Source organism: Trinickia mobilis (genome assembly GCF_017315705.1).
Taxonomy (GTDB): domain Bacteria; phylum Pseudomonadota; class Gammaproteobacteria; order Burkholderiales; family Burkholderiaceae; genus Trinickia_A; species Trinickia_A mobilis.
In genome coordinates, this window is sequence record NZ_JAFLRF010000026.1 from 1 (window position 1) to 83,689 (window position 83,689).

General features: G+C 65.7%; 75 protein-coding genes, 1 other RNA gene, 1 pseudogene and 1 riboswitch. Of the genes and pseudogenes, 42 read left to right on the top strand and 35 right to left on the bottom strand.

Going from position 1 to position 83,689, the window contains the following annotated elements; all coding sequences use genetic code 11:
• Positions 1–164, bottom strand: a pseudogene (locus J3489_RS37880) (ABC transporter permease); the annotation flags it as partial.
• Between the two features lie 324 nt (positions 165–488).
• On the opposite strand from J3489_RS37880, the gene J3489_RS26305 reads away from it, so the two are divergent.
• The gene (locus J3489_RS26305) at positions 489–1,034 is read left to right on the top strand and encodes a hypothetical protein (protein WP_207003093.1); all 546 of its coding nucleotides are present in this window, start codon (positions 489–491) and stop codon (positions 1,032–1,034) included.
• The gene (locus tag J3489_RS26310) at positions 1,031–1,297 is read left to right on the top strand and encodes a double-stranded DNA-specific endonuclease (RefSeq protein WP_207003094.1); all 267 of its coding nucleotides are present in this window, start codon (positions 1,031–1,033) and stop codon (positions 1,295–1,297) included. The genes J3489_RS26305 and J3489_RS26310 overlap by 4 nt, the downstream gene beginning before the upstream one ends.
• Positions 1,298–1,331: 34 nt before the next feature.
• On the opposite strand, the gene J3489_RS26315 is transcribed toward J3489_RS26310, so the two are convergent.
• Both J3489_RS26315 and J3489_RS26320 read right to left on the bottom strand, forming a co-directional pair.
• On the bottom strand, positions 1,332–2,648 hold the full coding sequence (locus tag J3489_RS26315; RefSeq protein ID WP_207003095.1) for an ATP-binding protein: 1,317 nt from the start codon (positions 2,646–2,648) through the stop codon (positions 1,332–1,334).
• Entirely contained in the window at positions 2,632–3,354 is a 723-nt protein-coding gene (locus tag J3489_RS26320; RefSeq protein ID WP_207003096.1) for a response regulator, read from the bottom strand. The genes J3489_RS26315 and J3489_RS26320 overlap by 17 nt, the downstream gene beginning before the upstream one ends.
• Positions 3,355–3,578: 224 nt before the next feature.
• Here J3489_RS26320 and J3489_RS26325 point away from each other — a divergent pair, with 224 nt between their 5' ends.
• The 5 genes from J3489_RS26325 (at position 3,579) to J3489_RS26345 (ending at position 8,761) form a co-directional block, all read left to right on the top strand.
• A complete protein-coding gene (locus tag J3489_RS26325; protein WP_207003097.1) occupies positions 3,579–4,112 on the top strand; it encodes a periplasmic heavy metal sensor in 534 nt (177 codons plus the stop codon).
• 718 nt (positions 4,113–4,830) lie between these two features.
• Positions 4,831–5,520, top strand: coding sequence for an ABC transporter permease (locus J3489_RS26330; RefSeq protein WP_207003098.1), 690 nt, complete (start codon positions 4,831–4,833; stop codon positions 5,518–5,520).
• A 20-nt stretch (positions 5,521–5,540) separates the two neighbouring features.
• Positions 5,541–6,254: an ABC transporter permease gene (locus J3489_RS26335; protein ID WP_207003099.1), complete on the top strand. Its 714-nt coding sequence runs from the start codon at positions 5,541–5,543 to the stop codon at positions 6,252–6,254.
• Positions 6,255–6,267: 13 nt separating this feature from the next.
• A complete protein-coding gene (locus tag J3489_RS26340) occupies positions 6,268–7,035 on the top strand; it encodes an ABC transporter ATP-binding protein (protein WP_207003105.1) in 768 nt (255 codons plus the stop codon).
• A gap of 589 nt (positions 7,036–7,624) precedes the next feature.
• On the top strand, positions 7,625–8,761 hold the full coding sequence (locus J3489_RS26345; RefSeq protein ID WP_207003196.1) for a porin: 1,137 nt from the start codon (positions 7,625–7,627) through the stop codon (positions 8,759–8,761).
• A 189-nt stretch (positions 8,762–8,950) separates the two neighbouring features.
• Here the strand turns inward: J3489_RS26345 and J3489_RS26350 are convergent, their stop codons facing one another.
• Both J3489_RS26350 and J3489_RS26355 read right to left on the bottom strand, forming a co-directional pair.
• Positions 8,951–9,289 (bottom strand): P-II family nitrogen regulator, encoded by a 339-nt coding sequence (locus tag J3489_RS26350; RefSeq protein WP_207003107.1) that lies wholly within the window; start codon positions 9,287–9,289, stop codon positions 8,951–8,953.
• Positions 9,290–9,395: 106 nt separating this feature from the next.
• Complete coding sequence (locus tag J3489_RS26355; RefSeq protein ID WP_207003108.1) at positions 9,396–11,084, bottom strand: NAD+ synthase; 1,689 nt, start codon at positions 11,082–11,084, stop codon at positions 9,396–9,398.
• Positions 11,085–11,408: 324 nt separating this feature from the next.
• On the opposite strand from J3489_RS26355, the gene J3489_RS26360 reads away from it, so the two are divergent.
• Positions 11,409–12,578: a GNAT family N-acetyltransferase gene (locus J3489_RS26360; protein WP_207003109.1), complete on the top strand. Its 1,170-nt coding sequence runs from the start codon at positions 11,409–11,411 to the stop codon at positions 12,576–12,578.
• Between the two features lie 87 nt (positions 12,579–12,665).
• Positions 12,666–12,947, top strand: coding sequence for a GIY-YIG nuclease family protein (locus J3489_RS26365; protein WP_207003110.1), 282 nt, complete (start codon positions 12,666–12,668; stop codon positions 12,945–12,947).
• Here the strand turns inward: J3489_RS26365 and ppa are convergent.
• The gene (gene ppa, locus J3489_RS26370) at positions 12,937–13,464 is read right to left on the bottom strand and encodes an inorganic diphosphatase (protein WP_207003111.1); all 528 of its coding nucleotides are present in this window, start codon (positions 13,462–13,464) and stop codon (positions 12,937–12,939) included. The genes J3489_RS26365 and ppa overlap by 11 nt on opposite strands.
• A 255-nt stretch (positions 13,465–13,719) precedes the next feature.
• Between ppa and J3489_RS26375 the strand changes: the two genes are divergently transcribed.
• The 5 genes from J3489_RS26375 to J3489_RS26395 all read left to right on the top strand — a co-directional run bounded on the left by J3489_RS26375 (position 13,720) and on the right by J3489_RS26395 (position 18,556).
• Positions 13,720–15,159 carry an aldehyde dehydrogenase family protein gene (locus J3489_RS26375; protein ID WP_207003112.1) on the top strand — a complete coding sequence of 480 codons (1,440 nt, stop codon included), beginning with the start codon at positions 13,720–13,722 and terminating at the stop codon, positions 15,157–15,159.
• A 172-nt stretch (positions 15,160–15,331) separates the two neighbouring features.
• Positions 15,332–16,090 (top strand): SDR family oxidoreductase, encoded by a 759-nt coding sequence (locus J3489_RS26380; RefSeq protein ID WP_207003113.1) that lies wholly within the window; start codon positions 15,332–15,334, stop codon positions 16,088–16,090.
• A 143-nt stretch (positions 16,091–16,233) separates the two neighbouring features.
• Positions 16,234–17,550 (top strand): MFS transporter, encoded by a 1,317-nt coding sequence (locus tag J3489_RS26385; RefSeq protein ID WP_207003114.1) that lies wholly within the window; start codon positions 16,234–16,236, stop codon positions 17,548–17,550.
• Between the two features lie 110 nt (positions 17,551–17,660).
• Entirely contained in the window at positions 17,661–18,149 is a 489-nt protein-coding gene (locus J3489_RS26390) for a LysM peptidoglycan-binding domain-containing protein (RefSeq protein ID WP_242540317.1), read from the top strand.
• Entirely contained in the window at positions 18,137–18,556 is a 420-nt protein-coding gene (locus tag J3489_RS26395; RefSeq protein ID WP_207003115.1) for a hypothetical protein, read from the top strand. The genes J3489_RS26390 and J3489_RS26395 overlap by 13 nt, the downstream gene beginning before the upstream one ends.
• Before the next feature lie 82 nt (positions 18,557–18,638).
• Here J3489_RS26395 and J3489_RS26400 read toward each other — a convergent pair whose 3' ends face one another.
• Genes J3489_RS26400 through hemC form a run of 3 tightly spaced genes read right to left on the bottom strand, consistent with a single transcriptional unit; the run spans position 18,639 to position 22,848 of the window.
• Positions 18,639–19,832 carry a heme biosynthesis protein HemY gene (locus tag J3489_RS26400; RefSeq protein WP_207003116.1) on the bottom strand — a complete coding sequence of 398 codons (1,194 nt, stop codon included), beginning with the start codon at positions 19,830–19,832 and terminating at the stop codon, positions 18,639–18,641.
• Between the two features lie 2 nt (positions 19,833–19,834).
• Positions 19,835–21,856, bottom strand: coding sequence for a fused uroporphyrinogen-III synthase HemD/membrane protein HemX (gene hemDX / locus J3489_RS26405; RefSeq protein WP_207003207.1), 2,022 nt, complete (start codon positions 21,854–21,856; stop codon positions 19,835–19,837).
• Between the two features lie 11 nt (positions 21,857–21,867).
• The gene (hemC, locus tag J3489_RS26410) at positions 21,868–22,848 is read right to left on the bottom strand and encodes a hydroxymethylbilane synthase (RefSeq protein WP_207003118.1); all 981 of its coding nucleotides are present in this window, start codon (positions 22,846–22,848) and stop codon (positions 21,868–21,870) included.
• 230 nt (positions 22,849–23,078) lie between these two features.
• Between hemC and ppc the strand changes: the two genes are divergently transcribed.
• Complete coding sequence (ppc, locus tag J3489_RS26415; protein WP_207003119.1) at positions 23,079–26,219, top strand: phosphoenolpyruvate carboxylase; 3,141 nt, start codon at positions 23,079–23,081, stop codon at positions 26,217–26,219.
• A 91-nt stretch (positions 26,220–26,310) separates the two neighbouring features.
• Here the strand turns inward: ppc and J3489_RS26420 are convergent, their stop codons facing one another.
• Entirely contained in the window at positions 26,311–27,063 is a 753-nt protein-coding gene (locus J3489_RS26420; RefSeq protein WP_207003120.1) for a class I SAM-dependent methyltransferase, read from the bottom strand.
• Positions 27,064–27,227: 164 nt separating this feature from the next.
• Here J3489_RS26420 and J3489_RS26425 point away from each other — a divergent pair, with 164 nt between their 5' ends.
• From J3489_RS26425 to argH, 4 genes are all read left to right on the top strand, one after another.
• Positions 27,228–28,061, top strand: a complete 834-nt coding sequence (locus J3489_RS26425) for a helix-turn-helix transcriptional regulator (RefSeq protein ID WP_207003121.1) — start codon at positions 27,228–27,230, stop codon at positions 28,059–28,061.
• Between the two features lie 40 nt (positions 28,062–28,101).
• A complete protein-coding gene (locus J3489_RS26430) occupies positions 28,102–28,680 on the top strand; it encodes a sigma-70 family RNA polymerase sigma factor (RefSeq protein WP_207003122.1) in 579 nt (192 codons plus the stop codon).
• A complete protein-coding gene (locus tag J3489_RS26435; RefSeq protein ID WP_207003123.1) occupies positions 28,680–29,522 on the top strand; it encodes an anti-sigma factor in 843 nt (280 codons plus the stop codon). The genes J3489_RS26430 and J3489_RS26435 overlap by 1 nt, the downstream gene beginning before the upstream one ends.
• A gap of 158 nt (positions 29,523–29,680) precedes the next feature.
• A complete protein-coding gene (argH, locus tag J3489_RS26440) occupies positions 29,681–31,087 on the top strand; it encodes an argininosuccinate lyase (protein WP_207003124.1) in 1,407 nt (468 codons plus the stop codon).
• Between the two features lie 108 nt (positions 31,088–31,195).
• On the opposite strand, the gene J3489_RS26445 is transcribed toward argH, so the two are convergent.
• The 5 genes from J3489_RS26445 to apbC form a co-directional block, all read right to left on the bottom strand.
• On the bottom strand, positions 31,196–31,936 hold the full coding sequence (locus tag J3489_RS26445; RefSeq protein ID WP_207003209.1) for a lysozyme inhibitor LprI family protein: 741 nt from the start codon (positions 31,934–31,936) through the stop codon (positions 31,196–31,198).
• Positions 31,937–31,944: 8 nt separating this feature from the next.
• The gene (locus J3489_RS26450) at positions 31,945–34,224 is read right to left on the bottom strand and encodes an arginine/lysine/ornithine decarboxylase (protein ID WP_207003126.1); all 2,280 of its coding nucleotides are present in this window, start codon (positions 34,222–34,224) and stop codon (positions 31,945–31,947) included.
• A 177-nt stretch (positions 34,225–34,401) separates the two neighbouring features.
• Positions 34,402–34,971: a dCTP deaminase gene (dcd, locus tag J3489_RS26455; protein ID WP_207003127.1), complete on the bottom strand. Its 570-nt coding sequence runs from the start codon at positions 34,969–34,971 to the stop codon at positions 34,402–34,404.
• A gap of 194 nt (positions 34,972–35,165) precedes the next feature.
• Positions 35,166–35,708, bottom strand: coding sequence for a superoxide dismutase family protein (locus tag J3489_RS26460; RefSeq protein ID WP_207003128.1), 543 nt, complete (start codon positions 35,706–35,708; stop codon positions 35,166–35,168).
• 333 nt (positions 35,709–36,041) lie between these two features.
• On the bottom strand, positions 36,042–37,130 hold the full coding sequence (gene apbC / locus J3489_RS26465; RefSeq protein WP_207003129.1) for an iron-sulfur cluster carrier protein ApbC: 1,089 nt from the start codon (positions 37,128–37,130) through the stop codon (positions 36,042–36,044).
• Between the two features lie 317 nt (positions 37,131–37,447).
• Between apbC and J3489_RS26470 the strand changes: the two genes are divergently transcribed.
• The 4 genes from J3489_RS26470 to J3489_RS26485 all read left to right on the top strand — a co-directional run bounded on the left by J3489_RS26470 (position 37,448) and on the right by J3489_RS26485 (position 42,772).
• Positions 37,448–38,113 carry a YiaD family glycine zipper/OmpA-like lipoprotein gene (locus J3489_RS26470; protein WP_207003130.1) on the top strand — a complete coding sequence of 222 codons (666 nt, stop codon included), beginning with the start codon at positions 37,448–37,450 and terminating at the stop codon, positions 38,111–38,113.
• 511 nt (positions 38,114–38,624) lie between these two features.
• Positions 38,625–40,793 (top strand): methionine--tRNA ligase, encoded by a 2,169-nt coding sequence (metG, locus tag J3489_RS26475; protein WP_207003134.1) that lies wholly within the window; start codon positions 38,625–38,627, stop codon positions 40,791–40,793.
• A gap of 112 nt (positions 40,794–40,905) precedes the next feature.
• Positions 40,906–41,934: a hypothetical protein gene (locus J3489_RS26480; RefSeq protein WP_207003135.1), complete on the top strand. Its 1,029-nt coding sequence runs from the start codon at positions 40,906–40,908 to the stop codon at positions 41,932–41,934.
• Between the two features lies 1 nt (position 41,935).
• Positions 41,936–42,772, top strand: a complete 837-nt coding sequence (locus tag J3489_RS26485) for a hypothetical protein (protein WP_207003137.1) — start codon at positions 41,936–41,938, stop codon at positions 42,770–42,772.
• 80 nt (positions 42,773–42,852) lie between these two features.
• On the opposite strand, the gene J3489_RS26490 is transcribed toward J3489_RS26485, so the two are convergent.
• On the bottom strand, positions 42,853–46,977 hold the full coding sequence (locus J3489_RS26490; RefSeq protein WP_207003144.1) for a translocation/assembly module TamB domain-containing protein: 4,125 nt from the start codon (positions 46,975–46,977) through the stop codon (positions 42,853–42,855).
• Between the two features lie 15 nt (positions 46,978–46,992).
• Complete coding sequence (locus tag J3489_RS26495) at positions 46,993–48,810, bottom strand: autotransporter assembly complex protein TamA (RefSeq protein ID WP_445267843.1); 1,818 nt, start codon at positions 48,808–48,810, stop codon at positions 46,993–46,995.
• 310 nt (positions 48,811–49,120) lie between these two features.
• On the opposite strand from J3489_RS26495, the gene J3489_RS26500 reads away from it, so the two are divergent.
• From J3489_RS26500 to panD, 4 genes are all read left to right on the top strand, one after another.
• Positions 49,121–49,306: a DUF3460 family protein gene (locus J3489_RS26500; RefSeq protein ID WP_207003145.1), complete on the top strand. Its 186-nt coding sequence runs from the start codon at positions 49,121–49,123 to the stop codon at positions 49,304–49,306.
• 2 nt (positions 49,307–49,308) lie between these two features.
• Positions 49,309–50,178 carry a segregation and condensation protein A gene (locus J3489_RS26505; RefSeq protein WP_207003146.1) on the top strand — a complete coding sequence of 290 codons (870 nt, stop codon included), beginning with the start codon at positions 49,309–49,311 and terminating at the stop codon, positions 50,176–50,178.
• 290 nt (positions 50,179–50,468) lie between these two features.
• Positions 50,469–51,302 carry a pantoate--beta-alanine ligase gene (panC, locus tag J3489_RS26510; protein WP_207003147.1) on the top strand — a complete coding sequence of 278 codons (834 nt, stop codon included), beginning with the start codon at positions 50,469–50,471 and terminating at the stop codon, positions 51,300–51,302.
• Positions 51,303–51,366: 64 nt separating this feature from the next.
• Positions 51,367–51,753 carry an aspartate 1-decarboxylase gene (gene panD, locus J3489_RS26515; RefSeq protein WP_207003153.1) on the top strand — a complete coding sequence of 129 codons (387 nt, stop codon included), beginning with the start codon at positions 51,367–51,369 and terminating at the stop codon, positions 51,751–51,753.
• A gap of 96 nt (positions 51,754–51,849) precedes the next feature.
• On the opposite strand, the gene J3489_RS26520 is transcribed toward panD, so the two are convergent.
• Positions 51,850–52,479 (bottom strand): ParA family protein, encoded by a 630-nt coding sequence (locus J3489_RS26520; protein WP_207003213.1) that lies wholly within the window; start codon positions 52,477–52,479, stop codon positions 51,850–51,852.
• Positions 52,480–52,657: 178 nt separating this feature from the next.
• On the opposite strand from J3489_RS26520, the gene J3489_RS26525 reads away from it, so the two are divergent.
• Positions 52,658–53,077 carry a PaaI family thioesterase gene (locus tag J3489_RS26525; protein ID WP_207003154.1) on the top strand — a complete coding sequence of 140 codons (420 nt, stop codon included), beginning with the start codon at positions 52,658–52,660 and terminating at the stop codon, positions 53,075–53,077.
• Between the two features lie 156 nt (positions 53,078–53,233).
• Here J3489_RS26525 and J3489_RS26530 read toward each other — a convergent pair whose 3' ends face one another.
• Together J3489_RS26530 and J3489_RS26535 are read right to left on the bottom strand one after the other, a co-directional pair.
• The gene (locus J3489_RS26530; protein ID WP_207003155.1) at positions 53,234–53,650 is read right to left on the bottom strand and encodes a DoxX family protein; all 417 of its coding nucleotides are present in this window, start codon (positions 53,648–53,650) and stop codon (positions 53,234–53,236) included.
• A 161-nt stretch (positions 53,651–53,811) separates the two neighbouring features.
• Positions 53,812–55,347, bottom strand: coding sequence for a cobyric acid synthase (locus J3489_RS26535; RefSeq protein WP_242540321.1), 1,536 nt, complete (start codon positions 55,345–55,347; stop codon positions 53,812–53,814).
• A gap of 76 nt (positions 55,348–55,423) precedes the next feature.
• Between J3489_RS26535 and cobU the strand changes: the two genes are divergently transcribed.
• The 4 genes from cobU to J3489_RS26555 all read left to right on the top strand — a co-directional run bounded on the left by cobU (position 55,424) and on the right by J3489_RS26555 (position 58,988).
• Positions 55,424–55,984, top strand: a complete 561-nt coding sequence (cobU, locus tag J3489_RS26540) for a bifunctional adenosylcobinamide kinase/adenosylcobinamide-phosphate guanylyltransferase (RefSeq protein ID WP_207003156.1) — start codon at positions 55,424–55,426, stop codon at positions 55,982–55,984.
• A 79-nt stretch (positions 55,985–56,063) separates the two neighbouring features.
• Positions 56,064–57,005, top strand: coding sequence for an adenosylcobinamide-phosphate synthase CbiB (gene cbiB / locus J3489_RS26545; protein ID WP_207003158.1), 942 nt, complete (start codon positions 56,064–56,066; stop codon positions 57,003–57,005).
• Positions 56,998–58,053, top strand: a complete 1,056-nt coding sequence (cobD, locus tag J3489_RS26550) for a threonine-phosphate decarboxylase CobD (RefSeq protein WP_207003160.1) — start codon at positions 56,998–57,000, stop codon at positions 58,051–58,053. The genes cbiB and cobD overlap by 8 nt, the downstream gene beginning before the upstream one ends.
• Complete coding sequence (locus J3489_RS26555) at positions 58,050–58,988, top strand: cobalamin-binding protein (RefSeq protein WP_207003163.1); 939 nt, start codon at positions 58,050–58,052, stop codon at positions 58,986–58,988. The genes cobD and J3489_RS26555 overlap by 4 nt, the downstream gene beginning before the upstream one ends.
• Positions 58,989–59,057: 69 nt before the next feature.
• On the opposite strand, the gene cobC is transcribed toward J3489_RS26555, so the two are convergent.
• The 6 genes from cobC to J3489_RS26585 all read right to left on the bottom strand — a co-directional run bounded on the left by cobC (position 59,058) and on the right by J3489_RS26585 (position 65,596).
• Positions 59,058–59,669, bottom strand: a complete 612-nt coding sequence (gene cobC / locus J3489_RS26560; RefSeq protein ID WP_207003165.1) for an alpha-ribazole phosphatase — start codon at positions 59,667–59,669, stop codon at positions 59,058–59,060.
• Positions 59,654–60,412 (bottom strand): adenosylcobinamide-GDP ribazoletransferase, encoded by a 759-nt coding sequence (locus tag J3489_RS26565; protein ID WP_207003217.1) that lies wholly within the window; start codon positions 60,410–60,412, stop codon positions 59,654–59,656. Before J3489_RS26565 ends, cobC begins: the two co-directional genes overlap by 16 nt.
• A 52-nt stretch (positions 60,413–60,464) precedes the next feature.
• Positions 60,465–61,520 (bottom strand): nicotinate-nucleotide--dimethylbenzimidazole phosphoribosyltransferase, encoded by a 1,056-nt coding sequence (cobT, locus tag J3489_RS26570; protein WP_207003167.1) that lies wholly within the window; start codon positions 61,518–61,520, stop codon positions 60,465–60,467.
• Positions 61,521–61,673: 153 nt separating this feature from the next.
• Positions 61,674–62,531, bottom strand: a complete 858-nt coding sequence (locus tag J3489_RS26575; RefSeq protein WP_207003169.1) for an ABC transporter ATP-binding protein — start codon at positions 62,529–62,531, stop codon at positions 61,674–61,676.
• Positions 62,528–63,562 carry a FecCD family ABC transporter permease gene (locus tag J3489_RS26580; RefSeq protein ID WP_207003171.1) on the bottom strand — a complete coding sequence of 345 codons (1,035 nt, stop codon included), beginning with the start codon at positions 63,560–63,562 and terminating at the stop codon, positions 62,528–62,530. Before J3489_RS26580 ends, J3489_RS26575 begins: the two co-directional genes overlap by 4 nt.
• Positions 63,563–63,637: 75 nt before the next feature.
• The gene (locus J3489_RS26585) at positions 63,638–65,596 is read right to left on the bottom strand and encodes a TonB-dependent receptor plug domain-containing protein (protein WP_207003173.1); all 1,959 of its coding nucleotides are present in this window, start codon (positions 65,594–65,596) and stop codon (positions 63,638–63,640) included.
• Between the two features lie 124 nt (positions 65,597–65,720).
• Positions 65,721–65,969: riboswitch (cobalamin riboswitch) on the bottom strand.
• Positions 65,970–66,176: 207 nt separating this feature from the next.
• Here J3489_RS26585 and J3489_RS26590 point away from each other — a divergent pair.
• From J3489_RS26590 to J3489_RS26610, 5 genes are all read left to right on the top strand, one after another.
• Positions 66,177–66,533: an ATPase gene (locus tag J3489_RS26590; protein ID WP_207003175.1), complete on the top strand. Its 357-nt coding sequence runs from the start codon at positions 66,177–66,179 to the stop codon at positions 66,531–66,533.
• On the top strand, positions 66,530–66,844 hold the full coding sequence (locus J3489_RS26595; protein WP_207003177.1) for a cell division protein ZapA: 315 nt from the start codon (positions 66,530–66,532) through the stop codon (positions 66,842–66,844). The genes J3489_RS26590 and J3489_RS26595 overlap by 4 nt, the downstream gene beginning before the upstream one ends.
• Before the next feature lie 227 nt (positions 66,845–67,071).
• Positions 67,072–67,253: non-coding RNA, 6S RNA (gene ssrS, locus J3489_RS26600), on the top strand.
• Positions 67,254–67,366: 113 nt separating this feature from the next.
• Positions 67,367–67,825 (top strand): EVE domain-containing protein, encoded by a 459-nt coding sequence (locus J3489_RS26605; protein ID WP_207003184.1) that lies wholly within the window; start codon positions 67,367–67,369, stop codon positions 67,823–67,825.
• Positions 67,826–68,202: 377 nt separating this feature from the next.
• On the top strand, positions 68,203–68,934 hold the full coding sequence (locus tag J3489_RS26610; RefSeq protein ID WP_207003233.1) for an SIMPL domain-containing protein: 732 nt from the start codon (positions 68,203–68,205) through the stop codon (positions 68,932–68,934).
• 96 nt (positions 68,935–69,030) lie between these two features.
• Here J3489_RS26610 and lgt read toward each other — a convergent pair whose 3' ends face one another.
• Complete coding sequence (gene lgt / locus J3489_RS26615) at positions 69,031–69,936, bottom strand: prolipoprotein diacylglyceryl transferase (protein ID WP_207003185.1); 906 nt, start codon at positions 69,934–69,936, stop codon at positions 69,031–69,033.
• 117 nt (positions 69,937–70,053) lie between these two features.
• Positions 70,054–71,049, bottom strand: coding sequence for a LysR family transcriptional regulator (locus J3489_RS26620; RefSeq protein ID WP_309491428.1), 996 nt, complete (start codon positions 71,047–71,049; stop codon positions 70,054–70,056).
• Positions 71,050–71,202: 153 nt separating this feature from the next.
• On the opposite strand from J3489_RS26620, the gene ilvD reads away from it, so the two are divergent.
• Together ilvD and J3489_RS26630 are read left to right on the top strand one after the other, a co-directional pair.
• A complete protein-coding gene (ilvD, locus tag J3489_RS26625) occupies positions 71,203–72,876 on the top strand; it encodes a dihydroxy-acid dehydratase (RefSeq protein ID WP_207003186.1) in 1,674 nt (557 codons plus the stop codon).
• A gap of 246 nt (positions 72,877–73,122) precedes the next feature.
• Positions 73,123–73,455: a c-type cytochrome gene (locus tag J3489_RS26630; RefSeq protein ID WP_207003187.1), complete on the top strand. Its 333-nt coding sequence runs from the start codon at positions 73,123–73,125 to the stop codon at positions 73,453–73,455.
• An 89-nt stretch (positions 73,456–73,544) separates the two neighbouring features.
• Here the strand turns inward: J3489_RS26630 and J3489_RS26635 are convergent, their stop codons facing one another.
• The 3 genes from J3489_RS26635 to J3489_RS26645 all read right to left on the bottom strand — a co-directional run bounded on the left by J3489_RS26635 (position 73,545) and on the right by J3489_RS26645 (position 76,716).
• Entirely contained in the window at positions 73,545–74,591 is a 1,047-nt protein-coding gene (locus J3489_RS26635) for a DUF2486 family protein (protein WP_309491429.1), read from the bottom strand.
• 90 nt (positions 74,592–74,681) lie between these two features.
• The gene (locus tag J3489_RS26640) at positions 74,682–75,098 is read right to left on the bottom strand and encodes a DNA polymerase III subunit chi (protein ID WP_207003188.1); all 417 of its coding nucleotides are present in this window, start codon (positions 75,096–75,098) and stop codon (positions 74,682–74,684) included.
• Between the two features lie 106 nt (positions 75,099–75,204).
• A complete protein-coding gene (locus J3489_RS26645) occupies positions 75,205–76,716 on the bottom strand; it encodes a leucyl aminopeptidase (RefSeq protein ID WP_207003190.1) in 1,512 nt (503 codons plus the stop codon).
• Between the two features lie 139 nt (positions 76,717–76,855).
• Between J3489_RS26645 and lptF the strand changes: the two genes are divergently transcribed.
• From lptF to J3489_RS26660, 3 genes are read left to right on the top strand one after another with little or no spacing between them, the layout of a single operon-like run.
• A complete protein-coding gene (gene lptF, locus J3489_RS26650; protein WP_207003191.1) occupies positions 76,856–77,953 on the top strand; it encodes an LPS export ABC transporter permease LptF in 1,098 nt (365 codons plus the stop codon).
• A gap of 3 nt (positions 77,954–77,956) precedes the next feature.
• Complete coding sequence (gene lptG / locus J3489_RS26655; protein WP_207003192.1) at positions 77,957–79,105, top strand: LPS export ABC transporter permease LptG; 1,149 nt, start codon at positions 77,957–77,959, stop codon at positions 79,103–79,105.
• A 40-nt stretch (positions 79,106–79,145) separates the two neighbouring features.
• Positions 79,146–79,523: a sirohydrochlorin chelatase gene (locus tag J3489_RS26660; protein ID WP_207003239.1), complete on the top strand. Its 378-nt coding sequence runs from the start codon at positions 79,146–79,148 to the stop codon at positions 79,521–79,523.
• Between the two features lie 67 nt (positions 79,524–79,590).
• Here the strand turns inward: J3489_RS26660 and cobA are convergent, their stop codons facing one another.
• The 4 genes from cobA to J3489_RS26680 form a co-directional block, all read right to left on the bottom strand.
• A complete protein-coding gene (cobA, locus tag J3489_RS26665) occupies positions 79,591–80,355 on the bottom strand; it encodes a uroporphyrinogen-III C-methyltransferase (RefSeq protein WP_207003193.1) in 765 nt (254 codons plus the stop codon).
• A gap of 81 nt (positions 80,356–80,436) precedes the next feature.
• Positions 80,437–81,753, bottom strand: coding sequence for a sulfate adenylyltransferase subunit 1 (locus tag J3489_RS26670; protein ID WP_207003242.1), 1,317 nt, complete (start codon positions 81,751–81,753; stop codon positions 80,437–80,439).
• A gap of 22 nt (positions 81,754–81,775) precedes the next feature.
• Positions 81,776–82,741 carry a sulfate adenylyltransferase subunit CysD gene (cysD, locus tag J3489_RS26675; protein WP_207003194.1) on the bottom strand — a complete coding sequence of 322 codons (966 nt, stop codon included), beginning with the start codon at positions 82,739–82,741 and terminating at the stop codon, positions 81,776–81,778.
• An 81-nt stretch (positions 82,742–82,822) separates the two neighbouring features.
• On the bottom strand, positions 82,823–83,584 hold the full coding sequence (locus tag J3489_RS26680) for a phosphoadenylyl-sulfate reductase (RefSeq protein WP_207003195.1): 762 nt from the start codon (positions 83,582–83,584) through the stop codon (positions 82,823–82,825).
• Positions 83,585–83,689: the final 105 nt, after the last annotated feature.

The following is an 83,689-nucleotide window of genomic DNA, read 5'->3' on the forward strand; positions in this document are numbered from 1 at the left end:
TGGGTCTTGAGCGCCGAGATCGGCGCCATCGTCTGATGGAAGCCGATCGCCGCCATCGCAATGAGGCCGATGATCAGCGGGAACGCCACAAAATCCCAGCGATTGGGGAGCAGCCGCCACGCTGAAGCGTTGGCGGTGCGATTCAGGTTGAAGCCGAAGTCCATCAGGCGCCCTCCGCGGCACGATACGGTAAAAGGTCCGCTGCCGGCGAGCCGGCGCCGAGGCGGCAGATCGCATGCGAATGGCGTGCGGCGCGAGCGTCAAGCCAGTCAAAAGGTCGATTCGGAAAGCGATATGAGGACATGACAAGACGCATGAGTGCGGAATTTCGTTGACTGCTAAGGCGCTGTAGTCAGCATGCGCTACCCCCCGGCGGCGGCGCATTCCGAATGCGCTCGAAGGCTGACTAGCTCTCGTGCTTTTTGACGGCACGACACTACTACAACCTAGGTTTCAGACACAACCTTTCGGCGCCGGATGATGCAAAAATGCTGCGCCCGTTCCGCTCCAGCCGGCCCTGGCCGCAGATGGGCCGGCCCTCCCTGCTCCGGGCGATTGCGCTGTCGAGCTTCATGATGGTCACGCTCGCCTGCTGGATCGTCGCGGGTCTGGTGGCCGATAACATGGCGGAACGCGAACTCGACGACGCCATCGTCACGCAGCGCCGGATTTCGGCGGCGGCTGCCGACAACATGGCGCAGATGATTGCAAGCGATCTGGCGATGGCACGCGCAATTCCCGAAACCATCGCCGAAATACGCATGATTCAGCGCGCGCTGGCCCAGGCGCAGAATTATGCCGCGAAGCGCCCCGGCATGGAACCCGAGCTGCGCGGCGCGCTCTCGAAAGCCCCGCGCGCCGCACCGCGTTCGCGACGTCTTGGGCGGCTTACGCGGCTTGCTCGACGCAACCCATTTCCGCGCGGCAGCCCGGCACATCCGCTGAAAACAGCCATTAGATCGGCATGCGGCAACGGCAAGGTATCATCCACTTTCATACGAAAGTCATCGATCGAACCTCGGAGGTGTGGATGAAAGGGAATCTGGTCATCGTCTGCCGGGATCACGACGCCAACGCGTTCGACCATCTGCTTGCCGAATACGGCGCGTTTCAGAGCCGGCTGTCGTCGACGGCGTGGTACCTGAAACTCAACGTCGCGCCCGAAACGATCCAGGAGGAAATTCTGGAGAAGCTCGGCAAGTACACGACGCACTACATCTTCGAGGCCAACAGCGTCACGTACAACACGGTCGACAGCGAAGCTGCGGCGGCGCTCAACACGCTGTTCGCCGAATAAACGTCCGCCTGCACGGGCGCCGCTGCGTCCGCTCCTACCAGACCGCTTCGGATTCCGCTGCTGCGCGCGGCAGCGCTTCGAACGGGAATGTCATCAGCACGCGCAAGCCGCGTCCTTCCTGATTGCCGATCTCGCACGCACCGCCCGCGCGGCGCACGAGCCGCTCGACGATCGCCAGCCCGAGACCGCTGTGCCCGTTGCCGCCGCGCGCCGGATCGAGCCGCACGAACGGGCGGCTCGCATTGACCAAATCCTGCGGCGCGATCCCGTGCCCATGATCGCTGACCGAAAGCGTCCAGCCGGCTGGCGTGCGCACGGTCTCGATGTGGACGGGCGGCGCGCCATACGTGTGAGCGTTCTCGAGCAGGTTCGACAGGATCCGGTCGAGCGTCGCGGCGGGCAGCCGGAAACCCGGCCCGGCGGCGAGCGCGGTTTGCACGCTCCGCTCGCCGGTCGATGCCGCGCGATAGCTGCGGGCAAGGCGCTCGCACTGCTCGTCGACTTCGACCGGCTCGCTGCGGTCGATGCCGCCGTGCGCAAACACGAGGAATTGATCGACGATGTGCGTCATCGAATCGACGTCGCGCACGACGCCATCGCGCATCTTCGCCTCTTCCATCATTTCCGCGCGCAGCCGCAGGCGTGCGAGCGGCGTCCTGAGATCGTGCGCGACACCGGCCAGCATCACCGCGCGGTCGTTCTCCGTGCGCGACACTTCCTGAACCATCTGATTAAAGCCGTGCGTCAATTGGCGCAGTTCGCGCGGCCCGCGCTCCTTCAAGGGCGGCACCGGCTGCCCGCGGCCGAACCGGGTGACCGCCTGCGCGAGCGACGTCAACGGCTTCTGCAGCCGCCACGCGACAAAAAGCGCGCACATCACCGCCAGCGAAAAGATCGACGAGAGCCAGATCAGCATCTGGTCGAACGGCCGTGGCGAGCGCAGCGGCTGCACCGGCACGACGATCCAATCGCGGTCGCCGGCCTCGTGCACCCACAGCGTGGGCGGGTGGCCCGGCACGCCGATACGGACATCGGAGCCCGGCGGCATCCGGTCGCGCACGTCGTCGACAAAGCGCTTGAGCGAGCCGGGCAAGTCTGGATTCTCGGGCGGGATGTCGGCGCTCGTCGGATCGACGAGGCGCACGCGCGACGGCAGCGGCTGGTTCGGCGTGAGCTTGACGCGCTGGCGCACGGCGTCGACCAGGAACGTCGCCTCCTCCACCGCATAGCGCGCCTGGAACTGGGTGCGCTCGAAGCGGATCAGCAGGAACCAAGCAAAATGCGACAACAGCAGGACAGCGATGACGAGCAGCGCCAGCCGTCCGAACAGCGAATCAATTGGCCGGCGCATTTTGCTCGCCGTCGGGCACGAAGACATAGCCGCGGCCGCGCACGGTCTGGATGAAACGCGGCGTCGACGGGTCGGTCTCGAGAATGCGGCGCAGGCGCCATACCTGCACGTCGATGCCGCGATCGGTGCCGTCGTACTCCGGCCCGTGCAGCAATTCGAGCAGGCGCTCGCGCGTGAGCGTGCGCATCGGATGATTCACGAAGATCTTCAAGAGCGCGAACTCGCTGCCCGACAGCGTGAGCGGCTTGCCTTCCATATTCAGCGTGCGCGATTGGAAGTCGAGCTGGAAGCGGCCGAACGAGAACGGCTCGCGCTGCTCGGGCGCCGCCGACGGCACGGTGCGCCGGCGCCGCAACACCGCCTGCACGCGCGCGAGCAGCTCGCGCGGATTGAACGGCTTGCCGAGGTAGTCGTCCGCGCCGAGCTCGAGGCCGACGATGCGATCGACGTCGTCGGCGCGCGCAGTCAGCATGATCACGGGGATGTCGTCGCCCGCCGCGCGCAGCTTGCGCAGCGCGGTGAGGCCGTCGACGCCCGGCATCATCAGGTCGAGCACGATCAGGTCGGGACGCTCGCGCTCGAGGCGCCGCTCGAGCGAGCCGGCGTCGTGCAGCACCGAGACCTCGATGCCCTGTTTGACGAGGTAGTCGCGCAGCAGATCGCGCAGTTCGGAGTCGTCGTCGACGACAAGAATTTGAGTAGCCATGGGACGAAGTTTAACGCGCACCGCCCGCGCTTTCGGCAAGCAAACACGCTAAAGGGTTACGAGGTATTACTGCGAAAGTCACACGTAATGTAGCGTAATACGCCCTCTGCACTGCGTAACACGACGCGGGCGCCGGATGTCTAGCCTATCCCTAACCGATGGCGCGCCGTGTTCTACGCAAGCGGCAGTCGCATCGTCGGCTTATTTATTCTTAGGAGTCTTCGATGAAAAACAAGATCTCTCGCTATCTCGCCGTTGCTGCCGCATCGCTCGCCGTGACGTTCGGCGCCGCTTACGCCGCCGAGGGCGGCATGCCGATGGGCGACCATGGAGGCTGGCACCATGGCGGCTTCGAAAAGCAGTTGAATCAATTGCACGCGCAACTGAAGCTCACGCCGGATCAGGAAAAGCAGTGGCAGGACGCGCTCAACACGATGAAGCAAAACCGCCAGGCTGCGCGCGCGAATCACGAACAGATGCACGCGCAATTCAAGTCGATGGAGCAGCAGCCGATCCTCGATCTGAACGCACTGCATGACGCTCACGTGAAAGCCGAGCAGCAAGATCAGCAGCTGCGCGAGCAGACTGCCCAGGCGTGGCTCGCCTTCTACAACGGCTTGAACGGCCAGCAAAAGACCATCGTGAGCACGGCGCTCAAACAGCACTTCGCAAAGATGGAGCAGTTCCGCGACAAGATGCATCAGCGCTGGGAACAGCATGAGAAGGGCGCAGCGTCGGACGCGGCGCCTGCGCAGTAAGCCGGGCGGTTCCGGCGCTCGCCGCGCCGGAGCGATGCCTTGGCGGCGGTCTGCCCTCGCCGGCACCGCATTGAGGAAAACGCCACGTGCGCATGAGCTGCGCCACGTGGCGTTTTTTGTCGACCCGAGTTAGCGCTTTAGCGGTTACTCGGGTCCCATGCGGAGCTGGCCGTTCGCCGCTGAAGACCGGCGCATTGGCTTCGCTTGTCGATCGACTACACGGTCCTTCGTTTTCGCTTGCCGTCGCTGCTCGGGGTTCGCCGCAGTAGCGCCGCGCGCGGCTTCGGGTAAAATACCGCCCTTTTCGCCCGCGCGTCCTTGCGGACCCGGAGCAGTGCCTCAAGCCCGGCGTGTTTTTTGTCAGCCTAGAATAGCGGCCGGCACGGCCACCGGACAGCGCGCGAAAAAGCACGCTCCGAGTACGCCGCCCGCGCGGTCTGCTGCGAAGAGCCGGAGCCCGATTTTCGGCCCCGGCACAAGAGCAACACGACAAGCAGTACGGTCGGAAAACGCGCCGTCTTGCCGAAGTACGGCGTAGCAAGCGCCTCACACGCTTTGTGCGCCTTCTCTGCAGCCCCGCACCGGCTGCACGGCGAGACGGTCAGGTATTTCACGGCGATGCGCGACAGCATCGCGCGCCCGCTTCACACGCGAAGGCGCCATGCTGTCGGGAATCGCGTCTTTCGCGGTGCGCCCGGCGCGCCGTCAAGGACTTCCTATGTTCCTTCAAGGCTACGGCCCGCTGATCCTCGCGGGCACTTGGCAGACCGTCAAGCTGGCGGTCCTTTCGCTCGCGTTCGCATTCGTGCTGGGCCTGCTCGGCGCGGCGGCGAAGCTGTCGAAGAACCGCATCGCCTACGGCGCCGGCGCGCTGTATACGACGCTCGTTCGCGGCGTCCCCGATCTCGTGCTGATGCTCCTGCTCTTCTACAGCATCCAGATCTGGCTGAACAACCTCACCGACCTGCTCGGCTGGGACCAGATCGACATCGACCCGTTCGTGGCCGGCGTGATCGTCCTCGGCTTCATCTACGGCGCGTACTTCACCGAAACGTTCCGCGGCGCGTTCCTGTCGGTGCCGCGCGGCCAGCTCGAAGCGGGCGCCGCCTACGGCATGACGGGCTGGCAGACGTTCTCGCGCATCATGTTCCCGCAGATGATGCGCTTCGCGCTGCCCGGCATCGGCAACAACTGGCAGGTGATGGTGAAGGCGACGGCGCTCGTCTCGATCATCGGCCTCGCCGACGTGGTCAAGGCGTCGCAGGACGCCGGCAAGGGCACGCTGCGCTTTTTCTTCTTCACGCTGCTGGCAGGCGCGATCTATCTCGCCATCACGACGATTTCGAATCTGGTGCTGCTCCGGCTCGAGAAGCGCTATTCGATCGGCGTGCGGAAAGCGGACCTCTAAGCGCAACAGCAGGCGGAACTATGATCGAGCTGATTCAAGAATATTGGCGCAACTATCTCTATAGCGACGGCTACCGTTTGACGGGCGTCGTGATCACGCTGTGGCTGCTGGTCGTGTCGATCGGCCTCGGCTTCTGTCTTTCGGTGCCGCTCGCGGTGGCGCGGGTATCGAAGAAGAAGTGGCTTTCGAGCGCGGTGTGGCTCTATACGTATATCTTTCGCGGCACGCCGCTCTACGTGCAGCTGCTGCTCTGCTACACGGGCCTCTACAGCCTCGAAGTCGTGCGCGGCAACGAGCTGCTCAACACGTTCTTCCGAGACGGCATGCACTGCACACTGCTCGCGTTCACGCTGAACACCTGCGCGTACACCACCGAGATTTTCGCGGGTGCGATCAAGTCGACCGCCTATGGCGAGATCGAAGCGGCACGCGCGTATGGGATGTCGTCGTTCACGCTGTATCGGCGCGTGATCGTGCCGTCGGCATTGCGGCGCTCGCTGCCGCTCTACAGCAACGAAGTGATCTTGATGCTGCACGCGACGACCGTCGCATTCACGGCGACCGTCCCCGACATCCTCAAGATCGCGCGCGATGTGAACTCGGCCACCTATATGTCGTTCCAGGCGTTCGGCCTTGCCGCCCTGCTCTACCTCATCATTTCGTTTGCGCTCGTCGCGCTGTTCCGCCGCGCGGAGAAGCACTGGCTCGCGTATCTGCGTCCGCAAGGCAAGTAACTTGAATTCCCCAATGCACAAGCTTTTCGTCGACGATCTGCACAAACAATTCGGCAGCCACGAGGTCCTCAAAGGCGTTTCACTCAAAGCGAACGCCGGCGACGTGATCAGTATCATCGGCTCGTCCGGCTCGGGCAAAAGCACGTTCCTGCGCTGTATCAACTTTCTCGAGCAGCCGAATGCGGGGCGCATCGTCTTGGACGGCGAGGAAGTCCGCACGCAGAAAGACAAGGCCGGCGCGCTGCGCGTGGCCGACCACAAGCAACTGCAGCGCATGCGCACCAAGCTTTCGATGGTGTTCCAGCACTTCAACCTGTGGGCGCACATGAACGTGCTCGAGAACGTGATCGAAGCGCCGGTTCACGTGCTCGGCCTCGCGCGCCGCGAAGCCGAGGAACGTGCGCGCCACTATTTGGAAAAGGTGGGGCTCGCGCCGCGCGTCGAGAAGCAGTATCCGTCGCATTTGTCGGGCGGCCAGCAGCAGCGCGTCGCGATTGCGCGCGCGCTCGCGATGAACCCCGACGTGATGCTGTTCGACGAGCCGACTTCGGCGCTCGATCCGGAACTCGTCGGCGAAGTGCTCAAGGTGATGCAGAAGCTCGCCGAGGAAGGCCGCACGATGATCGTCGTGACGCACGAGATGGGCTTCGCGCGCAATGTGTCGAACCACGTCGTGTTCCTCCATCAGGGGCGCATCGAGGAAGAAGGCCACCCAGGCGAAGTCTTTCAAAACACGAAGAGCGAACGGCTCAAGCAATTCCTGTCAGGCAGCCTGAAATAAACGCAGCATCGAGTCGGGCTTAATGATATTTTTACAAGGCGCTTTCGACGCCTTTTGTTTTTCTTTCATCTCCCCGTTAAAGCCGATTTTTAGTCGGCCCGCTCTCGCCAATCAAGCGGAATTAGGCGCTTACTCCCGCCTAATTTCAGCGTCAATAGTGAAATTCCTTGACCCACGTGTCCAGGAATCGCGCTTCCCTTGTCAGACAAGGATTTTCGGCATCCTTACGGTTCCGGCCGATGCGTGCCGGCCACACTGGTATTGCAATTTAGAGACAGCGGCTAGCTGAACTACGATTTTCTTCGCCACTGAAGTGTATTTTTGCTAAATTAGTAACCAAAGTAGCAAAACAAAGTTCTCGAAAAGTAGTTTTACTTCAAAACGCAGAGGAGACACCGGTCAACGAGGGGATCGGGACTGCGACAGACAGCTGGCCCACTACACGCGCCCTGCTCGGGGACAACCGCCACACGGCACCGCGCGTCGGCCTCTCGCAGGTCTCCCTGGATAAAAATTCCCGCCGGGCGTCTCCACGCCGGGCGCTATTGGCAGTAGTGGCTTCATTCTTGACAGGGTAATGGAGGAGATGATGAAGAAAGCTTTGCTCGCCGCGGCGCTTATGTCTGCTGGCGTAGTCGCACACGCACAAAGCAGCGTTACGCTGTACGGGCGCCTAGACGCAGGCCTCGAATACATCAGCGGCCTGCCGAACAACAGCTACACCGGTACGACCTCGCGCTGGCGCCTGGAAAGCGGTGACTGGGGCACGAGCCTGTGGGGCTTGAAGGGCGCTGAAGACCTTGGCGGCGGCAACAAGGCAGTGTTCCAATTGGAAGGCAGCTTCAGCACGGCAACGGGTGCTCTCGGCTCGGCCGGCTCGATATGGAATCGCTGGGCAACCGTCGGTATCGCGAACGATCAGTTCGGTACCTTCTTGATGGGTCGCGAGCTTTTCATCTCGAACGGCGTGTGGGATTTCGATCCGTTCGGCCAATCGAACTGGTCGTCGGCATCGCTGGTGCGTGGCCGCAACTGGCCGCAATCGAGCAACAACGTGTCGTATCAGTCGCCGAAGTGGAACGGCTTTGACGTGTACGGCCAGTACTCGCTGTCGAACTCGACGAGCTGGAACGGCAACGGCACGACGTCGCAAGGCCGTGAAGACGGTCTCCAGTTGACCTACACGACGGCGCTCTTCCAGGTTCGCGGCTTGTACGACGAAATTCGCGACCCGAACAGCGGCCAGCTGAACGGTCAAGCCAGCAGCGCACTGAACGGCGCGTTCACGGCTTCGCGCGATTACGTCGCGGGCGTCAACGTGTTCCTCGGTCAGTTCAAGATTCAGGGTGTGTATGAAGCGATCCGCACGTCAGGCGTGACGAACGCCGGGCTCGGCACGCCGACCTCGCTCGATCAGGAATGGGGCGGCGTCACGTGGCAAGCCACGCCGGCTGCTGCTGTGATCGCAGCGGCGTACCACGTGAACGGCAACAACGGTGCCGGCAACGCGACGATCTACACGATCGGCGGCTCGTACAACCTGTCGAAGCGCACGCTGCTCGACATCCAGATCGCCACGGTGCGCAACAGCAAGACGGCCAACTTCGGCCTCGATGCGAACAACCCTGGCCCCGGCGGCACGGTCACCAGCTCGAGCTTCAACGAGAACCCGCTTGCAGGCCACAGCCAATCGGGCGTGTACGCAGGTATTCAGCACTCGTTCTAAGCGAACGGTGTAACCCGAACAGTTTCAACACAAGTTTCACGCTGCTGCGAGAGGCGCGTATCGGTGCGGTGTCCGCAAGGGCGTCGCACCGTTTTTTCATTTTGAGCGCCGAATACCCGAGGCGACGCCGGCGCAATGTCCAAGCAGCGGCCGCGCCGCGCAACGGCAGCGCGACCGCGTGTTCCAGCCTCACACCGCCGCTTCGTTTTCTTCGCCGGTCCGGATGCGGATCACGCGTTCCACGTCCGTCACGAAGATCTTCCCGTCGCCGATCTTGCCGGTGCGCGCCGCGCCGACGATCGCGTCGATCACCTGATCGCACTGCGCGCTCCCCACTACCACTTCGATCTTCACCTTCGGCAGGAAGTCGACGACATATTCGGCGCCCCGGTACAGCTCCGTGTGACCCTTCTGGCGTCCGAAGCCCTTGACTTCGGTGACGGTCAGCCCGGTCAGCCCGACTTCTGCGAGCGCCTCGCGCACTTCGTCGAGCTTGAACGGTTTGATGATGGCGGTGATGCGTTTCATGGCGTGCCTCGCAAGCGTTTGGAAAGAATGAGATGGGTTCGATTCTACGCCGCGCCGTGTGCCGCGCGATGCGCGCAAATGCACACGGCGCGTGCTGCCGGTTCGGTTATTCGATGGGTTCGTTGTAGCGCGACGTGATCGGATAGCGCCAGTCGCGGCCGAACGCGCGGTGTGTGACGCGAATGCCGATCGGTGCCTGGCGGCGCTTGTATTCGTTGACCTTGATGAGGCGCGTGACGCGCTTCACGTCGTCGGCAGCGAAGCCTGCCGCGACGATCTCGCCGAGCGATTTGTCCTCTTCCATGTACAGGCGCATGATTTCGTCGAGGACGTCGTATGGCGGCAGGCTGTCTTGGTCAGTCTGGTTCTCGCGCAGTTCGGCCGACGGCGCGCGCGTCAGGATCCGCTCGGGGATGATGTCGCGCGTGTCGAACGCGGTCGCTGCGTTGCGGTAGCGGCACAGGCGGTAAACGAGCGTCTTCGCGATGTCCTTGATGACCGCGAAGCCGCCCGCCATGTCGCCGTACAGCGTGCAGTAGCCGACCGCCATCTCGCTCTTGTTGCCCGTCGTCAGCACGATCGAGCCGAATTTGTTCGACAGCGCCATCAAGAGCGTGCCGCGAATGCGCGCTTGAATGTTCTCTTCGGTCGCGTCTTCGGCGCGGCCTTCGAACTCCTTCGCGAGCGAGCCGCGGAACGCGTCGAACATCGGCGCGATCGCGATTTCGTCGTAGCGCACGCCGACGCGCCGGGCCATGTCGGCCGCGTCGGTCGTCGAGATATCGGCCGTGTAGCGCGACGGCATCATCACGGCGCGCACGCGGTCCGCGCCCAGCGCGTCGCAGGCCACGGCCAGCACGAGCGCCGAATCGACCCCGCCCGAGAGGCCGATGATCGCCCCCGGAAAACCGTTCTTGCCGATATAGTCGCGCACGCCCATGACGAGCGCCGCGTAGACCTGCGCCTCGAGCGGCGCTTCGGGCGCGATCTCGCCTTCTATCGGCGTGGCGCCGTCGAACTCGACGATCGCATGGCCTTCGACGAACTGCGGCATCTTCGCGGCCACCGCGCCCTTCGCGTCGAGCACGAACGAGCCGCCGTCGAACACGAGTTCGTCCTGCGCGCCGACCATGTTCACGTAGATCACGGCCAAGCCGGTCTCGGCGATCCGCGCGCGGAGAATATCGACGCGCACCGCCTCCTTGTTCAAGTGATACGGCGAGCCGTTCGGGATCACGAGCACCTGCGCGCCCGCCGCCTTCGCGAGTTGCGCCGCCGACGCGTGCCACGCGTCCTCGCAGATCACGACGCCGTACTTGACGCCGTCGAGCGTGAAGACGAACGGCGTCGGGTTGGCGGCGAAGTAGCGCTTTTCGTCGAATACCTCGGTGTTCGGCAACTCCTGCTTCACGTAGGTACCCGCAACTTTGCCGTCGACGATCAGCGACGCCGCATTGTAGGTATCGACGGGCGGCAGCCCGCGCTCGATGGGCCGGTTTGCATTACCATGGCCGTTCGTGTCGTCGCGATGCGGATGGCCGACGATCACGTGCAAGCCGGCGAAAGGCTTGAGCTGTTCGGCGAGGTCGGCCAGTGCCGCGGCGCTCGCGGCGTAGAACGCGGGGCGCAGCAGCAGGTCTTCCGGCGGATAGCCGGAGAGCGCGAGCTCCGGCGCGACGAGCAGCTTCGCGCCGTCGTCGTGGGCCGCGCGCGCGGCGGCGACGATCTTCGCGACGTTGCCGGCGAAGTCGCCGACAGTGACGTTGATTTGAGCAAGTGCAATTCGGGTTTTCATGTCAGTACTCGCAGGGCCGCCCCCAGTGTGCTGACACCCCCTCGAGGGGCAGCGTGTCGATCGGGAGTAAGCGCTTTAGCGCTGACTCCGGTCCCATGCAAAGCAAGAAGTGAGCGTGGGGGCGGTTTCATTTCAGGTCGATAGCTGGGCCCGGCTAGCCGGAGAGCGCACGTCATTGCGAAACGCGATGACAGCACGCAACATGAGAGGCAAGCGGCGCTGCGTCTCTTGCGGATTGCGCCATTCGAACTGGCCCGCCCGAGGCCAGCCCCAAAGACAACAACCCGGAGCCGCGTCGCCGGACCACGTGGAACAGTCACACCGTTGAAACAAGAACGCTTCGATTATCGCATGGGCCTTCTCGCGTCTCCTCTCGAGGTCGACGCGGCGGAATGGAACGGCCTGCTCGCGCTTCAGCCGCAGCCCACACCGTTCCTCAGGCACGAATTCCTGAGCGCGCTGACCACGACGCAGTGCGCGAGCGAGCACGCGGGCTGGGCGCCGCGCTTCGTCACGCTGACGGACACGCGCACCGGGCGGCTCGCGGCGGCGTCACCGCTTTATCTGAAGAGCCACTCGTACGGCGAGTACGTGTTCGACTGGGCCTGGGCCGACGCGTACCAGCGCAACGGGCTTGCGTACTATCCGAAGCTCGTCTGCGCGGTGCCGTTCACGCCGGTGCAGGGCAGCCGGATGCTCGCCGCCGACGACACCGCGCGGCGCCAGCTCGCGGCCACGCTCGTCGCGCTGGCCAAGCAGATGGACGTGTCGTCGCTGCACGTGCTGTTCCCGACGGAAACCGAAACGCGCGCGCTGACGGACCTCGGCATGATGCAGCGCGAGGGTATCCAATTTCATTGGCTGAACGACGGCTACCGCGATTTCGACGATTTCCTATCGACGCTCGAACAAAAAAAACGCAAGAACATTCGCGCGGAGCGCCGCAAGGTGCGCGAAGCCGGCATCACGTTCCGGCGCGTGCGCGGCGAAGACGCCACCGATTCCGACTGGCGTTTTTTCAGCAAATGCTACCGGCAGACGTATCGCGAACACTATTCGTCGCCGTATCTGAATCTGGACTTCTTCAGGCGGATCGGCGAAACCATGCCGGAGAACCTGCTCATCGTCATCGCCGAATATGAGGGCAAGCCGATTGCGAGCTCGCTCGTCGTCTACGAGCGCAACGAAGCGACGGGCGGCACGCTCTACGGCCGCTACTGGGGCGCGCTCGAACATGTGCCGTGCCTGCACTTCGAGACCGCGTACTACCAGCCGCTCGAATTCTGCATCGAAGAAAAGCTCGACCGCTTCGAAGGCGGCGCGCAGGGCGAGCACAAGATGGCGCGCGGCTTTCTGCCGACGATCACGCGCTCCGCGCACTGGCTCGCGCATCCGGCGTTCGAGGATGCGGTCGGGCGCTTTCTCTCGAACGAGGCCAATCTGATCCACGCGCACATCGACGAATTGCGCGAGCACAATCCGTTCAGGACTTGATGCCGCAACAAGGCTGCCGCGGGCGATAATGCGGCGCTCGCGCAAGGCTGCCCGCACATCCGCGCACGCTTCCCCCTCTACTCGACGATGTCCTGGTTTCTCTATCTGATCGAATGCTCGGACGGCAGCGTCTATACCGGTATCGCCACCGACGTCGCCGCGCGCTTCGACAAGCACGCGAGCGGCAGGGGCGCGCGCTATACGCGCTCGCGCAAACCGGTGGCGCTGCTGGCGTCGTTCGAACTTGCCGATCGTTCCAGCGCATTGCGCGCCGAATATTGGGTGAAGCGTCTCGCGCCCGCTGAAAAGCGCGCGCTGGCGGCGGGCGCGCGCACGCTCGAATCGGTGGTGCCGCCGCTTACTTCTTGAAGTTCGCGACGCCCTCGGTAATTTCCTTCTGCGCGGCTTCCAGGCCAACCCAGCCGTCGACCTTCACCCACTTGCCCTTTTCGAGCGCCTTGTAGTGCTCGAAGAAGTGCTTGATCTGGTCCTTCAGGTATTCGGGCACGTCGTCGACCGACTTCATGTGCGCCGTCATCGGGCACAGCTTGTCTTGCGGCACGGCGATCAGCTTCGCGTCGACGCCCGATTCGTCGGTCATCTGCAGCATGCCGAGCGCGCGGCAGCGCACCACGCAGCCGTGGACCAGCGGGAACGGCGTGACGACGAGCACGTCGACGGGGTCGCCGTCACCCGACAGCGTCTGCGGAATGAAGCCGTAGTTCGCCGGATAGCGCATGCCCGTGCCGATGAAGCGGTCGACGACGAGCAAGCCGAGGTCCTTGTCCGCCTCGTATTTCACCGGATCGCTTTGCGCCGGGATTTCGATGATGACGTTGAAGTCGTTCGGGATGTCTTTGCCTGCGGGGACGTGATTGAAGCTCATGACGTTCTCTGAAGAAAGAGGAAGGAATTCGTAACACACGGCTCTTCCGCCCGATCGCGAGCGAAAACCGCTGTGCCTCGCGCCGGGCGGGCCAGACAGGAAGAATGCGCCATTATAGCCAATCGGCCATACGCACTTGGCCGATTGGCGCGATAATCGACGCGCGTTTCGTCGCATTTCCGCGCATTTCCGCGCATTTCCGTTTCGATCGATTCTCCGCATTGGAATCAGACACCTGGCCGGCGAGGAGTTTGCATGGAAGAAGCGAAGCATTTCATCGGGGGCGGCTGGGCTGCCGCTTCCGGCGGCGAGACGATCGCCGTGATCGACCCGTCCGACGGCGAGACGTTTGCGCAACTCGCGCGCGGCACGGCAGCGGACATCGACAGCGCAGTCGCCGCCGCGCGCGCCGCGTTCGGCGGCGCATGGGGTCAATCGAGCGCCGCCGAGCGCGGACGCTTGCTGTACCGGCTCTCGATGCTCGTCGCCGCGTGCCACGAAGAGCTCGCGCAGATCGAGGCGCGCGACACCGGCAAGCCGCTCAAGCAAGCGCACGCCGACGCCGCCGCCCTCGCCCGCTACTTCGAGTTCTACGCGGGCGCCGCGGACAAGCTCCATGGCGAAACCCTGCCCTATCAATCCGGCTACACCGTGCTGACGATCCGCGAGCCGCACGGCGTGACGGGTCACATCGTGCCGTGGAACTATCCGATGCAGATCTTCGGACGCAGCGTCGGCGCCGCGCTCGCGGCGGGCAACGCCTGCGTCGTGAAGCCCGCGGAGGACGCCTGCCTGTCGGTGCTGCGCGTCGCGGCGCTCGCCGCCGAGGCCGGACTGCCGCCCGGCGCCCTCAACATCGTCACCGGCTTCGGGCACGAAGCGGGTGCCGCGCTCGCGCGCCATCCCGGCATCGATCACATCTCGTTCACCGGTTCGCCCGAGACCGGCAAGCTCGTCGCGCAGATGGCCGCGGAAAACCACGTGCCGGTCACGCTCGAACTGGGCGGCAAGTCGCCGCAAATCGTGTTTGCCGATGCCGATCTCGACGCCGCGCTGCCGAGTCTCGTCTCGGCGATCGTGCAGAACGCCGGTCAAACCTGCTCGGCGGGCAGCCGCGTGTTGATCGAACGCGCCGCGTATGAGCCGCTGCTCGAGCGGCTCGCCGCGCAGTTTCGCGAGTTGCGCGTGGGCCCGAGCCGCGCCGATCTCGATTGCGGGCCGCTCATCAGCGCGAAGCAGCAGCGGCGCGTGTGGGATTTCCTGTCCGATGCGCAGCACGACGGCATTCCGATGGCGGCGCACGGCGAAGTGGTCGCCGATGCGCCCGAACGCGGCTTTTATCAGGCGCCCGCGCTCTTGCGCGACGTGCCGCCGGGCCATCGCCTCGCGCGCGAAGAGGTCTTCGGGCCGGTGCTCGCCGCCTTGCCGTTCGACGACGAAAACGAAGCCGTCGCGCTCGCGAACGGCACGCCTTATGGGCTCGTCGCCGGCATCTGGACGCGCGACGGCGCGCGGCAGCTGCGCCTCGCGCGGCGCGTGCGTTCCGGCCAGGTGTTCATCAACAACTACGGCGCGGGCGGCGGCGTCGAATTGCCGTTCGGCGGCGTCGGCCATTCGGGTCACGGGCGCGAAAAAGGCTTCGAGGCGCTGTATGGCTTCACGGTGCTGAAAACGATCGCGATCAAGCACGGGTGAGCGAAGGTAGCGCCCTATAGGGAAAGAATGAACCACCCCCACGCTCACTTTCGTTCGCTGCCCCCGAGGGGGCGGCCCAGCGGGAGAAAATGAACGACCCCCACGCTCACTTACGTTCGCTGCCCCCCGAGGGGGCGGTTGCCTCCCTCGGGGCGGCCCAGCGGGAGGCAACATGCGCTTGAAAGGCAAAACGGCAGTGATCACAGGCGGAGGCTCGGGCTTCGGCGAGGGCATCGCCAAGACTTATGCGCGTGAAGGCGCCAACGTCGTCGTCAACGATCTGAACGGCGCCGCGGCCGAACGCGTCGCGAGCGAGATCGCGCTCGCGGGCGGCAAGGCGATCGCGGTAGCCGGCGACATCACGAAGCAAGCCGATTGGCACGCGCTGCGCGCCGCCGCGATCGAAGACTTCGGCAGCGTGCAGATCGTCGTCAACAACGCGGGCGTCACGCATCGGAACAAGCCCGTGCTCGACGTGACGGAAGGCGAATTCGACCGCGTCTATGCCGTGAACGTGAAAGGCCTCTACTGGAGCGTGCAGGAATTCGTGCCGTATTTCCGCGAGCACGGCGGCGGCGTGTTCGTCAACATCGCGTCGACGGCCGGCGTGCGGCCGCGCCCGGGCCTCGTCTGGTACAACGGCAGCAAGGGCGCGATGATCGTCGCGAGCAAGGCGCTCGCCGCCGAACTCGGTCCCGACCGGATTCGCGTGAACTGCGTGAATCCGGTCCTCGGCGAGACGGGCCTCATGACCGAGTTCATGGGCATGGAGGATACGCCCGAGAATCGCCAGCGCTTTCTCGCGAGCATTCCGCTCGGGCGCTTTTCGACGCCGCAGGACATCGCGAACGCCGCGCTCTTTCTGGCTTCGGACGAAGCCGAATTCGTGACCGGCGTCTGCCTCGAAGTGGACGGCGGGCGCTGCGTCTGATGGGGCCGCGCAGCGCGCAATGCCCGAAGCAAGATTGGAGGTGCCGGGGACAACGGCGTTTTCGCTGCTCCGGCACGTTCGATGCGCTGTACCCGAGCCGCTGATCCGGCGGCCGGTTTTCGACACGAAAACAAGGGGACAACATGGCAAGTTCAGCAGACCAGCTTCCGCTTCCCGGCGCCGGCGCGCCGTCGACGTTCGAAGAAGCGACCTACCGGAAAGTCGCGCGCCGGCTCACGCCGCTCCTGTTGCTGTGCTACGTGGTCGCGTATCTGGACCGCGTCAACGTCGGCTTTGCGAAGCTGCAAATGGCCGCCGACCTGCAATTGAGCGATACCGTCTACGGACTCGGCGCGGGCATCTTCTTCATCGGGTACTTCTTCTTCGAAGTGCCGAGCAACCTGATCCTGCACCGCGTCGGCGCGCGCATCTGGATCGCGCGGATCATGATCACTTGGGGCATCATTTCCGCGCTGACGATGTTCGTCACGACGGCGACGATGTTCTACGTGATGCGCTTCCTGCTCGGTCTCGCGGAAGCGGGCTTCTTCCCCGGCATCATCCTCTACCTCACCTACTGGTATCCGGCTAACCGGCGCGGGCGCATGACGACCTGGTTCATGACCGCGATCGCCCTCTCCGGCGTGATCGGCGGACCGATTTCCGGGTACATCCTCAAGAGCTTCAACGGCATGAACGGCTGGCATGGCTGGCAGTGGCTGTATCTGCTCGAAGGCCTGCCGTCGATCATCGTCGGCGTGCTCGTGTTCGTGATGCTCGATGACCGGATCAGCAGGGCAAAGTGGCTGAGCGGCGAGGAAAAGCAACTGCTCGAGCGCAACATCGAGGCGGAGGACGCCCAGAAGGAGGACCCGACGCTCGGCGCCGTGCTGACGAGCCCGCGCGTGTTGCTGATGAGCCTGATCTACTTTTCGTTCGTGATGGGGCTGTACGGCGTGAGCTTCTGGCTGCCGACGATCATCAAGGCGACCGGCGTGACCGACGCGTTCGCGATCGGCCTCTTGTCCGCGATTCCGTTTGCGGCGGCGGTGATCGCGATGCTGCTGATCGCCCGCAGCGCCGACCGCATGCGCGAACGCCGCTGGCACGTCGCGCTGCCGGCGGCGGCGGGCGCGCTGGGGCTGGTGCTGTCGGTGACCTGGGCGCACAACACGCTGCTCGCGATGACTGCGCTCACGGTTGCAACGGCCGGGATCATCACGACGCTGCCGCTTTTCTGGAGTCTGCCGACGTCCTTCCTCGCGGGCGCGGGGGCGGCGGCCGGTATCGCGATGGTCAACTCGATCGGCAACCTCGCCGGCTTCCTCAGCCCTTACGCGGTGGGCTGGCTCAAACAAGCCACGGGCGCGAACGACTCCGGCATGTATATGCTGGCGGCGTTCATGGTGCTCGGCGGACTGTTGGCGTTGAGCGTGCCGGGGAGGATTGTGAATAAGTAGCGTGGCTGAAACTGCCGTTCGTTCGCGGGCGGCAGTTTCGTAAAGCAAGCTCCGAGGTGCAATAACGGGTCGCTGGCGTCGACGAACTGAACGACAGTCTCGCTCACGGATTGCACGGAATTCATTGCAACAATGTCGCAGCAAGCCCACTTCCATTTCAATTCGATTTCACTTGTTCGAAAGGAGGGGGCACTGAATTCGATGACGGCTACCACCATCCTTCCTACAACATTCGGGCCGGCATCGGCTACCTGCTCATGCGTTTGGCGAATTTCGGCCTGGCAAGCGTGCCGGAAGCCGACCCCACAGTCTACGAAGTGACCGTCAAAGCGGGGGATAGCCTGGACAGGATCGCCAGGAGCAAAGGCTCCACGTTGGAATTGCTTCGGCAATTCAACCCTCGCGCCCACGTGCTGCGTCCCGGCCAAGTCCTCAAGTATCGCCGCGGGGCCATCCGCAAGGTTACTGTCGGCTGGAAGCCGATGACGACAAGAAATATCGCCATCTACTGCAACGTCGGCGATGCCATGTACGCCGCAAAGCTGGATTACGCGCTGTCGGTGATGTTTAAACAAAAGGAAGCTGCATGCGCGCCGTGACTTTCACACTGCTCTTGGCCGCCGCTGCGATGCCTGCTCTGTCGATCGGCGCGGGTGCGCCGTTGACCGGGGTCTTTTATGGCGAGGGCCGCGCGTGCTTCGGCGGCCTGTTCGTACGCTCAAAAACGATCGAATGGAATTCCAGCTTCAGCAAGTGCGGCCCAGTTCGCTACGAAATACTCGATCAAGACTTGGCTGGTGAGCAGCCTAGGATCGCATATCGTTTGCTCGAACGCTCAAAGCAATGCCGGAGCGCAGTCATCGCGCTTAGCCACTACGATGGAAACGTCTGGGACGTCAAAGGTTATCCGTCCGTTGAGGCGTATGAGAAACGGGAAGTGCCGGATTGGAAGCATTCCGCGCTGCCAGATCGCACGGTGACTTCGTGCGGAATGCTCAAGCAATGAAAGGCGAGCGGCTAAGCGCATCGTCCGTCTCGACGGCCGTGGCGACAATCTCACCAGAGTAGCGCCGCTGGCCGCCGCCTCGTCAAACCACATTCATCGCCAACGCACTGGCACGGTAGTGCTGATTCGCACGCCCCGCATCGCCAAGCTGCTCGAAAAGCCGCGCGAGCGCGCGGTGCGTACGGATCGTCAGCGCTTCGTTGTCCCCCGCCATCTTCAATGCCTGTTCGAGGAACGACTGCGCCTTGCCCCAGAGCTGTTGGTGCAGGCACAAGCGGCCGAGCGAGAACAGCAAATCCGCGTCTTCAGGGCGCTCCTTGTGCCACGCCTCGGCCTTCTGGATCAGCGGCAGCGCATCGCCGCCAGCAGTATCCGGATAGCGTCGCAACAAGCGCGCGTCCCAGTTGTTCGCAAGCGCATCCTCGACGATCTTGCGCGCGGCCTGGTGTTTGTTCAACGCGACCAACAGTTCCGCCGCCAAGTCGGCGAGCCGCGGGGATTGACGCTCGCTCGCCGGCAGCGAGTTCCACAGCGCGAGCAGCTCATCCGCGTCGTGGCGGCGGTCGCGCAGCAGGTTTTCGGCTGCCTGTTGACGCAAGCGGACAGCCGCGGCCGGGTGGATCGCCTCGCGCTTTTCAAGCGACTTCACGAGCTTCAGCACTTCCGCCCAGTTCTTCAACTGCTGCTGCGCGCGCAGCGCGATCTGCTGTGCGTGAATGCGGCGGCCACCCTGTGATTGCATTTCGGTGAGCGCGGCAAGCGCGCCGCCGGCATCGCGGCCGTCCGCGCGCATGTCGGCGCTCGCCATCAGGCGCGCGTCCTGCCAGTCGGCGGCGTCGATCTGCGCAAGCCACTCGTCGCGGCGCGCAAATTCGTGCATCCGGTGCGCGGCCGCCGCCGCGATCAAGCCGGCAGCGCCCTTGTTCGCGTTGTTCGTCAGCGAATCGCGAGCCGCTTTTTCCGCGCGCGGGAAGCGGCCCGCGAACAGGTTGCCGACGGCTTCACGCAACGCGGCTTGCGCCTTCGCCTCGCGCGAACGCGCGCGATACGCGGCGACGCGCTGCGGCATCTTCCAGACGTTGCGCACGATGCGCATCACCGCGTACATCAGGATGAACAGCACCACGATCGCGACGACAAACAGGTTCAGCGAGATATCCACGCGATACGGCGGATAGACGAGCAGCACCTGGCCGGCGTCGAAGCGCCCCACCGTCGCGAGCACGACCGCGATGACGAAGAGAAGCGCGAGCCACAAGAGTCCTCGGATCGCCATCGTCAGCCCCGGCTCTTGTATTGGTGGACAGCCTGCAGGCTCGTGTCGATGTTCGGCACAACGACCGCCGCGGAGCCCTGGTCCACTTCCTTCACGAGGTCCTGCACGGTCTGCGTGCGCTTCGACGACGCGTCGCAGTAGCGCGCGAGCGCAGCCTCGGCGGCGGCGAGGTCCGACTTGAGGGTCGTCTGATTGCGCGAGAGCAGCGCAAGGCGCGCCGACAACAGGCGCAGCTTCAGATTCTCGCGAATGAAATAGCCCTGCTCGGGCGAGTTCAGCATCGCATCGGCGTTATCGATGCGGCGCACCTGCACGAGGCTCGTCAGCTGCTGGCCGATGCCCGCCGTGAATTCCTGCCACCAGACCTTCCAGCGCGGCTCTCCGGTAGCGGCCGCCACCTTCGCGGTATCGGCCGGCGTGCTCGCGTGCGGCGTGGCGTGCGCAATCGGCGCTTCGCCCGCGAGCGGCAGCGTGTCGACCTGTTCGATCGCGTTGTCGAGCTTGATGGCGAGGCCGGTCAAATCGGTGGACGGCGCGGCCTTGAGCTTGTCGATGTCCTGCGCGATCGCCTTGCGCACGACTAGCGCTTGCGGGCTATCCGAAGCCGCGAGCCGCGAATCCGCGCTTTGCAGCGCGAAGAGCGCGAGTTGCGTGTTGCCCGTAAGCGCCAGTTGTTCGCTTGCGCTCGACAGCATCTGCTGGACTTCGGCGAGCGTCCAGTCGTCACGATTGCGCGCGAGGTCAGCGTATTGCTGCTGCAGCGCCTGCTGGGCGTTCTGCGCGTCGGCGAGCTTGCCTTCGAGCTGCGAGAACTGCGAATCGACCTGGTGCACGGTCGCAAGCGCCTGATCGGTCTTCACGCGCAACTCGGCCACTTGTGCATCGTTGGCCTGCTGGCGCTGCGCGAGCCGCGCATCCATCCGCACGACCTTGCGGTTCAGCGCGAAGCCGCCGACAGCCGCCGCAGCGAGGAACACGATCACGACGAACCACAGGAGCGCGATGCCCATGCCGCCGCGCCTATGCGCTTCGTAGGGCGTAAACGGCGGGTTCGGCGGCAACGGCGGAGGCGCCACGGCCGGCTGGGGAGTCACGTTGTTGGTATCGTTCGTATCGCTCATGCGTGTCGGGGCCGGGTGAGTCGAAGCCGGTTGATTGAGGGAGGCGCCGGGCGCCCCTGCGTTGGGCGCGGCGCGCTGCGACTGAGCGCAGGCGGCGAGTGCGCGGACGATGCGCTCATCGCCCGCGCCGGACATCGTAATGCTATCAAAACCCAATCCGCGCGCAGTCTCGGCGATGCGCGGATGCGGTGCGACAAGCGGCGCGCGCTTGAGCGCGGCGATTTCGGGTGCGGTCAAATGCTCTTGCGCGAGGTCGTTCAGATTGCGCACGCCCTCGGAGCTCGTCACGAGCCACGCGTGCGGCGCGCCCGCGAGCAGCGCGTGCACGCGCTCCCAGGCGCCGATCGACGGGTCCGGCACGACGCGCCGGTATGCGGCGGCCGCCTCGACTTGCGCGCCGGCCTCGCGCAAGCGATCGGCGAGCCATTCGCGGCCGCCGTCGCCGCGCACGATCAACACGCGCTTGCCTTCGAACGCGCCCTCGCCGAGTTCGGCTTCGAGCGCGGTATAGAGCGCTTCCGAGTCGAAGCGCGCGCCGTCGTCATCGACGCAAGACGACGGGCTCACGACGCGATGCCCAGGCGCGGCGACCCCATGCCGGGCCAGCGCCGCGACGCTGCCCGGGCCGACCACGCCGATCGGCAGCGCGTGCGGCCAGATCGCGCCGTACTTCGCGAACGCATGATCGATCGCGTTCGGCGACACGAACACCACGAGCGCATAGCTATCGAGCGACGCGAACGCGGCACGCAACGGCGCATCGTCCTCGGCCGGCGCGATATCGATCAGAGGAAATTCGAGCGTTTCGATGCCCTCGGCGGCGAGACACGCGGATAGTTCGCCCGACTGTCCGGCCGGTCGGGTCACGATTGCCGTGAAGGCGTCCGGCGTCGCGCCGCCCAGTCCGCCCGTCATCACGCGCCGGGCTGGCCGCCGTTGCCGGCGAGCGAGCGGACGATCTCGAGCGCGCCCTGCGCTTCGAGCGCCGCCGCGACTTGCTGCCCGAGCGCGAGGGCCCGCTCGGGGCTCGTCACGGGCGCGGACGCTTCGGCTGCGAGCACGCGCGTGCCGTCGGGCGTCGACACGCGGCCTTTCAAATGCAGCGCGCCGTCGCGCCACATCGCATGCGCGGCGAGCGGCACCTCGCAGCTGCCGCCGAGCGCGCGCGACACCGTCCGCTCCGCCTCGACCGCGAGCGCGGTCGCCTCGTGATGAAGCGGCGCGAGCCACGCGGCGAGCTCGGCGCGCCCCGCGCGAATCTCGATGCCGAGCGCGCCCTGGCCTGCCGCGGGAAGGCTGTCGCCCGCATCGAGCAGCGCGCGGATGCGCGCGCCGAGGCCCAGGCGCTTCAAGCCGGCGGCCGCGAGAATGATCGCCGCGTACTCGCCCCGATCGAGCTTGGCGAGGCGCGTATCCAGATTGCCGCGCAGCGGCCGCACGACGAGCTGCGGATAGCGCGCGCGCAACATCGCTTCGCGGCGCAGGCTCGAGGTGCCGACGACGCTGCCCGCGGGCAGCGCGGAAAGCGATGCGTAGCCGTTCGAAACGAACGCGTCGCGCGGGTCCTCGCGCTCCATCACCGCGGCGAGCGAGAAGCCTTCGGGAAGCTCCATCGGCACGTCTTTCAGCGAGTGCACGGCGAGATCGGCGCGGCCGTCGGCGAGCGCGATTTCCAGTTCCTTCACGAAGAGCCCCTTACCACCGACTTTCGACAAAGTGCGATCGAGAATCTGATCCCCGCGTGTCGTCATCCCGAGGATCTTTACGTCGCAAGATGGATATAATTTGTGCAGCGCATCGCGCACGTGTTCGGCCTGCCACATCGCCAGGCGGCTTTCCCGCGAGGCAATCACGAGCGTGCGCGGCGAGGTGGCGGAAAGCGTCTCGGAGTTCATTGCGTAAGGCTTCGAATGACGGGATGGATAACCAAGAATGGTAGCACGCACGTCCTGGCCGATTTTTCGGACGAGCAAGACTGAAACCCTTGCCGCACGCGAAGCAGTACCGCGGTCAGCAGTTCACGCGCCTCACCTCGAAATCAGCGCGGTTGTCGTAGGTTCCGCAGTTGCCTTACCCGCAGTCCATCTATCTATTCATAGACTCTGGCTTCACTGAGGAAATCATCGTGACGTCTTCCGGATCGGCGCGCTCTGCCCGCCGCAACGCTGCATCGCCCGCCCACGAATCGGCCGCGCCGGCCGCATCTGCCACGAAGGCAGCCAAAACAGCCAAAGCGGCCCGAGCGGTCAAAGCTGCGAGAACCGTGAAAGCGGCTCAATCGCCCAAGAGCGCCAAAGCCATCAAAGCGGTAAAGGCCGTGCAAGCCATCGAAACCGAAGCCGTCGCCCCGCTCGCCGAGGCGAAAGCCGCCGGCAAAACCCGCGCGAAAAACGCGGCCAACGACGCGAGCCAAGCCGCCGCGCCGTCGCCGCGCGCGCAAGGCCGCAGCCGCGAGGACAAGGATCAGCCGCTGTTTCAGGACATCCGCTACCTCGGCCGCCTGCTCGGCGACGTCGTGCGCGAGCAGGAAGGCGACGCGGTGTTCGAAGTCGTCGAGGCAATTCGCCAGAGCGCCGTCAAATTCCGCCGCGAAGACGACAGCAGCGCCGCGCAGACGCTCGACAAGAAGCTGCGCGCGCTCACGCCCGAGCAGACGGTGAGCGTCGTGCGCGCGTTCAGCTACTTCTCGCATCTCGCGAACATCGCCGAGGACCGCCACCACAACCGCCGCCGCCGCGTCCACGCGCTCGCGGGCTCCGCGCCGCAGGCGGGGACGATCGCCTATGCGCTCGCGCGCCTGACGCAAGCGGGCGCGGCCGCCACGCCGGTGCTCGAGCAGTTCTTCCACGGCGCGCTGATCGTGCCCGTGCTCACCGCGCACCCGACCGAAGTCCAGAGGAAGAGCATTCTCGACGCGGGACGCGCGATCGCGCGACTGCTCGCCGAGCGCGACCAGCCGCTGACCGCGCGCGAACGCGCGCAAAACGAGGCCATCTTGCGCGCGCGCGTCACGTCGCTCTGGCAGACGCGCATGCTGCGCGACTCGCGCCTCACCGTCGCCGACGAAATCGAGAACGCGCTGTCGTACTACCGCGCAACGTTCCTGAACGAGATCCCCGCTCTCTACGCCGATATCGAAGCCGAGCTCGCCGAGCACGGCCTCGCCACGCGCCTGCCGCCGTTCTTGCAGATGGGCAGCTGGATCGGCGGCGACCGCGACGGCAATCCGAACGTGACCGCCGCGACGCTCGAAGAGGCGATCACGCGGCAGGCCGCCGTGATCTTGGAGCACTACCTCGAAGAGGTGCACAAGCTCGGCGCGGAACTCTCCGTGTCGAACATGCTCGCGAGCGCGAGCGATGAACTGAAGGCACTCGCCGCGGCGTCGCCGGACCAGTCGCCGCACCGCGTCGACGAGCCGTACCGCCGCGCGCTGATCGGCATGTACACGCGGCTCGCGGCGAGCGCGCGCGTGCGGCTCGGCGAAGGCGCCGTCCCGGTGCGCGGCGCGGGCCGCAGCGGGCCGCAAGTGCGCGCGAAACCGTACGCCGACTCGAGCGAATTCACGCGCGACTTGCACGTGCTGATCGATTCGCTCGCCGGCCATCACGGCGAATCGCTCGCGACGCCGCGCCTCGCGCCGCTCGCGCGCGCGTCCGAGGTGTTCGGCTTCCATCTGGCCAGCATCGACCTGCGCCAAAGCTCCGACATCCACGAAGCGGTGATCGCCGAGCTGCTCAAGAAAGCGGGTGTCGAGCCCGACTACGCGGCGCTTGCGGAGGCCGACAAGCTGCGCGTGCTCATCGCCGAACTTTCTCAGCCGCGCCTTTTGCGCTCGCCGTACCTCGACTACTCGGACCTCGCGAAGAGCGAGCTCGGCGTGCTCGAGGCGGCCCGCACGACGCGCGAGCGCTTCGGCGCGCGCGCGGTGCGCAACTACATCATCTCGCACACGGAAACGGTGAGCGACCTCGTCGAAGTGCTGTTGCTGCAGAAGGAAGCCGGCTTGCTCGAAGGCGTGCTCGGCAGCCCGCACGCGAGCGCGAGGAACGGCCTGATGGTGATCCCGCTCTTCGAAACCATCGCCGACTTGCGCAACGCGCCGCACATCATGCGCGACTACTTCGCGCTGCCCGGCGTCGACGCCATCGTCGAGCACCAGGACGGCGAGCAGGAAGTGATGCTCGGCTACTCGGACAGCAACAAGGACGGCGGCTTCCTCACGTCGAACTGGGAGCTTTACCGCGCGGAACTGGCGCTCGTCGCGCTGTTCAAGGCGCGCGGCATCACGCTGCGGCTCTTCCACGGCCGCGGCGGCACGGTCGGGCGCGGCGGCGGCCCGACCTACCAGGCGATCCTCTCGCAGCCGCCCGGCACCGTCGAAGGCCAGATCCGCCTGACCGAGCAAGGCGAGGTGATCGCGAGCAAGTTCAGCAATCCCGAGATCGGCCGGCGCAACCTGGAGACGGTGGTCGCGGCGACGCTCGAAGCGTCGCTCCTGCCGCAAGGGAATGTTGGCCACGTGCCGGGCGCGAACCTGGCCACGTTCGAAGAAACGATGCAGACGCTGTCCGATGCGGCGATGGCCGCCTATCGCGCGCTCGTCTACGAGACGCCCGGCTTCACCGAGTATTTCTTCTCGTCGACGCCGATCGCCGAAATCGCGGAGCTCAACATCGGCAGCCGGCCCGCGTCGCGCAAGCTGCAGGACCCGAAAAACCGCAAGATCGAAGACCTGCGCGCGATTCCCTGGGGCTTCTCATGGGGGCAGTGCCGGCTCCTGCTCACGGGCTGGTACGGGTTCGGCAGCGCGGTCGCCGCGCACCTGGACGGCGCGGGCAGCGACGCCGAGCGCGCCCGGCGGCTTTCGGCGCTCAGGAAGATGTACAAGACCTGGCCGTTCTTCTCGACCCTGCTGTCGAACATGGACATGGTGCTCGCCAAGACCGATCTCGCGGTCGCCTCGCGCTACGCGCAGCTCGTCGCGGACAAAAAGCTGCGCAAGCACGTGTTCGAGCGCATCGTGGCGGAGTGGGAGCGCACGTCGACGGTGCTCTCCGAGATCACCGGCAAGGAAGAGCGGCTCGCCGACAACCCGCTCCTCGCGCGCTCGATCAAGAACCGATTCCCGTACCTCGACCCGCTGAATCACCTGCAGGTCGAGCTGATCAAGCGCCACCGCGCGGGCGATACGACCGCGCGGCTGCGGCGCGGGATTCACCTGACGATCAACGGGATCGCCGCGGGGCTGCGCAATACCGGCTGACAACGGCGCACTCGTCACGCGACGCCCTGCCGCGTCGCGTGACGCCCGCTTCACATCACCTGCCTCATCACCTGCCTCGTCACCTGCCCCGTCACCGCGCCTCGATCATCAACACGTCCAGCTTGAATGATCCGTCGGGCTGCACATCGAAATACTCGCGCACCTCATCGGGCGCGCTCGCCCACATCGAACGGATCGCCGCGACACGCACCTCGGGCGTGCGCATCCGCGCGACCCACGACGCAAACTCGATCGGCAAACGCCAGCGCTCGCGAATCTGCGCGGTAAAACCCGCGTTCGCCAACAGCGCGAGCCATTCGTCGGCGCGATAGTCGCGAATGTGCGACCCGTCGCGCAGCAATTCGATCGCCTGGATGTGGGTGTCCAGCAAGGGGGCGTCGATGCCCGCGACGTCAATGAACAGCACCCGGCCGCCCGGCTTCAGCACGCGGCGCACTTCGGCGAGCGCGCGCGGCACGTCGTGCCAGTGGTGTGCGCTCATCCGGCTGATCGCCCAGTCGAACGACGCGTCGGCAAACGGCAGCACTTCGGCCGCGCCCTGCTCGGTGCGGATATTCGCGAGACCGCGCTCGCGCGCCGCCGCGGCGACGGTCGCCAGCATCTGCGGCGCGAGATCGTACGCGACCACGCGCTGCGCGTGCGGCGCGACCGCGAAGCTCGCATGCCCCGCCCCGCAGCCGAGATCCAGCACGGCGGCACCGGGCGTCGCGCCGATTTCCGCCGCCAGCGTTTGCAGATCGGCGCCGCTTGCATGCACGGCACTCGTCAAATAAGCGGCGGCAGTCGAACCGAACGCCTCGGCGACCTGATCGTGATGTTTCATCGATAGCTCCTTGAAGGGGACTTGAGGACACCGCGCCGCAGTGCGCGGACCCGGTGTGTGCCGCTACAATAGAGCCCGCCCTGTACCAGTACAAGTTAAGCAATTATCCTGGTACAAAAGCTGCTCCCCTACGCTTGATCTCTGGCGTCACCCGTCGACCGAACATGACCATCCCGTCGCACCCCGGCGATCCGCCCCCCTCCTCGTCGAGCGCCACGCCCGCCCGCGCGCTCGGCGACTTCATCCGCGCGCATCGCGAACGCCTGTCGCCGATGGCGGTCGGCCTGCCACCGGGGCCGCGCCGCCGCACGCCGGGCCTGCGGCGCGAGGAAGTCGCGCAACTGTGCGGCGTGAGCCCGACCTGGTACACGTGGATCGAGCAAGGACGGCCGGTGTCCGCATCCGCTGATGCGCTTGCGCGGATTGCGGTCGCGCTGCAGCTCTCGCGCGCCGAGCGCGCGTACCTGTTCGAGCTCGCCGAGGAGCGCGATCCGGCCGAGCCCGATCAGGCGGCCACCGACGCCCCCGCCGCCCTCATCGAAACCGTGCAGCTCATCCAATCCCCGGCCTACGTGCTCGACCGCCAATGGACCGCGTTCGCGTGGAACGCGCCGGCCGCCGATCTTTTCGCCGGCTGGCTGGACGACGCGCCGGGCGAGACGCGCGACCGCAACCTGCTGCGCTTCACCTTCACGGCGCCGTCGGCGCGCACGCTGATCGTCGACTGGGAGACGCGCGCGCGGCGGCTCGCGGCGGAATTCCGCGCCGATTCGATCCGGCACCTGAACGATGCGCCGACCCGCAGCCTCATCGATGCGCTCGCCGCCGAAAGCGACGCTTTCGCGCACTACTGGGCGTCGCAGGACGTCGGCGAGCGCGAGGGCGGCGCACGCGAATTCGATCATCCGCGGCTTGGGCGCGTCGTCTACGATCAGATCACGTTCAAGCCCGCGCACCGGGACGATTTGAAGCTCGTGGTGCTGGTGCGGCGCTCATAGGCTCCATTAAGATAGCCGCGCGAGCCCATAAGAATACGCCATGACCCCTCTTCCTCCCGAGCCCACGCCGGACGCCCTTACCGCCCTCCTCGCGCGCGTCGCCGGCGAGGACGCCGCGGCGCTGCGCTCCCTCTACGATCTGACCTCATCGAAACTGTTCGGCGTCGCGCTCCGTATATTGGTGAAGCGCGAGTGGGCCGAAGAGGCGCTGCAGGACGCGTTCGTCAGCATCTGGCGCTACGCGGGCGACTACCGCGAGAGCCTCGCCGCGCCGATGACCTGGATGGCGGCGATCGTCCGCAACCGCGCGCTCGACTGTCTGCGCCGGCAAAAGACGAGCGCCGCCGGGCAAACCGAATGGAGCGAAAGTTTGGATGAAATCTTGGCAGGACCCGACCCCGATCCCGCCGACACCGCGCTGCTGAGCCAGGAGGCCCGGCGGCTCGCGATCTGCATGGAACGGCTCGACGCGAACCAGCGCCAGGCGCTCGCGCTCGCCTATCTTCGCGACCAGAGCCATAGCGAGATCGCCGATGTCTTGAAGGTGCCGCTCGGCACGGTCAAGTCATGGGTCCGGCGCGGGCTCGAAAAACTCAAGACGTGCATGGGAGGTCCGTGATGGATCTGCATCGGCATCCGGGACTCGTCGACCGGCTCGCGGGCGAGTACGCGCTCGGCGTGCTGCGGGGCGCGGCGCGCCGCCGTTTCGAGCACATTGCGCGAAGCGATGCGGCGGTGCGCGTTGCCGTCGAGGAATGGCAGGCGCGCGTGCGCGCGATGGTCGAGCTGGGGCCGTGCGTCGCGCCGCCGCTGTCGGTGTGGGAAGGAATCGCGCGGCGGCTCGAATTGAGCGCCGCCCGAAGTGCAGCGTTGGCGGGTGGGGAGACGCCGGCCCCTGGGGCGGCGTCTGCGCGGGCCGCCGCGCCGCCGCGGCAGCCGGCTTCGCGCCAGGCGAGCGGCTCGCGCTGGTTCGAAAGCCTGTCGTTCTGGCGCGGATGGTCGGTTGCCGCGACGGCCGCCGCCGTGCTTGCGCTCGCCGTCGCACTGCGGCCGCTCGTGCCGCAAACGCAGACTCAAGCGCCTGCGGCACAAGTCGCCGAGCAGCCCGACGGCCCGGGGATCGAGCGCGTCGCCTATATGGCCGCCCTCAACGATGTACAGACGAACAAGACGATGATGGTCGTCATGTGGGATCAGAAGAGCGCGATGATGACCGTCCATCGGATGGGCGGCGACACGGGCCCGTCCGGCCATTCCGAGCAGTTGTGGGGGATGCCGCAGAACGGCCACCCGGTATCGCTCGGGGTGATTCCGCCGGGTGGCACGATCCGCATGAAGGTGCACGGAATGGACGCGTACTTGAAGCTCGCGGTATCGAAGGAGCCGCAAGGCGGCTCCCCCGACCCGAACGGTCCGACGGGGCCGGTGATGTGCGTGGGCAAGCTGATGGCGACGGCGTGACGCAGGGCGCGCACCATCGCGCCGGATAGCGCGCCTTATCTCGACCGGCCGAGCCCGGCCGCACCGGGCTGCGATGTTAGAATCGTCTCCTCTCCCGGCACGCCCAACGCGTGCTTCCCACGCCGTAGTACCACGGCACTACGTTCACTGCCATCACCATGACGTCCCAACTGCACAAAAAAGGCGAAGCCTGGTCGGCTCGCTTCTCGGAGCCGATGTCGGAGCTTGTCAAACGCTATACGTCGTCGGTTTTCTTCGACAAGCGCCTCGCGCTCGTCGATATCGAAGGCTCGCTCGCGCACGCGTCGATGCTCGCGGCGCAGGAGATCATCGGCGAGGACGATCTCGCCGCGATCCAGCGCGGCATGGCGCAGATCAAGGGCGAGATCGAGCGCGGCGAATTCGAATGGCGGCTAGACCTCGAGGACGTCCACCTGAACATCGAAGCGCGCCTGACCGCGCTGATCGGCGATGCAGGCAAGCGCCTGCACACGGGCCGCTCGCGCAACGACCAGGTCGCAACCGACATCCGCCTGTGGCTGCGCGGCGAAATCGACCGCATCGGCGGCTTGCTGAAGGACTTGCGCGGCGCGCTGATCGACCTCGCGGAACAGAACGCCGAGACGATCCTGCCGGGCTTCACGCACTTGCAGGTCGCGCAGCCGGTCACGTTCGGCCACCATCTGCTCGCCTATGTCGAAATGTTCACGCGCGATGCCGAGCGCATGCGCGACTGCCGCACGCGCATGAACCGCCTGCCGCTCGGCGCGGCGGCGCTCGCGGGTACGAGCTACCCGATCGACCGGCACGCAGTCGCGAAAACGCTGGGCTTCGACGGCATTTGCGCCAACTCGCTCGACGCGGTCTCCGACCGCGATTTCGCGATCGAATTCACGGCCGCGGCGGCGCTCGTGATGACGCACGTCTCGCGCTTCTCGGAAGAACTCGTGCTGTGGATGAGCCCGCGGGTCGGCTTCATCGATCTCGCGGACCGCTTCTGCACGGGCTCGTCGATCATGCCGCAGAAGAAGAACCCGGACGTGCCGGAGCTCGCGCGCGGCAAGACGGGCCGCGTGAACGGCCACTTGTTGGCGCTCCTCACGCTGATGAAGGGCCAGCCGCTCGCGTACAACAAAGACAACCAGGAAGACAAAGAGCCGCTCTTCGACACCGTCGATACGGTCGCGGACACGCTGCGCATTTTCGCGGAGATGGCCGCGGGCATCACGGTGAAGACGCAGGCCATGCGCGCCGCAGCGCTGCAAGGCTTCTCGACGGCCACCGATCTCGCCGACTACCTCGTCAAGCGCGGCCTGCCGTTCCGCGACGCGCACGAAGCGGTTGCGCACGCAGTGCGGATCTGCGTGGACCGTCAATGCGACTTGGCGGACCTCGCGCTCGACGAGATGCGCAAGGAGTTGCCGAACGTCGCGCACCTGATCGGCGACGACGTGTTCGACTACCTGACGCTCGAAGGTTCGGTGGCGAGCCGCAACCATCCGGGCGGCACCGCGCCCGAGCAGGTGCGGGCCGCGGCGAAGGCGGCGCGGGCAGCGCTGGGGTGATCTGACCGATCGCACTCGCAGCAGCGTTGCCAAGGAAAACGGCGGACTTCTGAACTGACCCCGCGCCGTTTGTGTTTCAAGCGCAGACCTCGCGCGCCGGTCCGCCGCTCAATCGTTCCCGACCGTCTCCGAAAAACGCTTGATCGTCGCGATCCGCGCGCCGATCAGATCGAACCTGTCTTGTGCGCTGATGAGCGGCCCCGTCGCGTCGCGAAACGCGACCCAGGTGCGCTCGGCGTGCACCAGCGCCGGCCGCGAGCGGACCGGCAGCTTCGCACGCAACGTCCGATAGTAGCGATTCAAGTCGAAGTCCGCGTGCAGACATGCGGCATCGTCGGCGCAGCGCCGCGCGCGCTGCGCGGCCGGCGGCGCATCGCCCGTCAGCTTCGCCTGCGCAGATTGCTGGTACTGCGCGGCAGCCTTGCGCAACGCCAGCGCGCGATCGCGCACCGGCTGCAGGCGCAGGTTCGCCGCGCTCATGGCGTACGACGAACCCGCCGTGGTCGCGAACACGGCATGCAGCAAATACGCCTCATCCTTGCGCCACGCGAGCCAGCGCCGCTGGCTCTCCTGCCAGCCGCGGCGCACCTTGTCGGTAGGCGCATTCGCGAGCACCGACTGGAAGGCGGCATCGATCGCTGTCTGCCACGCGTCGTTTGCCGCCTCGGTGCACTGCACCTGCCCCGCAGTCGACGACCGGTCGGCGCGCGCAAGACACTGCTGCATTGCGGTATCGATCGGGTCGGCGGCGGCGACCTCGGCCCGCGCCGCCCCCGCCGACAACAACCCCGCGAGGCAGGCGCCGGCGAAGAGCGCGCCGGCCAGACCGCGTTTGAAGCCCGGCGACATCATCGAGATCAACCGCGCACGCAATCCACGTAGTACTCGAGGCGGCCATTGACCGACTCGGCGACGAGACCGTGGATATCCGTGTAGAAACCCGGGAAGCGCGCGTTGAAATCGCGCGCGAACTTCAGGTAGTTGACGATCGTCTTGTTGAAGCGCTCGCCGGGAATCAGAAGCGGAATGCCGGGCGGATACGGCGTGAGCAGAACGCTCGTCACACGGCCTTCGAGCTCGTCGATGGCCACGCGGTCGACCTCGCGGTGCGCGAGCTTCGCGAACGCATCGGACGGCTTCATCGCCGGCTCCATGTTCGACAGATACATCTCCGTCGTGAGCCGCGCGATGTCGTTCGCACGATAGACGCTGTGGATCTGCTGGCAGAGGTCGGCAAGGCCGACGCGCTCGTACTGCGGATGCTGCGCGACGAATTTCGGCAGCACGCGCCACAGCGGCTGGTTGTTGTCGTAGTCGTCCTTGAACTGCTGCAGCTCGGTCACCATCGAGTTCCAGCGACCCTTCGTGATGCCGATCGTGAACATGATGAAGAACGAATAGAGCCCGGTCTTCTCGACGATGATGCCGTGCTCGGCCAGGTACTTCGTCACGATCGCAGCCGGGATGCCGGTCTCGCCGAAGTCGCCCGCGAGATCGAGCCCCGGCGTGACGATCGTCGCCTTGATCGGGTCGAGCATGTTGAAGCCGGCGGCGAGCTGGCCGAAGCCGTGCCAATTGTCCTCGGCGCGCAAGATCCAGTCTTCGCGCGAGCCGATGCCTTCGTCGACGAGGTTCTCCGGACCCCACACCTTGAAGAACCAGTCGTCGCCGTATTCGGCGTCGACCTTGCGCATCGCGCGGCGGAAGTCGAGCGCCTCGGCAATCGATTCCTCGACGAGCGCCGTGCCGCCCGGCGGCTCCATCATCGCGGCGGCGACGTCGCACGACGCGATGATCGCGTACTGCGGGCTCGTCGACGTGTGCATCAGGTACGCCTCGTTGAAGCGGTCCTTGTCGAACGCGCGGTGCTCCGAATCCTGCACGACGATCTGCGAGGCCTGCGAGATGCCCGCGAGCAGCTTGTGCGTCGAGTGCGTCGCGAACACGAGTGCGCCGGTGCGCGGACGGCCCGCGCCGATGGCGTGCATGTCCTGGTAGAACTCGTGGAACTCGGCGTGCGGCAGCCACGCTTCGTCAAAGTGCAGCGTATCGAGGAGGTCGCCGAGCAGGTCCTTGATCATCTCGACGTTGTAGATCACGCCGTCGTACGTGCTCTGCGTGATCGTCAGGATGCGCGGCTTCAGGTTCGGGTTCTTCGCGAGCGCTTCGCGCGCGAACGGGTTCGCCTCGATCTTCCTGCGAATGTTCTCGGGCTTGAACTCGTCGCGCGGAATCGGGCCGATGATGCCGAAGTTGTTGCGCGTCGGCGTGAGGAACACGGGGATCGCGCCCGTCATCATGATCGCGTGCAGGATCGACTTGTGGCAGTTGCGGTCGACGAGCACGATGTCGCCCGGCGCCACCGTCGCGTGCCAGACGATCTTGTTCGAGGTCGACGTACCGTTGGTCACGAAGAACAGGTGATCGGCGCTGAAGATGCGCGCGGCGTTGCGCTCGGACGCGGCCACCGGACCGATGTGGTCGAGCAGCTGGCCGAGCTCGTCGACGGCATTGCAGACGTCGGCGCGCAGCATGTTCTCGCCGAAGAACTGGTGGAACATCTGGCCGAGCGGGCTTTTCAGGAACGCGACGCCGCCCGAGTGCCCCGGGCAGTGCCACGAGTACGAGCCTTCGTCGGCATACTTGACGAGCTCCTTGAAGAACGGCGGCGAGAGCGAATCCAGGTAGACGCGCGCCTCGCGGATGATGTGGCGCGCGACGAACTCCGGCGTGTCCTCGAACATGTGGATGAAGCCGTGCAGCTCGCGCAGGATGTCGTTCGGCAGGTGGCGCGAGGTGCGCGTTTCGCCGTAGAGGAAGATCGGGATGTCGGCGTTGCGGCGGCGCACTTCGGTGACGAACGCGCGCAGGTCGATGATCGCGGTCGCGAGTTCGGGCAGCTCGCCGTCGGGGCCGACCTCGCCGAGCATCAGCTCGTCGTCGTCGAGCGACAGGATGAAGCACGACGCCCGGCTCGACTGCTGCGCAAACGAAGTCAGGTCGCCGTAGCTCGTGAGACCGACCACTTCCACGCCTTCCTTCTCGATCGCTTCCGCCAGCGCCCGGATGCCGGAACCCGAGATGTTCTCGGAGCGAAAGTCTTCGTCGATGATGACGACAGGAAAACGAAACTTCATGGGACGAATCTCCAAAAACAAGGACCGCTGGCCTGGGCTTGTCTTCCCTTTGCTCAGCGGTCACCCGAATGGCCGGTGAACGTCAGTGTGCGCCGGGCCGCCCCAAGCGCACTGACCGCCCCCTCGGGGGGCAGCGAACGCAGTGAGCGTGGGGGCTGTTCACAGAACGGTTGTCCGTTACGTCTTGGGCAGCGTGACGCCGTGCTGCCCCTGGTATTTGCCGCCGCGATCCGCGTACGACACTTCGCACACTTCATCGCTTTCGAAGAAGAGCACTTGAGCTACGCCTTCGTTCGCGTAGATTTTCGCAGGCAATGGTGTCGTATTCGAGAATTCGAGGGTGACGTAGCCTTCCCACTCGGGTTCGAACGGCGTGACGTTCACGATGATCCCGCAGCGCGCGTAGGTCGACTTGCCGAGGCACACGGTGAGCACGTTGCGCGGGATGCGGAAGTACTCGACGGTGCGCGCGAGCGCGAACGAGTTCGGCGGGATGATGCAGACGTCGCCCCTGAAATCGACAAACGACTTCTCGTCAAAGTTCTTCGGATCGACGATCGTCGAGTTGATGTTCGTGAAGATCTTGAATTCGTCGGCGCAGCGGATGTCGTAGCCGTAGCTCGACGTGCCGTAGCTGACGATCTTGCGGCCGTCCTCGGAAGCGCGGACCTGATCGCGCACGAACGGCTCGATCATCTTGTGCTGTTCGGCCATGCGCCGAATCCATTTGTCAGATTTGATGGCCATGAATGGACCTGAAGAACGCTGCGTGACGAGAAAAGGCCCGAAGGGCGGCGTGCGCGGCGGATGTGGCGCCGGCCGCTCGACGAAAGGCGGTTATTTTACGCGATCGTGAAGGTGCTGCCGTGAAAGCGCGCGGATGCGCCTGCGGTGGCCGTCCGGCCCGGCGGCCGCGGCAAGCCGCGAGCCAGCGAGCCGGTTCATTGCCGGATCAGCCCGCAAGCGAGCGCGGGACCGGCGCCGTGCGCGGTGAGCGCGTACGGATCGCTGGGGTCGCGAAGGATCAGGACGGAGCGCGAGAGGACCGAGCGCACGCCGTCGAGCGACACGTCCGGCGCCACGATGAAGCCCGTCGCCCCGCCGTTTGCGTCCGCGTGGATGTTGCCGAGGTCGCCCTCCACTCGCGCGCCCGATCTCAGCTCGTCCGCGGCGGGGGCGAAGACGCGGCCGGCGCTCGATCCGTCGGCGGCGTTGCAGTCGCCGCGTTCATGGATTTGCAGCGCATGGTCGCTGTTCGGCGGCAAACCGGACACGTTGTAGGTCACCTGCACGCCGTCCGAGCGCTCGATGAACGTGACCGTGCCGCGCGCCGAACTGCCCACGGTCGGCACCAATTGCGCGTCCGCGCGTTTTTCGTGGGGGCCGAAAAAGCCGGCGCAGCCGCTCAGCGACAGGCCGAACAGGCTGACGGCAGCCACGACGATGAAGCGATGCACCGCCTGCCCGTCGATTCGTTGTCTCATGCGATCCTCTTGCCGGGCGGCGGCCGCCCCTGCGACCGCCGTGCCAGACCTTGCGAAGCCGACATGATACCGCGAGCCGCCGCGCGAAAAACACGGCGACTCCGCTGCCGTCGGGTACTTCGTTGGGCACTTGTCAGTACGTGCCGGGCTGTCCCAAGCGTACTGACACCCCCTCGCGCCCCGAAGGAAGACCTTCGCCCCGGAGGAAGTCGCCTTGGGGGATTGGGGGATTGGGGGATTGGGGGAGGGAGCAGCGTGTCGACCCGGAGTTAGCGCTTTAGCGCTTACTCCGGTCCCATGCAAAGCAAGTAGAGAGCGTGGGGCTGTTTCGTCTCAGGTGTTTTGAACCACGATGGTGGGGAATTTCGAAGTCATATCGCGCGCGCGCTCGGCGATGTGGATCGCCACCTTGCGCGCGATCGAACGGTAGATCTCGGCGATCCGTCCGTTCGGGTCCGAGGCGACCGTCGGATGCCCGCCGTCGGCCTGCTCGCGGATCGCGATATCGAGCGGCAGGCTGCCGAGCACTTCGACGCCGTACTCCTTCGCCATGCGATCGCCCCCGCCCGCACCGAAGATGTGCTCTTCGTGGCCGCAGTTCGAGCAGATATGGATGCTCATGTTCTCGACGATGCCGAGGATCGGAATGCCGACCTTCTCGAACATCTTGAGGCCCTTCTTCGCGTCGAGGAGCGCGATGTCCTGCGGGGTCGTGACGATCACCGCACCCGTTACGGGCACACGCTGCGAGAGCGTCAACTGGATGTCGCCGGTGCCGGGCGGCATGTCGACGATCAGGTAGTCGAGATCCTTCCAGTTGGTCTGCCGCAGGAGCTGCTCGAGCGCGGACGTCGCCATCGGGCCGCGCCAGACCATCGGGTTGTCCTGCTCGATCAGAAAGCCGATCGAGTTCGCCTGCACGCCGTGGCCGGCAAGCGGGTTCATCGACTGACCGTCCGGCGATTCGGGACGCCCGGTGATGCCGAGCATCATCGGCAGCGACGGGCCGTAGATGTCGGCGTCGAGAATGCCGACCCGCGCGCCCTCGCCTGCGAGCGCGAGCGCCAGATTGACGGCCGTGGTGCTCTTGCCGACGCCGCCCTTGCCCGATGCGACGGCGACGATGTTCTTCACATTCGGCAACAGTTTCACGCCGCGCTGCACGGTGTGAGCGGCGATCGATTGCGACACGGCGACGCGCGCTTGCTCGACGCCCGGTACCTGCCGCAGCGCATCCTCGACGAGCGCGCGCACGGCAAGGAACTGGCTGTGCGCCGGATAGCCGAGCACGATGTCGGCGCTGACCGTCGCGCCGTCGATCGCCACGTTCTTCACGCCTTTGTCGGCCGCGAACGGGCGGCCCGTGTTGGGGTCGGTGACAGCGGCCAGGGCGGCGTCGACCAATGCCCGATCAATACTCATCGATACTCCGAGGGGATTCGTCTGCGGCTGCGGGCGACCGGCTTGACGAGCCGGAAACGCTTGCCTGCAAACTTTTAAAATTGAAAGAATCTGTTGCTTGCCATTGCCAAAAATCGACTTGCCGGGCACCCTTCGCCCGCTGCAAGCTATAGGGCCGCATCGCTGCCTTGCCATTCATTATTGTAGTGGTTCGTGCCCGGTGCCGCCGGAAGACCCTTTGTCACCCGGGTGCTTGCAGCGCACGCGAAAGCGCCCCGCATGGGCCAGCCAGGACGGTCCACCCCGTCGTCCAACACGTTACTGAAGAGGAAACGCATATGAACGCAAAAGTCATGACCCACCTGACCGTCTTCGCCGTAGCCGGTGCACTGCTCGCCGGCTGCGCGACCCAGCAGGGCACCAACACGGCTGTCGGCACGGGCGCCGGCGCGGCCGTGGGCGCCGGCCTCGGCGCGATCTTCGGCGGCGGCAAGGGCGCGGCGATCGGCGCGGCGGCAGGCGCGGCGGTCGGCGGCATCACGGGCTACAACTGGCAGAAGATCCACGAGAAGCTCTCGGGCGCCACCAAGGGCACCGGCGCGCAGGTCAGCGAGCAGCCGGACGGCTCGCTCAAGGTCAACATCCCGAGCTCGATCTCGTTCGACACGGATAGCTACGCGATCAAGTCGTCGTTCGCTCCCGTGCTCGACACGGTCGCGCAAACGCTGCAGCAAAACCCGGAGCTGATCGCGCAAGTGATCGGCTATACCGACAGCACCGGCAGCCAGCAATACAACATGACTTTGTCGCAAAACCGCGCGCAGAGCGTCGTGACGTTCCTGAACCAGCGCGGCGTCGTGCCGGCGCGCCTGACGGCGCAAGGCATGGGCCCGTCGAACCCGATCGCCGACAACAACACCGATACCGGCCGCGCGCAGAACCGCCGCGTCGAAATCTATCTGCGCGCTACCGCGCAGCACGGCCAGACGCCGCGGTACCAATAACGATTTGACGGGGATCGTTTCCGGCGGCTCGCACCGCTTGCCGCCGGGCGTCGGCGACGTCGCGCAGAGCCCCGTTCGGCAAGCCGCCCGAAATCTTCTGGTAAACAAATCAAAAATATTTCGAACTCGGCGGAAGATTCGCTGTCTTTCTATACGGTACGCGACTGCAGATGTGGCCGCGTCACCATTCTCCTCTTGTCGTTGTTGCTCCGGGGCCGTAGCCCCGGTTTTTTTGCCCGCGTCTTTTGCGTCGGCGAGCGACATCTGCCCGGCCAAGTCCAGCTCGACGATGCGCCGCAGTCCAGCCTGTCTACGGCCGACGGATCACCCCTCTCCGCTCGACCAATGAGAATTGTTCTCAATAACGCCGTGCCCACCGCTCGGCCGGCGCCTCCACTTCCTCCTTGGGTCTTGAGCCCAGCGCCGCCTCGCCCTCGGGCCCCGGCCCGCCGCGAGCCCCGCGCCTGCTAGAATCGAATACTCTTTTCTCCCGCAGTCCTACGAAATCCCTATGCCAGCAGCCTCCACCGATTCCCACGCGCAAGCCGGCGCGGCCTCGAGCCCCGCCAGCCGCCGCCAGATCTTCGTCACGTCCGCTCTGCCGTACGCGAACGGACAGATCCACATCGGCCACCTGGTCGAGTACATCCAGACGGACATCTGGGTGCGCGCGCTGCGAATGCATGGTCACGAGGTCTACTACGTCGGCGCCGACGATACGCACGGCACGCCGGTCATGCTGCGCGCCGAAAGCGAGGGCATCACGCCGAAGGCGCTGATCGAGCGCGTCTGGAAAGAGCACAAGCGCGATTTCGACAGCTTCGGCATTTCGTTCGACAACTACTACTCGACGGATTCCGAAGAAAACCGCGTGCTTTCCGAATCGATCTACGAGGCGCTCAAGGCAGCCGGATTGATCGACGCGCGCGACATCGAGCAGGCGTACGACCCCATCAAGGAGATGTTCCTGCCGGACCGCTACATCAAGGGCGAATGTCCGAAATGCGGCGCGAAGGATCAATACGGCGACAACTGCGAAGTGTGCGGCTCGACCTATCAGCCGACCGAGCTGGTCAACCCGTACTCCGTGGTGTCGGGCGCGACGCCCGTGCGCAAGACGTCGACGCACTACTTCTTCCGCCTCTCGGACCCGCGCTGCGAGAACTTCCTGCGCGGCTGGGTGGGCGGCCTCGCGCAGCCGGAGGCGACCAACAAGATGCGCGAGTGGCTCGGCGACGCGGGCGAAGCGAAGCTCGCCGACTGGGACATCTCGCGCGACGCGCCGTACTTCGGCTTCGAAATCCCTGGCGCGCCCGGCAAATACTTCTACGTGTGGCTCGACGCGCCGGTAGGCTACTACGCGAGCTTCAAGAACCTCGCCGATCGCCTCGGCCTCGATTTCAACGCGTGGATCAAGCAAGGCTCGACGGCCGAGCAATATCACTTCATCGGCAAAGACATCCTCTATTTCCACACGCTGTTCTGGCCCGCGATGCTGGAGTTCTCCGGCCACCGCACGCCGACCAACGTGTTCGCGCACGGCTTCCTGACGGTGGACGGCGCGAAGATGTCGAAGTCGCGCGGCACGTTCATCACCGCGCAGAGCTTCGTCGACGTCGGCCTGAACCCCGAGTGGCTGCGCTACTACTTCGCGGCGAAGCTGAACAGCACGATGGAGGACATCGACCTGAACCTCGAGGACTTCCAGGCGCGCGTGAACAGCGACCTCATCGGCAAATACGTGAACATCGCGAGCCGCGCGGCAGGCTTTTTGATCAAGCGCTTCGACGGCCGCATCCAGGAAAGCGCGATGCACCACCCGCTGCTCGGCACGCTGCGCGCGGCGATTCCGCAAATCGCCGCGCACTACGAGGCGCGCGAATACGGCCGTGCGCTGCGCCAGACGATGGAGCTCGCCGATGCCGTCAACGCGTACGTCGATACTGCGAAGCCGTGGGATCAGGCGAAAGACCCGGCCAACGCCGTCGCGCTGCACGAAACCTGCAGCGTCAGCATCGAGGCGTTCCGCCTGCTGTCGCTCGCGTTGAAGCCGGTGCTGCCGAAGCTCGCGCAAGGCGTCGAGGCGTTCCTCGGCATCGAGCCGCTCACGTGGGCCGACGCGAACGTGCCGCTCGCCGCCGAGCACCGCATCAACGCGTACCAGCACTTGATGACCCGCGTCGATCCCCAGCAGCTCGAAGCCCTGCTCGCCGCCAACCGCGATTCGCTGCAAGCAACGCAGGGCGCGGCGCCTGCCGATGCGAAGAAGAAGGCCAAGGCAGCCGCCGCGAACGGCGAGTCGAAGGCGGCCGACGCAAAGGCCGGCGCCGATCCATCCGACATCATCTCGATCGACGACTTCGCGAAGATCGACCTGCGGGTCGCGAAGATCGTCGACTGCAAGGCGGTCGAGGGATCGGACAAGTTGCTGCAGCTGACGCTCGATGTCGGCGAAGAAAAGACGCGCAACGTGTTCTCGGGCATCAAGTCGGCGTACCAGCCGGAGGATCTGATCGGCAAGCTGACCGTGATGGTCGCGAACCTCGCGCCGCGCAAGATGAAGTTCGGGCTGTCCGAGGGCATGGTGCTCGCGGCGTCGGCGGCGGACGAGAAGGCCGAGCCGGGGCTTTACGTGCTCGAGCCGCATAGCGGCGCGAAGCCGGGGATGCGGGTGAAGTAACGAAGGTGTGCGCACGTGCCGGATGGGGCCGGCACTTTAGGAGTTATCCGATAGATCGCGACAGGTCGGCACAGCTAGCTTGGACGGTTTCCATTCGAGATGAGGGAAGACCGTGCCGAGTTCCATCGCAAGTATCGGCCGTATGCAGGCCAGCACCGTTTGCCAATCGCTTCAGCACTATCGCCGCACGTTGCCGCTCAACACGATGCCCCGCAACCGCGACGACGTTTGTCGGGGCGACGGCTGGCAGATCGGCAATGAACGCCTGAGCGGCGATTTCGAGCTCGACCCGGTGTTCGCCAGGCAACTGATTGCCGGCACAGTGGCCGCTCCCGAGTTTGGCGTAACCCAGATCGATCCTGGCTCGTCGTGGTTGCACACTTATCTTTACGGCAGCCCGAAGGAGGCCCCGGGCACCTTAGCGCGGCTTAATGAGGAAAGCCAAAGTGTGGCACTCGGTCCAGGCAGCGTATTGAGCAACGTCAATACGAGTGTGTCCGCCGCGCATGCCGCCCATGCGGCCAGAATCGAAAAGGCGATTCAGGCCGGGGCGCAGAGAATCCTATCTGGCGCTAGCAAAGGCGTCCGTATCAACTCGTACATCACGCTGTATAACGGCAACACCAGCGGCCGGGGACGGCCCAGGCCCAAAATCCGAATCATGAGCATGCCGGTTGAAATCGTGCAGCCCACGCTCGGTACGCATTTCAAATACAACACTCGCATGCAGACGGCCACCGAGGCGCTCAAGGAGGTCAAGCTGCAAAAGCTTGCTCCGAAAACCTCGTCGCTGGCGCGTGCCTATGCCAGAGGCGGGTTTGGCAATGGCGTGCTGACGTTTGGGCCGAGTGCAGTGCTGGATTTAGCGGATAGCATTCGGCGAGATACAAAAGGGGCACTGCGATTCGATGCCCGGCGCTTCGCCATTGCTTCCGCGAGGAGCCAGAGCGGGAATTTGGTTGGGCTTGGAGCCTCCGCAATAGCCACGCCATTAGCTGTGGCCTTTCTAGGTATAGCAGCAACAGGTGCACCCGCCATACTCATTGGGCTGGGCGCATGCTTTGTCGCTCAGATTGCTTGGGGCGTGACCGGCGCCCCAGAAGAAGCAGAGATTACGGCAAAGCGATTGATGGAGAAATAAATTGCTATTAACTTTTGATAATGCGCGATCAATACTCCCCAAGGCGCCACTTCTTTTCATGGGATTTAATGGCGGCTTCATAAGCCTGTCAGCAGGGGTCATCTTCAATTTCAGGACAATGCAAGGGCCTGATATTTTACTAATTGCAGCCACAACCACAACAATAGGCCTCGCCATCGGGATTTTTGTAAAATACCGAGCCTCGTTTTCAGTCAAATTCGCCTTGTGCTCAATGATTTATTTTTTCGCCATATTTCCACTATTGTTTGGCGGCACCGGCTCATTGATTGCCGCCGAAGTGGCAGGAGCTGGTAACAAAATATTTATGGCACTCTCTCTATACCTAGCATCCATCTTGCTGCCCCTATTATTTGGAATATCAAGCAGCCTCAAAAAACAAGCGAGGAAAAATAGATCACAGACCTATAAAACAAAATTCATGAAAGATTGCGCCAATCTCAATGAGTACACCATCAATCCAAATAAATTTCACGACGGAAGCACCGGTGAAACAAGTAACTCAGCGGCGGCCATTTGGTCCACAGCGGCAATGGGAGCCAACATTCCAATACTATTCCAGATCTACACTGGCGCGAGGAACAACGTAATCTTTCTTGCTGTACCTTTAATAATTGGCGTATTTGCGTATCTCAGCATTAAGACACTCGGCCCCAAAATCGCCTGCCTGTGGCTGCTGCGCAAATACGAAAAACAAACCGGCCGCTGCTTCGTCAACGCCGATTACGAAAAGATTCAAGAACTCCGCCGCACGTTCTTTCTCTCCCGCTGGCTGATGAAGGATTATCGCCCGGCATCGGACCGCCAACGGGCGGCTTAACCACCGCCCCTATCGGCGCTTGCCGGCACCGGCAAGCGCCTGCAATCGAAGCCGGCCCCGGAAACCCTCGCCGCACACGCTCACCGTCCCCCAAACAAGCTGTCAAAGCGCTTCGTATAGTTCAAATCGAGCCCCTGGAACGTCCCCGTATAAAGGGAGACCGCCCAAAACCGCGTCAGGTTCAGCGTCGCCTTGAACGCGTTGCTCGCCGTTTGCAGCCCCTGCTCGTAGCCGAGCACGAGCCATTCGTTGATCGCCTTCGACACCATCACCACTTGCGGATCAGTCAGCCCCACGTCGCTGCGGCCGACCGTGAACTCGTCGAGCCCGAAGGTCTGCGCGACGCGCTTGCCCGTCGCGCTGCCGAGCAGCGCGAGCGCGGTCGTCATCGTGCTCTGCTGGCCCAGGTTGTTGCCCTGATCGGTGCCGTGGCCGAACAGGAGCCACGAGAGCTTTTCGTTGTCCGGCACGTTGGGCTGCGACACCAGCTTTGCGACCGGCGCCTGAATCGTCCCCGTCACCTGCACGCCCGCCTCGACCTCCTGGTTGCGCCGCATCGCGAGGATGTTGATGCCCGGGTTCGCGACCGGCCCATTGAACGTGAAGAAGCCGTTCTCGATCGCGAGCTTGCGGCCGAACGCCGTATAGGTCGAGCCCTCCGTCACGCGCACGTTGCCGATCGCGCGCAGCGGCAGGTTCGGCGCGGACAGCGCCGTGATCGTGCCGCGCAGGCCGAGGTCGGCGCCCTGGCCGCGGAAGCGGAAGTGGTCGCCGAGGTCGATGTCGACGTTCGCGCGCGGCGCGAAGCGGCCGACCGGCTTGTTGGTCGGATCGACCTCCTGCGCCTGGCCGCGCACGGTACCGTCCGCGCGCACGATCACGACGTCGTCGCCCAAATGCGGCGTCGACTGCTCGGGCAGATCGAAGAGCGCCTTATTCACGCGGAACTTGCCGTTGATGTCGATGCCCGCCGTGCCGCCGTTGGCGACCGTCGCGCTGCCGGAGAGCGACAACTGCCGGTCGGGCGACGCGAACAGCTCCAGCTTGTCGGCGACGATGCTCGCGGTCAGATCGGGCTCGGCGCTGTCGAGGCGCACGCGTCCGGTCGCGCGCAAGATGCCGTCGCCGCCGCGGAATTCGACGTTCTGGAAGTCGACGAGATTCTCCGACAACGCGATGCGGATCACGCCGTTCTTCAACTGGACGCCCTGGTCGACAAGCGTCGCGGACAACCCATCGCCCGTCAACGCCCCCGACAGCATCGGCTTGGCGGCCGTGCCGGCGATCGTCAGCTTCAGCGCGAGATGGCCGTCGAGCAGGTAGCTCGGGCCGAACAGGCCGCCCGTCGTGGTCAGCGACGGCACGTCGGCGTTCAGTGCGCCGGAAAGCGGCGCGTCCTCGCTCATCGTGAGGAAGCCGTCGCGCACGGCGAGCGGTGCGGCGACGTTCGCGTCGACGGTGCCGATGCGACTCGCCTGCGCATGCACTTTCGCGGCAAGCCGCCTGCCGTCGCTGAACTCGGCGCGCGCGGCGATATCGGTGATGCCGAGCGACGCGACGCCGCGCCCGGTGTCCAGCGTCACGTCGCCGACGCGGCGCTTGATCTGCAAATAGCCGCTCGCCGTTTGGCCGACGTTCAGATCCCAATCGCTGTCGAACACGAGGTCGGTTCGGACGGAAGGACGCTGGCCGGTCAGCTCTTGCTGGATTTCCAAAAGCCGCGCGACCGATACGTTCGACAGCGACCCGGCGGTGCGGATATTGCCGTGATCGAGCGCGAACGACTTCAGGTCGAGCGTCGCGCCTTCGAGCGTGAGCCGCGTGGCGCCGAGCACGGCGCGCTCTGGGCCGGCGCTGACCGTAAGCGGCGATTCGAGGTTCAGCGCAGGCATGCCCTTGTTGGCGAGACGCGTCACCGTGCCGTCCCAGCGCGTGCCTTCGCGGGTGTCGGTGAGGCTGCCGCCGGCGGCGAGCGTCAAGTCCACCGGACGGCCGCGCACGCTGCCCGCCGCCGCCGCTTGGAGCGCGTGCTTCGCGCGCGTGCCGGTGAGCTGGGCGGTGAGCGTCTTGAGCTCGACCCCGTTGCTGCTCAGATCGCGCGCGTCGGTCGTGAACATGAGGGCGCCGTGCGCGCCGTCGTGCAGCTCGGCGCGGCCTTCCGCGTGGCCGAGGCGGTTGTCGCCGAACACGACGCTGTCCGCTTGGTAGGCGAGCGCGACGTTCGGATGCGCGAACGAGCCCGTGATGTCGCCGTCTGCCCGGACGAGGCCCGCGAGGCCGAAGCCGAGCCGGTCGAGCTGCGGCGCGTCGACGTGGAATTGCAGCCGGTCGCGCGGCGTGCCGAAGCTGCCGTTCAGGTCGACCTGATTGCCCGCGATCGACAAGTTCACGCGGCTCGGCAGAATGCGCGATCCGGCAAGCTGCACGGTGCCTGCGCCCGTGAGCGGCATGCCGTCGTAGACGCTCTCGCCGAGCTTGAACTGCGCCTTCGCCGTGAGCATGGGACCGAGTGCGCCGCTGGCGGCAAGCGTGCCGTTGACGCGGGCTTCGATCGCGCGCTTCGCGCCGGCTGCGGGTTTGGCGGCCGCCTTGGCCGCCGCCATCAACGACAGCGGATCGAAATCGGTCAGCGCCGCCTTCACGTCGTAACTGGCATTCGCATCGTGCTTGAGCGCGCCCGACACATCGATGCGGCCCTTGCCGGAACTCACGCGGACGTTGTTGAACGCGATCTGCGCCGGGTCCTGCGTCACTTGCGCTTGAGCTCGCAGCGCGGCCTTCGGGTCGGCCAGATCGAACGTGATCGCCTGCTTGGCGCCGTCGAGCGCGATGCCGATCGGGCCGGCGAGGGCAGTCGGCCGCACGCTCGCTTCGAACGTGCTCAGATCGAGCCCGGCCACGCGCAAGTCGAACTTGCCCTTGCCGCCCGCGAGCGCGCCGCCGCCCTTGAGCGTCGCATTCTTGACGAGGCGCACGTTCAGGGTCGAGATGCGTTGGGCGTGGGCGTCGAGCCGCACGTCGGCGTGCGCGTCGATGATAGGCAGCAGATGCTCGCCGATCATGCCGGGCTTCGCGTTGACGATCGATACCTGGCCGGCGACGACGAAGTCGCTCGCGGAAGCCGGGGGCTTCCCGGAGACATACGACGCGGCGCCCGCCGAAGCGCCGGGCGCCGGCACCCCAGCCCCCGCCCTCGCCGCCGCCTTCCCCGCGACCGGCGCCAACTCCGCGCGCACCGCCAGATCCGCGAACGGCGCGCCGGGGCTGAAGGCTTGCGGATTGACGTGATCGAAGGCGAGCATCGCGCGCGTGAGCGGCACGTCGGAGAACGGCGCGGCTTCGACACGCGCCTGGCCGGCGAGCTTCATCCCGCTCGCGTCCAGATCGGCGACCAGCGCCTCCAGCGTGCCGGACACGCGTGCGCGCACCTGCACGGGCTCCTCGTCGACCTTGCCGGAATACCCCGCGTTGCCGCTGAGCGCGAACGGCCGCATGCCGTCGAGCTTGGCCGCGGCGGTCACCGCGCCGAACGGCGTGTCGAGCCGGTCGACCGACGCCTCGTGGTGCCGGCCGTCGCTGCGTCCGTGGAAGATCAGACGGGAATATTCGCTCGTCGAGGTCCCTTCGTGCAGCACCAGCTTCTCGACGCGCAGATCGCGCACTTCGAGCTGCATCGGCAGCTGCAGGTCTTGCGGGAGCACGGTCGGCTCGGTGCTGGGCGGCGACGGCACGATGCGCGCGTCGATCGTGCCGAGATGCAGGTAGTCGACCGTAAAGCGCCACGGCGAGCGCGCGAGCCCCCAGCGGCCCGAAATACGGTCGATCTTGATTTCGTCGCCCTTGCCGTCGAGGCCGCTGCGCCACGCGACGTCCTTCAAGCGCACGCCGGCGGCGAGCGAGCCGCCGTCGAACGTGCCGGCGAGCCGCCCGTCGAGCAGCGAAACGGCGGCCTGCCACGCGAGGCGCGTGCCGCGCTCGGTCGTGATCGCGCCGTACAGAAGGCCGGCCGCCAACACGACGAGAAACACGATGAACACGAGCGTGCGGACGAGCGCCGCCAGCACCCGATGCCGGCGCCGCCTGGGTGGCGTCTCGGGCGGCGTCCCGCGCGGCGCGGGCGAGCCCGGCGCGCCGCCGCCCGGCTCGTCGGGGGGCGGGCCGGAAGGAGGCATCGTGGGCGGGTTGGCGGAGGCGTCCGTCGTCATGCTGCGTAATCTTGTTTAAAAGGCAATGCCGAGCGTCAGGTACGGCCGCACGCTCTTGTCACGCAAGCCGTAGGCAAGGTCCACGTTGACCGGGCCGACCGGGCTGCGCCACCGTGCGCCGAACCCCAAGCCCGGAAAGAACACCTTTTCGCCCCAGGTATCGGTGGCCGTGCCGATATCGAAGAACGCGGCCGCGCCCCAGTCGTGATTGAACCAGTGCTGGTATTCGGCCGAGCCGGTCATGAGGTATTTGGTCGGCAGCACCGAGCCGTCGACGTTGTTACCGATGCTCTGGAAGCTGTAGCCGCGCACCGAGTTCGAGCCGCCCGCGCGAAACAGCAGCGACGCCGGGATGCCGCTCGACGGACCGCTCGTGAACACGCCGCCCAGTTCGGCGCGCAACACGAACAGGTCGCGCTTGCCGACCGGCAGGTACTGCTGGCCGCGCGCGTACGCGCGTCCGAAGGTCTGGTCGGCCAGGACGTTCTTCACCGCGAAACCGGCCTCGGCGTGGATCAGGTTACCCGAGCGCGGGAAGAGCGGGTCGTCGGTATTGCGGCGCGTCCACGACCATTGCGGCACGAGCGCCCGGCTCGTCTGCGGACCGACCGCGTTCTGATCGAGCCGGTCGTCGTAGAACAGGATCGCGTACGTGTAGTCGATGTTCTGGCTCGTGCGGGCGCGCTGCAGGCCAAGGCGCGCACTGTAGATCGTCGTGCCCGACACGTTGGTGCTCGTGTACGACGCGAGCGCGCTGTTGGTCCAGCCGCGCGCGCCGGGCGGCATCGCGAGCGTGATCTGGCCGTACTGCTGGATCTGGTCGAGCCGCCCCTGGACCGAAAGCGGCCAGGCCGCGCCGAACGTGTTCAGGTAGGTGTACGAGCCTTGCACGTGCGCGCCGGTGTCCGTCGCATAGCCGACGCCCCCGCGCACGCTGTTGTACGGATACTCGCTGACCTTCACGTGCACGGGCGTATCGAGCGGCTTGCCGACGTCGTCGCCGACATCGATCGCAACGCTCGCGTAATACGGCGTGTTCTGCAACTGGCGCTGCAATTCGGCGATGCGCTGCGCGTCGTAGATTTCGCCGGTGTGGAGCGGGTTCACGTTGGTGACGATATCGCCCGGAAAACGCCGCACGCCGCTCACGTCGAGCGGGCCGAGCGTGAACGTGGGACCGCTGTCGAACGTGACGGACAGCGCGGCACCATGCGTGCGCGGATCGATCCGCGCTTCCGAGCGCTGGATTTTCGCGCCCAGATAGCGGCGCGACTGCAATTGCTTGAGCGCTGCGTCCTTCGCACTGTCCCAGTCCGACTGCGTGAACGGGTCGCCTTCGCGCAGCGAGAAGGCAAAGCGCGTCGCGATTTCCTGCTTCGGATCTTCCGTCAGCACCGGCCCCTTGAACGACAGTGCGACCGACGCGATCGTCGTGCGCGGCCCCGGATCGACGCTCACCTTCACATCCTTTTTCCCCCTGACCGTGCGCACGTCGGTGCGCACGACCGGCGAAAAATAGCCGGCCGTCGCGGTGAGATCGCGGACCTGCTGGGGCGTGGCAGTGACGAGGAAGGTGAACTGGTCGTCGCTGATGTCGTCGCGCTTGGCGAAGCGGGAAATGTCCAGATGATCCTTGAGCAGCTTCTTGACCGAACGCGGCGCGTCGATATCGACGTCGTATTTCGCGCTCGCCGGCATCGTGAAAATGAGCAGCAAGCAGCCGGCGATCGTCGGTAGCACGCCGCGCCGCACGCGCGCAAGGCGGCGCGAACGCGGCGGGGCGCTGCCCGCGCAATCGGTAGCTGCGCGCGAGCCGCGCGACGGGTAGGACACATACCCCGGCAAACGGGACCTCCGGCCTTTTTTGTTGATGAGTTGAACTGCCACGGGCCGTCCCAAACGAGCCGTCCCAAAACCGCATATTTGAACATACGGGAAGAGCCGGCCTGTCTATGCGCAGCGCGCGCCGGGCAAATTCCACGCGTTCGCTCCTCGGGTAAGCCTGCGTGCCCGGCTTGGACGGCTCTAATTTTGAGACGTTCCGTCCGCACGCCTAGGCCCGCGCGCTTGCGGTAAAATTGCGGCTGATCAAACGGCGGCAGCCCCCCAAGGCTTGTCACCCCATTTTCGAGAACGTCGAGCCATGTATCAATCTGACATCACGCAATTCCTGAACCAGCTCAAGCAACAAAAGCCGAAGCTGGAAGAAGAGCAGCGCCGCGGCCGCTCGCTCCTGTGGGACAAGCAACCGGTCGATCTCGAAGAGCGCGCCGAGCAACAAGAATCGCGCGTGCAGCAGACACCCTACGTCTACTACCAGAATTTCTGAGCGTGACCCCTTCCGACGACGCCCGTCGGGCGAAAGAACCGAGCGCCGCGCTCGCCGCGCCCGTCACGGACACGACGCCCGACACCGTCGACGGGATCGCGTTCGCGCGCCTGTACGGCGAGCCGCTCTTCAAGCTGCCGCAGGACCTCTACATTCCGCCGGATGCGCTGGAGGTCTTCCTCGAAACGTTCGAGGGCCCGCTGGACCTGCTGCTCTACCTGATCCGCAAGCAAAACTTCAACGTGCTCGACATCCCGATGGCGGATGTGACCGCGCAGTATCTCGGCTATGTCGAGCAACTGCGCAAGACGAATCTCGAGCTTGCGTCCGAGTACCTGCTGATGGCGGCCATGCTGATCGAGATCAAGTCGCGCATGCTCTTGCCGGTGAAGAAAGCGGATACCGGCGACGAAGCGGAAGACCCGCGCGCCGAGCTGGTGCGGCGCCTGCTCGAATACGAGCGCATGAAGCTCGCCGCTCAGCGGCTCGATCAGCTCCCGCAGCTCGGCCGCGACTTCCTGCGCGCCGAGGTGTATATCGAGCAGAGCATCACGCCGCGCTTTCCCGACGTCGACACCAACGACCTGCGCGCCGCCTGGGCCGACGTCATCAAGCGAGCGAAGCTCGTCCAGCACCACAAGATCTCGCGCGAGGAGCTGTCGGTGCGCGAACACATGAGCGTGATCCTGCGGCGCCTGCAGAACGTGCGCTTCGTGGAATTTTCCGAGCTGTTCGACGTCACGCGCGGCGTGCCGGTCGTGATCGTCAACTTCATCGCGATGCTGGAGCTGTCGCGCGAATCGCTGATCGAAATCACGCAAGCCGAGCCGTTTGCGCCGATCTACGTGCGGCTCGCGTATTTGCCCGCTTAGTTGACCGCCCAGGAGACAGTCGCGTGAATTGCAGGCCTTAAGGCACTTGAAGCGCGAAAATCCACTACAATCCCGCGCTCCGAGCCCTGCATCGGCACGGACGACGAAAACTGCGACCTTGCCCGCTGGCGTCACCTCTCGACGAACACACAGCCGACTATGAACTACCCCCACGCTCACTTTCGTTCGCTGTCGGCCGGAGTTAGCGCTTTAGCGCTTACTCCGGTCCCATGCAAAGCTCCCCCCGAGGGGGCCGATGCCTCCCTTGGGGCGGCCCGGCGGGAGGCATCATGAAAGTCATCAGCTCGATCCAAGAATTGCGCGACCAGATGCGCGGCCAGAATCGCACGGCGTTCGTGCCGACGATGGGCAATCTCCATGACGGGCATCTGTCGCTGATGCGGCTCGCGCGCCAGCACGGCGACCCGGTCGTCGCGAGCATCTTCGTGAACCGCCTGCAATTCGGCCCGAACGAGGATTTCGACAAATACCCGCGCACGCTCGAAGCCGATATCGAGAAACTTCAGAAGGAAAACGTCTACGTGCTGTTCGCGCCGACCGAGCGCGACATGTACCCGGAGCCGCAGGAATACCGCCTGCACCCGCCGCACGACCTCGGCGACATCCTCGAAGGCGAGTTCCGGCCGGGCTTCTTCACCGGCGTCTGCACGGTCGTGATGAAGCTGATGTCGTGCGTGCAGCCGCGCGTCGCGGTGTTCGGCAAGAAGGACTACCAGCAGCTGATGATCGTGCGGCAGATGTGCAGCCAGTTCGCCCTGCCGACCGACATCGTCGCCGCCGAAACGGTGCGCGACACCGACGGCCTCGCGCTCAGCTCGCGCAACCGGTTTCTGAGCGAGACGGAACGGGCCGAGGCGCCGATGCTGGCGGTCACGCTCGGCCGCGTCCGCGAGGCGGTGCTCTCGGGCAACCGCGATTTCGCGGCGCTCGAGAAAGACGCGATGGCGAGCCTCGCCGCCCGCGGCTGGAAGCCGGATTACATCGCGGTGCGCAAGCGCTCGAACCTGCTGCCGCCGGCCGCACACGAAACCGGCGCGCCGCTCGTCGTGCTTAGCGCCGCGAAGCTCGGCGCGACGCGCCTCATCGACAACCTCGAAATCTGACGGGCGGCGCCCGCACGCTGCCGCGCCGCGGTCCTAAAGCCAAACGAAGTCCGAAGGAAAGACCATGCAGCGCCACATGTTGAAATCGAAGATTCACCGGGCCGCGGTCACGCACTGCGAACTGCACTACGAAGGCTCGTGCGCCATCGACGAAGACCTGCTCGAAGCGGCGAACATCGTCGAGAACGAACGGATCGACATCTGGAACATCAACAACGGCGAGCGCTTTTCGACCTACGCGATCCGCGGCGAGCGCGGCAGCGGGATGATTTCGCTGAACGGCTCAGCGGCGCGCCGTGCGCAGCTCGGCGATCTCGTGATCATCGCCGCGTTCGCGCTGGTCGACGAAGCGGAACTCAAGGCGGGCTGGACGCCGGACCTGGTGTTCGTCGACGAAAACAACAAGATCAAGGGAAGCCGCGGCCACGTGCCGGTCCAGAACTGGACCTGACGCGGCGGAGGTGCGACACGCGGGCGTCACGCGAACTGCGTTACGGCGCCCGCTTGTCACCCGCCGTCACCCGCGGTCACCCGCCCCTCGCCCAAGTCATCCCTTCTTGTTCGCCCATTCGATAATGGGCCCCCACTGCTCCAGATCCTTTTCGACGCGGCTTTGCGCGACGTCCCACAGCGTCAGGCCGTGTGCCGCAAGCTGTACGTAGTTCTGCGTATCGCGCAGGAAACCGAGCACCGGCAGCTTCAATCCTTCGACGAATCGATGCAGTTGGTCCGCGGAGCGCGTGCGCGCATCGACCCGCATCCCCACCACGCCGATTTCGATCGATCCCTTCCTAACGGCCTTCTCCTTCGCCAGCCGCTCGAGAAAGTGCTGCGTAGCCAGAATGTCGAACATCGACGGCTGCAGCGGCACGATCACCCTGTCCGCCAGTTCCAGCGCGACGTCGAACCGATTGCCGTGCAGGCCCGCAGGTGTGTCGATCACCGCGTGCTCGAGCCCGCGAGGCGGCTTCACGGGCGCATTCAAATCGACCTGCCACTCTTCGATGGGCGGCATCGCGGCCGGCCGCAGTTCCAGCCACGCATGTGACGACAACTGCCGGTCGAGGTCCGCGAGCGCCACCCACTCGCCACTCGCCGCGAAAAAACCCGCCAGATTCGTCGATAGCGTGCTCTTGCCCACGCCGCCCTTCGGATTCGCCACCACAATCACCGTCATGAACTCTCCCGGTAAGAAGGCCAGCAAGGCGGCCCGTTCCCAGTGACGGAACAGGCCGCGGCCGGCCGGTTTGCCGTGCGTCGCTTTCGACCGCTTGATAATATCGGCAAATTCGTCCTGGTCGAAGCCTTCCGTACGGCGAAGTTCGGCCGCCGCCCCCTTCGCAAGAGCCCAACTCATGTCCAAATTGCGCCCGGAACTCACCCTCGAGCGCCTGCACGAACGGCAGCGCGGCACCCTGCCCGACCTGCTCGGCGTGCGCATCACCGACCTCGCAGAGGGCACGCTGACCGGCGAACTCACCGTGCGGAGCGAATTGCTCGCGCCGAACGGCTTCCTGCACGCGGCCACCGTCATCGGCCTCGCGGATACGTGCTGCGGCTACGCTTGTATCGCCCACCTGCCCGAGAACGCCCGCGGCTTCACGACGATCGAGCTCAAGAGCAACTTTCTCGGCACGAGCCGCGAAGGCACCATCCGGGCCGTCGCGACAGCTGTCCACCTGGGCCGCAGCACGCACGTGTGGGACGCCACCGTCTTCGATCCGGCCGGGCGCACGATGGCGCTCTTTCGCTGCACGCAGATGATTCTGACTTGACGCCGTGCTGCGCCGGCTCGGCGGGGCGAGGCGCAGATAACAAAAAAGGCGCGCGGAAGCGAAGTCCGCGCGCCTTTTTCTATTCGGCCAGTGGGTGCCGGCCTTGCCTCAGGTTCTGTCGACCGGGCCTCGCCGGCAGTCGCCGGTCACGCCACGTCAGGCAGCCGCCGCATGCGGGGCCGGCTTCTGCGCCAGCGCCAACACCCCGCCGCCGAGGAGCGACTGGACCACGAGCGTCACCGCCCAATACGCCGGGTACTCCCAGCCGCCGTTCGGCGACGCGAAGCCCCAGCCGTTGTGCAGGTGCGCGGACATCGCACCGAGCATGAACGGCAGCAGCACGAGCGCCACCCAGCGCACCTGGAGGCCGAGCAGCAGCGCAATGCCGCCGAACAGTTCGACGAAGGCCGTCACATAGCCTAGCCAGCCGGGCAAGCCGAGCGATTGGAAGAATTGCGCCGTGCCCGGCAGCGTGAAGACGAAGATCTTTTGCAGGCTGTGCGCGAGATACAGCACGCCTAGCGCGATGCGCAGGAGGGTGGCGGCGTAGTCGGCCGTGCGGTTCGAGTTCATGATCGGTTCCCTTGAAGTAAGAAGGATGGCAGCAGCGCCACCAGGTGGAACGGACTGTATTCGAATCGCAGGCGGCGATAAATCGCCTGCAAAGCTTTAATTATTTCCTAATGGGAATGAATACCGCCTCACGGGGCGGAAAAAGCCGAGTGACCCGGATTTCAGCGGAACTCGGCGAACAGGCGCCGCAAATCCAGATGCTCGGCGAACGTATCGGCCAGCCGCTCGAGCGAGGCCTCGCGCAGCGCAGGGTAGTCGAGCGCTTCGGCATCGGCGAGCCCTGCCCAGCCGAGCAGCGCCGCGCAGGCTTGCGGCGTGTCGAACAGGCCGTGGACGTAGGTCGCGAGAATCTGTCCGTCGGCGGAAAGCGCGCCGTCCGGACGCTCGTCGCCGTTTCGTTCGCCGTCGGGCGTTGCGAGCCGCAGAGCCGGTGTCGCCAGCGCCGGTCCGTCCGTTTCGCCCATATGGATCTCGTAGCCGGCCACCGGCGGCGCGCCCGCGAACGACAGGCTTCCCCTCACGTTCACGAGGGTCTTCTTGCGCGCGAGCGTTGTCGAAAAATCGAGCAGGCCGAAGCCTGGCATCGTCCCCGGAGACCCTTCGACACCATGCGGGTCCGCCACCTCGCGCCCGAGCATCTGCATTCCGCCGCAAATGCCGATCACACGCCCGCCGTAGCGCAGATGGCGCTTGAGCGCGTCGTCCCAGCCGTGCGAGCGCAGCCACGCGAGATCGCCCTGCACGTTCTTCGAGCCCGGCAGGATCACGAGATCGGCGGCCGGCAGTGCGCCGCCGCGCACATAGTGGAAATCGACTTGGCGGTGCGCGCGCAGCGCGTCGAAATCCGTGTGGTTGCTCACGTGCGGCAGCGCCGGCACGACGACGCGCAACGTGCGCGCCGCGCCCCCCGCCAATGACGACGCGTGCAGCTCGCGCGGCAGCATGTCCTCGGCGTCGAGCGTCAAGCCGTGCAGATACGGCACGACGCCGAACACGGGCTTGCCGGTTTGCGCTTCGAGCCAGTCGAGCCCCGGCTGCAGGAGGCTTACGTCGCCGCGAAACTTGTTGATGACGAAGCCGCGCACGCGCTTTTGCTCGCTCTCCGACAGGCACGCGAGCGTCCCGATCAGATGCGCGAACACGCCGCCTTTGTCGATATCGGCGACGAGCACGACCGGACAATCGACGCCCTCGGCAAACCCCATGTTCGCGATATCGCGATCGCGCAGATTGATCTCGGCGGGACTGCCCGCCCCTTCGACGACGACCGCGTCGAACCCCGCTCGCAAGCGCGCGTATGACTGCAGCACCGCTTCGAACGCGACCGGCTTGTACTCGTGATAGGCGCGCGCATCGAGGTTCATGCGCGCCTTGCCGTGGATGATGACCTGCGCGCCCTTGTCGCTCGTCGGCTTGAGCAGCACGGGGTTCAGGTCGGTGTGCGCGTCGATGCCGGCGGCGACCGCCTGCAGGGCCTGCGCGCGGCCGATCTCGCCGCCGTCGACCGTGACCGCGCTGTTGAGCGCCATGTTCTGCGGCTTGAACGGCGCGACGCGCAGCCCCGCGCGCCGCACGAGGCGGCACAGGCCGGCCACGAGCGTGCTCTTGCCGGCGTCGGAGGTCGTCCCTTGAATCATCAGCGTGCCGTGCGGCATCGGCAGAACGTCGTCGGATGGGGCGGGCTGGAAGGCGGGCATCGGGCGGGAGACTTCAAAGAGGGACAGCCGGGTGAATCGAAGCCCGCATTATCCCATCGCGCCGTACAATCACGCGATGAATTCGCGCGACCTCACCTTCGTTCTCGGCGGCGCCCGCTCGGGCAAGAGCGCCTACGCCGAGCGGCTCGCGGCCTCGAACGCGCGGCCCGTCACCTATATCGCCACCGCCCGCATCGCCGCCGACGACGACGAATTCGCGCAGCGCGTCGAGCAACATCGCGCGCGGCGTCCTGAGCATTGGCAGTTGATCGAAGCCGATGCCGATCTCGCGGGCGCATTGCGCGGCGCGGATGGCGACGACCGTTGCATTCTCATCGATTGCCTGACGCTGTGGCTCGCGGGCCTCATCTGTCCGCCGGACGGCGCGGCGCTTTCCGGCGACGCTTGTGCAGCCCGCCTGAATGCGTTCGAAGCCGCGCTTGCCGAAGCGCGCGGCAAGGTGATCGTGGTCAGCAATGAGATCGGGCTCGGCGTCGTGCCGCTCGGTGCGCAAACCCGCCACTACGTCGACGAACTCGGGCGCCTCAATCAACGCATTGCGGCGCTGTCGACCCAGGTCACGCTGATGGTCGCGGGCCTGCCGATGATCGTCAAACCGTCGAGCGCCCCGAAATGAGACAGCCCCCACGCTCACTGCGTTCGCTGCCCCCCAAGGGGGCCGTCAGCACGCTTGGGGCGGCCCGGCGCGTACTGACATGCTGACGCTTTCGCTGCCGCTCACCGCCACCCTCGCGACCGCCGCCGTCGCGCTCGACCAGTGGCTCGGCGAACCACGCACGGCGCACCCGCTCGTCGGCTTCGGGCGCGTCGCGCAGCGGCTCGAAGCGCGCCTCAATACGGGCCGGCGCGGCCGGCCGTTCGGCATCATTGCGTGGTGTGCGGCAGTGGTGCCGCCGGCGGCCGTCGCCGCATGGCTCGTCGCCGTGCTGCCGTTTGCGCTCGCGTGTCTGGTGCACATCGCGCTGCTCTGGTTCGCGCTCGGCGCGCGCAGCCTGCGCGACCACATCGAGCCGATCGCGCGCGCCCTCATCGCAAGTGATCTTCCCGAGGCGCGCAAGCTCACCGCGCGGATCGTCTCGCGCGAGACCGAGCACGCGGACGCAGGAGCGCTCTCGCGCGCCGCCGTCGAATCGGCGCTCGAAAACGGCAACGATGCGATCTTCGGCGCGCTCTTCTGGTTCGCGATCGCGGGCGGCCCCGGCGCGCTCGCATTCCGCCTCGCGAATACGCTCGACGCAATGTGGGGCTACCGCACGCCGCGCTACCTGCGCTTCGGCTGGGCTGCCGCGCGCTTCGACGACGTGCTGAACTGGGTTCCGGCCCGCCTCACCGCCATGAGCTACGCGCTGCTCGGCGATACGTTCGCCGCGTGGCGCTGCTGGCGCAACCAGGCCCGCCTGTGGGACAGCCCGAACGCGGGGCCGGTGATGGCCGCGGGCGCCGGCAGTCTGAACGTGCTGATCGGCGGGCCGGCGGTCTACCACGGCGCGATCGAGGAACGTCCGACGCTCGGTGAAGGACGGCCCGCGTCGCCCGCTCATGTCGGCGCTGCGCTGATGCTCGTGCAGCGCGCGGTCTTTCTCTGGCTCGCGGTGCTCATCGTGATGGCGCTGCTTGGCGTATCGATACATGGCTGAACGCAACCTTCAACCCGCGCCGCGCACGATCGTCCACGGCGGCAACCTGCACGAAGCCGCGCGCCGCTACGGCATCGCATACGAAGCCTGGCTCGACCTGTCGACCGGCATCAATCCGCACGGCTATTCCGTGCCGCCCGTGCCCGCCGATGCGTGGCGGCGGCTGCCCGACGAAGGCGATGCGCTCGCCGGATGTGCGGCGCGTTACTACGGTGCGCCCGGGGTCGAAAACGTGCTGCCCGTCGCCGGCAGTCAGGCCGCGATTCGCGCGCTGCCGGCGCTGCTGCCGCGCGCGAGCGCCGGGGTCGCGCCGCTCGCTTACGGCGAGTACGCGCCGGCCTTCGAGCGCAACGGCCATCGCGTGATGCCGCTCGATATCGGCCGCGCGGCGCTGCCTGCGGATCTCACCCACGTCATCGTTGCGAATCCGAATAACCCGACGGCGGAACGCTCGAGCACGGCGCAACTGCTCGGCTGGCATGCGCAACTCGCTGCGCGCGGCGGCACGCTGATCGTCGACGAAGCGTTTGCGGATGCGACGCCGGCTGAATCGCTGGCGCCCCATGTTCACCGGCGCGGCCTCGTCGTGCTGCGCTCGGTCGGCAAATTCTTCGGGCTTGCCGGCGTGCGCGCCGGGTTCGTGCTCGCCGAGCCCCGATGGATCGACATCCTGCGCGATACGCTCGGCGCGTGGACCGTCGGCGGACCGTCACGGCATGCGGTGTTGGCCGCGTTCGCAGACCGTGACTGGCAGCATGCGATGCGCTCGCGGCTCGCCGACGATGGCGCCCGTCTCGCCGATTTGTTGCGCGAACAACGATTTACCGTGCACGCGACGCCGCTTTTCGCGTGGACTGCCGATTCGCGCGCCCACGCGCTGCACGAAGCGCTCGCGCGGCGCGGCATCTGGACACGCTATTTCGCGGCGCCGTCGAGCGTGCGCTTCGGCCTGCCTGCGAGCGAAGCCGAATGGACGTGCCTCGCCGTTGCGCTGCGCGAATGCGTCGAAGCAATCGAGAACACCGGCAACCCGCACGCCCAATCATGATCCGCGTCGCTACTCGCGGCCGCACGGCCAAACCGCTCCTGTTCGCACTCGCGCTGGCGCTGGCGTTTGCATCGCACGCGCACGCCGCCATCACCGTCACTGACGACGCCGGCGCCGCCGTCACCCTTGCCGCACCCGCCGAACGCGTGATCAGCCTCGCGCCGCACGTCACCGAGATGATCTACGCGGCAGGCGGCGGCGCAAAGCTGGTCGGCGCGGTGTCGTACAGCGACTACCCGCCCGAGGCCAAGCAAGTGCCGCGCGTCGGCGACAACAAGGCGCTCGACCTCGAACGCATCGTCGCGTCGAAACCGGATTTGATCGTCGTCTGGCGGCACGGCAATGCGCAGCAGCAGCTCGACAAGCTGCGCGAGCTGCACGTGCCGATGTTCGTCAGCGAGCCGCGCAAGCTCGACGACGTCGCGACCGATCTCGTCAGGCTCGGCGCGCTGCTGGGCACGCCGCAAGTCGCGAACGCGGCGGCCCGCGCGTATCGCGCGCAAATCGCGCAACTCCGGGCGCGCTACGCGGCGCGAGCGCCTGTCAGCGTGTTCTATCAGGTTTGGGACGATCCGCTCATGACGCTCAACGGCGAGCACATGGTGAGCGACGTCATCAGCCTATGCGGCGGACGCAACGTGTTCGCGCAACTTGCGCCGCTCGTGCCGACGGTGTCGACGGAAGCCGTCCTCGCGGCCGATCCGGAAGCGATCGTGACCGCGAGCGCAGGCGCAACCGCACCCGACAAGCCACTGCCGGGCCTCGACAAATGGCGCAAGTGGCCGAGCCTGACGGCGGCCGCGCGCAACAACCTGTTCGCCATCGACGGCGACCTCATCAACCGGCCCGCGCCGCGCATCGCGCAAGGCGCGGCGCAGCTTTGCGAAGACCTGGAGGTGGCGCGCTCGCGACGGCCGCAAAATGCGGCGCGCTGAGACAGGCCGGCGATAACGGCGTCCGCTCGAGTCGAGAATAGACAAGCCTGGGATCGGCGAGAACAGGCCCTACGCATTCCAGCGCACGAGCGCCCACTGCCCCGACAGCGGATCGCGCCGCAGCCACACGATGCCGGCCATCTCGAGCGTCCATTGCAGGCACTGTTCGAGCGGCACGCGCAAGGCGAATGACGCGATCACGCGCATGACGCCCGCGTGTGTCACGACATGACACGATGCGCCGTCCGTCGTCGCGAACGACGCGAGGCGCCCCTCGACGCACGTATCGAACCACGCGCGCACCCGCAAATCGAACTGCGCGACGCTCTCGCCGCCGTGCGCGCGCGCGTGCTGCAAATTGCCCGCCCATTCGTCGAGCTCCGCGCGGTCGATGTCGTCCCAGCGCTTGCTTTCCCAAGCGCCGAAGTCGATTTCCTGCAAGCGGGCGTCGAGCGTTTCCGCACAGCCGTAACGTTGCGCCAATAGCGCGGCAACGGTCGAACAGCGCGTCAACGGACTCGACCACAGCGCTTGCGGACGCGGCGCCTCCAGCGTCGCAAGGCGCGCGGCAAGCGCGTCGGCCGACGTGGAGGCGTCGCTCGCGAGCGGCACGTCGGTCCTGCCGTAGCACACGCCGGCGTCGATCGCGGGCGCCGGATGGCGAATCAGGATGAGATCCATCCGAGCATGACCAAGTAGACCGCGAGTTCGAAGATTTGCTGTGCGAAGCCGAGGCAATCGCCCGTGTAGCCGCCGATGCGCCGCACGAAGTAGCGGCCGAGCAGCACGCGCAATACGATGAGTGCGCCAAACGCGGCGCAGCCCGCGCGCCAGTCGGGCCAGAAGAGCCACGGCAGGCCGAACGCCGCCGCGCATCCGAACGCCGGCAGCGACATGCGCTGCGCGACCGGCTTCGCCTTCCCTTCCGGCCTCACGTAGTCGAGCGTCACGAGATAGCTGACTGCCGTGACGCGGCTCGCCGCGTGCGCGGCAATCATCAGCCACGCCGCGCGCGACGGCGGCAGCGCAGCGAGCGCTTGCCATTTCAGTCCGAGCGCGATGACGAGCGCGATCGCGCCGAACGCGCCGATGCGCGAGTCGTGCATGATGCGCAGCACGTCGTCGCGCGCGTAGCCGCCGCCGAACGCGTCGCAACAGTCCGCGAGACCGTCTTCGTGAAGTGCGCCGGTGACGGCGAGCGTGGCCGCCATCGACAGCATCACCGCGATGCCGCCGGGAAACACGCGCAGCGCCGCGAGATACGTCAACGCGCCCACGCCGCCCACCAGCACGCCGACGAGCGGAAAGTAGCGCGCGGACGCGCTCAGATAGCCCGCCTCGAAGCCGACCCAGCGCGGCACCGGAACGCGCGTGAAATAGCCGAGCGCCGTGAAGAAGTAGCGGACTTCGGCGAACGGGTTCACCGGCGGCCTCTTGCGATTTTCAGGGCGCGCATCGGCCCGCCGCTCCACGCTGTCATCGCGCATCGCGGTTCGCGACGCCAGCCGATTCGAAGCTCGCCATCTCGTTGAGGAACGCGACCGCCGCACGCACGACCGGCAGCGCGAGCGCCGCGCCCGTGCCTTCGCCGAGCCGCATGTCGAGTGCGAGGAGCGGCTTCGCGCCGAAATGATCGAGCATGCGGCGATGGCCCGCTTCGTTCGACGCATGTGCGAACACGCAATACTGGCGCACCGCCGGCTCGAGCGAATCGGCGACGACGAGCGCCGCCGTCGCGATGAAGCCGTCGACGAGGATCGTCATCTTCGCTTCGGCCGCGGCGAGGTAGGCCCCCGCCATCATCGCGATCTCAAAACCGCCGAACGTGGCGAGCACGTCGAGCGGATCTGCGCTTGCGGGATGGTAGGCAAGCGCCGAAGCCAGCACGTTGCGCTTTTTGGCGAGCCCCGCGTTGTCGAGCCCGGTGCCGCGCCCGACGCATTCGTCGATCGGCGCGCCGCACAGCCGGCTCATCACGCACGCCGCGGACGAGGTATTCGCAATCCCCATCTCGCCGAAGCCGATCACGTTGGTGCCGAGCGCGGCGTGATGGCGTACGCGCGCAACGCCTGCCGCGAGCGCGGCACGGGCTTCGTCGATCGTCATCGCCGGTTCGTGCGCGAAGTTGCGCGTGCCGTTCGCGATCGGAATGTTGACGAGGTTCGGCGCATCCGGCAGCGGCGCCGCAACGCCTGCATTGACGACTTCGAGCGTGAGCCCGGCGACGCGGCTGAACACGTTGATCGCCGCACCGCCGGCGAGAAAGTTCGCGACCATTTGCGCGGTGACGGCCTGCGGATAAGGACTCACACCTTCGTGCGCGATGCCGTGATCGCCCGCGAACACGATCATCACCGGACGCTCGACGCTCGGATGCGTCGTCTGCTGGATCAGACCGATCTGTCGCGCCAGCGCTTCGAGCAGGCCGAGGCTGCCGGGCGGCTTCGTCTTGGTGTCGATGAGGTGCTGCAGCTCGGCGCGCAATGCGAGGTCGAGCGACTCGACAATGGGAAGAGGGATTGAAGCATTCATAGTCATGTCTGGATAAATTCGCATCTGGCCGGCACGACGCTGCGACCTAATGCATCGAGCGCCCATGCGGCCTTGTATCACGCTGCGGCCACCATACCTGGAGTTGCCCGGCCTGTTAATTCGGTAAAACCGCATGCGGCGCGCGCAGCGTCCTTAAAAAGGTTTCGACGCACTCGGCGGCCCGGCTCGCAATGCCGGCACCAGCGCCTCGTGCCCGGCGTCCTCGATGAGCACGAGCGGATAGCCGAACGCACGGCTCGCGAGCACCGGGGTCAAGACATCGCGCACCGGTCCCGCATGCGCGGCGCCGTTGCCGTCCATCAGCAGAGCATGCGTGGCGAAGCGGCGCGCCAGATTCAAATCGTGACACGACAATATGACCGTGCGCGGCGGCGCCTCGACCCAGTGCCCGAGCATCTCGAGGCAGTCGATCTGATGATGCAGATCCAGATGCGCGAGCGGTTCGTCGAGCAGCAGCAACGGCGCGTCCTGGCACAGCGCGGCGGCGAGCGCGACACGCTGCCGCTCGCCGCCCGACAGCGAGAGCACGTCGCGCGAAGCGAAGGGCGCGAGGTCGAGCGCGTCGAGCGCGGCCTGTGCCGCGGCGCGATCGCCGTCGCGCTCCCAGCCCCAGCCGGACAGATGCGGGAAGCGATTGAGCAGCACGATATCGAGCACGCGTGCGCTGAACGCATCGCGAATGCTTTGCGGCATCAGCGCGCGGCGCTGCGCGAGCTTGACGCCCGGCCAGTCCGCGAGGCGCACGCCATCCATTTCGACATGCCCGTGCGCGCCGCGCATCAAACCTGCGAGCGTCGAGATCAGCGTCGTCTTGCCGGCGCCGTTCGGGCCGGCGATGCACCAGATCTCGCCGGGATAGAACGTGTGCGTGAAATCGTCGAGCAGCGTGCGGGCGCCCGCGCGCAGCGTCAGACGCTGCGCCGACAATTGCGGCGCGCGGCCGGTCGCATCGAAGCGAAAAGCAGAAGTCAAAGCAGCGCGCACTGTCATCGCGGCCTCGCGAGCAGCATCCAGAGAAACACCGGGACGCCGATCAGCACCGTGATGACGCCCACCGGCAATTGCGCCGGCGCGACGACGGTGCGCGCGACGAGGTCGGCGCCCATCACGGCAACCCCGCCCGCGAGCGCCGACGCGGGCAGCAGCATGCGCTGATCGTTGCCGCAGGAAAGCCGCAACGCGTGCGGCACGACGAGCCCGATGAAGCCGATGGTGCCGGCGGTCGTCACTGCCGCGGCCGCGGCTAGCGACGCGACCAGATACACGCGCAAGCGCAGCCGCACGACGGGAACGCCGAGCGCCTGCGCGGCCGCATCGCCGCGCAACAGCACGTTGAGCTGCGGCGCAACCGGCACGACGGCGGCGAGCGCAATGGCCAGCGCGGTCATCGCGGGCCACGCCGTGCCGACGCCGTTCAAGTCTCCGGTCAGCCAGAAAAGAATGCCGCGCAGATGGCTCTCCGGCGCGAGCGACAAGAGCAACGTGATGCCCGCATACCACCCGGCCGCGATCACGGCGCCGGTCAACAGCAAACGCGGCGACGCATCCTGCGGCTCGCCGCGCCACAGTTCGCGGCGCGCGAGACCGAGCACGAGCAGGATCGACACGAACGCCCCCGCGAACGACGCGGCATCGACCCACCACCACGCCCAGCCCGCCATCATCGCGATCACCGCGAACGTTGCCGCGCCGCCCGAGACGCCGAGCACATAGGGCTCCGCGAGCGGATTGCGCAGCAGCACTTGCAAGAGCGCGCCCGCCAACGCGAGCAGCGCGCCGCATGCGAAGCCCGCCAGCGCGCGCGGCAAGCGCAGCGTCCGCACGATCTCGCCGGCCACGTCGCCGTCACTGGCGGAAGAATGCAGCAGCGCCGACAGCGCCCGCTGCGGCGAAACAGCCACGCTGCCGAGCCCGAGCGCCGCGACGAACACCGCGAGTGCGAGCGCGCCGAGCACGAGCCAGATCGCCGCCGCTCGCTTCGCGGTCATGCCATGCGGCGACATGAGCCGCGCGCGGCTCATCGCGCTTCGCTCGCGCGACACCGCAAGGCCGCTCGCAGCCGCATGCCCATGCCGCCGCCGGCAGAAGCCGACGCATCATTGCTGCTGCCAGCCCACCGTGAGATACGCGCCGCGCTTCGGCGTGTTGTACGTATACGCAGTTTCATAGTTCTGGTTCAACAGGTTGTCGATTTTCGCGCTGACGTACCACGCTTTCGTGATGGTGTAGCGCGCCGACAGATTGACGACGCCATAGCCGCCGAGCTTCACGCCGCCGATATCGGTGCTCGGCCCGCTCACGATCCACTCGCCGCCGACGCGCCAGCCGCCGATCGTGCGATTCGCCGTGAACGACGCGAAGCGGCGCGCGCGGCGCACCAGGTCGGTATCGTTGTCCTCATCCATCGGGTTCTGCACGGTAAACGCGGCGCGCAGACCGGTCTTGCCGACGTGACCGCTCCACGATCCTTCGAGCCCCTGCACCTTCGCGCGCCCGACGTTCTCCGCGAGAAACACGCCGGGCGAAACCTGCGGATACTCGATCAGATCCGTGTAGCGCGTCTGGAATGCGGTGAGGCGCATCACGCCCACCGCGTCGGACGCATATTGCAGCGCCGCCTCGACAGCATGCGCGCGCTCCGGCCTGAGCGACGGATTGCCGCTGAACGGAAAATACAGGTCGTCGAAGCTCGGCGCGCGAAACGCGTCCGAGTAGCTTGCATTCACCTTCCAGCGCTCGGTCAAATCGTAGCCGTAGCCGAGATAGTAGCTGTTGGCGCCGCCGAAATCCGAATACTGGTCGCGCCGGATGTCGGCTTGAATCTGGCTGTTGCCGAAGCGTCCCGCGTAGCCGAGAAAACCGGAGTTCACATGGCGATCGGGCGCCGCGAACGTGTCCGAATCGAGGCTTTGATCGAGATGCTCGAAGCCGAGCTGCACTGTCTGGCCGCGAGCCAAGAGGAAATCGTTTTGCAAGGTGTACTGACGATTGTCCGTGTCGAACCGGCCGTTGTAGACGCCGTTGGTCTTGTCGATCGCGCGGTCGTCGCCTTCGGCGACGATGAAATGCGTCGTCCACCAGTCGGTCAGCTTGCCGTTCGCGAACACCGACGCCTGACGGACCTTGCTGTACAGATTGTTGATGTCGGCCGGCAACCCGAACGCGTTGTCGAAGCTGTCGTTGCCGTTCGACTGGAAGTAGCGCACGCCCGCGTCCCATTTGTCGTTGAACTGGTGGCGCAGCGACGCCGATACGCTCTCGTTCAAGTAGCCGTTTGCGTTCGGGTTCGCGTTGGGTGCAAGCGCCGGGTCGATCGACGAGAAACCGTCGTCCTTGCTGCGCGCGACCGTGAAGCTGAAGGTCGTCTTGCCGTCTTTATCGAGCGCGCCGTCGACGCCGGCCTGCTGCGTCTGCGTGTGATAGCTGCCGTAGCCGACCGAGAAATTGAAACGCAGCGGATGATTGCCGCCATCCTTCGTGAACACCTGCACGACGCCGCCGATCGCCCCCGATCCATACAGCGCCGATACATTGCCGTTCACCACCTCGACGTGATCGACCTGGCCGAGCGGAATCTGCGCGATCTGCGCCTGCGCGAGACTCACCGAATCGACGCGCACGCCGTCGACCAGCACGAGCGACTGCGTCGACGATGCGCCGCGCAGCATCAGCGTCGCCGTCGAACCGGGCCCGCCGTTGCGCACGATCTGCGCGCCGGGCGCGAGCTGCAGCAAGCCGGGCAAATCGGTGGCGGCCGTGTCGGCGATGTCCTGCCGATCGAAGCTCGAGGTCTGGGCAAGCGCGTCGGCGAGCCGCTGCGGTCCGCGCTGCGCGGTGACGACCACCGGGTTGAGCGTGGTCTCGGCGGTGACATCAGCGCTTGCTGCGCCGTCGCCGTTGTTGGTCGAATGGCCGCTCGATTCGGCGGCCGGCGGGTTCGCGTTCGCCGTCGAATCGGCAGCCGCGGCCATGCTGGTTGACGCGGGCTGGGCGAGCGCCGCCAGCGGCAAGCCGACCAAGGCAAGCAGCGCCGCGCGCGCGATGGGCGTGGACATCTTGTGGTTTTCCGGTAAATGACGTGCGCGGCCCGCTTCCCCGCAGGCCGACGCATAACGAGCGCAGTGCTGGCCGGGCCGGCCGATCTCGCACCGGTGTACGGAGCGCGCGGCTGACACGGGCGACTGCCCTCTCCCTTTGGCCGGTATCCGGGCTGGCGACACATCGATCCGCCTTCCCGCGCATTGCGCAGTGGCATTGCGCCCTCTTCTCGAAGGGCGTCTGGATCGACTTGCAAGAATCGGCGATGCGGTCGCTTACCGTTGCGGGGGCAGCACAGGTTGGCTCGTCCTGGCGGACTGCGCGTCCTGTTTCCCGTTTAACTGCACGCGCCGGCGGGCGCGTGCGGGCACCAAAGTGCCGCAAGTGTAGGAGCGGGGTCGTGAAGCGTCAAGAATCGTCAAGCCCCCATTTCGCAGGGGTTTTTCGTGCGACGACGGCGCCGCGAAAACCGGCGCGCGGTGACGCTCGCGCGCGTTTTGGCGGCAAGAAGCGATGCTGTTACGTCTAGAAACGAGACAATTATCGGAAAGTCCTTTAAACCGCGCTAAAATGCGGGGTCTTTAGAGGACGCAGCACATGCTCAACGAACTCGAAACACTGTCACAGAATATAGGCCGGCTGATCGCGATCAATGAGCGCCATCTGCAGGCCCGTCACGCGCTTGAAGAACAACTCGCGCAACTGCGCGCGGAAAACGAAGTGGCCCGTGCGGAGCTTGCACTGCTGCGCGAAGAGCGCAACACGCTGCAAGCGGAACGCGATGCGCTGTCCGCGAAGATCGACGACGCCCAGGTGCGCTTGAACGCCATTCTGGAAAAGTTGCCGCGCGCAAAGGCGCAATACGAACCGGATAGTCAGCTCGATCTCCTTGCCTCCTCGCAGCAGGAGGATGAAGAACACGGCGAATCCACCCGACACGGAGAAAACGCATGACGACCAAGCAGATCGACGTCTCGATTCTTGGCCAACCCTATCGCCTTGCGTGCTCGCCCGAAACCGAAGCCGCGCTGCTCGATGCCGTGGCACGCGTCGATTCGGAAATGACGAAGATCCGCACGAACAGTTCCGTGCGCGGCACCGACCGCATCGCCGTGATGGCAGCGCTGTCGCTCGCATCGGAATTGCTTAAGCTGCACGAGAGCGTTCGTCACGGGGAAGCGTTTCCCGCCGAGGAAATCCGGCGTACAATGCATCAGATGAACGAGCAGCTCAACGCAGTCATCGAGCAGCACGGAATGCAGTAACCGCAGTGTCAAACAATGTCGAAAGCAGCATGCGGCATCGCAATGCGGACGAATTAAAACGCTTGCCAACCATGCGGTGCATCCAATAAAGTTTCGATCACTAGCTGGCGGCAACGTCGGCCACGATTCAGCAAGCGTCTTAACGATCGAGCGAAAGTCTTTCGCGAGTTTCAAGAGAGTTTTAAGCGAGTTGCAAGTTAAGGCGCTGGATTGCAAAAGTTTTAGCAGCTTCCCTGCCTGGTTCGCCAAGGTCATATATTCCTTGAACCAATGCCATGTGCACGGTTGCGGAAATTTGTAGCACGGGCGTGCGCGTCACTCTGTCTGATGTACCCGAAGTGCTGCTAACTGCGACCAATTCTGAACGTCAGGTTCAGGATGCCGGCCTAGCGGCTAAGGCGGGGACCTATTCAACGGCATCGGATGTCCTCCGGTGCCGTTTTCATTTGGGGCCGCCCGCGTAGGGGGCCCGCCTAGGGGGCACTGTCCAGGCCGAGCCGACAAGCCAAGAAGGGACGAACCATGCGCTACTGGCTGATGAAGTCCGAACCGGAAGAAGCAAGCATCGACGATCTCGCCAACGCCCCCAAGCAAACGCTGCCGTGGACGGGGGTGCGCAACTATCAGGCGCGCAACTTCATGCGTGACACGATGCAGATCGGTGACGGTGTCCTGTTCTATCACTCGAGCTGCCCGGAACCGGGCATCGCCGGCCTCGCCGAAGTTGTCTCGACGGCCTATCCCGACCCGACGCAATTCGATAAAAAGAGCCCGTACTTCGATCCGAAGTCGACGCAGGAAACGCCGCGCTGGATGCTCGTCGACGTGCGTTTCGTCAAGAAGACGCCGCTCATTTCGCTCGCGGCGCTGCGCGAACATCTCGAACTCGCCGATATGCGCGTGCTCGCAAAGGGCAATCGTCTGTCGATCACGCCGGTAACGGACACCGAATGGCGCTTCATCACGAAGCGGCTCGCCTAACGCGCCGGCACTGTGTCGAGCGCACACTCCAATTAGGGAACTAAGCCGGCGGCGCACCCGACTAACCGGGCTCGCAAGCGTCGTGCCATACCATCGACATGCATACGCATTGCCGTTGAGCCGTACGCTGCCGCTGCGATTGCACCACGCGCTCACCAAGCGCTCACTATCCACCGCGGCACCAGACCGCTTCGCTTCTAGTGCGTTCGAACGCGCAAGCGCTTCTCGAAGGAGTCGATATGAACCACCCCCACGCTCACACTCGTTCGCTGTCGACCGGAGTTAGCGCTTTAGCGCTTACTCCGGTCCCATGCAAAGCTCCCCTCGAGGGGGCTGATGCCTCCCTTGGGGCGGCCCGGCAGGAGGCATCCATGAAAATGAAAAGGAAAACCGCCGTCGCGCTCGCCGCTGCCGCTTTTGCATTGCCCGTCGCCCTCTCGCTCGCGCCCGCCGCGCACGCCGATACGGTCGTCATGCAAAACCAGCCGGCCGGCGTGCTGTCGCTCTCCGCGCAAGCCAGCGCCGACGTGCCGCAAGACGTCGTCAACATCACGCTCTTCTACGAGCAGGAAGCGAAAGACCCGGCCTCGCTCACCGATGCGCTGAACCAGCGCGCCGACGCCGCATTGAAGCAGGCGAAAGGCGTGAGCGGCGTGACGGCGCGCACCGGCTCGTTCTCGATCTATCCGTCGACAGACCGTGACGGCCGCATCTCCGCGTGGCGCGGCCGCACCGAGGTCGTGCTCGAATCGCGCGATTTCGCCGCCGCCTCGAAGCTCGCGGGCCAGATGAGCTCGAACATGCAGGTCGGCAACGTGGCGTTCTCGCTGTCGCCGGAAGCCCAGCGCGCAGCGGAGGAAAAGCTGAGCGCCCAGGCGATTGCGTCGTTCCGCCAGCAGGCGACTGCGTCGGCACAGGCGTTCGGCTACAGCGGCTATACGATTCGCGAGGTCAAGGTCGGCCAAAACGGCATCCCGCCGCGGCCCATGATGATGAGCATGCGCGCGCCGGTGGGCGCCGATGCGAAGGCGGCCGCCCCGGTACCGATCGAAGGCGGCACGTCGACGGTGACCGTCAACGTGTCCGGCTCGGTGCAGATGACGCGCTGAGCGCACGTTCTCGCAGCACTCGCGCTATGAAAAACGCCGGCAAATGCCGGCGTTTTCGCATTCAGGCGCGGATCGGCCCGCGCCTCAATTCGCGACTCAATTCGCGCTGACAGGCTGCGACTGCGGGCGCCGCCCACGACGATACGACCAGACGAGCAGGCCCACGCCCGCGATGATCATCGGCAGCGACAGCCACTGCCCCATCGAAAGCCCGAACGCCAGGAGGCCGAGATAATCGTCGGGCTCGCGTGCGAATTCGACGGTGAAGCGCGCGAGACCATAGCCGATCAGGAACACCGCCGATCCCGCCCCGACCGGACGCGGCTTCCTCGAGAAGAACCACAGCACGAGAAAGAGCGCAACGCCTTCGAGCGCGATCTCATACAGCTCCGACGGGTGGCGCGGCAGCATGTGGTAGTGCGCGTAGACCTCGGCCAGACTCCATTTCGCCGCCAGTTGCGGATGCGTCGCGAGCCACGTGGCGTCTTCGTTCGCGGCAGTCGGGAACATCATCGCCCATGGCGCGTGGGGATCGGTCACGCGGCCCCACAGCTCGCCGTTGATGAAGTTGCCGAGACGTCCGGCGGCGAGCCCCGCCGGCACCATTGGAGCGACGAAATCGGTGACCTGCAGCCACGTGCGCTTGCGCCGGTACGCGAACAAGATCATCGCGATCGTCACGCCGAGAAAGCCGCCGTGAAACGACATGCCCCCTTCCCAGACTTTGAAGACATCGAGCGGATTCGCGAAGTAGTAGCTCGCCTTGTAGAACAGCACATAGCCGATTCGGCCGCCGAGTATCGTGCCGAGCACGCCGTAGAACAGCATGTCGTCGATGTCCTTCCGGGTCCAGCCTTGCGCGGCGACGTGCGGCAAGCGCAGCCGCAGCCGGCCGACGACGATCGCCATGATGAACGCCACCAGATACATGAGGCCGTACCAGCGCACGGCGAGCGGACCGAGATGAATCGCAACGGGATCGAAATTGGGATGGATGAACATGAATCAGTGTGAACCAGAGAGGTATCGGTGCGGGACGCCCGTAATGATGTCATAAAAGCCCTTACATCACCGGCACGGTCAGGCGCAGCAGGACCATCAATCGCACCAACTCACCCGCTAACGCGAGCGGGCACGCCGCCTTGACTCGCCCGGTTCTTCGACGACTGCGGCATGGGTGCGCACGATGTCGATGAAGCCGGCCAGCACGGGGCTCACCTCCGCAGTCCGCCACACGAGCCCCGTCTCGACGACCGGCACCGCCTCCGCGAGCGGCCGGTACACCACCCCCGTGCGCCGCAGATTACGCAACGATTGCGGCACCAGCGCGACCCCCATCCCCGCGGACACGAGACTGACGATCGTCTGCATCTGGATCGCCTCTTGTCCGATGCGCGGCGTGAGTTTGGCCGCGTCGTAGCAATCCATGATGATGTCGTAGAAGCCCGGCGCGAGACGCCGCGGGAAAATGACGAGCGGTGCGCCGGCGAGTGCGTGCAAACTTACGGGCTCATCGTCCCAGTCGGCGAGCGGGCCGGTGCCGAGCGGGCCGGTGCCGAGCCGGCAGCCCGCCTGCTCGGCGGCTTCGGTCGACATCGCGATCACGAGCGGTTCGCGCGCGATCGGCAAATAAGAAAGCTGCGCGGCATGGCGCGGCGGCAGCGGCGGAATGACGAGACCGGCGTCGATGCGGCCCGCCACCAGCTCGTCGATCTGCACGTCGCTCGTCGCTTCGGCGAGCTGCAGCCGCACGCGCGAATAGCGCGCGCCGAAATCGCGCAAGAGACGCGGCAACAGCCCGTAATCGGCCGTCGAAACGAACGCGAGCGACAGCACCCCCGCCTCGCCTCGCGCGAGACTTTGCGCGAGCGGCCTCAAGCCCTCGGCGCTCGCGAGCAGCCTGCGGACCTCGGGCAGCAGGTCGGCGCCCACCGCCGTCAACTCGACCGAGCGCTTCGTGCGCGCGAAAAGCTCCACGCCGAGCGTCTCCTCGAGCGCGCGAATCGCCTGCGAGAGCGGCGGCTGCGTCATCGACAGCCGCGCCGCGGCCCGCCCGAAGTGCCGCTCCTCGGCGACCGCAACGAAGTAGCGCAACTGGCGCAGATCCGGTGTCACGACTCCCTCCTCTGATATGTTTTTCGACCTAATAGACGATCAATAATATATTGGACACGCGTCAAGAGAAACTGCATTCTTTGCCGACGCGCACTGGCCGCTCGTTCGAGCGCTAGACCAGATCGCCGGATCAAAACAAACCGGAGTCCCCCCATGCCTTACAACCGTCGCTCGAAAAACGTCACGCAGGGCGTCGCGCGCTCGCCCAACCGCTCGATGTACTACGCGCTCGGCTACCAGAAGGAAGATTTCGACAAGCCGATGATCGGCGTCGCCAACGGCCACTCGACGATCACGCCCTGCAACGCCGGCCTGCAGCGCCTGGCCGACGCGGCGGTCGCCGCGGTCAAGGGCGCCGACGCGAACCCGCAGGTCTTCGGCACGCCGACGATCTCCGACGGCATGTCGATGGGCACCGAAGGCATGAAGTACTCGCTCGTGTCGCGCGAAGTGATCGCCGACTGCATCGAGACCTGCGTGCAAGGCCAGTGGATGGACGGCGTGGTCGTGATCGGCGGCTGCGACAAGAACATGCCCGGCGGCATGATGGCGCTCGCGCGCATCAACGTGCCGAGCATCTACGTGTACGGCGGCACGATCCGCCCCGGCAACTGGAAGGGCCGCGACCTGACGATCGTGTCGTCGTTCGAGGCCGTCGGCGAATTCACGGCCGGGCGCATGTCGCAGGAAGATTTCGAAGGGGTCGAGAAAAACGCGTGCCCGAGCACGGGCTCGTGCGGCGGCATGTACACCGCGAACACGATGAGCTCGTCGTTCGAGGCGCTCGGCATGTCGCTCCTGTACTCGTCGACGATGGCGAATCCGGACGACGAAAAGGTCGATTCGGCTGCCGAATCGGCGCGCGTGCTCGTCGAGGCGGTCAAGAAAGATTTGAAGCCGCGCGACATCATCACGAAGAAGTCGATCGAGAACGCCGTGGCCGTCATCATGGCGACCGGCGGCTCGACCAACGCCGTGCTCCACTACCTCGCGATCGCCCACGCGGCCGAAGTCGACTGGACCATCGACGATTTCGAGCGCATGCGCAAGAAAGTGCCGGTCATCTGCAACCTGAAGCCGTCGGGCGACTACGTTGCGACCGATCTGCACAAGGCCGGCGGCATCCCGCAAGTGTTGAAGATCCTGCTCGACGCGGGCCTTCTGCACGGCGATTGCATGACGATCACCGGCAAGACGATCGCGGAAGAGCTGAAGGACGTGCCGAGCAAGCCGCGCGCGGATCAGCAAGTGATTTTCCCGATCGACAAGGCGCTCTACAAGCAAGGCCACCTCGCGATCCTGAAGGGCAATCTCGCTACCGAAGGCGCGGTCGCCAAGATCACGGGCCTCAAGAACCCGGCGATCACAGGTCCGGCGCGCGTGTTCGACGACGAGCAAAGCGCGCTGCAGGCGATCCTCGACGACAAGATCAAGGCAGGCGACGTGCTCGTGCTGCGCTACCTCGGCCCGCAAGGCGGCCCCGGCATGCCGGAAATGCTCGCGCCAACTTCGGCGCTGATCGGCAAGGGGCTCGGCGAATCGGTCGGCCTCATCACCGACGGCCGTTTCTCGGGCGGCACCTGGGGCATGGTGGTCGGCCACGTGGCGCCGGAAGCGTTTGTCGGCGGCACGATCGGTCTCGTGCAGGAAGGCGACTCGATCACGATCGATGCGCACAAGCTGTTGCTGGAATTGAATATCGACGATGCGGAACTCGAGCGCCGTCGCGCCGCGTGGAAGCAGCCGGCGCCGCGTTATACGCGCGGCGTGCTCGCGAAATATGCGGCATTGGCGGGCCCGGCGAACAAGGGCGCAGTGACGGGTTGAGGGTGTCTTGCGCGACGAGCGCGCCGGTTGACGGCGCTCGTCTCGCGAATCGCCGCCGAATCAGGTCTACCGCTCTGCATGGGACCCGAGTAACCGCCGAAGCGCTAACTCGGGTCGACATGAAAAGAGGCACGCGAGCGCTCGCGTGCCTCTTGTGTTTTCTGCCTCGCCTTCGGTGGCAAACGCTGCGCCCTGCCTATAATGCGTCCCATCACAAGTCGAGCCATGTAGCCGACGGAGACCAGAATGAAACGATCGAGGTATTGTGCAGCGGCGTTAGCCACGGCCGGCGCCTTCACGCTAGGCGGGCCCGCGCAGGCCGAGCCCGCGCCAGGACTGGCATTGGCGCAGCAGCGCAACTGCATGAGCTGCCACGCGGAGAGACGGCCGCTGATGGGCCCGGCATTCCACGACGTCGCGGCGAAATACGCGTCGCGCCCCGACGCCGTCGCCTACCTCACCCGCAAGATCAGCGAAGGCGGTTCGGGCGTTTGGGGGCGTGTGCCGATGCCGGCAAACACGCAATTGACGCCCGATGACGCGCACGCGCTCGCCACCTGGGTGTTGACGCTGAAATAAGCCTTGCCGGTGAGGTTGCGGCATCGAACGGCCTGCCGCCGGGTCCTTCGGGCGCGTGAGACCATCCGTCTCCTCGCGCGCGCCTCGCCTCAGGCATTATCGGCGTGCCTCGCGAGCGCTTCCCGCACCGCCTCGCGGATCCAGCCGGCCACTTCCACTTCCAGCGCCAGCGCCACCTCGCGCGTGATCTGGTTCACGAGCCAGTTCGTGTGATCCTGCAACGCATCGCGGCAACGCGCTTCGATGACGTTGCGCCCCTCGCCCATCAGATAGCTCGCAAAGCGTCCGCGCAGGCGCTCCACGATGACGTCGGCGTCCATTGCTGTTGCGGCCGCGTCTTGCGCCTGCCCATCGGCGGTGTGATGGGCCTTGGAGTGGGCCGCCGCGCGGTGCGGCTTCGCACGATGGTGCGCGGGCACGTCTTCATGATGCTCGTCGGCGGCCGCGTATTCAGCGCGAGACTTCGCGCGATGCGCGTCGGTGTCCCCATGTTCGTCCGGCGTCTCCTCGTGCTGCGCTTGCGACTTCGCGTGATGACTGCTGCGCCGCGCGGAGTGATGAGCGGGGGGTTCGTCCGAAGGCGCTTTTTCGTCCTTGGTTCCGGCGGAAGCCTGCACCGCATGCGATTCTGCCGAGGCTTCGGCCACACCGTGCGATGCGCCCGCCTCGGATTTTGCAGCTGGCGTCTTCGCCTCCGTTGCAGCGGCGGGCTTAGCGGGCTCGGCCGAAACAGACGGCGCGCTCTCGTTCGCTGCCGCAACGTACCCGCCTGGCGCCGCTTCGAGTGCCGCAACGTCCGCGGCCCATTCGGCAAGGCCCGGCGCGACCACGTCGGTCAATACCGGTATCGAATCCTCGTCTGCCATGGCGGCCTGCGCCGGCGCGCTCGCCGCAGCAGGCGCCTGCGCTCCGAATTCGACTGCAGGCCGCTCCGGCTTTGGGGCTTCGCCCTGGGCATGTTCCGCGGCGCCGGGCGTCAGCACGTCGGAAAGCAGGGGGATCGACGCGTCATCGGCTGCGGCATCGCTGCTTTCCGCCGGTATTTTTTTCTCTTCGGGTTGCTCTTGCTCCGTCTTGCCCGGCACGAGCACGTCGGTCAGCACGGGAAACGCGTTGTCGTCGTTGGGATCGGGCACGGGTGAACTCCGTCGATGATTGCGCTGACGGGAGATGCAGCAATCGTCGTGCCGCATCCCGAACCGGCGATTAGGCAGACGATTCGCGCGTCAGGCGCCTTGCTTATAGTTGTTCAAAGCATACCCGCGGTCGCGATAGAAACGATAGCGTTCGCGGCCCGCAACGAGTTCGTCTTGTGCGTTGCCGATCACTTCGAGCAGGCGTTCGAAGCGCGCGAACTGCGCGGGCACCGTCGCGCCGAGGTTCAGCAGGATTTGATGATGCGGCGCGTGCTCGAGATCGCTCGTCAGCACGACCGGCGTCCCTTCGGCGAGCGCGGTGTCTGCCATGCAATGGGGGATGAAGTCGAGCGGCGAGAAGGTCCACAGACGCTCGTCGAACGCGCGCAGGCGCGCGGGCTCGGCGAGCACCACGAGCGGCTGGCCCGCCTGGTAAGCCTTGCGGGCGAGCCGGCACGCGTACAGCAGCGAATCGCCGACATTCGTATGAAAATCGATCCGCGTCATGTCGATCCGGAGTTAGCGCTTTTAGCGCTTACTCCGGCCCCATGCAAAGCTCGGCGGCGCGCCTCGCGAGCGCCGCCGGCGATCAGGCGGACGGTACTGCGATCGATCATTGCGCGGCGCGGTCGATCAGGAACTGCGCGAGCAAGGGCACCGGACGCCCCGTCGCGCCCTTCGCCGCACCGCTCTTCCACGCCGTGCCGGCGATGTCGAGGTGCGCCCATGGGTACGCTTCGGTGAAGCGCGACAGGAAGCACGCGGCCGTCACGCTGCCGGCCGGACGGCCGCCGATGTTCGCGAGGTCCGCGAAATTCGACTTCAGCTGCTCGTGATATTCCTCGTCGAGCGGCATCCGCCAGGCGGGGTCCGACGCCTCGCGCGACGCATCGAGCAGTTCGCCCGCGAGCGCGTCGTCCTTCGAGTACAGGCCGCTGTTGTGGTGGCCGAGCGCGATGATGCAGGCGCCCGTGAGCGTCGCGATGTCGATCACGGCGGCCGGCTTGAAACGCGCCGCGTAGGTCAGCGCATCGCACAGGATCAGGCGGCCCTCGGCGTCGGTGTTGAGGACTTCGATTGTGAGGCCGGACATGCTCGTGACGATGTCGCCCGGCTTCGTCGCGTTGCCGTTCGGCATGTTCTCGCAGGTCGGGATGATGCCGACCACGTTGATCTTGAGGCCCATTTCGGCGACCGCGCGCAACGTGCCGAGCACCGAACCCGCGCCGCACATGTCGTACTTCATCTCGTCCATGCCCTCGCCGGGCTTGAGCGAAATGCCGCCGGTATCGAACGTGATGCCCTTGCCGACCAGCACCACGGGCGCCGCCTTCGCCGCGCCGCCCTGGTACTGCAGGACGATGAACTGTGCCGGCTCGACCGAACCTTTGGTCACCGACAGGAACGAGCCCATCTTCAGCGCCTCGAGCTGCTTCTCGCCGAGCACTTCGGCCTTGAGCTTCCAGTCTTTGGCGAGCTTCTTCGCGGTGTTCGCGAGGTAGGTCGGCGTGCAGACGTTGCCCGGCAGGTTGCCGAGATCGCGCGTCAGGTCCATGCCGTTCGCGAGCGCCACACCCTGCTTCGCGGCGACCTTGGCGGCCTTCTCGTCGGCGGTGTCGATGCTGAAGATGATCCGCTTCAAAGCCCGCGGCTGCGTATCGGGCTTGCTCTTCATCTGGGTGAACTTGTAGGTTTCGCCGCGCAGCGCGAGGATCGCGGTGCGCACGGCCCAGTCGGCCGAACGCTCCTGCACCGGCAATTGCGCGAGCGTGAACGTGACCTGGACGACCTTGGTGCCGAGCAGCGCGCGCCACGCGGCGCGCACGGCCTCGCCGTAAGCCTTTTGTCCGAAGGCATCCTGCTTGCCCAGGCCCACCAGCAGGACGCGCGAGGCGCCGATGCCGGAAACTTCGTGCAAAAACAGCGTGGTACCGCTCTTGCCATCCATGTCGCCGGCCTTGATGATGCGCGTGACGAGGCCCTTGGTCGCGGCGTCGATCTCGAGCGCCGCGCCGGATAGGGTCTGCGACTCGAAGATCCCGAGCACGATACAGTCGGATTTGCCGGTCAGGAACACGTGGGTTGTGCCCTTGGTCCAATCACAGGCTTTTATGCTAAAGTCCATCGCGCTTGTCCTCGGATAAAATATCTAGGCTTAGGATGAAAGCCGCAATTATCCGCTATTTTTCCCGCGGCGGAACTTGGCGAAGCGTAACCGGCGCCTGTATTGCAACCTCTGGCACCCCGCCCTCTCTCCATCAACAATGATTTTCGAACGCTCCCTGCAGCGCGAACTCGCGTATACGGCCGGCGCCGTATTCATGGTGCTGCTCACGATTTTCCTGACGACGCTGATGATCCGCATCGTCGGCTTCGCCGCGTCCGGAGAGGTCGATCCGAAGGACGTCGTCGTGCTGATCGGCCTTCAGATCATCGGCTATCTGGCGGTGATGCTCGTCGTCACGTTGTTCGTTTCGATCCTGTTCGTGCTGACCCGCTGGTATCGCGATTCCGAAATGGTCGTCTGGCTCGCCTCGGGCGTGAGCCTTGCGCGCCTCATCAAGCCGATCGCGATGTTCTCGGCGCCGATCATCCTGCTCGTCGCGTTCTTCGCCTACGTCGGCTGGCCGTGGTCGAACGCGCAGAGCAAGCTGATTCGAGAGCGCTTTCAACAGCGCGACGAAGTCTCGCTGCTCGCGCCCGGCCAATTCCGCGAATCGCCCGCCAGCCATCGCGTATTCTTCGTCGAGAAGATGACGCCCGATCAAAGCCGCGTCGAGAACGTGTTCGTGACGAGCACCGAGAACGGCAAGGTCAACGTGGTGGTCTCGAAGCGCGGCCACACGGAAACGATGAAGGACGGCGACCGCTTCGTCGTGCTCGAAAACGGCCGCCGCTATGACGGCGAGCCGGGCAAGCCCGATTTCCGGATCATGGAATTCGAGCGCTACGGCGTGAAGATCACGAGCCAGCCCGTCATCAATCAGCAGACAACGCGAGGCATGTCGACACCGGCACTCTTGCGTCACCCCAACCGTGACAAGCTCGCCGAATTCGCGTGGCGCACCGGGCTGCCGCTGATGGCGATCAACCTGATGCTGCTCGGCATCCCGCTCGCCTATCAGAACCCGCGCCGCGGCCGCACGATCAATCTGGTGATGGCCGTCTTGATCTTCTTCACGTATTCGAACCTGCTCAACATCGTTCAGTCGTATATCGAGCAGGGCAAGCTGTCGTTCGCGATGGGCCTCGCCGGGCTGCATGTCGTCATCGCGGTGCTCGTCGTGTTCCTGTTCTGGCTGCGTGTGCGCAACCGGCCGCTGATCTCGCGTAAGATGTTCACGCGCTCGCAGGGAGCCTGACGCATGCGTATCTACGAAAAGTACTTCGCACGCCAGGTCTATCTCGCGTTCGTCTTCATCCTCTTCGCGTTCTCCGGTCTGTTCTTCTTTTTCGACCTGATCAACGAACTGAACACGGTCGGCCAGGGCAACTACAAGTTCGGCTTCGCGGTGCTGCGCGTCGGCCTGCAAACGCCGTCGCGCTTCTATGAAATCATCCCGGTCGCGGCGCTCATCAGCGCGATCTACGTGTTCGCGCAGATGGCTGCGAACTCGGAGTACACGATCTTCCGCGTATCGGGGCTCTCGACCGGGCAGGCGCTGCGCTCGCTCCTGAAGATCGGCATTCCGCTCGTGGCCGTCACCTATTTCATCGGCGAAGTGGTCGGCCCTTACACCGATCAGCTTTCCGAGCGCGTGCGGCTCGAAGCGCTCGGCTCGGCGGTGTCGACCAACTTCGAATCCGGCGTCTGGGTGAAAGACACGCTGACCAAGCGCGAAGACGGCGAGCAGGTCACGCGCTTCGTCAACGTCGGCAAGCTGATGCCCGATTCGACGATCAGCAACGTGCGCATCTACGAGTTCGATTCGAAGTTCCGGCTGGCGAACGTGCGGATCGCGCAGAGCGGCCGCTATCAGTCGCCCGGGCATTGGCTGCTCACCGGCGTGACGGATACGCAGCTGACCGATATTGCGCCGCAGAGCGGAAAGCCTGCCGATGCGCTCAACCCGGTCTACCGCGCGAATCAGATCGTGGTGCCCGAATACTCGCTGCGCTCCGAGTTGACCCCGCAGATTCTGTCAGTGCTGCTGGTGTCGCCGGATCGGATGTCGATGTTCAATCTGTTCCGCTACATCCAGCATTTGACGGAGAACCATCAGGATACGCAGCGCTACGAGATTGCTCTCTGGAAGAAGCTGCTCTACCCGTTCGCCGTGCTCGTGATGCTGGTGCTGTCGCTGCCGTTCGCCTACCTCCACACGCGCGCGGGCGTGGTCGGCGTGAAGGTGTTCGGCGGCATCATGCTCGGCATGAGCTTCCAGTTGTTCAACACGCTCTTCTCGCACATCGGCACGTTGAATACATGGCCCGCGCCGATAACGGCGGCGACACCCGGGCTCATTTACCTCGTGCTCGGGCTCGTCGGCTTGAAATGGGTCGATCGTCACTAGCGCGCCTCGCCGGCGCGGCACGCAACGCGAGGAACACATGATGAGCATGCACGGCATCGTCCTGTTCGGCCACGGCGCACGCGACCCGCGCTGGGCCGAACCGTTCGAGCGGCTCGCAGGCAAGCTCCGCGCGGCGCGTGGCGCATCGGCGGGCCCGGTGTCGCTGGCGTTTCTCGAACTGATGACGCCGGATTTGCCGGCCGCGATTGCCGAGCAGGTTGCCGGCGGCTGCGCCGAGATCACCGTCGTGCCGGTGTTCTTCGGTCAAGGGGGACATGTCCGGCGTGATCTGCCGGCCGCGATCGACGTGTGCCGGGCGGCACATCCGGGGGTGGAGATCCGCTGCGCGGTGGCGGTGGGTGAAGACGACGCCGTGCTCGATGCCGTCGTCCAATATTGCCTGCGCGAGGCAGTCTAGGCGCGTCTGCCGCCCTTTCCGCGGCAGCAGATTCCCGCTCCCTTCAATTCGAATAGGAAGCGCTCGCTCAGGCTGCGTTCAGCATCCCCGCGCGAGGCGCCTCGTCTTCCGCCTTGGCAGCACCTCCGCGCTCCGCGAACGCATCGCCGATCATCAGTAAGCTCGGCTGCGCCGGATCGAGCCACAGTTGCGCTTCGCCCATCGCGAGCGCTTCGAGCGTAAGCGTCAACGTGCGTTCGCGCGGCGTGCTGCATGCTTCGACGATCGCAACCGGCGTCGAGCCCGCGCGGCCCGCGTCGATCAATTGCTGCGCGATATCGGGCGCGCTGTCGCGGCCCATGTAGAACACGAGCGAATCGGCGTTCACCTGCTCGCGGATCGCGTCGGTATCGGCGGCCCGGCTGTGCGTGGCAAGCGCGACGCTGCGCGAGACGCCGCGCAATGTCAGCGAACGCCTGATCGCCGCCGCGCTCGCTAGCGCCGCCGTGATGCCCGGGACGATTTCATAGTCGATGCCGGCCGCTTCCAGCGCCCGCATTTCCTCGTCCGCGCGGCCGAACAGCATCGGGTCGCCGCCCTTCAAGCGCACCACCACCGCGTGCTCGCGCGCGGCATCGACGATCTGCTTGTTGATGAATTGCTGCGCGGTCGAGCGCTGGCCGCAGCGCTTGCCGACCGCAATCTTGCGCGCGTGCGGGGCGTAGCCGAGCATTTCGGGCTCGACCAGCGCGTCGTGCAGCACGACGTCCGCCTGCGCCAAAAGGCGCGCGCCGCGCACGGTGATGAGGTCCGCCGCGCCCGGCCCTGCTCCGATCAGATACACCTTGCCCATTTGCATTCGTCCCGTTGGTCTACGGTCTAAACCCGAATTGTGCCGACGTTTGCCAATGTGTGCCAATCCGATCGCTTCGCTTCACGCGGCATACGCGCGAATCATCCCGGCCGCCACCGTGTGATGCGTCGCCTCGTCGATCAGCACGAACGCGCCCGTGCCCGGATGCGAGTCGTACGCATCGCAGACGATCGGCTTTTGCAGCGTCAGCGCGACTCGGCCGATGTCGTTCATCTTGAGGTTGTGCACGTCGCCCGTGTGCGACAGCGTGTGCACGTCGAGCACTTCCTTGATCGCGCCGATCCGCGCGAACACGGTGTTCGTCGTTTGCTTGAGCAGATACTTGCGCTGCGTCGAAAGCGGTTCCTCGTCGAACCAGCACAGGTCCGCGTCGAGCTTCTTCGCGGGCTGGGGCGCGTGCTCGCGCAGCACGAAGGTGTCGCCGCGCGACACGTCGACGTCTTGCGCGAGGCGAATCGTCACCGTCTGGCCGGCGAACGCGCGATCGACCTGCGCGGTGCCGCCCGGCACCGGCGCGATGATTTCCTCGACCGTCGCTTCGCGGTTCCCCGGCAGCACGGCGAGCGCGTCGCCCACCTTCACCTCGCCGGCTTCGACGCGGCCCATGTAGCCGCGGAAATCGTCGGCCTGGCTGCCGTCCTGGCGCGCGACCCACTGCACCGGAAAGCGCAGCGTATGGCTCGCGGCTGGTTCGACCGGCAGCGCTTCCAGCAAGTCGAGCAGCGGCTCGCCCGCATACCACGGCATGCGCTCGCTCGCCGTCACGATGTTGTCGCCCTTCAATGCCGACACCGGCACGAAGCGCACGCCCGTGAGCCCAAGCTGGCGCGCGAGCGCGACGTACGCATCGCGGATCTCGTTGAAGCGCGTTTCGCTGAATTCGACGAGGTCCATCTTGTTGATTGCGACGATCACGTGCTGCAGGCCGAGCAGCTTGACGATCGCGCTGTGGCGCTTGGTCTGCGGCAGGAGAACGGCCGCGCCGTTCTCGAACGTGACGCGCGTCGCGTCGACGAGGATGATCGCCGCGTGCGCGGTCGATGCGCCCGTCACCATGTTGCGCGTGTACTGCTCGTGGCCCGGCGTGTCGGCGATGATGAACTTGCGCTTGGCGGTGGCGAAGTAGCGGTACGCGACGTCGATCGTGATGCCTTGCTCGCGCTCGGCTTCGAGGCCGTCGGTCAGAAGCGAGAGGTCGATTTCGTCGCCGGCCGTGCGCTTGTTCTTTGCGCGCGAGATCGCCGACAGCTGATCCGACAGCACCGCCTTGCTGTCGTACAGCAAGCGCCCGATCAGCGTGCTCTTGCCGTCGTCGACGCTGCCCGCGGTGATGAAGCGCAACACGCCGAGGTCTTCTGGTTGATGAATGCTCATGATTGTCCTGCCCTCGTTCGTGTGCTTAGAAATACCCTTGCTTCTTGCGCTGTTCCATCGCGGCTTCGGAGGTCTGGTCGTCCATCCGCGTGGCGCCGCGCTCCGTGATTTCGGTCACGGCGGTTTCGGCGATGATCTTCTCGAGATCGTCCGCGTCGCTTTCGACCGGGCACGTGCAGCTGATGTCGCCCACCGTGCGGAAGCGCACGAGCGCCGTTTCGCTCGTCTCGCCTTCGCGCATCGGCGTGAGCGGCGTGACGGGCACCAAGAGGCCGTTGCGGCGCACGATCTCGCGGCGGTGCGCGTAGTAGATCGACGGCAGTTCGAGCCCTTCGCGCGCGATGTACTGCCACACGTCGAGTTCGGTCCAGTTCGAGATCGGGAACACGCGCAGGTGCTCGCCGTGGTGCAGGCGCGCGTTATAGAGGCTCCACAGTTCCGGGCGCTGCGCCTTCGGGTCCCATTGGCCGAACTCGTCGCGAAACGAGAAGATGCGCTCCTTTGCGCGGGCCTTCTCTTCGTCGCGGCGCGCGCCGCCGATCATCGCGGTGAAGCCGTGCGCTTCGATCGTTTCAAGCAACGTCACCGCCTGCGCAGCATTGCGCGAATCGGTCTCGCGGCGCAGACGCACCGTGCCGCGCTTGATCGAGTCCTCGACGTGGCCGACCACCAGCTCCGCGCCGATTTCGGCCGCACGGCGATCGCGGAAGTCGATCACTTCGCCATAGTTGTGGCCCGTGTCGATGTGCACGAGCGGGAACGGCAGCGAGGTCTTGCGGTTCGCGCCGAGGCCGAACGCCTTCAGCGCCAGATGCAGCACGACGACCGAGTCCTTGCCGCCCGAGAACAGCAGCGCGGGCTTGCTGCATTCGGCGACCAGTTCGCGCAGGATGTGGATCGACTCCGCTTCGAGCCAGTCGAGGTGGTCCATACGGTTTGCCGTGATGGAAAGCGGTTGGGCGGCGGCAGTGGGTTCGAGCGTCGTGCTCATGTTCTGGGTCCTTCTTAGCGTCACGTCGCAAGCGGCTTCGCGTGGTGGGCTCGGCGCTGCGGCAGTATTCATCGGATGAGGCTATCGGGCGGCTGCGTTCTCGGCGTTTTCGGCAGCGGGGACGATCGGAATCGTCGTGATGTGCAAGCCGCATTCCTTCGTGTCGCGCGACTCCCACCACCAGCGGCCGGCCCGGCTGTCCTCGCCGGGGCGAATCGCGCGCGTACAGGGCTCGCAGCCGATGCTCGGGTAGCCGCGCGCATGCAGCGGATTGACCGGCACGTCGAACGCCTTCAGGTACGCCCACACGTCCGCCTCGGCCCAGTCCGCCAAAGGATTGTATTTGGCGATTTGACGCGCGGCGTCCTGTTCTGCCTCGTGCAGCTCGGCGCGCGTTACCGATTGTTCGCGGCGCTGGCCCGTCACCCAGGCCTCGACGCCGGCAAGCGCGCGATTGAGCGGCTCCACCTTGCGGATTTCGCAGCAGCGCTTGCGCAAATCGATGCTCTCGTAGAACGCGTTCAGGCCGTGCTCGGCGACGTATTGATCGACCGCATCCGCCTGCGGGTGGAATTGCTCGATCTCGTAGCCGTAGCGTTCGCGCACGCGGTCGATCATGCCTAGCGTCTCGGCATGCAGGCGCCCCGTGTTCAGCGAGAAGATGCCGATCTTCGCACCGCGCGACAGGATCGCATGCGTGAGCAGCATGTCTTCCGCGGCGAGGCTGCTCGCGAGCTTGACCTTTGCGTGGCGCTCGGCGATCGAATCGATCAGCGCGTTCAGGCGCTCGATCTTCGCGGCCAGCGCGTCGTCGATGACAGCAGACGTATTCGCTGTGCTCATGCGGAGGCCTTTTGCGCAGCCGCAGCAGCCGCGGCACGCCGGCGGAACAGCGGATTCGGGTTGTCGACGGCGCCCTGGTACAGCACGGAGAACTCTCCGAACGCC

Excerpts from the sequence above, each read along its gene's own strand:
- J3489_RS26595 (WP_207003177.1), top strand. The coding sequence starts at position 66,530 with ATGACGACCAAGCAGATCGACGTCTCGATTCTTGGCCAACCCTATCGC.
- J3489_RS26555 (WP_207003163.1), top strand. The coding sequence starts at position 58,050 with ATGATCCGCGTCGCTACTCGCGGCCGCACGGCCAAACCGCTCCTGTTC.
- lgt (WP_207003185.1), bottom strand. The coding sequence starts at position 69,936 with ATGTTCATCCATCCCAATTTCGATCCCGTTGCGATTCATCTCGGTCCG.
- J3489_RS26425 (WP_207003121.1), top strand. The coding sequence starts at position 27,228 with ATGACCATCCCGTCGCACCCCGGCGATCCGCCCCCCTCCTCGTCGAGC.
- J3489_RS26345 (WP_207003196.1), top strand. The coding sequence starts at position 7,625 with ATGAAGAAAGCTTTGCTCGCCGCGGCGCTTATGTCTGCTGGCGTAGTC.
- J3489_RS26535 (WP_242540321.1), bottom strand. The coding sequence starts at position 55,347 with ATGCCCGCCTTCCAGCCCGCCCCATCCGACGACGTTCTGCCGATGCCG.
- J3489_RS26590 (WP_207003175.1), top strand. The coding sequence starts at position 66,177 with ATGCTCAACGAACTCGAAACACTGTCACAGAATATAGGCCGGCTGATC.
- J3489_RS26470 (WP_207003130.1), top strand. The coding sequence starts at position 37,448 with ATGAACGCAAAAGTCATGACCCACCTGACCGTCTTCGCCGTAGCCGGT.
- J3489_RS26575 (WP_207003169.1), bottom strand. The coding sequence starts at position 62,531 with ATGACAGTGCGCGCTGCTTTGACTTCTGCTTTTCGCTTCGATGCGACC.
- panD (WP_207003153.1), top strand. The coding sequence starts at position 51,367 with ATGCAGCGCCACATGTTGAAATCGAAGATTCACCGGGCCGCGGTCACG.
- panC (WP_207003147.1), top strand. The coding sequence starts at position 50,469 with ATGAAAGTCATCAGCTCGATCCAAGAATTGCGCGACCAGATGCGCGGC.
- cobU (WP_207003156.1), top strand. The coding sequence starts at position 55,424 with ATGAATTCGCGCGACCTCACCTTCGTTCTCGGCGGCGCCCGCTCGGGC.
- J3489_RS26680 (WP_207003195.1), bottom strand. The coding sequence starts at position 83,584 with ATGAGCACAGCGAATACGTCTGCTGTCATCGACGACGCGCTGGCCGCG.
- J3489_RS26380 (WP_207003113.1), top strand. The coding sequence starts at position 15,332 with ATGCGCTTGAAAGGCAAAACGGCAGTGATCACAGGCGGAGGCTCGGGC.
- J3489_RS26365 (WP_207003110.1), top strand. The coding sequence starts at position 12,666 with ATGTCCTGGTTTCTCTATCTGATCGAATGCTCGGACGGCAGCGTCTAT.
- J3489_RS26305 (WP_207003093.1), top strand. The coding sequence starts at position 489 with ATGCTGCGCCCGTTCCGCTCCAGCCGGCCCTGGCCGCAGATGGGCCGG.
- cbiB (WP_207003158.1), top strand. The coding sequence starts at position 56,064 with ATGCTGACGCTTTCGCTGCCGCTCACCGCCACCCTCGCGACCGCCGCC.
- J3489_RS26435 (WP_207003123.1), top strand. The coding sequence starts at position 28,680 with ATGGATCTGCATCGGCATCCGGGACTCGTCGACCGGCTCGCGGGCGAG.
- dcd (WP_207003127.1), bottom strand. The coding sequence starts at position 34,971 with ATGGCCATCAAATCTGACAAATGGATTCGGCGCATGGCCGAACAGCAC.
- J3489_RS26660 (WP_207003239.1), top strand. The coding sequence starts at position 79,146 with ATGAGCATGCACGGCATCGTCCTGTTCGGCCACGGCGCACGCGACCCG.
- apbC (WP_207003129.1), bottom strand. The coding sequence starts at position 37,130 with ATGAGTATTGATCGGGCATTGGTCGACGCCGCCCTGGCCGCTGTCACC.
- J3489_RS26520 (WP_207003213.1), bottom strand. The coding sequence starts at position 52,479 with ATGACGGTGATTGTGGTGGCGAATCCGAAGGGCGGCGTGGGCAAGAGC.
- J3489_RS26385 (WP_207003114.1), top strand. The coding sequence starts at position 16,234 with ATGGCAAGTTCAGCAGACCAGCTTCCGCTTCCCGGCGCCGGCGCGCCG.
- hemC (WP_207003118.1), bottom strand. The coding sequence starts at position 22,848 with ATGAACTCCGAGACGCTTTCCGCCACCTCGCCGCGCACGCTCGTGATT.
- cobD (WP_207003160.1), top strand. The coding sequence starts at position 56,998 with ATGGCTGAACGCAACCTTCAACCCGCGCCGCGCACGATCGTCCACGGC.
- J3489_RS26340 (WP_207003105.1), top strand. The coding sequence starts at position 6,268 with ATGCACAAGCTTTTCGTCGACGATCTGCACAAACAATTCGGCAGCCAC.
- cobT (WP_207003167.1), bottom strand. The coding sequence starts at position 61,520 with ATGAATGCTTCAATCCCTCTTCCCATTGTCGAGTCGCTCGACCTCGCA.
- J3489_RS26315 (WP_207003095.1), bottom strand. The coding sequence starts at position 2,648 with ATGCGCCGGCCAATTGATTCGCTGTTCGGACGGCTGGCGCTGCTCGTC.
- cobA (WP_207003193.1), bottom strand. The coding sequence starts at position 80,355 with ATGGGCAAGGTGTATCTGATCGGAGCAGGGCCGGGCGCGGCGGACCTC.
- J3489_RS26320 (WP_207003096.1), bottom strand. The coding sequence starts at position 3,354 with ATGGCTACTCAAATTCTTGTCGTCGACGACGACTCCGAACTGCGCGAT.
- ilvD (WP_207003186.1), top strand. The coding sequence starts at position 71,203 with ATGCCTTACAACCGTCGCTCGAAAAACGTCACGCAGGGCGTCGCGCGC.
- J3489_RS26580 (WP_207003171.1), bottom strand. The coding sequence starts at position 63,562 with ATGAGCCGCGCGCGGCTCATGTCGCCGCATGGCATGACCGCGAAGCGA.
- lptF (WP_207003191.1), top strand. The coding sequence starts at position 76,856 with ATGATTTTCGAACGCTCCCTGCAGCGCGAACTCGCGTATACGGCCGGC.
- cobC (WP_207003165.1), bottom strand. The coding sequence starts at position 59,669 with ATGGATCTCATCCTGATTCGCCATCCGGCGCCCGCGATCGACGCCGGC.
- metG (WP_207003134.1), top strand. The coding sequence starts at position 38,625 with ATGCCAGCAGCCTCCACCGATTCCCACGCGCAAGCCGGCGCGGCCTCG.
- J3489_RS26350 (WP_207003107.1), bottom strand. The coding sequence starts at position 9,289 with ATGAAACGCATCACCGCCATCATCAAACCGTTCAAGCTCGACGAAGTG.
- J3489_RS26645 (WP_207003190.1), bottom strand. The coding sequence starts at position 76,716 with ATGGACTTTAGCATAAAAGCCTGTGATTGGACCAAGGGCACAACCCAC.
- J3489_RS26450 (WP_207003126.1), bottom strand. The coding sequence starts at position 34,224 with ATGAAGTTTCGTTTTCCTGTCGTCATCATCGACGAAGACTTTCGCTCC.
- J3489_RS26445 (WP_207003209.1), bottom strand. The coding sequence starts at position 31,936 with ATGTCGCCGGGCTTCAAACGCGGTCTGGCCGGCGCGCTCTTCGCCGGC.
- J3489_RS26400 (WP_207003116.1), bottom strand. The coding sequence starts at position 19,832 with ATGGCGATCCGAGGACTCTTGTGGCTCGCGCTTCTCTTCGTCATCGCG.
- J3489_RS26490 (WP_207003144.1), bottom strand. The coding sequence starts at position 46,977 with ATGACGACGGACGCCTCCGCCAACCCGCCCACGATGCCTCCTTCCGGC.
- cysD (WP_207003194.1), bottom strand. The coding sequence starts at position 82,741 with ATGAGCACGACGCTCGAACCCACTGCCGCCGCCCAACCGCTTTCCATC.
- J3489_RS26460 (WP_207003128.1), bottom strand. The coding sequence starts at position 35,708 with ATGAGACAACGAATCGACGGGCAGGCGGTGCATCGCTTCATCGTCGTG.
- J3489_RS26375 (WP_207003112.1), top strand. The coding sequence starts at position 13,720 with ATGGAAGAAGCGAAGCATTTCATCGGGGGCGGCTGGGCTGCCGCTTCC.
- J3489_RS26330 (WP_207003098.1), top strand. The coding sequence starts at position 4,831 with ATGTTCCTTCAAGGCTACGGCCCGCTGATCCTCGCGGGCACTTGGCAG.
- J3489_RS26310 (WP_207003094.1), top strand. The coding sequence starts at position 1,031 with ATGAAAGGGAATCTGGTCATCGTCTGCCGGGATCACGACGCCAACGCG.
- J3489_RS26585 (WP_207003173.1), bottom strand. The coding sequence starts at position 65,596 with ATGTCCACGCCCATCGCGCGCGCGGCGCTGCTTGCCTTGGTCGGCTTG.
- J3489_RS26605 (WP_207003184.1), top strand. The coding sequence starts at position 67,367 with ATGCGCTACTGGCTGATGAAGTCCGAACCGGAAGAAGCAAGCATCGAC.
- J3489_RS26335 (WP_207003099.1), top strand. The coding sequence starts at position 5,541 with ATGATCGAGCTGATTCAAGAATATTGGCGCAACTATCTCTATAGCGAC.
- J3489_RS26525 (WP_207003154.1), top strand. The coding sequence starts at position 52,658 with ATGTCCAAATTGCGCCCGGAACTCACCCTCGAGCGCCTGCACGAACGG.
- J3489_RS26430 (WP_207003122.1), top strand. The coding sequence starts at position 28,102 with ATGACCCCTCTTCCTCCCGAGCCCACGCCGGACGCCCTTACCGCCCTC.
- J3489_RS26355 (WP_207003108.1), bottom strand. The coding sequence starts at position 11,084 with ATGAAAACCCGAATTGCACTTGCTCAAATCAACGTCACTGTCGGCGAC.
- J3489_RS26640 (WP_207003188.1), bottom strand. The coding sequence starts at position 75,098 with ATGACGCGGATCGATTTTCATACGAATGTCGGCGATTCGCTGCTGTAC.
- lptG (WP_207003192.1), top strand. The coding sequence starts at position 77,957 with ATGCGTATCTACGAAAAGTACTTCGCACGCCAGGTCTATCTCGCGTTC.
- J3489_RS26630 (WP_207003187.1), top strand. The coding sequence starts at position 73,123 with ATGAAACGATCGAGGTATTGTGCAGCGGCGTTAGCCACGGCCGGCGCC.
- J3489_RS26500 (WP_207003145.1), top strand. The coding sequence starts at position 49,121 with ATGTATCAATCTGACATCACGCAATTCCTGAACCAGCTCAAGCAACAA.
- J3489_RS26610 (WP_207003233.1), top strand. The coding sequence starts at position 68,203 with ATGAAAAGGAAAACCGCCGTCGCGCTCGCCGCTGCCGCTTTTGCATTG.
- J3489_RS26395 (WP_207003115.1), top strand. The coding sequence starts at position 18,137 with ATGCGCGCCGTGACTTTCACACTGCTCTTGGCCGCCGCTGCGATGCCT.
- J3489_RS26325 (WP_207003097.1), top strand. The coding sequence starts at position 3,579 with ATGAAAAACAAGATCTCTCGCTATCTCGCCGTTGCTGCCGCATCGCTC.
- J3489_RS26420 (WP_207003120.1), bottom strand. The coding sequence starts at position 27,063 with ATGAAACATCACGATCAGGTCGCCGAGGCGTTCGGTTCGACTGCCGCC.
- ppa (WP_207003111.1), bottom strand. The coding sequence starts at position 13,464 with ATGAGCTTCAATCACGTCCCCGCAGGCAAAGACATCCCGAACGACTTC.
- argH (WP_207003124.1), top strand. The coding sequence starts at position 29,681 with ATGACGTCCCAACTGCACAAAAAAGGCGAAGCCTGGTCGGCTCGCTTC.
- J3489_RS26530 (WP_207003155.1), bottom strand. The coding sequence starts at position 53,650 with ATGAACTCGAACCGCACGGCCGACTACGCCGCCACCCTCCTGCGCATC.